Annotated in this window: 69 protein-coding genes and 5 pseudogenes (1 of these 74 cut by a window edge); 34 read left to right on the top strand and 40 right to left on the bottom strand. The window is 62.3% G+C overall.

Annotated features, from left to right (window positions below; all coding sequences use genetic code 11):
• The first annotated feature begins 658 nt into the window (after positions 1 to 658).
• The 3 genes from AC0L24_RS23445 (at position 659) to AC0L24_RS23435 (ending at position 2,518) form a co-directional block, all read left to right on the top strand.
• Positions 659 to 1,363 (top strand): type 1 glutamine amidotransferase domain-containing protein, encoded by a 705-nt coding sequence (locus AC0L24_RS23445; RefSeq protein ID WP_127809143.1) that lies wholly within the window; start codon positions 659 to 661, stop codon positions 1,361 to 1,363.
• 121 nt (positions 1,364 to 1,484) lie between these two features.
• Positions 1,485 to 2,045: a VOC family protein gene (locus AC0L24_RS23440; protein WP_127809142.1), complete on the top strand. Its 561-nt coding sequence runs from the start codon at positions 1,485 to 1,487 to the stop codon at positions 2,043 to 2,045.
• Between the two features lie 200 nt (positions 2,046 to 2,245).
• On the top strand, positions 2,246 to 2,518 hold the full coding sequence (locus AC0L24_RS23435; protein ID WP_127809141.1) for a hypothetical protein: 273 nt from the start codon (positions 2,246 to 2,248) through the stop codon (positions 2,516 to 2,518).
• Positions 2,519 to 2,547: 29 nt separating this feature from the next.
• On the opposite strand, the gene AC0L24_RS23430 is transcribed toward AC0L24_RS23435, so the two are convergent.
• Positions 2,548 to 2,862, bottom strand: a complete 315-nt coding sequence (locus AC0L24_RS23430; protein WP_127809140.1) for an antibiotic biosynthesis monooxygenase family protein — start codon at positions 2,860 to 2,862, stop codon at positions 2,548 to 2,550.
• A 648-nt stretch (positions 2,863 to 3,510) separates the two neighbouring features.
• Between AC0L24_RS23430 and AC0L24_RS23425 the strand changes: the two genes are divergently transcribed.
• The 3 genes from AC0L24_RS23425 (at position 3,511) to AC0L24_RS23415 (ending at position 8,463) form a co-directional block, all read left to right on the top strand.
• Complete coding sequence (locus tag AC0L24_RS23425) at positions 3,511 to 5,802, top strand: FdhF/YdeP family oxidoreductase (RefSeq protein ID WP_127809139.1); 2,292 nt, start codon at positions 3,511 to 3,513, stop codon at positions 5,800 to 5,802.
• A gap of 430 nt (positions 5,803 to 6,232) precedes the next feature.
• Complete coding sequence (locus AC0L24_RS23420; protein ID WP_127811333.1) at positions 6,233 to 7,267, top strand: alpha/beta fold hydrolase; 1,035 nt, start codon at positions 6,233 to 6,235, stop codon at positions 7,265 to 7,267.
• A 158-nt stretch (positions 7,268 to 7,425) separates the two neighbouring features.
• Positions 7,426 to 8,463 (top strand): LLM class flavin-dependent oxidoreductase, encoded by a 1,038-nt coding sequence (locus tag AC0L24_RS23415; protein WP_127809138.1) that lies wholly within the window; start codon positions 7,426 to 7,428, stop codon positions 8,461 to 8,463.
• 45 nt (positions 8,464 to 8,508) lie between these two features.
• Here AC0L24_RS23415 and AC0L24_RS23410 read toward each other — a convergent pair whose 3' ends face one another.
• Complete coding sequence (locus AC0L24_RS23410; protein ID WP_127809137.1) at positions 8,509 to 8,970, bottom strand: YybH family protein; 462 nt, start codon at positions 8,968 to 8,970, stop codon at positions 8,509 to 8,511.
• A 414-nt stretch (positions 8,971 to 9,384) separates the two neighbouring features.
• On the opposite strand from AC0L24_RS23410, the gene AC0L24_RS23405 reads away from it, so the two are divergent.
• On the top strand, positions 9,385 to 9,789 hold the full coding sequence (locus AC0L24_RS23405) for a response regulator transcription factor (RefSeq protein WP_473564178.1): 405 nt from the start codon (positions 9,385 to 9,387) through the stop codon (positions 9,787 to 9,789).
• A 96-nt stretch (positions 9,790 to 9,885) separates the two neighbouring features.
• On the opposite strand, the gene AC0L24_RS23400 is transcribed toward AC0L24_RS23405, so the two are convergent.
• Together AC0L24_RS23400 and AC0L24_RS23395 are read right to left on the bottom strand one after the other, a co-directional pair.
• Complete coding sequence (locus AC0L24_RS23400) at positions 9,886 to 11,112, bottom strand: YbfB/YjiJ family MFS transporter (RefSeq protein ID WP_127809136.1); 1,227 nt, start codon at positions 11,110 to 11,112, stop codon at positions 9,886 to 9,888.
• Between the two features lie 141 nt (positions 11,113 to 11,253).
• The gene (locus tag AC0L24_RS23395; protein ID WP_127809135.1) at positions 11,254 to 12,339 is read right to left on the bottom strand and encodes an NAD(P)H-dependent flavin oxidoreductase; all 1,086 of its coding nucleotides are present in this window, start codon (positions 12,337 to 12,339) and stop codon (positions 11,254 to 11,256) included.
• Positions 12,340 to 12,622: 283 nt separating this feature from the next.
• On the opposite strand from AC0L24_RS23395, the gene AC0L24_RS23390 reads away from it, so the two are divergent.
• The 6 genes and pseudogenes from AC0L24_RS23390 to AC0L24_RS23365 all read left to right on the top strand — a co-directional run bounded on the left by AC0L24_RS23390 (position 12,623) and on the right by AC0L24_RS23365 (position 17,840).
• Positions 12,623 to 13,348, top strand: coding sequence for an SDR family NAD(P)-dependent oxidoreductase (locus tag AC0L24_RS23390; protein ID WP_127809134.1), 726 nt, complete (start codon positions 12,623 to 12,625; stop codon positions 13,346 to 13,348).
• Positions 13,342 to 13,851 (top strand): RidA family protein, encoded by a 510-nt coding sequence (locus AC0L24_RS23385; RefSeq protein ID WP_127809133.1) that lies wholly within the window; start codon positions 13,342 to 13,344, stop codon positions 13,849 to 13,851. Before AC0L24_RS23390 ends, AC0L24_RS23385 begins: the two co-directional genes overlap by 7 nt.
• On the top strand, positions 13,841 to 14,830 hold the full coding sequence (locus tag AC0L24_RS23380; RefSeq protein ID WP_164873781.1) for an enoyl-CoA hydratase/isomerase family protein: 990 nt from the start codon (positions 13,841 to 13,843) through the stop codon (positions 14,828 to 14,830). The genes AC0L24_RS23385 and AC0L24_RS23380 overlap by 11 nt, the downstream gene beginning before the upstream one ends.
• A gap of 87 nt (positions 14,831 to 14,917) precedes the next feature.
• Positions 14,918 to 15,466, top strand: coding sequence for a hypothetical protein (locus AC0L24_RS23375; protein WP_127809132.1), 549 nt, complete (start codon positions 14,918 to 14,920; stop codon positions 15,464 to 15,466).
• Positions 15,467 to 15,485: 19 nt separating this feature from the next.
• The gene (locus tag AC0L24_RS23370) at positions 15,486 to 16,121 is read left to right on the top strand and encodes a cysteine hydrolase family protein (protein WP_127809131.1); all 636 of its coding nucleotides are present in this window, start codon (positions 15,486 to 15,488) and stop codon (positions 16,119 to 16,121) included.
• 190 nt (positions 16,122 to 16,311) lie between these two features.
• A pseudogene (locus AC0L24_RS23365) lies at positions 16,312 to 17,840 on the top strand (aldehyde dehydrogenase (NADP(+))).
• A 68-nt stretch (positions 17,841 to 17,908) separates the two neighbouring features.
• Here AC0L24_RS23365 and AC0L24_RS23360 read toward each other — a convergent pair.
• From AC0L24_RS23360 to AC0L24_RS23335, 6 genes are all read right to left on the bottom strand, one after another.
• A complete protein-coding gene (locus tag AC0L24_RS23360; RefSeq protein ID WP_127809129.1) occupies positions 17,909 to 18,502 on the bottom strand; it encodes an NADPH-dependent FMN reductase in 594 nt (197 codons plus the stop codon).
• Positions 18,503 to 18,554: 52 nt separating this feature from the next.
• Complete coding sequence (locus AC0L24_RS23355) at positions 18,555 to 19,586, bottom strand: D-cysteine desulfhydrase family protein (protein WP_127809128.1); 1,032 nt, start codon at positions 19,584 to 19,586, stop codon at positions 18,555 to 18,557.
• Between the two features lie 242 nt (positions 19,587 to 19,828).
• Positions 19,829 to 21,115, bottom strand: a complete 1,287-nt coding sequence (locus AC0L24_RS23350; protein WP_127809127.1) for an epoxide hydrolase family protein — start codon at positions 21,113 to 21,115, stop codon at positions 19,829 to 19,831.
• A gap of 969 nt (positions 21,116 to 22,084) precedes the next feature.
• Positions 22,085 to 22,702 (bottom strand): response regulator transcription factor, encoded by a 618-nt coding sequence (locus AC0L24_RS23345; RefSeq protein WP_473564177.1) that lies wholly within the window; start codon positions 22,700 to 22,702, stop codon positions 22,085 to 22,087.
• 90 nt (positions 22,703 to 22,792) lie between these two features.
• A complete protein-coding gene (locus tag AC0L24_RS23340) occupies positions 22,793 to 23,167 on the bottom strand; it encodes a response regulator transcription factor (RefSeq protein ID WP_127809125.1) in 375 nt (124 codons plus the stop codon).
• A gap of 23 nt (positions 23,168 to 23,190) precedes the next feature.
• Positions 23,191 to 26,208, bottom strand: a complete 3,018-nt coding sequence (locus tag AC0L24_RS23335; RefSeq protein WP_127809124.1) for a PAS domain-containing protein — start codon at positions 26,206 to 26,208, stop codon at positions 23,191 to 23,193.
• A 230-nt stretch (positions 26,209 to 26,438) separates the two neighbouring features.
• Between AC0L24_RS23335 and AC0L24_RS23330 the strand changes: the two genes are divergently transcribed.
• The 4 genes from AC0L24_RS23330 to AC0L24_RS23315 all read left to right on the top strand — a co-directional run bounded on the left by AC0L24_RS23330 (position 26,439) and on the right by AC0L24_RS23315 (position 30,208).
• Entirely contained in the window at positions 26,439 to 27,722 is a 1,284-nt protein-coding gene (locus AC0L24_RS23330) for an epoxide hydrolase family protein (RefSeq protein ID WP_127811331.1), read from the top strand.
• Positions 27,723 to 27,823: 101 nt separating this feature from the next.
• Positions 27,824 to 28,630, top strand: a complete 807-nt coding sequence (locus AC0L24_RS23325; protein WP_127809123.1) for an SDR family NAD(P)-dependent oxidoreductase — start codon at positions 27,824 to 27,826, stop codon at positions 28,628 to 28,630.
• A gap of 55 nt (positions 28,631 to 28,685) precedes the next feature.
• Positions 28,686 to 29,336, top strand: a complete 651-nt coding sequence (locus AC0L24_RS23320) for a VOC family protein (protein ID WP_245481864.1) — start codon at positions 28,686 to 28,688, stop codon at positions 29,334 to 29,336.
• Positions 29,337 to 29,413: 77 nt separating this feature from the next.
• Entirely contained in the window at positions 29,414 to 30,208 is a 795-nt protein-coding gene (locus AC0L24_RS23315) for an SDR family oxidoreductase (protein WP_473564176.1), read from the top strand.
• A gap of 335 nt (positions 30,209 to 30,543) precedes the next feature.
• Here AC0L24_RS23315 and AC0L24_RS23310 read toward each other — a convergent pair whose 3' ends face one another.
• The gene (locus AC0L24_RS23310; RefSeq protein ID WP_023812705.1) at positions 30,544 to 30,690 is read right to left on the bottom strand and encodes a hypothetical protein; all 147 of its coding nucleotides are present in this window, start codon (positions 30,688 to 30,690) and stop codon (positions 30,544 to 30,546) included.
• 740 nt (positions 30,691 to 31,430) lie between these two features.
• Here AC0L24_RS23310 and AC0L24_RS23305 point away from each other — a divergent pair.
• From AC0L24_RS23305 to AC0L24_RS23290, 4 genes and pseudogenes are all read left to right on the top strand, one after another.
• Positions 31,431 to 35,033 (top strand): PAS domain-containing protein, encoded by a 3,603-nt coding sequence (locus AC0L24_RS23305; RefSeq protein ID WP_473564175.1) that lies wholly within the window; start codon positions 31,431 to 31,433, stop codon positions 35,031 to 35,033.
• On the top strand, positions 35,033 to 35,404 hold the full coding sequence (locus AC0L24_RS23300) for a response regulator (protein ID WP_127809121.1): 372 nt from the start codon (positions 35,033 to 35,035) through the stop codon (positions 35,402 to 35,404). Before AC0L24_RS23305 ends, AC0L24_RS23300 begins: the two co-directional genes overlap by 1 nt.
• 277 nt (positions 35,405 to 35,681) lie before the next feature.
• Positions 35,682 to 35,837 (top strand): annotated as a pseudogene (locus AC0L24_RS23295) (DNA-binding response regulator); the annotation flags it as partial.
• 91 nt (positions 35,838 to 35,928) lie between these two features.
• Positions 35,929 to 36,567, top strand: coding sequence for an ATP-binding protein (locus AC0L24_RS23290; protein ID WP_127809120.1), 639 nt, complete (start codon positions 35,929 to 35,931; stop codon positions 36,565 to 36,567).
• 492 nt (positions 36,568 to 37,059) lie between these two features.
• Here the strand turns inward: AC0L24_RS23290 and AC0L24_RS23285 are convergent, their stop codons facing one another.
• The 3 genes and pseudogenes from AC0L24_RS23285 to AC0L24_RS23275 all read right to left on the bottom strand — a co-directional run bounded on the left by AC0L24_RS23285 (position 37,060) and on the right by AC0L24_RS23275 (position 39,542).
• Positions 37,060 to 37,338: a DUF680 domain-containing protein gene (locus tag AC0L24_RS23285; protein WP_127809119.1), complete on the bottom strand. Its 279-nt coding sequence runs from the start codon at positions 37,336 to 37,338 to the stop codon at positions 37,060 to 37,062.
• Between the two features lie 176 nt (positions 37,339 to 37,514).
• Positions 37,515 to 38,099: pseudogene (locus AC0L24_RS23280) on the bottom strand (NRAMP family divalent metal transporter); the annotation flags it as partial.
• 129 nt (positions 38,100 to 38,228) lie between these two features.
• Positions 38,229 to 39,542 (bottom strand): tyrosine-type recombinase/integrase, encoded by a 1,314-nt coding sequence (locus AC0L24_RS23275; RefSeq protein WP_127809118.1) that lies wholly within the window; start codon positions 39,540 to 39,542, stop codon positions 38,229 to 38,231.
• 744 nt (positions 39,543 to 40,286) lie between these two features.
• On the opposite strand from AC0L24_RS23275, the gene AC0L24_RS23270 reads away from it, so the two are divergent.
• Complete coding sequence (locus AC0L24_RS23270; protein ID WP_473564174.1) at positions 40,287 to 42,209, top strand: hypothetical protein; 1,923 nt, start codon at positions 40,287 to 40,289, stop codon at positions 42,207 to 42,209.
• A gap of 148 nt (positions 42,210 to 42,357) precedes the next feature.
• Here the strand turns inward: AC0L24_RS23270 and AC0L24_RS23265 are convergent, their stop codons facing one another.
• From AC0L24_RS23265 to AC0L24_RS23230, 8 genes are all read right to left on the bottom strand, one after another.
• Complete coding sequence (locus AC0L24_RS23265; RefSeq protein ID WP_164895614.1) at positions 42,358 to 42,522, bottom strand: hypothetical protein; 165 nt, start codon at positions 42,520 to 42,522, stop codon at positions 42,358 to 42,360.
• A 947-nt stretch (positions 42,523 to 43,469) separates the two neighbouring features.
• Complete coding sequence (locus AC0L24_RS23260) at positions 43,470 to 43,823, bottom strand: cupin domain-containing protein (RefSeq protein ID WP_127266678.1); 354 nt, start codon at positions 43,821 to 43,823, stop codon at positions 43,470 to 43,472.
• Between the two features lie 339 nt (positions 43,824 to 44,162).
• Positions 44,163 to 45,056, bottom strand: a complete 894-nt coding sequence (locus tag AC0L24_RS23255; protein ID WP_127809117.1) for a sugar phosphate isomerase/epimerase family protein — start codon at positions 45,054 to 45,056, stop codon at positions 44,163 to 44,165.
• Between the two features lie 300 nt (positions 45,057 to 45,356).
• Positions 45,357 to 46,295, bottom strand: coding sequence for an ABC transporter substrate-binding protein (locus AC0L24_RS23250; protein ID WP_127320947.1), 939 nt, complete (start codon positions 46,293 to 46,295; stop codon positions 45,357 to 45,359).
• A 76-nt stretch (positions 46,296 to 46,371) separates the two neighbouring features.
• Positions 46,372 to 47,370 carry an ABC transporter permease subunit gene (locus tag AC0L24_RS23245; RefSeq protein WP_473564173.1) on the bottom strand — a complete coding sequence of 333 codons (999 nt, stop codon included), beginning with the start codon at positions 47,368 to 47,370 and terminating at the stop codon, positions 46,372 to 46,374.
• Positions 47,367 to 48,911: a sugar ABC transporter ATP-binding protein gene (locus AC0L24_RS23240; protein ID WP_473564172.1), complete on the bottom strand. Its 1,545-nt coding sequence runs from the start codon at positions 48,909 to 48,911 to the stop codon at positions 47,367 to 47,369. The genes AC0L24_RS23245 and AC0L24_RS23240 overlap by 4 nt, the downstream gene beginning before the upstream one ends.
• On the bottom strand, positions 48,908 to 50,287 hold the full coding sequence (locus AC0L24_RS23235; protein ID WP_292657414.1) for an acetate and sugar kinases/Hsc70/actin family protein: 1,380 nt from the start codon (positions 50,285 to 50,287) through the stop codon (positions 48,908 to 48,910). Before AC0L24_RS23235 ends, AC0L24_RS23240 begins: the two co-directional genes overlap by 4 nt.
• On the bottom strand, positions 50,284 to 51,060 hold the full coding sequence (locus AC0L24_RS23230) for a DeoR/GlpR family DNA-binding transcription regulator (RefSeq protein ID WP_127266683.1): 777 nt from the start codon (positions 51,058 to 51,060) through the stop codon (positions 50,284 to 50,286). Before AC0L24_RS23230 ends, AC0L24_RS23235 begins: the two co-directional genes overlap by 4 nt.
• 193 nt (positions 51,061 to 51,253) lie before the next feature.
• Between AC0L24_RS23230 and AC0L24_RS23225 the strand changes: the two genes are divergently transcribed.
• The 3 genes from AC0L24_RS23225 to AC0L24_RS23215 are packed head-to-tail and all read left to right on the top strand — an operon-like array spanning position 51,254 to position 54,427.
• Positions 51,254 to 52,297, top strand: coding sequence for a class II aldolase/adducin family protein (locus AC0L24_RS23225; protein ID WP_473564171.1), 1,044 nt, complete (start codon positions 51,254 to 51,256; stop codon positions 52,295 to 52,297).
• A 7-nt stretch (positions 52,298 to 52,304) separates the two neighbouring features.
• Entirely contained in the window at positions 52,305 to 53,579 is a 1,275-nt protein-coding gene (locus AC0L24_RS23220; RefSeq protein WP_473564179.1) for an FGGY-family carbohydrate kinase, read from the top strand.
• Positions 53,576 to 54,427, top strand: coding sequence for a TIGR01459 family HAD-type hydrolase (locus tag AC0L24_RS23215; protein WP_473564170.1), 852 nt, complete (start codon positions 53,576 to 53,578; stop codon positions 54,425 to 54,427). The genes AC0L24_RS23220 and AC0L24_RS23215 overlap by 4 nt, the downstream gene beginning before the upstream one ends.
• Here the strand turns inward: AC0L24_RS23215 and AC0L24_RS23210 are convergent.
• Positions 54,414 to 55,424, bottom strand: a complete 1,011-nt coding sequence (locus AC0L24_RS23210; RefSeq protein ID WP_023811047.1) for a sugar-binding transcriptional regulator — start codon at positions 55,422 to 55,424, stop codon at positions 54,414 to 54,416. The genes AC0L24_RS23215 and AC0L24_RS23210 overlap by 14 nt on opposite strands.
• Positions 55,425 to 55,582: 158 nt before the next feature.
• Between AC0L24_RS23210 and AC0L24_RS23205 the strand changes: the two genes are divergently transcribed.
• Positions 55,583 to 56,386: a hypothetical protein gene (locus AC0L24_RS23205; RefSeq protein WP_127397272.1), complete on the top strand. Its 804-nt coding sequence runs from the start codon at positions 55,583 to 55,585 to the stop codon at positions 56,384 to 56,386.
• 14 nt (positions 56,387 to 56,400) lie between these two features.
• On the opposite strand, the gene ptsP is transcribed toward AC0L24_RS23205, so the two are convergent.
• From ptsP to AC0L24_RS23180, 5 genes are all read right to left on the bottom strand, one after another.
• The gene (gene ptsP / locus AC0L24_RS23200) at positions 56,401 to 58,386 is read right to left on the bottom strand and encodes a phosphoenolpyruvate--protein phosphotransferase (RefSeq protein WP_127809110.1); all 1,986 of its coding nucleotides are present in this window, start codon (positions 58,384 to 58,386) and stop codon (positions 56,401 to 56,403) included.
• Between the two features lie 56 nt (positions 58,387 to 58,442).
• The gene (locus AC0L24_RS23195) at positions 58,443 to 58,823 is read right to left on the bottom strand and encodes a PTS glucitol/sorbitol transporter subunit IIA (RefSeq protein ID WP_127809109.1); all 381 of its coding nucleotides are present in this window, start codon (positions 58,821 to 58,823) and stop codon (positions 58,443 to 58,445) included.
• 108 nt (positions 58,824 to 58,931) lie between these two features.
• Entirely contained in the window at positions 58,932 to 59,933 is a 1,002-nt protein-coding gene (srlE, locus tag AC0L24_RS23190; protein ID WP_127397282.1) for a PTS glucitol/sorbitol transporter subunit IIB, read from the bottom strand.
• A gap of 16 nt (positions 59,934 to 59,949) precedes the next feature.
• On the bottom strand, positions 59,950 to 60,711 hold the full coding sequence (srlA, locus tag AC0L24_RS23185) for a PTS glucitol/sorbitol transporter subunit IIC (RefSeq protein ID WP_013529328.1): 762 nt from the start codon (positions 60,709 to 60,711) through the stop codon (positions 59,950 to 59,952).
• An 88-nt stretch (positions 60,712 to 60,799) separates the two neighbouring features.
• A complete protein-coding gene (locus AC0L24_RS23180) occupies positions 60,800 to 61,237 on the bottom strand; it encodes a transcriptional regulator GutM (protein ID WP_127809108.1) in 438 nt (145 codons plus the stop codon).
• 195 nt (positions 61,238 to 61,432) lie between these two features.
• On the opposite strand from AC0L24_RS23180, the gene AC0L24_RS23175 reads away from it, so the two are divergent.
• Both AC0L24_RS23175 and AC0L24_RS23170 read left to right on the top strand, forming a co-directional pair.
• A complete protein-coding gene (locus AC0L24_RS23175; protein ID WP_127397280.1) occupies positions 61,433 to 62,074 on the top strand; it encodes a hypothetical protein in 642 nt (213 codons plus the stop codon).
• A gap of 93 nt (positions 62,075 to 62,167) precedes the next feature.
• Positions 62,168 to 62,842, top strand: coding sequence for an HAD family hydrolase (locus tag AC0L24_RS23170; protein ID WP_127809107.1), 675 nt, complete (start codon positions 62,168 to 62,170; stop codon positions 62,840 to 62,842).
• A gap of 4 nt (positions 62,843 to 62,846) precedes the next feature.
• Here the strand turns inward: AC0L24_RS23170 and AC0L24_RS23165 are convergent, their stop codons facing one another.
• The gene (locus AC0L24_RS23165; RefSeq protein WP_292662379.1) at positions 62,847 to 63,998 is read right to left on the bottom strand and encodes a DUF930 domain-containing protein; all 1,152 of its coding nucleotides are present in this window, start codon (positions 63,996 to 63,998) and stop codon (positions 62,847 to 62,849) included.
• A 165-nt stretch (positions 63,999 to 64,163) separates the two neighbouring features.
• Between AC0L24_RS23165 and AC0L24_RS23160 the strand changes: the two are divergent.
• Positions 64,164 to 64,409: pseudogene (locus tag AC0L24_RS23160) on the top strand (HAD-IA family hydrolase); the annotation flags it as partial.
• On the opposite strand, the gene AC0L24_RS23155 reads toward AC0L24_RS23160, so the two are convergent.
• From AC0L24_RS23155 to AC0L24_RS23130, 6 genes and pseudogenes are all read right to left on the bottom strand, one after another.
• Complete coding sequence (locus AC0L24_RS23155; protein WP_473564169.1) at positions 64,406 to 65,581, bottom strand: DUF930 domain-containing protein; 1,176 nt, start codon at positions 65,579 to 65,581, stop codon at positions 64,406 to 64,408. The pseudogene AC0L24_RS23160 and the gene AC0L24_RS23155 overlap by 4 nt on opposite strands.
• A 108-nt stretch (positions 65,582 to 65,689) precedes the next feature.
• Positions 65,690 to 66,448, bottom strand: a complete 759-nt coding sequence (locus AC0L24_RS23150; protein ID WP_127809104.1) for a 5'/3'-nucleotidase SurE — start codon at positions 66,446 to 66,448, stop codon at positions 65,690 to 65,692.
• Entirely contained in the window at positions 66,445 to 67,611 is a 1,167-nt protein-coding gene (locus AC0L24_RS23145) for an MBL fold metallo-hydrolase (RefSeq protein WP_127811328.1), read from the bottom strand. Before AC0L24_RS23145 ends, AC0L24_RS23150 begins: the two co-directional genes overlap by 4 nt.
• On the bottom strand, positions 67,611 to 68,690 hold the full coding sequence (locus tag AC0L24_RS23140) for an ABC transporter ATP-binding protein (RefSeq protein ID WP_127809103.1): 1,080 nt from the start codon (positions 68,688 to 68,690) through the stop codon (positions 67,611 to 67,613). Before AC0L24_RS23140 ends, AC0L24_RS23145 begins: the two co-directional genes overlap by 1 nt.
• Positions 68,678 to 70,382 (bottom strand): annotated as a pseudogene (locus AC0L24_RS23135) (ABC transporter permease). Before AC0L24_RS23135 ends, AC0L24_RS23140 begins: the two are co-directional and overlap by 13 nt.
• Before the next feature lie 88 nt (positions 70,383 to 70,470).
• A complete protein-coding gene (locus tag AC0L24_RS23130; RefSeq protein ID WP_127272592.1) occupies positions 70,471 to 71,457 on the bottom strand; it encodes an ABC transporter substrate-binding protein in 987 nt (328 codons plus the stop codon).
• 259 nt (positions 71,458 to 71,716) lie between these two features.
• Between AC0L24_RS23130 and AC0L24_RS23125 the strand changes: the two genes are divergently transcribed.
• On the top strand, positions 71,717 to 72,688 hold the full coding sequence (locus AC0L24_RS23125) for a sugar-binding transcriptional regulator (protein WP_127271282.1): 972 nt from the start codon (positions 71,717 to 71,719) through the stop codon (positions 72,686 to 72,688).
• A 29-nt stretch (positions 72,689 to 72,717) separates the two neighbouring features.
• On the opposite strand, the gene AC0L24_RS23120 is transcribed toward AC0L24_RS23125, so the two are convergent.
• From AC0L24_RS23120 to AC0L24_RS23100, 5 genes are all read right to left on the bottom strand, one after another.
• The gene (locus tag AC0L24_RS23120; protein ID WP_127271283.1) at positions 72,718 to 73,086 is read right to left on the bottom strand and encodes a hypothetical protein; all 369 of its coding nucleotides are present in this window, start codon (positions 73,084 to 73,086) and stop codon (positions 72,718 to 72,720) included.
• A 115-nt stretch (positions 73,087 to 73,201) separates the two neighbouring features.
• Positions 73,202 to 74,611: a pyruvate dehydrogenase complex dihydrolipoamide acetyltransferase gene (locus AC0L24_RS23115; RefSeq protein WP_473564168.1), complete on the bottom strand. Its 1,410-nt coding sequence runs from the start codon at positions 74,609 to 74,611 to the stop codon at positions 73,202 to 73,204.
• Between the two features lie 3 nt (positions 74,612 to 74,614).
• On the bottom strand, positions 74,615 to 75,613 hold the full coding sequence (locus tag AC0L24_RS23110; RefSeq protein WP_127267172.1) for an alpha-ketoacid dehydrogenase subunit beta: 999 nt from the start codon (positions 75,611 to 75,613) through the stop codon (positions 74,615 to 74,617).
• Positions 75,613 to 76,641, bottom strand: coding sequence for a thiamine pyrophosphate-dependent dehydrogenase E1 component subunit alpha (locus AC0L24_RS23105; RefSeq protein ID WP_127261511.1), 1,029 nt, complete (start codon positions 76,639 to 76,641; stop codon positions 75,613 to 75,615). Before AC0L24_RS23105 ends, AC0L24_RS23110 begins: the two co-directional genes overlap by 1 nt.
• Positions 76,642 to 76,643: 2 nt before the next feature.
• A complete protein-coding gene (locus AC0L24_RS23100; RefSeq protein ID WP_127267166.1) occupies positions 76,644 to 77,972 on the bottom strand; it encodes an NAD(P)H-dependent oxidoreductase in 1,329 nt (442 codons plus the stop codon).
• Positions 77,973 to 78,400: 428 nt separating this feature from the next.
• Here AC0L24_RS23100 and AC0L24_RS23095 point away from each other — a divergent pair, with 428 nt between their 5' ends.
• The 4 genes from AC0L24_RS23095 to AC0L24_RS23080 all read left to right on the top strand — a co-directional run.
• Positions 78,401 to 79,303: a MurR/RpiR family transcriptional regulator gene (locus tag AC0L24_RS23095; protein WP_164873778.1), complete on the top strand. Its 903-nt coding sequence runs from the start codon at positions 78,401 to 78,403 to the stop codon at positions 79,301 to 79,303.
• Between the two features lie 46 nt (positions 79,304 to 79,349).
• A complete protein-coding gene (locus AC0L24_RS23090) occupies positions 79,350 to 80,792 on the top strand; it encodes an amidase (RefSeq protein WP_127809100.1) in 1,443 nt (480 codons plus the stop codon).
• Between the two features lie 74 nt (positions 80,793 to 80,866).
• A complete protein-coding gene (locus tag AC0L24_RS23085) occupies positions 80,867 to 82,399 on the top strand; it encodes an ABC transporter substrate-binding protein (RefSeq protein ID WP_164873777.1) in 1,533 nt (510 codons plus the stop codon).
• Positions 82,400 to 82,472: 73 nt separating this feature from the next.
• Positions 82,473 to 82,884, top strand: partial view of an ABC transporter permease gene (locus AC0L24_RS23080; protein ID WP_127267170.1) — the start only. Its footprint extends 527 nt past the window's final position; 412 of the gene's 939 nt are visible here — the first part of the coding sequence; its start codon is at positions 82,473 to 82,475; its stop codon lies beyond the right edge, outside the window.

Genomic DNA, 82,884 nt, shown 5'->3' with positions numbered 1-82,884 from the left:
CCTCCCGCCCTCCCCAGGACTGCGGTTCCTGCCGGCGTCGGCCCTTCAATAAGGTTTTTCACATTCATTGATGCAACCGACAAACGCGGCGGAACATAAACATGATCCCTTGGTCGCTCATCACGCACCCGGAGCTAGGCGTCCAAGAACTCCTGGCGCATCGCCCGACCAGAACTCCACTACCTGCGCGGCTCCGGGCCGGCTTATTCGCGCCGCGCTGCCATGAGGCCGGCAGGTGCGATGCCGACTGCGTCCTTTGGCCAACCTGCCGTTATGATCTCACCCGCGGCACTATTGACAGCAACTAACCCGCCCTTTGAGGCGCAAAGCTACCGTCCACGCATTTGCAATTGAGACGCCTCTGGGTCAGCGGCCCGGCATGCCGAGATCCAATGCGCAACGGATAGGTCACTGAACGGTGGTCTCTCGGCCACGGTCGAAAGGCCTGATTCTCCGCTCGGTTGGTGTTGTTGAGGGCTGGGCGTAAGCGACCGTGGGGCGTTATCATCCTGTGGGTCGCGTCAGTTGTTCAAAAAGCTGCGCGCGGGCCGACACCAAGGTGTCGGCGATACCAACGTGCAATGTAACCAGATAGGATCCTCGACATACTTCCCATCGCGCAGCACCCGCGCTGTAGAGATTTGGAAGGAGCCGAACGATGAAGATTCTAATGGTATTCACTTCGCACGATATCCTCGGAAGTACCGGGCGCAAGACGGGCTTCTGGCTTGAGGAAGGCGCCGCACCCTACTACGTCTTCCGAGACGCCGGGGTCGATTTGACACTCGTGTCACCGAAAGGCGGCCAACCGCCAGTCGACCCGAAAAGCGATCTGCCGGAGAACCAGACGCCCGCCATGACAAGGTTCAAGGAAGACGAGGCAGCGCGAAAGGTGTTTGCAACCACCAACAAACTTAGCGAAGTCCGTTCCGAAGATTTCGACGCGATCTTCTACCCTGGTGGGCATGGTCCCATGTGGGATCTGGTGGATAACCCCGACTCAATAAAACTGATCGAGTCATTCTACGATTCCGGAAAGCCAGTAGCGGCAGTCTGCCATGCTCCAGCTGTATTGCATCGCGTGACGTATCAAGGCGCTCCGATCGTCAAGGGTAAGCGGGTAACCGGATTTGCTAACAGCGAGGAGGAAGAAGTTCAACTGACGAAAGTCGTGCCGTTCCTTGTTGAGGACGAACTCAAACGCCTCGGGGGCCTCTACGAGCAGAAACCGAACTGGGAGAGCTTTGCAATTACCGACGGGAGACTGATCACGGGACAAAATCCGGCATCGTCGACCGCAGGTGCGCAGCACCTGCTTAAGTTGCTCAACGAATTGAAGACCGCGGGTTTTAAAGCGGCCTAACGCAGGGGCTCAACCCTTAAAGCCGGGGACCGGCACCGGTGGTGCGAACCGCAAGTGCTCCCTGGCAACATCGGGCCCCTGCCGAAATGCAGAACAGCTCCAATTAACACACGAGGACGCCATGACCGATGCTATATTGCAAGACAGGCCTTCGCCGGAGGAGGCGGATGTCAAGCCGATGAGAATGACCCTTGAACTTCTCGTCATCCCAGTCTCCGACGCCGGCCGCGCCAAAGCATTCTACGAAAGCCTAGGCTGGAAGTTGGACATCGACCATTCAACAGGAAACGATTTTCGCATAGTGCAGTTCAGCCCGGTTGGCTCCGGATGCTCGATAATGTTTGGGAAGAACATCACTACCGCTGTGCCCGGTTCGGCGCGAGGAATGCATCTCGTCGTCTCCGATATCGTTGCGGCGCGTGACGACTTGCTCCGGCGTGGTGTGGAAGTCAGCGACCCGTTCCACGACGTTGGCGGGATTTTCCACCACTCCAACGGTATCGGGATTACTGATGGCCCTAGTCCCGAAAGAAAGAGCTATGCATCGTTCGCCACCTTCCAGGACCCCGATGGTAATCAGTGGACCTTGCAGGAAATCACCGCGCGCCTTCCCGGACAACGACACGGCACCAGTTTTACTGCGCAGCTTCAAGAGGCCGTCTGGGGCAGACAGGTCGACTGATCCCCTTAACTCCTTGCCAAGCTCTCAGCCCAGTTCATGCGCCAATCCGTCTGAACTGGGTAGATCTGTACGCGACGGGTCCGTCATTTTTCCCAACCGCTCTGTGCTGGGGACACGTCTCCGAGAGATTGCGCTGAATAAGGAACGTGCTGACGGGATACGACGATACAACAGTTCGGTGACCTGACACTCGACGAACTGTGCGTGGAACTGGAGGGGCGCGGTGTTGGCGTGCACCGTTCCAGCGTGGCGCCACTGCTTCACCGGCAGGGCCTCAGTCACAAAAAAAGACGCTCCGGGCCAGCGAACAGGAACGCCCCGACATCCAGCAGGCCCGCCAGCATTGGACGACGCGGCGCAAGACCTTCTTCGACCAGGTCCTGACGCGGCTCGTCTTCATCGACGAGACCTCGACCAACACGCGGCTGACCAAACGAGCCGGCTGGGCGCCCAATGGCGCTGCCGTCAGATAATGGTTCCATCGTGTGAAAAGATAGGACTGCTATACGGGAGCAGAGAACGCACGCTCGACACGGTACATACCGGGCTGAAACGTGGAGAAACCCAGCGCTTCCTTGAGGTAGGGCAACGGCCTAGGATCGGCACGCATGGCCTCGTAGTCGGCCGCGCTTCTCCACCTCGCATACATGGCGACTTTGGTGCCGTCGACACTTTTGTGCAGTGCTGCTGAAATGAAACCAGGCGCTTGATCCACCACGCCGCTCGTTGCGGATGTCAAAAGGTCCACAAGCCTATCTTGATCGTCCGGGCTGACGGTAAAGACGTTGATCATTACGATGCTTTGGTCATCGGTCATTCGTATATTGCTTTCGTTTTGTGATTTGTCGGCCGCTCGTTGACGGCTGATTCCGCACACATGGGGATAGATAGTTTCGAAGACAATCCTCTAGAGGCTCGTAGAGCGTCAGTAAGCAGGACATGCTTCACCTGCTACGGCTCTGGGGCCGCTCGTCATAGGGTCCCTCAAGGATCACAGCGGGAGCTTCACAGCACCCGTGCACTATATCATCGCGATGATGCCGCTAAGCATATTGTGGGTCTTCCTGGTGGGCCGCACCGAACGAGATCGGCTGATGCAGCGCGCAGCTTAAATCCTGCCATCGAGGCTTCGGCGGGCAGATCAGAGGGCGGCCCTGGCGTGCGGTAGGTCTGCCGTCAGAGAATCGTCCGATACCAAAGTCTACTTATGCAGGGGCGGCGTCGGGTCTAGCCTCCATGCGTCGCCTTCGTCTCCCACAAGGCGACACGCTGAAAGCAGCGAAGCGCTCCTGCGTCCTCCCCTCCTCCGGAGCGCGCGGGTCGTACCAAGATCCGCCTTGGGCCGTCTCCTTCCGCCAGGAGACGGCCCCTTTCAAAAAAACCACACGCAGGCGTGCAGTGACCGCGACGCCTCGCGAGACAGTCTCGACACTACTGAAGCCCACGCACGCTCAAGAAGGCTGAAATGAAGAAAACTCGTCCCCCCGGCATCCGGCCCTACGACCATCCGGCTGGTGGCTGGGATGCGCTAAAGGCTGTCGCCAAGACGCTGGCGCATCAGCGGATAGTCGCGCAGGGCAGCCGGACTTTGCTGAAGGCGAACCAGCCCGAAGGATTCGACTGTCCCGGATGCGCGTGGCCCGATCCCAAACACACCTCCTCCTTCGAGTTCTGCGAAAACGGCGCCAAGGCGATCACGTGGGAATCCACAGCAAAAAGGGCCGATGCAAGCTTCTTTTCGAACCACACAGTATCGGCACTCTGGGAGTGGACCGACCACGAGCTTGAAGACGCCGGGCGCCTGACGCTCCCGCTGCGATACAACCCTGTAGTCGACCGTTATGAACCGATCGACTGGGATGAGGCCTTCGGTTTGGTTGCCAGCGGACTGAACAAGCTCGGATCCCCGGACCAAGCGGAATTCTACACCTCGGGACGAGCGTCGAATGAAGCTGCTTTTCTCTATCAGCTTTTCGTGCGCGCCTTCGGCACCAACAATTTTCCCGACTGCTCGAACATGTGTCATGAGGCCACGAGCGTCGGTCTTCCGAAATCCATCGGCGTCGGCAAGGGCACCGTGACGCTTGAAGATTTCGATCATGCCGATGCGATCTTCAGCTTCGGGCACAATCCGGGCACTAACCACCCGCGGATGATGACGACCCTCCATGAAGCGGCCCGTCGCGGCGTTCCCATCATCGTCTTCAATCCCTTGAAGGAGCGCGCGCTCGAGCGATTCGCCGCGCCGCAGGATCCGATCGAAATGGTCACGATGTCCGCGACCCCCATCGCCTCGGCCTATCACCAAGTTCGCGTCGGCGGCGATCTGGCCGCCCTCAAGGGACTGATGAAGGCAGTGCTCGAACTTGACGCGGCGAGCCTTGCCGCAGGCAGCGGCGGAGTGCTTGACCGGCCTTTCATCGACGAGCATACGTCGGGTTTCGGCGAACTTCGCCTCGATTTGGAAGCGACCAGTTGGGACGAGATCGTCGCCGCCAGCGGCTTGACGAAGCAGGCGATCGAGAGCGCTGCGGGCGTCTACGTACGAGCCGAGAGAGTGATCGTCTGCTACGGCATGGGGATCACGCAACACGCGCGAGGAACCTCGAACGTCCAGCAGATCGCAAACCTGCTCATGGTTAGGGGAAACATCGGCCGCGAGGGCGCTGGAATGGCGCCCATTCGCGGTCACTCGAACGTTCAGGGCGACCGCACGGTAGGCATCACCGAAGTCCCGAACAGTGCGCTCCTCGACGGCATCGAACGCGCCTTCGGCTTTCGTCCGCCAAGCGAAAAAGGCCATAATGCGGTCGAGGCGGTGGAAGCCGCCATCGACGGACGTGCAAGGGCACTGATCTGTCTCGGCGGCAATCTTGCCGTGGCGATGTCCGATTCACGGGCCACGTTCGCAGGCATGCGTAGTCTTGATCTGTCAGTCCATATCGCGACGAAGCTCAACCGTTCCCATCTGCTTACGGCGACGACGACGCTCGTCCTGCCATGTCTGGGACGCACCGACCTCGACGTGCAAGCATCCGGCCCTCAGTCGGTCACTGTCGAAGATTCGATGTCCATGGTCCACGCGTCGCGAGGGTTTCTGAATCCTCCAGGCAAGGCCGTTCGATCCGAGCCGGCGATCATCGCAGGGATCGCCAAGGCGACTCTAGGCGACCGCCATGGCATCGACTGGGACGGCATGATCGCGAACTACGACCGGATACGGGACAAGATCGAGGAGGTCTTCCCTGACTTTTCCGGGTTTAACATGCGCGTGCGCAAACCCGGCGGCTTCAGGCTCGACGTCGCCGCCTCATCTCGGCGGTGGAACACGCCGGACGGCAAGGCGAACTTCCTAACCTCTCCGGGGCTGTCCGAGGATTGGTCCGCCGATGGAGGCGTCCTGACGTTGACCACAATCCGCAGCCACGGCCAGTATAACACGACGATCTACGGTCTCGACGATCGGTACCGAGGCGTGTTCGGGCGCCGCGACATCGTCTTCATGAACGCCGAGGATCTGGCGCTCAGAGGGCTCCGGGACGGCGACAGGATCGACGTCCTGGGGCTGATCGGCGCGCCGGACGACAGGCATATCGCTCGCGGGTACACCGCGGTAGCCTATGACATTCCGCGCGGTTCCATCGCCGGCTACTATCCAGAAATGAACGTGGTCATGTCGCTGCATCACTACGATCGACAGTCCGGCACGCCATCCTACAAGGCTATTCCGGTTCGAATAGCGGCCACGTCCTCCTGAGCAGAGGCGTCAATACACAGACAATCCGACCGCTCGTCGATCGCCGTGGCTACCGCACCAGGCGACGTTATGCTGGCCCGAGAACGCTACGGAGGTCGTCGGTGTCGGTCACCCCGCTCTGGAACCACCAGAGAAGCTGTCTTGCCGGATCCTCTGCCACGGCGCCCTGTATCTCGCATCGCCGACTCCCGCAATGCTCCCTGATGACCGGCGTATCACTGCCACGTCCGCCGACCACAGGGCACATGTGTCGAACTGTCGCTTCATCTGTCTTGGCCTTTTGCACGTAGCTATCCGCGATACTTTGGTATGGGCGACACCTTCGTCCACTAGCGGCTCCGGGTCGCCGGCCTCAAACTTCGTCGGTCAACACGCCACTCTCGAGCATCTCGAACGGCGGCAATCCATCGTCCACATTGGAGAAGCAGTCATGCGCAATCTTAGAGCTGGGAACCTCACACGTCGATCCTTCGGCGGCGTCGCTCTCGGCCTGACGGCTGCGGGAATCCTTGCGGAGAGAGCCGCCGCAGCCGACAACCGCAAGGCAGACCGTTCGAATAGCCGGGGTCTCGCCGCCGACAAGCGCATCGACGCAGGAGACCTGAGCGTCGGATACGCCGAGCTCGGCCCTGAAGGTGGACCGGCGGTCATTCTTTTCCACGGCTGGCCCTACGACATCAACGCCTTCGCCGAGGTAGCGCCTTTGCTCGCGGAGCGGGGTCATCGTGTGATCGTGCCGCATCTACGTGGATACGGCAGCACTAGGTTCCTGTCCGAGGACACAATGCGCAACGGCCAGCAGTCGGCGCTTGCTGTCGACGCCATCAAGCTGATGGACGCCTTGAAGATCGAAAAGGCGACGGTCGCCGGGTTCGACTGGGGCGCGCGGACCGCCGACATCGTCGCCGCGCTCTGGCCGGAACGATGCAGGGGCATGGTGTCCGTCAGCGGCTATCTTATAGGAAACCAGGCTGCCGGAAAGGCGGCCTTGCCCCCGGCCGCCGAACTTCAATGGTGGTATCAGTTCTACTTCGCCACGGACCGCGGTCGAGACGGCTACGAGAAATACACGAACGACTTCGCCAAGTTGATCTGGCGTCTCGCCTCGCCACAGTGGAAGTTCGACGACTCGACCTTCGAACGTAGCGCAGAGGCATTTGCCAATCCCGACCACGTCTCGATCGTCGTTCATAACTACCGTTGGCGTCTTGGCCTCACGCAAGGTGAGAAACGGTTCGACGAATTCGAGACCAGGCTAGCGGCCGGTCCAGAGATCCATGTGCCGACGATCACGATGGAGGGCGACGCCAACGGAGCGCCTCACCCTGATCCAAAGGCCTACGCCGCAAAGTTCAGGGCGAAATACGAACATCGTCTCGCAGCCGGCGGGATCGGCCACAATTTGCCCCAGGAGGCGCCCGAGGCGTTCGCCAAGGCTGTAAGAGACGTCGATTCCTGGGCGTGAACAACCGGGGGTCCCGATGCGCTCATCATCGAAAAAATTGATGATCTCCATCCGAAAAACCGGACTGGCGCGGCCTCGCCTGGTCGTGAGATGGGAAGGGCTTCCGCCGGGAAGGCGTCACAGTGCAGTGGCTGCGGGTGCGATGAAAGGATTCAACTTTGGAAATCGGTATCGATAGTTTTGCGATGCTACTGCCGGAACCTGACACCGGGCGTTTGCAGTCGGCAGTCGATCGCATGGAGAGCGTGCTTGCCGAGGTGGAGCTGGCGGACCAGGTCGGTCTGGACGTCTTCGGAATGGGCGAACACCACCGGGAAAACGCGCTCGATTCCGCGCCCGCCGTGATACTTGCCGCAGCGGCGGCGCGCACCAGGTCGATAAGGCTTACGAGCGCCGTCGCCGTCCTCAGCGCCTCCGATCCCGTGCGACTTTTCCAGGAGTTCGCAACGTTGGATCTGATATCCCGAGGACGGGCGGAGATCGTGGTTGGTCGTGGCTCTTCCGTGGAGGCCTATCCTCTGTTCGGCTTCGACCTGAGGGACTACGACGCGCTGTTCGCGGAGAAGCTCGACCTGCTGCTCAAGATCAGGGAGCAGCCCAACATCAAATGGCAGGGCCGGTTTCGTCCTGCCATCGATGGAGAGGGCGTCTTCCCTCGCCCGCATCAGCCCACATTGCCCATCTGGCTTGGCGTCGGCGGCACGCCCGAGTCTTTCGTCCGCGCCGGGACACTGGGCCTCCCGCTCATGGTTGCCATCATCGGCGGAAGCTTCGAGCGCTTTCTGCCCTTGGTCGAACTCTATCGTCGCGCATGGCTCGCCGCGGGGCATCCCTCGGAGAACCAGAGGGTGGGCGTCCACGCTCTCGGCTTTGTCGGGGAGACCGACGAGGCTGCGCGGAAAGCCTTCTTTCCCGGCTGGTTTCAAATGTTCACGGACGCTGGAAGGGAGCGCGGGTGGCCGCCGCCGACGAAGGCCCAATTCGAACACATGTGCGGGCCAGGTGGCGCGTTCCTAGTCGGCGGTCCGCAGGCGGTGGCCACCAAGATAGCTCATGTTAACAGAACGTTGGGAGGAATTGCTCGCATCACCTTTCAGATGAGCACCGCCGGGCTCGACCCTGAAGCGATGCGTCGTTCGATCGCGCTGCTGGGAACTGACGTCGCGCCTTTGATACGGGGGCAGCTTGGCGCCTAGCAGGTGCGTCGCGTAGAGCGCCGACGTACTTCAGCGCGCATCTCTTCAGCCGAAAATCAATTTCTGATAGGCAGCCAGCATCTGCGGGTCCTCGACGGACCCGTGATGATGAAGCTGTCGCCAACCGTCTTGCTTGCGTACGAACCATCGGGTTGTCCGGAAGGCGACGTCGAGCGTCTCAGTCGCCGTCCTGCAGACTCCACGTTCACGACCGACGAACAGATGCCAGTCTTCCCCACCCTGGCTGGTGAAGTCGTGGAAAGTGACATGGACCGTCGCATCGCCTTCGAACAGCTTCGAGTAGCCTTCGGCGATCTGCCCCCAGCCGCGGCGGATCCCACCGATGGGGTTGTCCATGCTCGGCTCCGACCCTGCGACCCAGACGTCTTCCAGACCGGCCAGATCGCCAGCGTTGAAGGCATGGTAGAATGCGATCAAGGAATCGAGGGGACTGCCGTCGCCCCATTTCGTCTCGTCGCCGTCCACTTCTGAGAGATGCCTGTTCATCGATGTCGTCCTCGCAAGCTGCGTAGAGTTCTGTCTCTGCGTGAGCATGCCGTTTAGATGGCCTTGCCCACGTCCGGCAGCATGCTCAGACGCGACCGCGCGTGCTATTGTACGATGGTGTCGTACCCCTACTTCGGAGTTAGATCGCGATACTATCGTCCAATGGAAATCGGCGCGCGATGCTGCAGTGCCGGCTTAGCAAGCAACACCTTGCGGGAGACAAACCTGCTTTATGCTGTCGATGACTGAAACATGATATGATCGACCGGAAAAGGGAAGAACGTGCCCGTGCCTACCAAGTCACACGTCTTAGAGAACGGCAATGACTGACGCGACGCCCTCATCAGCCAGGACCGCAGTCCCACCTGTCGTGTTTGTGGTGACGACGATCTCTCCCTCAGAGAATCGCTCGAAATGCTGATTGCCGCGGGCTGGCGACCAGCGGTTTTCGGATCTGCTGATGCTTTTTTGAATGCTCCTCCGACCTCGACGCCGAGCTGTCTACTGCTATACGTGAACATGCCGGATTTGAACAGTCTCGATCTGCAGGGCATGATCACGGTGAGCTTCAACCGGATGCCTTTCATTTTCATCTCGGGCTACTCGGACTTCCTAACGAAGCCGATCAATTCGGAGGAGCTGTTCGGGCCGATCTGGTCGGCACTTGCTCGCAGTGAAGAACTGAGGCGGGAGGACGATGCTCAACCGCGATTGCAGCGGCTTTACGACACACTGACGCCGAGGGAATGCGAAATCATAGTGGGCATGACAAAGGGCCTCCTCAACAAGCAGATCGCCCACGACCTGGGGATCAGCTAGATCACGGTGAAGCCCATCGCGGACGTCTCATGGAAAAGCTGGGCGCCCGCTCATAGCATCGTGCCTTCGTATCGACGGCCATCCGGCCCATGACGTTCAGTTCTGACGAACCTTACGTCCGGATCTCTTGGCGGCACGCTCGCCAGGATAGAGCAGGATCATCGCAACGTAGATCGCGGCGCCGACGATGAGCGCGATGCTGGCGACGGTAAGCGCTAGATCGAACGCGGCGTCTACGTCCGGCACGTGCCTCACGATTACTCCCACGGCAGGCGGCCCCATGATCTGTCCGATCGCGAACACCGCCGTAAGCAGTCCCATGTAACGCGCGTGGTGGCTCGATCTGATCCGCCTGACCTCGTTCATCGCGAAGAAGCTGATCGCGGTGAACGGCAGGCCTACGAGAACGCTGCTGAGGGCAAGGCCGAAAGCGTCCTGCCAGATAACCGACAGCCCCACTCCGACCGCCTGCACGAGGTATGCGGCAACCAGATGGAGCCTCACGTCGGCGCTATGCTTCACGCGCGCCGCCAGCAGCGATCCGACGACTGCCGCGACACCGAACAGCGGCCAGAAGACGGTGAGCAACGGCGAACCGGGAACGCTGTTCTTCGCGATCACGGGAAGATAGGTCGCCGTGACGATGTAGCCGAAGCCGGCCAGCCCGTAGGCGATCGCAAAGAGAGGCATTTCCGATTTCGGCACCTTGCCGGACGCCCGGGTCGGAGTCCCGACCGAGTAGGTGTCGGACGGCTTCGAATTGTTCCCGAAGGTTCTCCAGATGATGGCGCTGATGGTCGCCGAGAGGGCGGCAAACACAAGCCAGGCTGTGCTGCCCGACAGCCCGAGCAAGGTCATTCCGCTCGCGGCCAACCCGGACGCTGCGATGCCCGCCCCCGGACCGGTGAATATGGCGCTTCCGATCGAGCTGCCGGTTCCCGAGAGCTGGGCCAGACACCAACCGGAGGTGAAGACGAATCCGATCGCCGACGCAACGCCCGCCAAGAACCGAAGAGCGACCCAAGCCTCGGCATAGGGCGCAGACATCAGAGCCGTAAGGAGGACCGTGGACACCAGTGTCGGGCGTATGAGGGAGGTATGATCCCACGTTCTGGGTACTGCCATCGCCGCCAATGCACCGACCAGGTAGCCGACGTAGTTTGCGGTGGCGAGGCCCCCGGCTCGCGAAAGATCAAGGACGCCGTCGTGCAGCATCATCGGCAGGATTGGAGTGAATGCGAACCGACCGACGCCCATGGCGATGGCGAGGGACGCCGATCCAGCGAACACGACCACATATGGGCTGGGGCTGTGTTTAGACATGAGGCTGTCCTTCGTTCGATTGGAGACCGTCGCCACGAGCTAGCGCGACGGCTCCCCTTCAGTTAGATCGGTCGAGGTCTGCGTGAACCGTCGGTTTGCTGCAGCTGTCTGCCGCGATCCGGAAGGATCTGCGGGATGCTGTCAGGCAGGACTGCGGCGTGCGATGACGTCCAACGCGGAATGATAGAGCTCTTGCGTCAATTCCTCGGCACCAACTTTCAAAGCAAGACGGGAGGCCTGACCCGACCAGAGGTTCGTAAAGTCGTTCCTCGACTCCGCCTCGGCTTTTGCTCTGATGGGAACGAGAGCTCCTCCGGCAGTTGGAAATGCAGGCACGGCATCTGAGATCGGACCCAGATCGCGCATCAGGCGGTTTACGACGCCTCTCGCCGGACGGCCGGTAAAAACGTTAGTTATCGCGGTGCTGTCATCTCGGGCGGAAGCCAGCGCCTCCGCCTGAACTGCGGGAATCCTCGCCTCGGGGCAGAACAGGTATGCCGTTCCGACCTGGACTGCGGAAGCTCCCAGCATAAGGGCAGCGGCGACGCCCCGCCCGTCGGCGATTCCGCCGGCGGCGATAACTGGCACCCGCACCGCGTCGACCACCTGCGGCAGGAGCGCCATGATTCCAACCTGTGTCGTCATGTCCTGGCTCAAAAAGTTCCCACGATGGCCGCCCGCCTCGAAACCCATGGCGATGACTGCGTCGACGCCGTTTTCTTCGAGCCAGACGGCCTCGGCCACGGTCGTCGCGGAAGACATGATCTTCGCTCCTGTCGCCTTCACACGCTGCACCAGCGACTTTTCAGGCAGCCCGAAATGAAAGCTCACGACTTCCGGCTTCAACTCCTCGACCACCTCGCAGAACGTAGAGTCGAATGGTGCACGGCCCGCTGCGGCGATCGGCGCGGCATGGTCGAGTCCTGCGTCCACGAAGTAGGGCGCGAGCAGAGCTCTCCATCGCATCTGCGCTGCCAGATCTTCGGCGGGGGAAACATGTGAGAAGAAGTTCACGTTCACAGGCGCGTGGGTAGCGGCGCGAATCTCATGGAGGGCCTGGCGCAACCCCTCGACGTTCAACAGAGCGCTTGGGAGAGATCCCAGACCGCCGGCCTTGGCCGCGGCGACGACCATTTCGACCGTAGTCGCGCCGGCCATCGGCGCCTGGATGATGGGAAGCTCGATTCCAAACAGGTCGAGAATTCGGCGATCGGGCCAGCGGGTCATGTGGACTCCTTGTCGTGCGTGACTTTGCAATGCTGATACCGCGGCCACCATCCACGTCTATTGGACCTTGGTGTGCTGATGAGCGACCCAATCCGAAGGTATCGGGAACACCTTGGTACAATATCGGGTCCCGAGTTTCGGCGCGATGGTCGTGGCAGAGCGGCGACGGCGCGACCGCCGGGCAGCTCCCGGCCCGTGGCTGGATCAACGCATCACACGAGTAACAAAGCGACGACCGCCACCCGGCGGCCGAAGGGATCCTCGTCGCCAGACGGAGGCAGGCATGAGCGTGCACAAGACTGTTATCATCACCGGCGCGTCGCAAGGGATCGGGGCGGGACTGGTCAAGACGTTTCTGGACAAGGGCTGGAACGTGGTCGGAACCTCCCGGAACATCAGCGAGAGCACGCTGTTCGACCGCGCAGGTCGACTGGAGCTGATCGGCGGCGACGTCGCGGATTCCGAAACGGCCGAGCGGGTGGCGACAGCGGCGGTGGAGCAATTCGGCTCGATCGATGCGCTCGTCAACAATGCCGGGGTCTTCTTCACCAAGCCGTTCCTCGAATACACCATCGAAGACTTCCGACGCCTGTGCGCGACGAACGTCGAAGGGTTCATTCATTTTACGAAGCACGCCATCGGCCAGATGCTGCGTCAGAAGTCTGGCGGGAGTATCGTGACGATCACGTCGTCCTTGACGGACCATCCGATCGCGGGCGTGAGGGCGTCGCTCCCAATGATCACCAAGGGCGGCCTCAACGCGATCACGAAGAGCCTTGCGCTGGAGTTCGCCAAGGATAACATCCGCGTGAACGCGCTCTCGCCAGGCGTCGTCGACACCCCTCTCCACGCGAAGAACCCGCGGACCTTCCTCGAATCCTTGTCGCCGATGGGGACTATCACGGCGGTTCAGGAGATCGTCGACGGCGTCGTTTATCTGACGGAATCCTCCAACATCACCGGGGAGGTGCTGCACGTAGACAACGGCGCACATCTCGGCAAATGGTAGTCGCGAGCGCGGAGGCGCGCATCAAGGAATTGGCGATATGCCTCCCGAAGGCGCCCACGCCATTCGGCGCGTACGTCGAAGCGTTCCAATCCGGCTCGCTGCTCTTCCTAAGTGGCATGCTGCCGGTCGCCGGACATGTGCCACTTTATATTGGGCTCGTCGGCCGCGAGCTGTCGGTGGCCGAAGGCTACGACGCGGCGAGAGCTGCTTGCTTGAGCGGTCTAGCCGCGGCGCAGGCGCAGCTAGGGACGTTGGACAGGATCCGATCGGTCGCCAAGCTGGGCGTCTATATCGCCTGCCCCTCCGATTTCCATGAACACCCCAAGGTCGCCGATGGAGCTTCGGAGCTGTTGCTCGACGTGTTCGGCCCCGCCCGGATCCCTCCCCGGGTCGTCCTCGGCGTTTCCAGCATACCGCTTGGAATGCCCGTCGAGATCGAACTGGTCTTCGAGATCGGACCAGCGTTTGCATCCCCCAAGAACGGAGCCAGCCATGAACGCTAGACGACCAACCAGGACAAGCGCCATCGCGATGTCGTCGAAAGTCCTTACCACCGCGGCGCTATTGCTGCTTCCGGCGCTCGCCCTATCCGGTCAGACGAAGGTCGCCGAAAAGGTGGAAAGTGGTGCAGAGGTCAAAGCCGACCCAGGTCAGGAACATGCGCAGATCAAGGTGGACAAGCGGACGCCCGCCTACTGGCGTATAACCTTCGACAATCCGCCCTTCAACATCTTCGGACCGGAGACGATCCCTCAGATGGAAAAAGTGGTGGCCGCAATCGAAAGCGACCCCAATCTTAGGGTCGTCGTGTTCGACAGCGACGTGCCTGGGTTCTTCCTCACCCACTACAACTTTACGCCGCCCCTCGCCGAATCCACCGGCCTCCCCTCAGGCCCGACCGGCTTGCACCCGCTGCCCGACATGCTGGTCCGGATCAGCAAGTCGCCGGTCGTCTCCATCGCGCTCATCCGCGGCCGCGCGACGGGCGTCGGAAGCGAGCTTGCCCTCGCCAGCGACATGCGCTTCGCAAGCCGTCAGAAGGCAATTCTCTCCCAATGGGAGGTGGGCGCGGCGCTCGTTCCCGGAGGCGGCCCGATGGCAAGGCTGCCGCGGCTGATGGGGCGCGGCCGAGCGCTCGAAGTCCTTCTCGGATCCGATGACATCAACGGCGATCTCGCCGAGGAGTATGGCTACGTCAACCGCTCCTTCGACGACGACAAGCTCGACCCGTTCGTCGACGCCCTCGCGATGCGGATCTCTGGCTTCGATCGGCAGGCGATCGCCGACACCAAGCGCCTGGTCGATTTCGCGAGCCTTCCGAGCGATCCCGAGATCGCCGCCGGCTGGGACGCCTTCATCACGTCGGTCCAGCGTCCGGCGGCGCAGAAGAAAATCGGACGCCTGATGGAAATGGGCCTGCAGAAGGATCCGGACATCGAGGCCAGGCTCGGACACTACACGCAAACTCTGGCCGATAAGTAGGCCGAGACGGTGCTCGCGCGGAGAGCGGCAGGTCGCGCGCGGGCATCGGACATCCTTCAACGCATTCAACGACAATGGAGATATCCCATGCACAGTCTCGAACACCAGATCGTCGATTCAAGCTTTTCGGCCATCATCAATGCGCCGATCGAGAAGATCGACATCCCGACGTGGTGCTTCAATCTTCCCGAAAAGGAATATCAAGGCTGCTCGCCGGCCCACATCGCGGCAGGCTTCACCACCGCGGCCGACGGCACGCGGATGTCGATCAACGTCGAGACGATCGGCGGCAGCCTGATGGTCCAGCATTACCATGAGACACTCGGCGAAAAGCATCATCTCATCCTCGACTCCGATTCAGACGTCTTCACTCCAAACGGCCGGGTCACCATACACGTCACCTGGGAACTGAGTGTGAAGAAGGTGGATGCGAACCGCTGCGAATTCACCAACCGCGTCCAATCCTTTGCAACGGACGAGATGATCGCCTTCCTCGATCGCCAGGGAATCCCGTTCGAACTCTTCCGCACCCAGCGGCAGCCGATGTCCATCGCCCACAACAAGGGCGAAACGCCGCTGTTCGCTGCGAGCATCGAACGCGCGGCCCTGAAGAACTCCGCGACGAAGGCGGCCTGAATCGGCGAAGGAGAACATCATGACTGAACTATCCTTCGATAGAAGCAATACCGGACTGCTGGTGGTCGATCCGTACAACGACTTCATTTCCGAGGGTGGCAAGATCTGGCCGCGGATCAAGGAGGTCGCCGAGGCGAACAACTGCGTACCGCACATGCTCGAAGTGCTGACAACCGCCCGTGAAGCCAAGATCCGGGTGTTCTTCGCGATGCATCATCGCTACCGGGCCGGAGACTACGAGAACTGGAAGTACGTGGCGCCGATCCAGCGTGCGGCCTGGCACCGCAAGAGCTTCGAATTCGGCACGTGGGGCGGCGAGTTCCGTGCCGAATTCGTTCCCGAGGCTGGTGAGGTCGTCGCATCCGAACATTGGTGCTCGAGCGGCTTCGCCAACACCGATCTCGATCTTGAGCTGAAACGGCACGGCATCCAGCGTGTCATCGTGATTGGCCTGGTAGCCCATACATGCATCGAAGCCACCGTGCGATACGCGGCCGAACTTGGATACGACGTCACCGTCGTGAGGGACGCGGTCGCCGACTACTCGCCGGAAATGATGCATGCGGCGCTCGAGGTCAATCTTCCGAGCTACGCGAGCGCCATCGTGAGCACCAAGGAAACCGTCGCCGCGATCGCTCTCACCCAGACGGCGTAAGCTCGACCCCGTTGCCACAGCCATCCGGCGCGCGTCCTACCGCACGCCGGATTCCTCAGTTCGAACAGGAATACTATTTTCGCTTCGGGGGTTGGGAGGTGCTTCGCAGAACCTTATTTGAATTCCACAGCTAGCCGCCGCCTCCCATTTTCATGGAAGGCGGCCTGCTCGTCATTCGAAAGGATCCACGATGACACTCTCCGGCGACCTTCTTATCGGCGGCGCGAACGTGCGCGGCGCGGCCTCAGCTTTCTCCGCGACCAATCCTGCCAACGGCAACACCCTGGAGCCGAACTTCGCAGGCGCGACGAAGGAGCAGGTGAGCAGGCCGCAGCCTTGGCGTGGGACGCCTTCCCGGTCTACAAGGAGACATCGCTCAAAGATCGAGCCCGCTTCCTGGAAGCGATCGCGGAAGGAGTTCTCGCCCTTGGCGACGAACTCGTCCTGCGAGTGATCGACGAGACGGGACTGCCGCGCGACCGCATCGAAGGAGAGCGTGCCCGGACGGTCCGACAGCTTAGGCTCTTCGCGAAGGAGGTCCGAGACGGTGCTTTCCAGGAATTGCGCTTCGATCCAGCCGAAACCGACCGCAAGCCGGTTGCGAAGCCCGATCTTCGGCTCCGCAACATCGCTCTCGGTCCGGTCGCGGTGTTCGGAGCGTCGAATTTTCCCCTCGCCTTTTCTGTCGCTGGTGGCGACACTGCCTCGGCCCTCGCCGCCGGCTGTCCGGTGATCGTCAAGGCGCACTCCGCCCATCCCGGAACCTCCGCATTGGTTGGCAAGGCCGTGGTCGACGCCGTCGCGGCATGTGGGCTTCCGTCGGGGACTTTCGCGCTTTTGTTCGACGCAGGATTCGAGGTCGGCCAGACACTGGTCGCCGACCACCGGGTGCGCGCCGTCGGCTTCACCGGCTCTCGTCGTGGGGGCACCGCGCTGATGAAGATCGCGTCAGAGCGGAAGCAGCCGATACCCGTCTACGCCGAAATGAGCAGCATCAACCCCGTCATACTCTACTCAAACGCACTGCTGGGCCGGGGCGCGGAAATCGGGAGATCGTTCGCGGCTTCGCTGACCCTCGGCGCCGGCCAATTCTGCACGAATCCTGGTCTGATTATCGCCATCGAAGGCGCGGGGCTTGACGCCTTCGTCGAGAGCGCGGCGGCAGCGTTGGTGGAGGCGCCGGCTCAGACCATGCTCACACGCGGCATCTGCGAGGCGTATCGAAAAGGCGTTGCAAGGCTTTCGTGCTCACCGTCCGTATCGCAGGTCTCTGCCGGGAAGAGCGGAACGGCTCATCAGGCCTCGGCCGCGCTTTTCCAGACGACGGCGGCGGCCTTTCTCTCCAATCCGGAGCTTCAGGAAGAAGTCTTCGGCGCGGCGGGATTGATCGTTCGCTGTAGTGACCACGACGATCTGCGCAGGGTCGTCGAATCCTTGGAAGGTCAGTTGACCATCGCGCTGCACGTGGATACCGAGGACGTCGCCGCCGCCTCCCAGATGATCCCGCAGTTGGAACTTCTCGCCGGCCGGCTCCTCGTCAACGGCTTCGGAGCCGGCGTCGAGGTTTCGCCGGCAATGGTGCACGGCGGCCCCTATCCAGCGACGTCGGACGGAAGATCGACTTCGGTCGGCACATTGGCCATCTATCGTTTCCTGCGGCCGGTCTCCTATCAGGACTTCCCGGTCGACCTGCTGCCGGCGCCGCTCAAGAAATCCTGACGCGGTAGTGAACGGTCAAGAAAGAAATGCCGTGGGATGGTTCACCCCAGGGGATGACATTCCCGTGCTCAGTTCCCGGCGGCTTTGGCAGCCATCGTAGCCTTCGCCCACCAGACCAGCTCGTCCAGCGCAGTCTTCGCCGACGGCAGCAGGTTGGCTTCGATCTCTTCGATCGGCTTGTTGCCGCCCATCGAGAAGACGGTGAAGAAGTCTGTGCCGCCAATATGAACGGCGGCATGCGTGGAAACCATCTGCAGCTCGACGCCGATTCCACGCAGATGCTCGAGTGCGCGCGACCCGCCAGCGGTGCCATACGCAATCGCGGTGAACGGCTTGCGCGCCCATTCCACGTATGACTGATCAAGGGCGTTCTTCAGCACGCCGGTGATCGAGCGATTGTATTCCGCGACGACGAAGATGTACCCGTCATATCGGGCCACGGTCTGCTGCCAACGAACGGCTTCCGCACTCTGGCTTGGTGCGTAGGCGTTCGACGCGACCTCGTCGAAGAACGGCAGCGGATGGTCGCGCAGATCGACGATTTCGACGTCGATGTCGTCGCGGGCCTGAGCCTGCTTCAGTATCCACTGTGCGGGCTTGTCGGCGAAACGGGTCGGCCGGGTGGAGCCGATGATGATGGCGATCTTTGGGTTCGTGGGCATGGCATTCCTCGTTTTATGTCGGGTTGATGTTGATGACCCTCCGGGGAGAGGATCAGTCGCTACTCAGGGCGTCTGCGTAGGCATAAAGCCCGGGAGAACCTCCCGTCATGACGAACAGGACGTTCGATCCAGGCGAGATGACTTCGTTTTCGATATCGGACAGCAGGCCGGCAAAGGCCTTCCCTCCGTAGACGGGATCAAGAAGCAGGCCTTCAGTGCGGCCGAGGAGCCTGACCGCTTCGACCATTTCGGGCGTCGGCATGCCGTAGCCGCCGCCAAGCTGCGCTCCGTCTATCGCAAGCTCTTCGGCTCGAATTCGGTCTTTCTTCCCGAGGAGGTCGAAGACCGAGTTGATCTTCTCCGCCGTCGCCGCGACGCATGTCTCCGCGGGCGAAAGAACCGTGTATGCTCTGATCATGGAAGGATCTCTTCCGGCCAAGGCGGCTCCTACGGCCAGGCCGGCATGCATGCCGCCGCTACCATTTGGGATGACGACGTGGTCGAACGCGACGCCGATCTCAGTCGATTGCGTCTTAATTTCGAATGCGCAGTCGACGAAGCCAAGAGCTCCGACCGGCGTCGAACCGCCAAGCGTGCCCACGAAAGCCTTGCCTCCGGCCGCGGCGATCTCTGACGCGCGGGCCCTGGCGGTCGCGCCCGCGTCGTCGCCGGTGCCGAGGATGTGGACGCGGGCGCCGAAGAGCCGGTCCAACAAAACGTTGCCGTTGGCCTGATAGATCTCGGTCTGGCGGGGCACCATTTGAGCTAGAACGACCTCGCATGCCAGTCCGGTTCTGGCGCAGGCGGCCGCGGCCAGACGGGCGAAGTTCGACTGTACTCCTCCGGTTACGACAAGGGTGTCGTAGCCTTCAGACCGGGCCTGCCCGATCAGGAACTCAAGCTTGCGGAGCTTGTTGCCCCCGCCGCCGAGCTCCATGAGATCGTCCCTCTTTGCCCAGATCGAGACGCCTCTTCGCTTCTGGCCGAGCAGCACCTGCTCCAGACGATCCAGCCGCTGGATCGGCGTCGGCCGGCTTATCAAGCGTACGCGGGGGAACTGATCCAAAAGATCGCTGTCGGACATTTCTGGTCTCGTCTGTGAGTGTTGTCGTGCTGCTTGTCGGGACGCCAGAGCCGGCGTCCTGTACCGAGCGGCCGGAAATGTCGCGAGACAGGTTTGGCATCAGTTTCTGCCGTGCCGCCTCACATGAGTTCTAGTCGGCGATGTCGCGAACCGAGGGAAGAGTGGTAAGCTCGCCCATGCTGAGACCGGTCAGTGCGGGATTGCCGGCGTCTTTCGCCTTCAGAGTGAAAAGACGTGGGCTGTCAGCGAAGCGTTCTGAACGCCGCCCGCAGCTCCGATGCGAAAAGCTCCGGTTGCTCCCAGGCGGCGAAATGGCCGCCCTTGTCGACTTTGTTGTAGTAGATGAGGTTGTGGTACGCCTTCTCGGCCCAGCTCTTCGGAGCCTGGTAGATCTCGCCGGGAAAGACCGTGATCGCGGCCGGTATCTTGATGTTGACGGCGTTGAAGTTGTTGGCGTTGTTCTCCCAGTAGAGCCGCGCGCCCGACGTGGCGGTCCCTGTGAACCAGTAGAGGGAGATGTCGTCGAGCATCTCGTCCTTAGTCAGCGACTTCTCCGGATCGCCGCTGCTGTAGGTCCAGTCGGCGAACTTGTCGTAGTACCAGGCGGCAAGACCGACGGGCGAATCCGTCAAGGCATAGCCCAGCGTCTGCGGCCGGGTGACCATCATCAGGGCGTAGCCGGCGCCCTTCGTGTAGAGCGCGTTCATCTGCTCGTAGGCGGCCTTCTCGTCGTCGGAAAGACCGGCCGGCGCGGGTTCGCCGTCGGCGAGAGCCTTCGCAATGTCCGGAGGAACGGTGGCAGGCATGTTCGTATGAATGCCGAGCAGTCCTTCCGGCGCCTGGGCCGCCATCTTGTCGGAAACGACTGCGCCCCAGTCGCCGCCCTGCGAGACATAGCGGTCATAGCCCAGCCGCTTCATGAGCACATGCCAAGCACGTGCGATGCGGTCCGGTCCCCACCCAGTCTCGGTCGGAACCTCTGAGAAGCCGTATCCGGGCATCGAAGGTATGACCACATGGAAGGCATCAACGGCGGTACCGCCGTGCGCGGTCGGATCGGTGAGCGGTCCGATCGTCTTGACAAGTTCAAGGACAGACCCCGGCCAGCCATGCGTCATAATCAGCGGCAGCGCTTTCTCATGCCTGGACTTGACGTGAATGAAGTGGATGTCCAGGCCGTCGATCCTGGTCATGAACTGCGCATGCGTGTTCAGTTTCTTTTCGCACTGCCGCCAGTCGTAATCTGTCCCCCAGTATTCGATGAGCGGCTTCAACTTTTGAAGCTGAACGCCTTGCGTGCGGTCGGAGACCGTCTCCTTGCCGGGCCAGCGGGTGGCGCGAACGCGGCGACGGAGCTCATCGACGTCCTTCTGCGGAATCTCGCACTTGAACTGACGCACTGCGTAGCCTCCCGCCGCCGCGCGGGCAGGTCTGGGGAGAGTGCTGAGCGCGGCGGTTGCGGCTGTGGCGACGAGTAGTTCGCGCCTCGTCGGCCACAGTACGGTCTTGGTTTCGACTTCTGCTGACATGACGTCCTCCGTCTGGATCGAAGTGGTTGTGATGGGTCCAAGGATCGTCTGGCAGCAGGGCTGCCGATGATATTGTGCTTAGGTATCGGCAATACCTAAGCACCGGTTGCCGGGGTGAGTGGCGGGTCGACACCTTCGAACCATGACGCCGACCGAGGAAACGGCACATCGTTCTCGGATCTGGTGTAACCGCCTCGTGCGACGGAACGCTATCCAAGAACCAAGCTCACCCGACGTCCGTGCACGCCGACCACATCGACAGGACGTTCAACGCCGTCATTCGCAGGTCCGACGTCCATCGCGCCAAGTCCTTCTACACGGGCTTGCGCTGGCGGCCTCGATGCCGACGTCTCCGGAAAGGACGGTTACAGCGCCTCCGTAGGCCTGCGCCGCAGGCGCCCTCCCCGCCTGTGCGGCGCGTGAAAGCGCAGACCCGATCGGACCGGCGCGTTCCCCACTGGCTACCTGCGACAGCGCTTGTGTCCGCCATTCACGTCAGGCGCAAAGCCGAAAACAAACTCGCCATGTTGGTCAGGGAGTAGTTAAACGCGTCCGCTGGTCTTGGAATTGCCACCGCCCACAATTTTGCAAATCACCCAGGGCCACCGGGTCCCGCTGTGATGCGTCCAATTTCTGATCGAAGACGCGGAACGGCGAAGTCAATGAACCTTCGGACTTTCGGAACGGCTGAACGGCCTTGAAGGGTCAATATAATGAACGGGCATAGCCGGCGACTCGGCGCTCGGAAGAATGATCGAGACGGGGCCTTAAATGCTATGGATATGGAAAACCTCACTCGATGTGGTCGTATGGGAATGCTGCAGTCGCATGGAGCGGCCCCTCATCAGGGTCGCGGACTTCCCTAACCCGCTACTGCTGCGATGCCGCGATCAGGGTAGCGCAGAGGTGACCTTGACCTATTGTCCCAAGGTGTCATCAATACAATTGGATCGGTCCAGGCATGCATGGTCAATCGTTGATACCAAGTGTAGCGGCCATGTTGACGAGATCCGGTAGCGACTTGGCGTGCATCTTGCGCGTCATCTGTCCCCGATGCGCTTTGACCGTGATTTCGCTGATGCCGAGTTCGAAAGCGATCTGCTTATTCATCAGACCGGATACAACGAATGACAGAACCTGCTGCTCACGCCGGCTGAGTGAAGCGTGTCGCTGCCGCAGCACCTCTAGATTCGATTGCGATGAGAGCGCGGCCCTACTGCGCTCCAGTGCCTGCTCAATGGACGCCAGCATAACATCTTCACCGAACGGCTTGGTCAGGAATTCAGCGGCGCCGGCCTTCATCGCCTTAACGCTGGTGGGTATGTCGCCGTAGCCAGTGACAAAGATTATGGGGGTCTCGATTCGCTCGGCAGCAATGAGCTGCTGCAGGGCAAGCCCATTCAACTCGGGCAGATTAACGTCAAGGATAAGACAGTTAGGCACTGCCAAGCGAGGTCGAGCAAGAAACTCGGTGGGAGATGCGAATATCTCCGGCTGCCAGCCGGCGGAACCAATGAGCAATTCAAGGGATTCGCGAACTGAAATGTCGTCGTCAACCACGAACACGACAGGCGTCTCATTCGTCATTGGTGATGATCCGGCATGGTTCGGCGCGTAACCCAAATCCCTAAGCATTGCGTATCTCCAGTCGACAAATCTCGTAGTCGGTCGTGTTGTTCAAACGGATGGAATCGCCTTGGCCAGAGCCGTTTGCAGGGCGGCATCGCTGAATGGCTTGTAAAGGCAGTCCACGGCGCCATCGGCCATTAGGCCCTGCCTGACGAACTCATCGCGATGTGCGGTGATGAAAATGATCGGCACCGGTTGCCCCCTGTCGCGTAAGTTGCGCAGCAGCTCGGTTCCAGTCATGCCCGGCATCGCAATATCCAGTATCAAGCAACTCGTCCCGACCTCGTCGCCTGACGCTAGAAAGCGTTCGGCCGACGAGAACGCCTCGACACGATAGCCAAACTCCCTCAGAAGGTCAGGCAAGGACTCGCGTACGGATTCGTCGTCATCGACGATCGACACGAGTGGACCCTTTTCGTTCATCAAAACCTCACCGTGGTACACTGCTAGGTGGCCGTTCGGCATTGAGCGGCATCGCAAAAATCGCCGGCCACGGCCGGGATGGAAAGTGTGAACGTCGCGCCCGGCCCCTCGTTTGCTTCAGCCCAAAGTTTCCCGCCATGGCTCTCGACAATAGTCCGGCTGACCGACAGTCCGATGCCCATACCGTCACTTTTGGTAGAATAGAAAGCATCGAAGACTCGATCCGGATCGACGGTGCGAAATCCAACGCCCGAGTCGGATACCGAAAGGCGAACCGCGCCCTCTCCGCCAGCTGTGGTGGTCAGGACGACGTGTCGTGGCGCATTGTCGACACCTGCCACCGCGTCAGCAGAATTGCGCAGTAGGTTCATGACCACTTGCTGTAGTTGGACACGGTCACCTGAAACGGGCGGAAGCCCTTCGGCCAGTTCAGTCTTTAGACTGGCCCGGGCTCGTAGCAGATCGCTCCAGCAGATCGCGACGACTTCTCGCACCGCTTCGTTGAGGTCAACCTGCTCGACTTGGAAAACACGCTTGCCGAACAAGGCGCGCAAACGCGTGATCACGTCTGCCGCTCGGTTCCCGTCGCGGATTGTGCGGCGGGCGGTTTCCCGGGCACCCTCCAGGTTGGGAGGATTGGCAGCCAGCATCCTGAGCGACGTGCTGGCGTTGGTGACGATGCCTGAGAGCGGCTGGTTGACCTCATGCGCGATTGAGGCGGCCATCGCGCCAAGGCTTGTCACCCTGGTGACATGCGCAAGTTCCGACCGCAGCTCATCGCGGGCCTGTTCGGCCAGCCGCTTCTGTGTAACGTCTTGTACTGCTCCTATACATTCGGATCGACCGTTGTCGCTCTTTATCAGGCGACCTATCACCCTGAGATACTTGATGGCGCCATCGGGCATCCGTAGTCTAATGTCATACTCGGGATTGTCGCCACCATTGCGCACCACCGCCATTTTTCCCGCAAGAAGCGGGAGATCATCCGGATGAACACGGCTTTGAATCGCCTCGAATGTGATTTGCGCGCCCGCGTCAAACCCGAAGATACGGTGAAGTTCTTCGGAGAAGGTCAATTCGTCCGAATCCACCAGCCATGAGAAGGTACCTGAGAGGCTCATTCGCTGGCCCTCGGCCAATAACATCTGGCTGTGCTTTAACTTCTCCTCTGCACGTTTGCGATCGTCAATGTCGGTGAGGAGGCCGTACCAGCGAATGATCTCTCCCTGAGAATTGAAGAGGGGGAGTCCGCGAATCTGAAACCAGCGAAAGACGCCGTCAAAACGACGAAAGCGCGTTTCGAAGTCGTACGGTTCCCCCGAAGCGACAGATGCCATGAAACTCTCGATACAATGCTGCAGGTCGTCGGGGTGGGTGATCCCGTTTGTCGCCCATTTCATTACTTCTTCGAGGGGAAGGTTGAAGTACTCTAGAAGTTTCCTGTTACCGCCGTTTAGGACGCCCTCCGGTGTAAAGAGGCATATCATACCGTCGATGCTATCCATGGCGAGGCGCGCCTCGGCCTCGCTTGCGGCAAGAGCCTGCTCAATACGTTTCCGGTCCTCGATATCGGTTATGAAACCGTAAAATTTGATCACGTTCCAGTTTTTGTCGCGAACAGAACTGGAGCGAAACAGAAACCATCGATACGTTCCGTCATGGCGGCGTAGGCGGCCCTCCGCTTCCTGAGGGAGCCCTGTATCGATGCCGTCTCGCCAAATCTTGGCCAGTCCTTCGATGTCGTCCGGATGAACGGCGGCCAGCCAGCGCCAGCCGAGAAGCTCTTCCATCGGCATGCCCGTGAAGTTCAGGTAATGTTCATTCACAAAGTCCACCCAACCGTCTGGTTGGGCTGACCATGCAAGGGCTGGAATCGAATCTATTATGTTGCGAACATCGACTTCATTCGCTCGCGATGCCGCCTCCGCGCGCTTTTGGGCCTCGATGTCAGTGTTGACCCCGTACCATTTAACAATGTTTCCCGCATCGTCGAACAACGGCTCCATGCGGCACAGAAACCACCTGTAAGACCCGTCGAAGCGCAGTAGCCGCGCTTCGCATTCACCGCGTCGCGCGGCAGCCAGAGTCGCCGCCCAGGCAGACCTCAAAGCGTCGACATCATTCGGATGGACGGTAGCTATCCATCCACTGTCTCGGACCTGCTCAAGGCCAAGACCGACGTACTCCAGGTAGTGTCGGTTGAAAAATTCGGCCGCCCCGTCAGTCTTAGCTGACCAGACAAGGGCGGGTATCGTATCGATAATAGTCTGCAGGTTGTTTTCGCTTTTCCTCAATGACTCCTCGGCCCGCTTTCGGTCGTCGATGTCGATGAGCAGATGAAACCAGCGCAGGATATCCCCGCGAGGATTTCGTAATGGCAATCCTAGAACGTTGTACCACCGATAGACACCGTCGGCGCGTAGGTGGCGGCTCTCAACATCGTAGCTGTTCCCCCGAAGGTGAGCGTCGGTCTGCGCGGCGATCGTTCTCTCTAGGTCGTCTGGATGCACCACGTCCGACGCTTTCCAGCCCCTTAAATCTTCCAAAGTCTTCCCGAAATAGTCGAGGGTTGGCTGGTTCAGCCATTCGACAGCGCCTGTCGGCGACGTCACGGCGACTGGGATCGGGATGCTGTCCACGATGTGCTGAAAAGTAGTCGACTGCTCCACGGGGCCTTCTGCCACGGCCTGCCGTGTCTCCAGCTCCGTACCAACGCCGCACCATCTTTCGACTTGCCCCTCAGCATCAAATATCGGACTGCACCTGACCAGGAACCTGCGGTAGACACCGTCGAAGCGGCGCAGGCGAACCTCCAGTTCGGCCAGGTCTGCCGCCTCAGACATCGATTGCCACCGTTCGAGCAGCGAGGGCAGATCGTCAGGGTGGACGATCGACTTCCATTCACTGCCGTGAGCCTCGTCGAGGCCGAGACCGGTGTATTCGGCCCATTGTCGGTTGACGAAATCGATACGGCCGTCTCGCAATGCAGTCCAGACCAGTCCGGGCAGTGCATACAGAACGCGGCCTAGGTCCATCTTCATTGCCGTCCCTTCGCGAAAGTCGCGCGGGCCCGATTCTGCGCCAGGCGGGCTCTGACGTCCATCATGCCTTGGTGTTGGTTTTGCCACGGGATTCGCGCCCCCAGCCGCAGGCAATACAAAGGTATCGCCAATACGTTGGTGCAATCGCATTCCGGCTTCCGACGAGCGAAATGTTCCCCCATCGGCTTGAATGGGAAACAGAGGAGACCGCAATGCCAGCAAAATCGACAATGCCCAACCGACGCGAAGTCATTGCCACCACAGTTGCCTTGGGAGCGGTTTCCGTCCTTCCGAGTGCTTTGAAGGCGGCCGCGGCAGACACTTCAATCCGCAAATTTTCCCCCAATTTCCCGCAACACCAGCTTCACGATCTGCGCAACAGGGTCCGAGCGACCCGTTGGCCTGACAAGGAAACCGTCGCTGGCGACACGCAGGGCGTTCAGTTGGCCACAATCCAGAAATTGGCAGCTTACTGGGCGTCAGACTACGACTGGAGCCCAATGCAGGCGCGGCTCGACTCACTGCCACACTTCATTACGGCCATAGATGGGTTGGACATTCACTTCATCCATGTCCGGTCCAAGCACAAGGATGCCCTGCCCCTGATTGTCACGCATGGCTGGCCGGGTTCGATCATCGAGCAGTTGAAGATCATCGGGCCACTGACGGATCCAACAGCTTATGGAGGCAGCGCTTCGGACGCCTTCCACCTGGTCATTCCGTCGCTACCGGGCTACGGCTTCTCCGGCAAACCAACGGCACCGGGCTGGACGCCGACCCGCATCGCGAAGGCCTGGGCGGAGCTTATGCAACGGCTAGGGTACACGAAATACGTGGCGCAGGGCGGCGATTGGGGCAATGCGGTTACTGAAACGATGGCCCTTCAGCAGCCCCCCGGACTGTTGGGTATTCACACCAACATGGCAGCAACGGTTCCAGCCGAAATTTCGAAGGCGCTTGCCGCTGGGACCCCTCCCCCGGCAAGTTTGTCTGCTGACGAAAGGCGGGCATGGGACCAGCTCGACGACTTCTACAAAAACGGGCTTGGCTACGCGATTGAGATGAACAATCGTCCGCAGACGCTCTATGGCATTGCTGACTCGCCGGTGGGCCTCGCGGCATGGATGCTCGATCACGACATTCGCAGCTATGAACTGATAGCGCGTGTCTTCGACGGACAGACCGAAGGCCTGACACGTGACGACATCCTGGACAACGTCACACTCTATTGGCTGACCAACACCGCGATTTCGTCGGCGCGTCTCTACTGGGATAACGCACATTTCCCTGCAGGAGGATTTTTCGATCCTCGGGGCATCCAGATTCCCGTCGCAGTCAGCGCGTTTCCCGACGAGATTTACCAGGCTCCGCAGAGCTGGGCCGAGAAGGCTTATCCGAAGCTCATTCACTATAACCGGCTTCCTAAAGGCGGTCATTTCGCCGCCTGGGAACAGCCGGCGACCTTTAGCGCCGAGCTTCGGGCCGCATTCAAAACGCTACGCGAATCCATCTAACGCGAGCACAGGCGCCTCCCCCGCCTTCTCGCGAGTGCGCGGCCGGGTCCCTCCCCCCGCCCGGCCGCGCCAATGTCACTGGGACTTGGATGGAGAACACCGTGAACATGTCGACAAAAGGAACTGCGCTCGTCACAGGCGCGTCTGCGGGCATTGGGGCCGTCTATGCCGACCGGCTTGCACGCCGAGGCTACGATCTCGTTCTCGTGGCCCGCAACGACAAAAAGCTTGACGGCGTTGCGCGGCACATAGCTGGCGTCACTGGACGCACCGTAAAAACGATTGCGGCCGACTTAAACGACAAGGCTGACCGCGGCAAAGTTGAGACACTGCTTCGCGTTGAAAGCGGGATCTCCATGCTGGTCAACAATGCCGGCCTTGGAGCCGTCAGCTCCATACTGGAGACCGACGTGGACGCCATGGATGAGATGATAGAACTGAATGTTACAGCGCTTACCCGTCTGACCTACGCGGCGGCGCCGGCTTTTGTGGCACGTGGAGGCGGCGCAATCATCAACATCAGTTCGGCCATGGCCCTCTGGCCGGAGTTGCTCAACGGTGTCTACGGCGCAACGAAGGCCTATGTCACCGCCTTTACCCTTTCGCTGCACAAAGAGCTCGCGGACAAGAATATCGCCGTCCAGGCGGTGCTCCCAGGGGCGGTGGAGACCAACTTCTGGGATGTTGCAGGTGGTGATCTTTCCAACTACCCGGACGAACGGGTGATGCAGGCAGAAGACCTGGTCGACGCTGCACTGGCCGGCTTTGACCAGGGAGAGCTCATCACCATCCCGTCGCTCCCGGACCGGTCGGACTGGGATAGCTACGAAGCGGCACGCCAGAAGCTGATCCCGAACCTGTCCCGGAAAATGCCGGCGTCCCGTTACAGGGTTGCCGTCAATGCATAGCAGCACGGCTGGGATGCCCTGCGCGCGCCTTCGGAATCATACAAAGGAAAATCCTATGACCATTGCCCAAGTTGTCGACGGCAAAGCCGCACTGACCGCGACCAGCGATATGAAACTTGAAGTTGTCGTGATTCCCGTTTCGGATGTAGACCGCGCCAAGCGCTTCTATGCCCGACTCGGCTGGCGGCTCGACGCCGATTTCGCGGTTGGCGAGTCCTTCCGCGTTGTGCAATTCACGCCCCCGGGCTCTCCGGCTTCGGTGCACTTCGGCGAAGGGCTCACATCTGCCGAACCCGGCGCCGCAAGTACAACCTATCTCGTCGTTTCTGACATTGAGACCGCCCGCGCCGAGCTTTTAGCAAAGGGGGCTGAAGTCAGTGAGGTGTTCCACCGCGCCGGGCCAGGCCAACCACCTATCCAGGGGCGCGATCCCGAAGGACGTAGCTACGTCTCGTTCGCGACGTTCAGCGATCCCGATGGCAACAGCTGGCTGCTGCAGGAGATCACAAACCGGTTCCCCGGACGGATCGAGGCCGCAGCGACGAGCTTCGCCTCCGTGTCGGATTTGGCCGCCGCACTCGGCCGCGCTGCGGCGGCGCATGGCGAGCATGAGAAGCGCGACGGTGGCCGGCACGACGAGAACTGGCCGGACTGGTACGCCTCATACATGGTCGCCGAGGCATCAGGCAAAGAGCTGCCGCTTTAGCAGGGCGGCGGCGCGCTGCCGGCAATTTCGTCGGACCCAGGCATGTGATGGCGCATCCAAAGCGATGAGGAGAAGTCATGGCTACCGAAACCATTCCGCGTGAACCGGATCTGCGCGACCAAACCGTCGTCGTCATCGGCGGCAGCTCCGGCATCGGGCTGGAGACCGCCCGGCGCGCTCGCGCTGAGGGTGCCAGGGTCATCCTCACGGCACGCGACAGAGATCGCCTGGATGTGGCAGCACGTGAGACTGGCGCAGATGAAATCGCAGCCTTCGATGCCAACGATCCTTCCGCGCTGGAGGCGTTCTTCCGGGATTTGCCCGGGCCAGTCGACCATGTCATGGCGACGGCCGGCGCTCCCCACTACCGCTCACCGCTCGAACTTGCGCCCGATGAGGCGCGGCATGATCTCACCGAGCACCTGCTGCTCGCGATCAACGTCGCCCGCTGCGCCGCCGGCAAGGTCAGGCCGGCCGGATCGCTGATATTCATGGGCGGCACTGGCGCGCGTCGCCCGCGGCCAGGCCTGGCGATTGTCGCAGCAGTGACGGTCGCTTTTCCCGCCCTCATCGCCAATCTGGCGCTCGAGCTTGCACCCGTCCGCATCAACCTGATCGCCGCCGGCTTCGTCGATACGCCACTCTCGGCGTCCCTGCTCGGCGAAGACCTTGACATGCGTCGCGAAGAGCTTAGGGCGACCCTGCCGATCCGGCGTGTCGTCGGCCCGGTCGATGTCGCCGCACTTGCCGTTCACATCATGAGCAACACCGCGCTGAGGGTGCGACATACGACATCGACGGCGGTCAGCAACTTGTCTCCTAGCCAAGCCGAGCCTTCTGCTGATTTCTTATGTCTGATGTGCCTTGGCTAGTGCGCTTCGAAATTGGAACGCGCCGTTTGCGGACGCCAACACCACAAGCGGCAACAGCACCTTGGGACGATGTTCGCTTGGCCGGACCGATCGGGGAAGATGGCGTTGAACGCGACAGTATATCGATAACACCGCAGCGTAGGCGCGATAGCCGTCAAGCAGGCCGCATGCATAGATGCAAATGCCCATCCATAAAGCGAAGGCCATCAGCAGCGGATGATGACAACCTCGCAATCATCCGATGCAGATCGGCGAAGGCCAAGGAGCTGACAGGAAATCGGGCCACAGCACCGGGCTAATGTTTGGCGGATGCGCACACGGCCGGGGCCATTTCTTCATCCGAGGATCATGCCTGCGGCGGAAACCAAGATCCACAATCCGAACAGCGGAACCAGGATCCACCGCGCTTGGTTGACGCTGATTTCGTTCTTTGTTTTGACGATTGCTGCGACGCGTGAATTGCTCAGCCGTTGATCGCGCATGACACATCTCCTGTGTTGAATGCGCTAGTGATCGACTGACAGCAACCGCAAATCCATTGCACGATAGTGTCGGCAATACTTTTGTGTTGGTCTACGAAACAGCGTCTTCCCGCCTGACGATGAGGCACCACAGATTGTGCGTGCTGGCGCGGCCAGCCCGAATGTGCTCGCCGATCTGCTTGTAGCTTCCCGAAATCGGCCGGACATTCGACGCGGTCTTTGAGTCGATGATCACCACAACCTTAAGCAAGGTCACGGAACCGAAAACAGAGGGGGGCAATCGCAATCCTCTGCTTTTTCCTCATTCTTCATCGTGAATATCGACGCTTCCAGCCGATCCAGGGGCGTCAAGGGCAAGTTCTACGTTTCGCAGGAGTTCCCATGCTTCCTGCCCGCGGCGGACCTATGCTGGCATCGGCGCGCCACAGCCGATGCGCTTCGGCGCCTACACCTCGGCGGACCTTCGCGCGGCCCCGAAAGCGCAGATGGAAGGCGCGGGGCGTCGATCTGGCCGCAATGTCACCGACGCCTATCACTGGAGCACGTCTTCCTGAAGGCAAACGTCTTGTCGCGCTTCGTAGGGCAACCGGCCACCTACTGCGTGGCGGTCTCCGGGCGCCTCTGACAGGCCCCCAACGAGAGCGGCTCCAGGAATCGCGAAGACCGACACCATAGTCCTATGGACGCGGGCGGGTCGGGCTCTGCATTCTCGTCAACCGGGGACAGCACGAAAGTCAAGGATGGAGACGGATCAGACTCGCCTGCTGGACGCACTGCCAGGGATGATATGGACTGCCACGCCAGACGGATCCTGTGACTTCGTCAACCGACTTTGGCGCGAGTACACGGGAACTACGCTCGAGCTGGCGAACGCTTCCGGCTGGATCTCGCTCTTCCATCCGGATGACTTGGTAGTCGTTGAGGCGGCGTGGAAAGAAACCCTTAGCGTCACGGCGCCTGAGGAAATCAACGTGACGGCTCGGCTCCGCCGACACGATGGCGTCTATAGGCGATTCAACCTGCAGACCCGTCCGCTCAGAGACATGGCGGGAAACCTGATCGGTTGGTGCGGCGTGAACACCGATATCGAGGACCGCACGCGGGCCGAGGCGCAGTTGGCGGCGGAAAAGCGCCTGCTTGAGCTCGTCGCACGTGGTCTGCCGCTTCCTATCGTGCTTAACGAGCTTTGTCTTCTCGTTGAGGATCTCTCGTCTGGCTCCGTGTGCAGTATCCTCTACGTCGACCACGACAGGCAGCGATTCCAGGTTGCGGCGGGCCCAAACCTTCCGGCAGACTACAACGCCGCGCTAGAAGGCTTGAAGATCGACCCGGAGTACGGCCCCTGCTCGCTGGCGGTAGTATCTCGCGCGACCATTATCGCCGCCGACCCGCCGAGAGATCCTCGTTGGGCAGCGTCGCCATGGCCGCAACTCGTCACGGGTTTCGGCTTGGCATCGTGCTGGTCTGCCCCGATCTTCGACAGTCATAGAAACGTGCTGGGGATTTTCGCGATCTACAAGCATGTGTCGCAAGGCCCTACCTACCAGGATGAGGAACTGGTGGACCGCTTCGCGCGCATAGCCGGCATCGCCATCGAACGCGCCAGATCCGACCTCGCCCTGAAGGCCAGCGAGGCTAACCTCCGCCGGGCCAATCACTTCCTTGTAGGGGGGCAGCGGCTTAGCAAGACCGGCAGTTTTTCGCTGGATACTGATTCCCACCAGCAGGTGTGGTCGGAGGAGAATTATCGCATCTGGGAGTTCGACCCGGCCGTGCCCCCGACCATGGAGATGGTGGCCGCCGCCATCCACCCAGAGGATCGCGAGCAGATGCTGGAGGTCTTCGCCGCTGCCACGCAGGCGAAGGAAGGGTTAGATGTCGTCTATCGAATCGTCACGCCCGTGGGGGGCGTGAAGCACCTGCATACTGTGATGGAGATCATTTCCGAGATCTCCGACCGGGTGGTTTATCTCGGCACCTCGCAGGATATCACTGAGAGCAAGCTGGCCGAGGCTGCTTTGAAGGCGGGCGAAGCGGATCTCAAGCAGGTCAACCTGTATTTGACCGCGGCGCAAAGGCTCAGCAAGACGGGCAGCTTTACCTGGGGTGTTGAAACGGGCCACCTCGACTGGTCAGCCGAGTCTTACCGAATCTGGGGCATCGACCCATCGCTCCCTCCGGCAATGTCGATGGTCTTCAACGGGATCCACCCCGATGATCGGGAACGGGTCACGGCGGGCATGAGCGAGGCGGTGCAGGCAGGCGCCAACTTCGAGATGGTGCACCGCATTGTAACCCCTGCGGGTGTAGTCAAGCATATTCGCTCAGTTGCCACACGCATGCCGGAAACCACGGATGGGCCGGCCTATTTCGGTGCACTTCAGGACATCACCGAAGCCAAAGTTTCCGAAGAGGCGCTTAAGGCGAGTGAGGCCGGTCTGCGGAGAGCCAACCGCTACCTCAAGGCCGCGCAGACCCTCAGTCAGGTGGGCAGTTACACCTGGGATGTCGATTCCAACGAGCTTGACTGGTCAGACGAGAACTATCGGATCTGGGAAGTTGACCGGGCCGCCACGCCGACAGTAGACATCATCCTGAACGCGATCCATCCCGATGATCTAGATTTGGTCGTGAAGACCATCGATGATGCCCGCGGGTCTGGCGAGAACTTCGATGTTACCTACCGCATCGTCACGCCGGCAGGCGTCAAGCATATCCACACGGTTAGCACCCGGATTCCGGAGATCACCGATCGTCTCGTTTATATCGGCAGCAACCAAGACGTAACGAAAGACCGGCTCGCTGAAGCCGCCCTCAAGGCGAGTGAGGCCAAGCTCGCGAGGGCCAACCGCTACCTGAAGACCGCTCAGTCGCTCAGCCAGATCGGTAGCTTCACGTGGGATCTGGAATCCGATGACATAGACTGGTCAGACGAAAACTATCGGATCTGGGGCGTTGATCCGGAGCAGCCTCCGACGATAGACACGATTTTCAACGGCATTCATCCCGAGGACCTGCCCCGGGTTGCGCAAGTCATTGCCGACGGTAAGCGTCTCGGGGCCGACTTCGACGTCTTTTATCGGATCGTCACGCCAGCCGGCGAGACCAAGTATGTTCATACCGTCAGTAAGCGCATCCCGGAAATTACCGATCGCATCCTCTACCTGGGCAGCACGCAAGACGTCACCGTCAGCAAACTGGCGGAAGACGAACTGGCACGGACCAACACTTACCTTACCGCGGCCCAACGTTTGAGCCAAACCGGGAGCTTTACCTGGGACGTCCACGCTGATGAGCACAATTGGTCTGAGGTCATTTACAAAGTGTTTGGGTTCGAGCCTGGTTGCAAGGTCACGATGGACATGATGATGAGGGCAATTCATCCGGACGACCTGGCTCAGGTCGAGGCCCTGATCGGCGGCGCGCAAATAGGCGAAAACTTCGAGCTCGAATTCCGTGTGATCAACACCGATGGGGGTATCCGCCACGCTCAAGTGGTCGGCCATCGGATCGACCAGATTCCCGATCGCCCGGTGTTCATGGGCGCGCTGCAGGATATCACCGCCAGAAAGCTTGCCGAAGACGACCTCAATCGGGCGCGTGAGGACTTGGCTCATGTTGCGCGCGTGACGGCGCTCAGCACGCTCACCGCATCCATAGCCCACGAGGTCAGCCAACCACTGGCTGGTATCATCACCAATTCAAGCACCTGCCTGCGCCTGCTCGCGACCGAGCCGCCTGACGTGGCGGGAGCCTTGACGATTACCCAGCGCACTCTCCGTGACGGCAACCGCGCATCGGAAGTGATCAAGCGCCTGCGCTCGCTCTACGCTCGTCGCGCCCCGACCCTTGAACCAATCGACCTGCAGGAGATTGCCCGCGAAGTTCTTGCCCTCCTCGCAAGCGAACTACAGCGTCGCCGTGTGATCGTGCGAACGACCTTTGCAGGAGACCTGCCCCACGCGGCCGCGGACCGAGTCCAGATCCAACAGGTTATTCTGAACCTCGTCCTGAATGCCGCTGAGGCCATGAGCGAGGTCACGGACCGGGTCCGAATGCTTCGGATCGCGACCCGGTGCGAACCCGATGGCAATATTTCGCTTGAAGTCCGCGATTCCGGACACGGCATCAACCCACAGGAGACCGAAAAGCTGTTCCAGGCGTTCCAGACGACCAAGCCCGATGGCATGGGCATAGGGCTGTCTATCAGTCGCTCGATCATCCAGGCCCACGGGGGCAGCCTCACGGCGGTACCCAACCGGAACGAGCCTGGAGCGACGTTCACATTCTCCCTGCCGTGCAATGCCGTAGAGGTTGCAGGTCTCAATTCAAGGCAAGCGTAATGATGCACAGTAATCTGGTCTGCGTGGTGGACGACGACGAATCCGTTCGTGAGTCCCTTCCTGACCTCCTGAATTCCTACGGGTTCGTCACGCGCCCCTTCGAGTCGGCGGAAGCTTTTCTCGCTTGCGAAGGACTGACGTCGACTGGTTGTCTGGTTCTTGACGTCTCGATGCCGGGGATGACAGGCCCCGAATTGCAGATTCAGCTTCTGAACCGGCAGATCGACGTAGGCATTGTTTTCATATCGGCCTACGCCGATGCAATGTTGGAAGCGCAAGTGCTCGAGCGCGGCGCGGTGGCTTTTCTGCTCAAACCTTTTACGGAGGCGGCGATCGTAAAGGCCGTGGAAGCTGCGCTAGGAAGGCGATGAGGGTTCTGCATGCAAAAGCCGTTCAACGCGACGAAGGCCCCTCACCCGCCCTCCGCCAAAGGAGTATCCCCGGCCTGACACCGGTTGAACGGTCCATGCCGTCGACGATGACATCTCTGTTCGCGAGTCCCTAGAAGGCCTCATCTATGGCCCCCGCCTTCAACGCGCGGACGGTCATCGGGAGAGCGCCGAAGCCGCTGATGAAAATGATCGGCATCTCCAGACATTCGTCGGCGATCATCAGCCATCCCTAACGCGAGGTCATCGACTTGTTGTCACCGGCCTGCTCAACAAGCAGGTGGGCGGCGATTTGGGAGGCATCAGCGAGATCACGGTGAAGGCGCACCGCGGCCGCGTGATGTCTCTGGCCGACCAAGTGCGGATGAGAGCGCCTGCGACTGCATCCGACGGCCACCCTCCCAAAGCCTGCTGATACCTTGGTTCAATAGCGCCGCTACTGCGCATCGGGTCTCGTTCCTGCAGCCCTCGGGCGATCATCGCCCGAGGCGCCGGAGCCCTTAGCCATGACACTGCAATTCCACTTCACGCCTACAGCGCACCCCAAGCTACCGCTGCATTTGGTGGAGGAAATCGGCCACCGGGTCACGAACGAGTACGCAGAAGCGATTGCAGGCCTCGCGCTGGCGATAGCCGCCGACGGACGGTCAGACGTGCGGAGGGTGCTGAAGCAGGCCGCTGACCGGCTCCGCGCACACGCCGAGGCGCATCGGGCGCTGCTACCCCCTGTCGAAGGCCAGGTAAACCTGGCCGAATATCTCGGACGCGTCTGCGTCACCTTTACAAGGGCGACCCTTGCTGATTGCGGCGTTCACCTATCAGTGGATTCCGACGATATCTGGCTGTCGGCAGACCGAGCGTGGCGGATAGGGCTGACTGTTGCCGAGCTGATCCGCAACGCGGCGCGGCACGGGCTGCGCGGCCGGGCCGGCAGTATTGCCGTCAGGGTGGCGCAGGCGGGCGATGACGTGATCTGCGCCGTCGGCGACGACGGCCGCTGCGACGAGAACGTCGCGCCGGGACGCGGAGTCTCGGTAGCGCGCGCCTTGGCCAACGACTTGGGCGGCTCGATCGAATGGTGGTTCACTGAGCGCGGATGCCTTGCACGCCTACGAGCCCCAGCGGAGGCGCGAGCGGCGTGCTAGACCTTCGCCGCCGCCTCGGCCTTGCGTTGCCGATCATTCAAGCGCCGATGGCGGGAACTTCACGCCTAGGTTAGCGGCGGGGGTTTACGAACTCGGGAGGGCTCGGTTCGATCGCCATAGGGGCTGTGAGCGCCGCCCTGGCCCGAAGGATGATCACTGGGACACGGGACGCCATCGCCGGTCCCTTAAACGTGAATGTCTTCTGCCACCGCCCGGCCCGAGCCGAGCCGGCTCGCAATGTCGCCTGGCTGCAGGCCTTGGCGTCCGAATTCGCGCGCTACGGGACCTGTCCCACTCCCAGCTAGCCGAGATCTACACCAGCTTCGTTGCCGATTGCGCTAGAGGACGCGCGTCCGGCAGTCGTCAGCTTCACTTTGGTTTACCGGGGGCGGGCATCGTACAGTGACGTCGCTCACCGAAGGCGAGACGGCAATCGCCGCTGGTGTCGACGCCCTTGTCCGCCGCTTCGGCTCTGCAAAAAGTGGTATAGATTTAGTTGTTGCCCCAGATTCCCCGATTGAAATCTGGCCAGGATTCATTGGTCGAAGGCACAGTCGTCGTATTAGGATCGACAATCACATGCTTGCCCGTGGCGGGCTTGTGTACATGCTTGCCCGTGGCGGGCTTGTGGATTGAGGCGGTAACGCCGTGGTCGATACCGAAAGGCGACCGCAGTTTGTTGACATTCTCCGAGCCGTAGTGGTCGCTGCCGGCAAAGGCAGTAACGGTGGCAAGAAGAATGGCGGCGGCAATTAGAGTGATCCTGTTCATTTCAAATACTCCTGGGTCCTCAGGGGATCCGTCCGTCAATGACGCAACTGGGAGAAGGTCATCATCACTCGGACCACCAAAAGGTAGCCATTCGCTGCAGCCATTTGCACTATACGATGGTGTTGCAATCATATCGGCGCCTGAACATACTCATTGAGCAGTATGAACAGGCCGCGAGCGACTTCACTCCATGGCCCATGCACAACGAGCACGGTTCCAAAGTACGCAAAGACAGCGTCAGCCATTTCTGCACCGAGACGTAGCGGCTGTATCTAAGGAACACTTGCAGGACGACGGATATCGCGGCGAACATGTGATGTAGGCGAGATGTGGCCGGCCAATGATCAATTTAGGGCGTCGCCCATGGCGCCGAGGTCAGCGCCGATGTTGATGATGTTGGCGATGAGGAGTAAAATGACGGCCGACTGGAGCAGCCAGTTCGGGTAATACCGGCGCATGTTTCCGGCAATCCCTTGGCCGGTGGTGCGGCCAATCCCGGCGCTGATTTCCTGCACCACGGACATAAGCGGATAGCTGAAAAGTAACGTCCAAGTCAGGCCGAAGCCGAACTGCGCGCCCGCCTGGGAATACGTGGCAATGCCGCTGGGATCGTCGTCCGACGCGCCCGTGATCAGGCCAGGTCCCAAGGCGCCGAGTAGCCGGGGCTTAGAGGGGCCAACAACGGATTGTTCTTTTGCATGCTGACAGCCTCCCTTCGCTGCGAGCGAGGTAACTTGTCGGCAGGGCAAAAGCTCCGTCATCCAGAAAATTATTCTGCACAGGCGCCCTGCGCCAACGATGGGAGTGTTCGCGTTGTCGCGGAACAAGTCTCGGCGTGAAAGGTCGTGGCCGCATCAAGCCAGACGTTGCGAACAGCCAATTGCCGCTCCTCACTTGCCGCTCATCAGTCCATCAAGGATGCGCCTGGCCGGGAGCTCGGGCCAGGCAGAAGTGCGGCGCTGCGATTGATTTTGCCGCCAACGACCGGCCTCTAGTATCCGACTCGAAATCGCTTCCTGCTGCTGGCGCAGATGATCGCTCAGCAGCTTGTTGCGCGTTATGTACCCTGCGTTGACACCGGGGATCGAGTGATTCATCAGAAGGTGAACATCCAGTTCCGCAACGCCTGCGGCCTGCGCGATTGTGCGGAAAGTCTGCCGCAGGTCATTGCCCCACTTCGACAAATCATCGCGCTTCTCCTTGTGCTCGGCCATGTGACCGCTTCCGCTGTCGGCCGGGAAGAGCCAGTCACGCGATTGCTCGCTGTAGAGAGCCCGGCCAAGCCGCATCACCCGAACCAGACAGCGGATCATGGCTCTCGAAAGCGGTATGTCGAAGGCCTTGACCTCACCACCCTTTGGCCTTGGTATGTGCAGGACTCGCGCGCGGAAATCGACATGCTCGACCCTTGCCTTTCTGATTGCCTCAGGTCGATGGCCCGAAAGCAGCATGAACAGATGGAACTCACGTCGGACGGGGTTCTTTAAAGCAGCGAGTTGGCTGAACCACCCGTTCAGATCCGACAGGCCAAGCGCGGAGTTGCGCCGGTGTTCGGCATTCCAGTCTATGGCTGATACCGGGTTGTCGGCAGGCAAAGAGCGGGCGGCCTTTCGCGCATGATTGTAGACGGCGCGCAACGTTCGCATGCAGCCATTGGCGATGTATGCGCCGTTTTGCTTGGTTAGTTTCTCGTGCCGTGTCGTTACCAAGGCAGGATCGTAGCCGAACTTGGACAGAGGTTCGTCAAGCCAGTCAGCCAACAGCCGCTCGACATGATCGCGGTAGTTGTTGATCGTCCCTTCGCTCCTGTCCTTCTTCTTCATATGCCCGTCACGGTAGCGCGCCCAGGCAATGCGCAGCGTGGGGTTCCCTATCGACGGCAAATCGGCGGCGGCGGCATCAGCCTCCAGCTTTAGCCTCGATGGGCGGGGATCCACGCCGTTGGCGATCTTCCCGAGAATGACCTTTGCCTTCGCCCGCGCCGCTCGTGTCGTGAGCTCTCCAACTTCAGCTACCTTCATGCGGACGGAAAGGCGCTTTCCCGCCTTCCTCCGCTCACCCTGGACAACGAATGTTTTTCGCCGTTTGCCGACAAGCACCATGAAACCCGGCAGATCGGTATCGCGGGCAAAATACTGCCCTGAGGCCGCAGTCTGAAGCATTGCGACGGCACGGTCGTTGAGGGAGAGACGAAGGTCGGTCATGACAATTAGTACGGTATTAGTACGGCGATTGCGCTACGTTCGATCTGTTGGTATGCCTACGCTACGATAGGCGCGCAGCACGAAAAACGCAACAGCCTTAACGCCTTAGGGGCATCAATCGTACGGCGGCGTGCAAAGAGAAACAACAGAAAAGGCCGTCTGACAAATTCCTAATCTGTAGGTCACAGGTTCGATTCCTGTCGGGATCACCACGCATTTTCACCAGCTTAGCAAACTGACGTCGTACTTTTCGCGAAACAGTACGACGAATCTCGGAGGGAATGCATCGCCGAACAAGGAACGATCCAGCTTCGCTACGAAGAGCGGGCACTACAATGGCCCGTTTGTCTGGCCGAAGGCTGCCGGCAGGATCATTACGAGGTGATGGTTGACCGTGGTGCGCTGTGACCTAGCTTAAAGTTCATGATGGACAGTCAAGAGCCGGGAAATGGCGAATTGTCCGCACCGGCGAACTCTCGCGAGGTTGATATGCAGAGGCGCAAATCGGCGTCTCAGAGCCCCGCATGTGTCCTTGGTCGGCCATTGCCCGCTAAGGAATATCAACTGCGGCGATCTATCAGCACGCGACTGGCGCCCCGCCATCCGCAACAATTCGCAAGTACCAGAAGAATCCCGAAGAAAGCGACGCTTCGAGGACGGTAAGGCCTTGGCCAATACCAAGGCGAATGACCAGACATCGCTTGATGAACTTGACAATACACCCCAGAACGCACGGGCACGGCAATGCCACATTATCTTGCCGAAATGTATGCAAACGACGTCCATCTGGCCATTCTGAGCGCGGTAGTGACGCTTGCATCGGTAGGCGCCTATCTTGTGCTCCGGCGTATCCTTGCCGCGGTGCGACGGAGCCGCCTTGCAGCGTTTGACGAAGGCAGATCCGGTATCGCCGACGAGGCTTCTTGGGAATGGGAAAGCCCGGCCGGACTTGTCGCCGGACCTGCTTCTTCCAAGGCTGCCAACCCCTTGCATGCGGTCGGCCTGGATGTTCGGGCTCAAAATACCAACTACTCTCGGTTCGGAGTGCGAATCGAGCATTTCGCCGCGACATCCGAACCCAGCGGGAGCTCGTTGGTGACCGGTGCTCCTGCACCGAACAGTGTGCAGTCTGGCCGGCTTGCAGCATCCATCAGCGCGATCGCGGAATATGGGAAGCGGATTTGCGGGTCGGCATGGGACCAATTGCGCCATAGAGCTTCACCGCCAAAAATTGCTCCGTTGGCCTATGCTGCGGATCGCGGTTTGAATTTCACAGCTCAGATGGGAGATCCCGACCCGGCCATGGCGCCTGCCTCAAACCCTGTCGTTCGCAGGCCGATCGTTCTTGTATCGCGTTTGGGTCTCGCCGCCATTTGTCTGGCCGCGCCGATTGGCTATGCGATGACGAGACAAATCTGGGTCGAAAGCGCTTCAGCCATCTCGCAAACCCAAGACCAGGCCCATCGAGACCTTTCGCGCCCGTTGAAACTTCAGGCGAGTGCCGAATTGCTTGGCCCGGATCTCACGGCTAACCAGGCGCAAGACGGGACGGATCGTGCTCAGTCTGCCGCTGCGAGACAATTGGCCGACCAGGAACACCGGGCGGCGGAAGGCGAGCGTGCCAGGAGCGCCGCTCTGCAGGGAGCGCTCCTCGAGGCGAGCAAGCAGATCCACACGCTGAGGGCAAGCATGGCAGCTGCCGATGACGCGCGCGAGGAGCGGTTGCGCAATGAACTCGCGGCGGCCCGCACTCTTGACGCGTTGCGGCGCATTGCGGGAGATGCCCGCACGATGCTGAGCGAGGCCACCAGCTATGTCCTTGAGGAGATGCCCGCTGCTCATCTCGAGCAGGAGCAGGCCCAAAGGCAGGCGCGCGATTTATCGCAAGCGCGCGTCCAAATTGAACAGCTTGAGACCCAGGCCGCCGAGGATCGCGCCACGGCCAAGGCTTCACTGGGGCAGGCGAGCGGCATGCTCGACGACGAACGCCGGAAGGCGGAGCTGCTTCGTGGCGATCTCGCCGAAGCGAAACTGGCCAATGCCGCACTCATGAAGCGTACGGCCGCGGCTGAGCAGGAACGGACCGACGCGGTCACAGCGAGACAACAAGTGGAGCGGACCGCAGCTGACACGGAGCGAACGCTCGCACGAGAACGCGCTGCAGCAGCAGCGGCCGTTGAGGAGCTGAAAGAAGCTCGCGTCGAGCGCCAGGCGGCTGAACTGGAGCGAGCCAAAGCAGTCTCAGCGAAAGAGCGTGCCGAGCAGGCCGCAACCGAGACGGCACAGGCTCTGGCACGGGAACGTACTACAGCCGTCATGAATCGTAAGGATCTCGACAGAGCCCGCATCGAGCGCGAAGCCGCCGCCCAAGCTCTTTTGGTGCGTGTCGCTAAGCTTCAGGAGGCTCTGGACGAGCAACGCGAGGCCACTGTTTCTCTTGCCCGCGACTTGGCTGCGGCGCGCGGGGACAACGACAGGCTCAGGACTGAGCGCCGCAGCGCGCAGATCGAACCGCCCCTGAAGCCGCGTTCTGGCCGCGCGGCAGCCAGCCAGGTGACGGCCGTCAGCAAGAAGACTGGCAAGGTTCGCAACCCTTCGCGGATGACCCGGGTGCGTTCGATCACACTTCCTTACTCGCTCTTGCCAAGACACGCGACACCACAGTGATTCCGACTGCGCGGTCCCTTCCGTGGAAGGCCATCTTTGATGCCCCGCACCCTTGGTAACACACCCGAGGCCTGCTGCCATTTCGGCCAAAGATGAATGGCCTCTCGAATTCACCCTGCTTCATCAGCGAGGTGTTCTGCGCGGTTCGCTATGTCAGGCCGATCACGCTGCCTGTCGCGTCCAATTCGCATTGGACCGCCGCCTGCCGTGTTTCCACGTTGCCTTGCCGCACATAGTCGATGCTGACCTCGATAGGGGCCGAGATCGTCGCCCGACTCAACTGATGTACGACGCCCGCGCTGGCGACGCGCACGCTGGTCGCCCCAAACGGAGCGGCGGCCGACTCGATGGCATCATGGCAGGCCCGAACGACTTTATCCGGGACGCCCGGCAGCGCCTCGGTTCGGCTGACTGTTGATTGAGTGTTGCTGTCGCTGGGAGGCTGGAGAGCGGCCGGCAGGTCGAGCGACTGTCCGCCCCTTGCGGACGCAACAGCAGTAGCGGCGGCCGGACCTACCGTCCCAGGGACTGTCGCAGTGCCGCTTGTGCTGGTCTCGCCGTCGTCCGCCGACGAACTGGAGCCGCCGGGGTCATCGCTAGTCCCTTTCTGCGAGCCGCCGTGGTTGCCGCCGGCGTCATGACCTCCGCCGCCACCATGGCCACCAGAACCATGGCCGCCGTTGCCATGCCCTCCGCCCTGCTGACCACCGGTTGCAGCTCCTGCGCAAACTACCGCGATCGAGCAAGCTAAGACGAAATACGCACAGGTGAATCCACACGATTGACGCACGACAACCTCCATGGATGCGTCGGTCCAACCGTCTTTCCGCGGCTTGCAGTCAGAACGGCGCGAACCGCCGCTGCCCCCGCGGCAACCTCGCGATTGCCGCGCCCCCGAAAGAACTAGGGGATCAATCCGGTGTATCAAGGATACTTGGCTGGTAAGCACCGGTGAGAGATCGCTTGGCTGGCGAGTGCCGTATCACTCAGTCGATGCCGACCGTGGATGACGCCGCAGACGCCTTCGTGATCCAATGGCCGGAGTCCGGCGATTGGCCTGGCCGAGGCCCCGGCGAATGCAGAGATCAGCGAATAGGCTTACCGCGCTTCAGGTCAGCGCACCTCCTCCGAGTCATCGGCGACAGCCACGCGATGTCGGGTGGGATGGCCTCCAAAAGGCCCCGCGGAGGCACGAAAAAGCGTTCGCTTGAGCACTCGCCCGCCATGCGAACCATGGCGGGCCAGACGGATCACCCCGCCTCAGCCGACCCGCACGACAAAATGCTTCGTCACCGGCTCGATGATCTTCCAGGTTCCCTTGAAATCGGCTTCCACCACGAAGGCATCGCCGGGGCCGACCTCGACCGGTGTGCCGCCGTCCGGCGTGATGATGATGCGGCCGGCGATCATGTGCACGAACTCGTAGTCGGTATAGGTGGCGTGATAGGTGCCGGGCGTCGCGCGCCAGGTGCCCGACAACACCTTGCCGTCCTCGGTCGTGTGCTGGACGGCGGTTTGCATGGTCGGCTTGCCCTCGACGACGATCCAGCCAGCCAGATCGCCGGCGTCCGCGTGTTCGACGGTGCCGAATTTGAGGATTGTCTCGCGGGTCATGTGCTGGGCTCCGTTTGGTGGATTGCGTGGCGTTGTTTGCCTGGCCGGTCAGATAACCGATGCACCTGCCGCGAGCAATGCCGGCGCCATACGGCCGGCACCTTGGCTGACGGTGCATCAAACAAAAAACCCGCCTGTGCGGCGGGTCACTGGCGCAAGTCAGCACCATAGGCAAATATGTACCATAGCTGAGGTCACCGCGTCAAGAAAAAATTCCTATCTCGGAAAAATGGCGGCACAAAAGCCGCCAATACCGGCTGCCTCGAGGCCTGTTGTTAATCTGAGTTCGGCACCCTGCCCTGTGGCGCACGCCGCGTCCTTCGGCCCTCGACGGGCGGGTCAGGGTTTGTGCCGCGCCGAGACGAGTTCCGCCTTGCGCCTTGCCGTCTCTATTCCCAGACCGATGAAAGCACGCGCGTGCTTGGCCAGCGCCATGTTGTCCGTCCACAGATTGCGCCAGATCGCGGTCTTCTTCGACAGGTTCTCATCGACGATTTCCGAAGAGAAGGATTCGAAGCTGAGGTCGTCGCTGTAGCCGATAGCGGTCAGCGCATCGAAGATCGCGGCGAAGTCGATATTGCCGGTGCCGAGGAAGCCGCGATGGCTTTCGCCGATATGGACATAGCCGATCTTATCCGCGGCATGACGGATGGCCAGCCCGACATCGGCCTCCTCGATGTTCATGTGGAAGGTGTCGAGATGCAGGAAGATGTTGTCCGAGCCTGTGTCCTCGATGAAGGCCAGCCCTTGCGCGGCGGTGTTGAGCAGATTGCTTTCGAAGCGGTTGACGATCTCGAGGTTGAGCGTGACGCCGGCCGCCTTGGCTGTCTCGGCAACCTTGGCCAGCGTGCCGGCACTGCGCTGCCATTGATCGCGCGTCGGCGCCTCGACCTGCAATCCGTGGCTGGTCGAGAGAATGCCGGCGACCTTCCGGCCGCCGAGATCGCGCGTCAGCGCGATGGTGTCGTTGAGGATTTCGACGCCGCGCGCGGCAATCGCCTTGTCGGCGCTCGAAATGTCGCCATCAACAGGCAATCCGATGCTGATCGCGACGCCGAGGCCAAGATCGGCAATGCGCCTGGCGAGCCCGCCGATGTCGACATTGGCGGGGTCGAGATAGGAGAATTCGATGAGGTCGAAGCCGGCCTCCCTGGTGTTGGCCAGCGTGCGCTCGAGATCGGCCTGAGCCGAGCCCGCCGACCAGACAAAAGAATGGATTCCAATACGCGACATCATCGTCTCCGGCTTCTGCGCATCGGCCCCATGGGGAACCGATGCCTGGACAAGACGTGGGGGGGGGGGGGGGCGCCCCCCCCCCGCGGGGGGGGGGGGGGGGGGGGGCGGGGCCGCCCGGGGGGGGGGGGGCGGGGGGGGGCGGCGGGGGGGGGGGGGGCGCGGGGGGGCGCGGCGGGGGCGCGCCCCCCCTCTCGGGGGCGCGGGCGGGGGGGGGGGGGGGCCGGGGCGGGGGGGGGGGGGGGCCGGGGCGGGGGGGGGGGGGGGCCCCCCCCCCCCCCCCACGCTGCTGAGGGACGTTTAGCGGGCCGCGGTCCAGCCCTTGTAGTCCTTCAGGTTCTCGGCCGTGATCAGCTTCGGGTCGAGCAGCACGGTCGGCTCCGCCGGCTTCTTGCCGGCCAGCAGTTCGGCCGCCATCGTCAGCGACTGGCCGGCCATCACGTAAGGGTCCTGCGAGGCCGAAGCCTTGATCATCGAGGTGCCGGAGGAGAGCTCCTTCTCGATATCGGGCGCGCCGTCGACGGCGGTGAAGATGAATTCCGAACGGTTGAGCTGCTTGGCCGCAAGCTGGGCGCCGATCGCCGTCGGGTCATTGATGGCGAACACCGCATCGATCTTGTCGAAGCGGGTGAGCAGCGACTGGAACACTTTCAGGCCGCCGTCGCGTGAGCCTTCGGCATTCTGGTCGTCGGAGAGGATCTTGATGTCGGGATGCTGCGCCAGCACGTTCTTGCAGCCCTTCACCCGCTCCAGGATCGAGGACGATGCCGGTCCGTTGAGGATGACGTAGTCTCCCTTGCCGCCGGTGTGGTCGACCAGGTACTTGCAGGCCTCTTCGCCGGCCTTGACGTTGTTGGTCATCACGGTGACGTCGGCGCCCGGCGCCGAAACGTCGAAGGCGGCAACGACGATACCCGCGGCTTGCGCCTTCTTCACCGCCGGCGCGATCGCCTTGGCGTCGACGGCATTGAGCATGATCACGTCGACGCCGGCGGCGATGAACGAATCGACCTGCGAGACCTGCTTGTTGAGGTCATAGTCGGCCGATACCGAGGTCACCTCGACCTTCGGGTTGATCTTCTTGGCCGCGTCCTCGATGCCCTTGATGGTGGCGACGAAGAAGGGATTGCCGAGCAGGCCGACCGAGATACCGACCTTGTTGAGGTCCTTGGCCGAAGCAGGCGCGATGGCGAGCGACGCGAGTGCGACGCCGCAGAGCAGTTTGGCGATGGTCTTCATTGCTTTCCTCCGATTGCCCCGCGCCTCTCACGGTGCGTTACACAAACCGGTCGTTGACGCCGGCGACTAAGGTCAATCACGTTCTTGCTCCTGCCTGGAGCCTGTAGCGGTCGAGGGCGACCGCCACGATGATGACCAATCCCTTGATGATGTACTGCCAGATGTCTGAGACACCGGCCAAGATGAGCCCGTTGGAGAGCACCGCGATGATCAGGCCGCCGATCAGCGTGCCCCAGATCGAGCCGACGCCGCCGACGAAGCTGGTGCCGCCGAGGATGACAGCGGCAATGGCGTCGAGTTCGTAGGACTGGCCCAGTTGCAAGCCGTTGGCGGCGTAGAGCCGGGCCGCCGACATGGCACCGCCAAGACCGGCCAGCAGGCTGGAAACGCCATAGACGAAGAGCAGCACCAGCGGCACCTTGATGCCGGTCAGCCGCGCCGCTTCGGCATTGCCCCCGACGGCATAGATCCAGGTGCCGAGCACGGTGCGCTTGAGCACCAGCCAGGACAGCACAACCACCGACAGCGCGATGATGACCAGCCACGGAATGCCGAACAGCGAACCGTTGCCGATGAAATCGAACGGCAGGTCCGAGTTGAACACCGTGGTGTCCTGGCCGAGCAGGCGAGCGACACCGCGCACCGCGGTCAGCGAACCCAGCGTGACGATGAAGGGCGGCAGCTTGATGTAGGCGATGAGCAGCCCGTTGATGAGGCCGAAGCCGAGGCCAACCAGAATGGCCGCCGGCACGCCGAGCAAACCCCAGTCCGGCACCAGCGACACCATCACCGCCACCATCGCCGATGCGGCGAGGATGGCGCCGACGGACAGGTCGATACCGCCGGTCAAGATGACGAAGGTCATGCCGGCCGCCAGCACGATGTTGATCGACGACTGCTGGGTGACGATCAAGAGGTTGGTCTCGGTCAGGAAGCGCGGGTTCAGGAACTGGAAGCCGGCCGCCAGCAGGATCAGCACCGGCAGCATGCCAAGGGCAGCGAAAGCCGTGCGCAACCGTCGGCTGGTGCCGGTGGCCTGGCCGCCTGCGCTGATCTCGGTCGCCTTGTCGGTCATTGCTGAGCCGCTCCTGTTGCAAGTTCCATGATTTTCTCCTGGCTTAGCGGTTCGCCTTGCGATGCCGTCACCTCGCCCGATATCGTACCGTCGCGCATCACCAGCACGCGGTCGGCGACGCCGATCACCTCGGGCAGTTCGCTGGAGATCATCAGGATGGCGATGCCCTGTTTGGCGAGATTGTCGATCAGCCGGTAGATTTCCGATTTCGCCCCGACATCGACGCCGCGGGTCGGCTCGTCGAGGATGACGACCTTCGGCTCGGTCTCGAGCAGGCGGGCGAGCAGCACCTTCTGCTGGTTACCGCCGGACAGCGAGCCGGCATTGGCCTGCACCGAACTGGTGCGGATGGAGAGATCGGCAACGGCCTTGGAAGCGCGCCTTTCGGCGGCCGCGAAGTCGCGCAAGCCGCCGGCGCGCGAATCCCGCGCCAGCACTCCCATGCTGATGTTGTCGGAAATCGACATGTCGAGGAACAGGCCAAGTTCCTTGCGGTCCTCGGTCAGATAGGCGATGCCGGCATCGAGCGCCTCGCGCGGCGAGCCGATGGAGATCGTTTTGCCGTCGAGTTCCAGCGTGCCTGACACGCGCCTGTCGGCGCCGAAGATCAGCCGCGCAAGCTCGGTACGGCCGGAGCCGACCAGACCCGCCAGCGCCAGCACCTCGCCCTTGTGCAGGTCGAACGAACAGTCTTTCAGGAGACGGCCGTCGGACATGCCACGCACCGAGAGCGCCACCGCGCGCTCTTCGTCCGGCGGCCGATGATCCTTCTTGTAGAAAGCCGACAGATCGCGGCCGACCATCATCGACACCAGGCGCGAGGCGCTGAGGTCGGCACGCTCGAGCGTACCGACATAGCCGCTGTCGCGCAGCACACTGACGCGATCGGCAAGCTGGTAGACCTCTTCCATGCGGTGACTGATGTATATGATGGCGATGCCTTGCGATTTCAGCGTCGCGATGACCTCGAACAGCCGGTCGGTCTCGCGCGAGGTCAGCGACGTGGTCGGCTCGTCCATGACGATGATGCGCGCATTGGTCGACAGCGCGCGGGCGATCTCGACCAATTGGCGCTCGCCGAGCGACAGGCTGGAGACCATGTCGCGGGCCGAAAAGGAGACGCCCAGACGCGCGATGATCTCCCTGGCGCGCCGGGTGCACTGGTCACGGTCGACGATGCCGAAGCGTCGCGGCTCGTTGCCGAGGAAGATGTTTTGCGCCACCGTCAGATTGGGCGCCAGCGACAGCTCCTGATAGATCACCGCGACGCCGCTGGCGCGCGCCTTGATCGGATCGCCCGTCGCGGCCGGCATGCCGTCGATCAGGATCTCGCCGCCGGCATCCGGCCGATAGGCGCCTGAAAGCACTTTCATCAATGTCGACTTGCCGGCGCCGTTCTCGCCCATCAGGGCGTGCAGCTCGCCGGCGTGGACGCTGAGCGAGACATCGTGCAGGGCACGGATGGCGCCGAACGTCTTGGAGATGTGCCGCATCTCCAGCACCGGCTGGCGCGCCGTCTCGGCCCTGGCAATCGCACTCATCGCGCGCCTCCCACTGCCACACCAGCGACGCCGCGGTCCATGGTGGCGTCACGCCAATTGCTGCGATAGCCTGCCAACCCGGTGAAACGCGATGCGCGCACCGGCTCCGGAACTTCGGCGGCGAATTCGCGCCCGACGCTCTCGAAGGCGAGCGCCGCGGCACCGGTGGCGCTGCCTTCAAGCGTGGCGCCCTGCAGGAAGGCCTGGCCGGGACGCAACTGCGCCAGCAGCCCGGCGAGCACACCGCCTGTGTTCAGCCCGCCGTCGACGATCACGGTGTTGTTCGAATGGATGAGGTCGAGGCAGAGATCGACCATCAGCGCGACGTAGAGCAGCGCCGCGGCCGCGCGTTCCTCGGCATTGGGCGCGCGCCCGACCAGTCGGCCGGAATGCCCCGACATCGGCCCGCCCGGCGCAAAGCTCGGCAGCGCCATGATGCCGGCATCGATCACCCGCTGCACCACTGGGCCGGCGATCTCGCCTTGCCAGCCGGCGCTGATTGTTGCGAATTCGCGCCCGCCCATGAAGCGGATGGTCGGCACCGGGCCGCCGCCGATATCGACGTTGACCAGCATGTCGCGATGCCGGTCGAGTGCGTCGAGCGGGCAGTCCGGATTGAGCACGATGACCCAGGTGCCGGTCGAAACGACAGTGACCGGGCCAAGCTCCTGCCGGCGATAGGCATGCAGCGCCGCATTCGAGTCATGGACGCCGTTGTGGATGGCGATCGGTCGCGCCGCAGCGCCGAGGTGGTGCTCGCCGATAACGGTGCCGGCGCGCTCGAAGGCAGGCATCCGGTCACGCCAGCCCTGCGCGTCGACCAGCGAGGAAAAGTCTTGGCTGCGCGGCGCCCACAGATGCGAATGGCAGCCGAGATAGGACACTTCCGAGACCGCCCGCCCGCCAAGGCGCCAGCTCCAGTATTGCGGATAGCCGAGGATCAACTTCGACGCAGCGAACGCGTCCGGATCGACTTCCTGCAGCCACAGCATGTGGCGGCCGTAGTTGAAGCCGAGCGGCAGCCGCGGCGAGAACGTCTCGGAAAAGTCAGGAATGCGGCGATCGATCCGCGCGGCAATCTCGGCCGGCGGCTCTTGCTCGTAATCGAGGATCGGATGCGTCAGCGCCGCCTCGTCGACCAAGGCAAAGGTGCAGCCATGGCCCGACACCATGACCCCTTCCACTCCATGACCGTCGACCGCATCGGCAACGGCGCTGAGCGCCCAATGGTGGAGGGCCGCCTCGTCGAGCACGCTGAAGCCGCCTTGGCGCACCCATTTCGGCTGTGTCCGGCGCTCGTCGATGATCCGCCCGTCCTGGCCGAAGACGAAGAGCTTCGAATTGGTCTTGCCGAAATCGAGGACCGCCACCTTCACTGGATGGCTCCCGAGGCTATGCGCACCATGACGCCGGCGTCTTCCAGCATGCGCGCATCTGCGTCGGAGAGGCCGTCATCGGTGACCAGCGTGCCGATGCGGGAAAGCGGCAGCGCGACATTGCGCGCGTGGATCGACAGTTTGCGGCTATCGGCCAGCACCACGATCTGGTCGGCGCAGAGGCTGAGATCGACGATCGAGCGTACCAGCAGCGGGTGCGATTCCATCACGCCTTCCTGGCCAAGGCCTTGCGCGCCGAGAAAGAATTTGGAGGCGTAGAAAGGCACGGCCTGGGTGAGCGAATGGATGATGCCGGGCTCGCGATGCAGGTCACCGCCGGCAACCGTCAGGCTGCAATGGCCGTGATCGCTGAGATAGGCCGCCAGCGGCATCGAGTTGGTGTAGAGGCGGATGTTGCGCTCGGCGAGCTTGACCCCGAGATGGAAGCAGGTCGAGCCGCCATGCACGATGACGGCGTCGCCGTCACGCACCATGGTCGCCGCCAGAGCGGCGATCTGCCGCTTGGCCTCGACCGCAAGGTCGCGGTTCTCGTCATAGGGCCGGGCGTAGGCGACACCGGCCTGGGAAGCGCCGTCGAGTGCCGAGATGCCGCCATAGACCTTCCGCGCTTCGCCGGCTTCGTCGATCCTGTCGATATCGCGCCTGACCGTCGCGGCCGAAACGCCAAGCCGTTCCTGCAGCTCGCGCACCGAAGCGAACGGACGATCCCGCAGCAGTTCGACGATCTGACGCTGGCGGCCGGAGTCGCTCAATTCTTTCCTCCCGGATGCCATTTTCCATGGCAGTTGGTGCAACTTACTCAACATTAGCCAGATTGCAAGCGCGTTTTGATGATAGTATATCACTATTGACGTAGATCACTCGTATCTGCGATATCAGCGCCAATTCGACCCCGGCAACGGGATTTCGCGCAGGACACGGCCGAGCCGTTGGAGGAAAAGCGCCATGGCGACCCAAGCTGATGCGCAGGAACTGGCGGCCTTGCGGGCGCTTTCGGCCAGCATCGGGCAGAGCCCGCATCTGACCCAGGCGGCAGGCGGCAACACCTCGCTGAAAGCCGGCGACACACTGTGGATCAAGGCCTCCGGCACCTGGCTGAAGGACGCGCTCGTCGATGACATCATGGTGCCGGTGGCGATGGCGCCGCTGCTGAGAGCCGTCGAGCAGCGCGATCGCGCCGCCGACCAGCCGCAGGGTTTCACCATTGCAGCGCTCAACCCGCGCGGCCTGCGGCCGTCGATCGAGACCACGGTGCACGCCCTGATGCCGCAGCGCGTCGTTCTGCATGTCCATTGCGTCGACACCATCTCGCTTGCCGTGCAGGCCGATGGCGAGGCCGAGGTCGCCAGGCGGCTCGATGGCATCGAATGGGCCTATGTGCCCTATTTCCGGCCGGGCCTGCCGCTTGCACGCGGCATTGCCGAGAAACTGCGGCCTGGTGTCGACGTGCTGATCCTTGGCAATCACGGGCTGGTCGTCGCCGCCGAAACCGTCGCCGGGGCGGAGCTTCTGCTGCGCCGTATCAGGTCATTGCTGGCCCGGCCGACGCGCGCGACCGCCGCACCCGACCTCGACGCCTTGGCGGCGCTTGCCGGCGGCAGCGGCTACAGATTACCGGCCGATGTCGAAGCGCATGCGGTTGCGCTCGACCCTGAGAGCCGCCGCATGGCGCAGGCCGGCAGCCTCTATCCGGACCACGTCATCTTCCTCGGCCAGGGCTCCATCGTGGCGAAACCAGGCGAGGCGGTGGCCGATGTCATTGCACGACTGGACACGTCGCCTTCGGCGATCCTGTTTCCCGGCGCAGGCGTGCTGATGCGCGGCGATGCCAGTGCCGGCGCCGATGCCATGCAACGCTGCCTCGCCGACGTGACGGCGCGCATCGACATCGCCGCGCGGCTGAACTATCTCACCGCTTCCGAGAATGACGAACTGGTCAACTGGGACGCCGAGCAATATCGCCAGAAGCTCAACGCGGCTGGCGGCTAGCATGGGCATGATGCCACTTGTCATCGGCATCGATATCGGCACATCGGGTGCGCGCGCCGTCGCCATGCGCCCGGATTTTTCCATAGCCGGGCACTCGGCCGTCCCACTCGACAGGTTTGGCAGCGATGGGCGAGCTCCCACGGCGTGGTGGCAAGCGGTCAAGACGGTGCTGACGGAGCTGCTTTCCGGCATCGACCGCACGGCGGTCCGCGCCATCGCCATTGACGGCACCTCCGGCACGCTGCTGCCGGTCGACGCCGCCGGGCGGCCACTGGCCGAACCGCTGATGTACAACGACAAGGTCGATGACGACGACATCCTGGCCGCGATCGCCCGCACCGCGCCGGCTGCAAGCGCAGCGCACGGAGCGACATCCGGCCTCGCCAAGGCCCTGCGCTTCCAGCATCTGCCGGGCATTGCGGCGGTGCTGCATCAGGCCGACTGGATTGCTGGAAACTTCTCTGGCCACTTCGACGTCAGCGACGAGAACAATGCCCTGAAGACAGGCTATGATGTCGAGGCCCGCCGCTGGCCGGAATGGATCGCGGCGACCGGAATGCGCGTGGAGTTGCTGCCGCGCGTGGCCGAACCGGGCGAGGTCACCGGCGCCCTCACCGCGGAAGCCGGGGAACTGTTCGGCTTGCCGCGCGATGTGGCCGTCGTCGCCGGCACCACGGATGGCTGCGCCTCGTTCCTGGCGACCGGTGCCGCCGTGGTCGGCGACGGCGTCACCGTGCTGGGATCCTCGCTGACCATCAAGATCCTGTCCGACCGGCCGATTTCGGCGCCGCGCTTCGGCATCTACAGCCACCGGCTCGGCAACGCCTGGCTGGCAGGCGGTGCGTCGAATTCCGGCGGCAAGGTGCTGGCTCAGCATTTTCCGCTCGCCCGTATCATCGAACTCAGCGCGACAATCGACCCGGAGACCGACACCGGCCTCGATTACTATCCGCTTCCCGCCACGGGCGAACGATTTCCGATCGCCGATCCGGCGCTGCCCCCTCGCCTTGCGCCCCGGCCGGCGGATGACGCCGATTATCTGAAAGCGATGTTCGAAGGCATCGCCGCGATCGAGGCGCTCGGCTATGGCAGGCTTGCCGAACTCGGCGCGCCCGCGCTGATATCGGTCAGGAGCGTCGGAGGCGGGGCGGCGAACCCGGCCTGGACGGCAATTCGGCGACGCAGGCTCGGCGTCGATTTCCTGCCCGCGCTTTCCGACGAGGCCGCCGCCGGCACGGCGCGGCTGGCGCTGATGGGTGCAAGCCGGGCAGGACTCCTATGAGCGCCAAAACGATCGAACGTCTCGACGGCATCGGGCCGCTGGCGGAGCGCTACGACGTGTTCCTGCTCGACCAGTTCGGCGTGCTGCATGACGGCACACGGCCCTATCCGGGCGCGGTGGCAGCGCTGTCGGCGCTGAAGCGTGCCGGCAAGACCGTGGTGCTGGTTTCGAACTCCGGCAGGCGGGCGCAACCCAATGAAAGCCGGCTCATAAAACTCGGCTTCGAACAGGGAAGCTGGGATCATTTCGTTTCTTCCGGCGAGGTGGCGTGGCGATCCTTCACGGACATGGCGGCGTCGGGGAAGCTGCGCCCAGGGACAAAATGCCTGCTGATCAGCCGTGAAGCTGACCGCTCCGCGATCGAGGGCCTGCCTTTTGTGCTGACCGGGTCCGGCGATGAGGCCGAACTGGTGCTGATCGCGGCCAGCGAGGGTGACCGCTTTGACCTCGACCATTATCGCAGGCTGTTCGCGCCGGCTGCAGAGCGGCGGGTGCCGTGTTTCTGCACCAATCCCGACATCATCATGCTGACGGCCGTTGGCCCTCGCTTCGGTGCCGGCCGTCTGGCCGATCTCTATGAAAGCCTGGGCGGCAGCGTTACCCGCATCGGCAAGCCCGACAAGGCGATTTTCGACGCCGCGCTGGCGCTGGCCGGCGAGCCGGACCCTGGCACCGTGGTCTGTGTCGGCGACAGCGTCGAACACGATATATCGGGGGGAAACAGCGCCGGCATCGCCACCGCGCTGGTGCTGAGCGGAATACTGGCGGACACACCGGATCTCGCCGCTGTTTTCGACGAACAGCAGGCCTGGCCGGACTACATCACGGACAGTTTCAGCTTCCGCTGACCGCCTCCAGCATGCGCCGCGCGCTCTCCTCGTCGGTGATCAGGATGGTTGGGGCGATGAGGGTCATGGCGCCGAGCAGCGCTTCGGTTTTCTCCTCGCCACCGGAGGTGAGGATACGGATCGGCGCCTTGCGCAGACGGTCGACATCCACCGACATCACGTGGCTGTTGACCGGATGGTCGACCAGATCGCCGTTGCGGTCGAAGAAATGGAACAGGAGGTCACCCACGGCGCCTCGCGCAAGCAGGGCCTCCCGATCCGCCTCCTTGAGAAAGCCGCCCCGAGAGAAGGTGGTGGCGGAGGCAATCCCGCCGACGCTCAGCAGAACGGCATCGAGCACGTCGGCCATTTCGAAAATCTCCTGCAGGCCGCAGCGCTCGATCAGTGCGATCTTGGTCTCGACGCTGTCGACGACGGCTGGTGTCGGCATCAGATAGCCGTCGCCCTGAAATATCTGAGCGAAGCGCCAGGCGAACTCGGCTGGGTTTACCCGGCGCACGACGCCGACACCGCCAAGCAGCGAAATCACCTTGAAATCGGTGAGCGACTTGGCGCTGATGAAGGGCAGGCTCGAGAACAGCGTCTGCCCCCAGCCGACGCCGACCCGCATCCCGGACTTCATCGTGTCCGACAGGAAACTGCCGGTCTTGGCGCTGATCGCCGGTATCGGATCGGCATCGGGTGCCGAAAGCGGCGCCACCAGCGCCTGCTGCAGCCCGAACGTCTTCTCCAGCGCGCGCTCAAGCCGCACAATTTCCGACAATTCGCTCTCGATGGTGATCTTCACTTCGTTGCGCGCCCGGGCATCCGCCAGCATGCGCACGATGGTGACGCGACCGACGCCGAGCACGTCGGCGATCTCGTTCTGCGTCATCTGTTCGACGAAATACATCCAGGCGGCGCGAATCCTGAGGCGATCCGTTCGGCTTTCGCTGGCGACCTGCTCGGTTGCCTCGCCTCGACCGTCTTCGCTTTCGCCCTGTCGTCGTCTGCCCAAGTCTGTCTCTCCCCTGCGGCGACGGACGAGCGCGCTGCCGCCGATTCTGCATGCTGGTCTAGTATCGCCTATTGATCTACCAATCGATAGGAACAATGTAGAGAGTGGCGGCTGCCCCGCTTGGCGGCTATCCGCAGCAAATTTCAAGGCGATCCGCGATGCTCCGACAAATCTCCGAAGATGTCCGCGTCAATCTGAAGGACCGGCTGCGGGAAGTCCGCGAAATCATCCGCCAGAGCCGCCATGACGGCAGCGGCGATGCCAGCATCCTGCGCGAAGCAACCAGCCATCTGCCGCCGTTTCCGGGCAAGGGCATCGAAGGCCTGCTCAGCCATGCCGCGAGTGCCGTCGACGAGGCGCTGTCGATCGCTGAAGCTTTCGTCCCGCATGAGCGCCCGATCAAGGTGGACGGCACGACGGTAAAGGGCCTCGGCACCTATTTCCCGATCGGCAATGAGGACCGCCAGCTGAGCGCCGAGCGCCTGTTCCGGCGCGATATGTATTATCTGACCAAGGCGGTGCTTGCCGGCCTGAACATCGACAATGCCCGCATCCACGAAGCCGATTTCGCGGCCGTCCATGCCACGATGCGCAAGCGGCATGGCGACCTCCTGGCCGCCTTGGCCGCGCCAGGCGCCGGACTGCAGGCAATCGCTGCGACCTGTTCGGCGCTGCTGGTCGAGTGCCTCAGCCAGCGTCCGGTTCGCTTTGCCGAGACCGTGCCGGAAACGCCGGCCGCGATTGCCGGCCGGGCGCTCGACATAAGCTGCCTGGCGCCGCTCGCTTTGGCCTGCGGCCTGGCGACCACCGGCAGCGACGGTGCGCCGGAGCCGGATATGCTGGAGATCGCGATCCTGGCGGCGGATATTCGCCACGACCGCATCGTTCAGGCCTGCGCCAAGGCAAACCCGATCGCTGAACTGACACCGGTGTTCGCCACCTTGCTTGCCCATCTGCCGTAATTAGCCGGTCTGGGCTAGCCTTCAGCGGCCATGGCCATGATCGCTTTCTTGGCGCGCTGGATGGAAGCCGGGCTCATCGAGAGTTCGGTCAGTCCCATCTTCACGAAGGTCGCAATGAGATCGGGACGGCCGGCCGCCTCACCGCACATGCCGACCATGATACCGGCGGCGACGCCGGCTTTTGCCGTTATTTCGATCGCCGACATGACGGCTGGATTGGTGACATCGTTGAGCCTGGCGACGGTCGGATTGAGCCGGTCGGCGGCCATGATGTACTGGGTCAGATCGTTGGTGCCGATCGAGAAGAAAGCAACCTCCTTGGCCAACGTCGGGGCGATCAGCACGGCGGCCGGGGTTTCGATCATGACGCCGAGATCGAATGACGCGTGCGGCACGCCTTCGGCCTTCAGCTCGGCCGTGCATTCGTCAACCAGCACGCGCGTCTGCCTGACCTCTGAGATGTCGGACACCATCGGCAGCATCACCTTGATGTTGCCGTGCACGGCGGCGCGCAGCAGCGCCCGCAGTTGGCGCTTGAAGATGTCGGGCCGGTCGAGACACATGCGGATGCCGCGCCAGCCGAGGAAGGGGTTTTCCTCGTCGGGAAATTCGATGCCGGCAATCGGCTTGTCACCGCCGATGTCGAGCGTGCGCACAATGACCGGATAAGGCGCAAAAGCCTTGGCCAGCGCCGCATAGGTCTCGGCCTGCATGTCTTCCGAGGGCAGATGCATATGGCGCATGAACAAAAGCTCGGTGCGGAACAGGCCGATGCCCATGGCACCAGCCTCTTGCGCCGCTTCGATTTCCTCAAGTGAGCCGATATTGGCCGCGACCTCGATGATCCTGCCGTCGGCAAGCTTCGGCGTCACCGTCTTGAAGATGGTCAGTCCGGCGCGCTCCTTTGCCGCCGCTTCGACGCGGCCGGCGAAATCGGCGCGGGTCGCCTCGTCGGGGTCGATGATCACATGGCCGGCATTGCCATCGAGCGCGACCTCTCGCGCGGTGCGCAAGGCATTGACTTGGCCGCCGAGGCCGAGCACTGCCGGAATGCCGTGCGAGCGCGCGATGATGGCGATGTGCGAGGTGGCGCCGCCATGGCCGCACACCACGCCGCCGATACGCTTCAGCGGCGCGCGTGCCAGATCCCAGGCACCGATGTCGTCGGCGATCAGGATAGCGCCTTCGGGGATGTTTTCGAGGCTGATATCGTCCTGCCCCAGCAACACGAGGCAGATCTGCCGCCCGACCGCATGAACGTCGTCCGCCCGCGCGTTGAGATAGTGATCGTCGACCGCGCTGAATTCGGCGGCAATGTTGGATGCGGCGGTGATGACGGCGGAGACCGCGTCATTGCCGCCCTTGATCAGGCCCTCGGCCTCGCCGGTCAGGCTGTCGTCGGCGGCGATATCGCGCAGCGCTGCGACGATGCCGCGGTCTCCAGCCGACAGGCTATCCTGCGCCAACGCATGATCCATGCGGGCCTGGACCGCGCCGACGGCCGTGCGGAACCTGTCGATCTCGCCTTGTATCTCCTCGGCCTGCAACATGCGGCCCTGGCCAGCGATATCGGCTGGGAAATGCGCAAAGGCCGGGCCGATGGCGAAACCTTCGCTGGCGGCCACGCCGCGCAGGCGGTTTGCCCCGTCAGGTGCCGCCGGCACGGATCCGCGCGCGGGTGCCGCTTCCGCTTCCTGCCCGGCATCGTTCGCCGGGCTCTGCGCTTCCGCTTCATCGTCGAGGCCGGCCCGCGGATTCTCAAGATAGCCGATCAGCGCCTCGAGCGCCTCGATGGCATCGGCGCCATTCGCCCGCACCGTGACTTCTTGGTTCTCCTTGACCGCCAGCAGCATCAGCTTGACCGAACTCTTGGCACTGACCGCCTTGCCGTCCTTGACCAGTTCGACGTCGGATTCGAAACCCTTGGCGAGCTTCACGAACCGCGTCGCGGGACGGGCGTGCAAACCTTCATGCACTCTGACGATGGTCGAGCGTTCCATGGCAAATACTCTGGTTTTGGGCGCCGCTCCCAACATAGGCCGCGGCGCGAATGCTGTCAGGCGGCGATGGTGATGATCGCGCCGGTCTTCAGGGCGGCCACGAGCGCTAGCGGATCGACTTGCGACACACAGATCTCGCCCGGCCTCTCGGCCTCGGTAGCGCCGTTGAACGAGATGACGACATGGCCCATTTCCAGCACCTTGCTCCACGCGCTGGAGCCGACCGCTGTAATAACAGCGGCAACCGGGCCGAGGGTGATCGAAGCGCCCTTGGCGGGCGCTCCGTCACTTGGTCCCTGCTCCGCCTTGTGGAGCACCGAAACCTCGGCAAGCTCCGGCGGCGAGCCATCCGCAAACAGGATGACCACGCCCCCTTCGGCAAGGTCCGCCACTTCTGGGCCGATGGCAGTGACCCGTGTTCTCAGCAGAACCGTCATATGGCGAACCTCATTTTCTCAACTTTCCCTAGAGCGGTGAACCGCTCTATCTCTTTGTTTTGACGCAATTTCCACGGGAAAGCATTGTGCGCTTTTCCCGGAATTGCCTTAGAACACGATCAGGCTGACGACCCAGGCGATCAGCACCGAAACCGGCCCCATGATCTGGCGGCTGATGAGCACCGCCGGAACGCCGATTTCGATCGTCTTCGGCTTGGCCTCACCGAGCGCCAGGCCGACAGGGACGAAGTCGCAGCCCACCTGGGTATTGTAGGCAAACAGCGCCGGCAGTGCCATCGCCGGCGAGATCGTGCCGTTGGCGATCTGCGGGCCGATGATGGCAACGCCGATGACCTGCGCGATGACAGCGCCTGGCCCGAGGATGGGCGACAGGAACGGCAGGCCGCAGATCGCCGAGATGATCAGCAGGCCGACGATGTTGTTGGCCAGCGGACCCATCGGCTGCGCCAGCACATCACCGATGCCGGTATACAGGATCAGACCGATGAGCATGGTCACGAACGCCATGAACGGCAGCACGTTGCGAATGACCTGATCGATGGTGCGACGGCCGGCATTGAAGAAGATGCCGACGATACGTCCCATGACGCGGCCGATCGTGCTGATGAGGCCGATCAGCCCACCTTCGCTCGGCAGCGGCTGTGGTGCCGCGGCCGCATTGTTGCTTGAACTCATCGCTGCTGCTCCCCCTGCAGTCGTGATCGTTTCGGATCCGTCCGCCATTGTGATGTTGGCCGGCTTCACGCCCGAAACGTAGATGTCCTCGGTGATGAACTGGGCCAGCGGCCCGGATTGACCGACCGGCGTCAGATTGACGGTCGGGATGCGCTTGCGCGGATAGACGCCGCATCGTGCGGTGCCGCCGCAGTCGACGACGACCACCGCCATCTCGCTTTCGATCGGTGGCGCCCTGAAGCCGTCGACGGCCTCGCCACCGGTCATGTCGGCGATAAGCTGCGCCACCGGGTGAATGCCACCACCGGTGACGGAAACGATCTTGCTGCGCTGTTCGGTCGGCTCGATCACGAGCGGGCCACCCCAGCCGGTTTTGCCCTGGGTGATCCTTACGGCTTTGTATGTCTTGGCCATGATGTCCTCCCTGCCCTTACAGCTCGACGCCCTGGCGGCGTGCCATGATGGCGGTGATGCGTTCGGTCAGCATGCCCTTGAGCAGGATGACGACGAGGCCGACGATGGCGTACCAGATCGCCACCTTGACGTGGTAGCCGGCGACGACGACGCCCTTCTTTTCCAGCTCCAGCAGCGCGACGAGAATGCCGCCCCAGACGAAATACTCGCCGGGATTGATGTGCGGGAACAGGCCGAGCGGCGGGTGCACATAGGATACTGCCGCGTCATAGAAGGCCGGCTTGTGCTTTTCTTCCAGGAACGATCCGAACGTATAGGCCATCGGATTGGTGAGGAAGAACACCGCCAGCAGCGGCAACAGCGTGTAGCGCGTCAGCGCGATCCGGCCGGCGCCGCGCGCCAGACCATGCACGCGCTCTTCACCGACCAGTTCGGTGACGGCGTAGAAGGCCGTCATCAGCACCACCAGCGTCGGAATGATGCCGGTGACGAAGCCGGCGAAGACCTCGCCGCCCTTCTGGAAGATGCCGATGAAGTACTTGCCGATGGCGGTCAGCCAGCCGAGCTGCTCTTCCTGCTGGACGTCCTTCAGCTTTTCCTTGAACTGATCGACGGTGATCGGTCCGCTGTCCGCTTGTGCGAGGACAACGAGATGGTCGGAGGCATGCTCGACGGCGAGCTTGCCATGCAATGCGGCATCCGAGACCATGGCACCTGCGACATGCAGATTGTGCACGGCCATGTCGGCATGCTGCGCCAACAACGAAAATACAGACATTTCTCCTCCTTATGCCACCCGCCGGTTGATCCCAGTCGGTGCGCGGCGTCCTCTATCCCTTTGATTTAGAGCCCGAAATTCTCCGGCCCTAAGCCCTTGCTATGTTCAAGCCGGACAGGCCCGGCTTCTTCCCCGGCTCCGACCGTGTCTTGTCGATCTGTTCGATCGCCCGTTTCACGGCCTCGGCCACACCGGGTTCCCCCTCCCCCATGATTGCAGGGTTGGACCGGAGTCTATCGAGGGGAACACCCTCGAATTCTTCATGTCTCTTGAACTTGGTGAAGACGGAACGGCCGCTCATCACCATCAGGCGGCGCACGATCAGATCGGGCGTCACCACGACGAGCGCGATGGTGCCCTTGGCCAACCGGCCGCGAAAATTGCCGGCTCCGACGAAGCCCTCCTTGTACTGGTCGGTGACGCCCCTGAAGACATCCGAATAGTGCCGCATCTGCAGCCAGACGCCGAGCGACTGCAGCGCCCACACAATAACCAGCAGAAGCAGTCCCCACTGCCAAATCGCCATTCGGTTCTCCTCCCGAAGCCTCAGTTGAACCGCACCTTGGACCGGCGCGTGACAACAGCAAAGTGAGAACATTTGTTTCCGAGAATGTCAATATGTATGATATTGGCCTCGGCTGCGGTCATCCACAAGGGCGCTGACCGATTTCGGCCGTGCCACCGTTGTGCTAGGCTGACTGGGAAACAGGATACGAGGAATATGGATCTGCCCTTCAGGGACGAACTGGCCTTGATGCCCGATCTTCGCCATCGGCTGCGGCAGCTGCGCTGGTTCCGCGCCACTTTTCGCGGCAGCGCGAAGGTGGTCTCGGACACGTTCGGCGTGCGCTTCGAGATCGACGAGGCAAAGCTCACCAGGGCCTTTCTCGACTGGGTCGAGATCATGGAGCCGCAGAAGCGCTTCGCCGCGATCGACCGCGCCGACTTCATCGTCTTTGCCGCCGGCCTCGTGCTGCGCGAGTTGATAAAACAGGCGCCGGCCAGGGAAATCTCCAGCCTCACGCAGCTGATCGAGACGGAAACGAACGCCGGCACGCTGGAAATCGTCCGCTTCTGGCCGGAGGGTTTCCTCTACACCAACTACTGCGTCTCGGTGATTTCGGCGATCCACGAGCAGGAATTCGGCACCGCACCCGGCATCGACAAATGCGCCGACGATTTGCGCACATGGTGGTCCTATCGCGAGAATGTGACCGAGATGCCGGCCTATGCGGTGGCTTTCCTCGACCGCTTTCTCGGCGCCGAACCGAACTGGATCACCCCGGATCGCGCACAGTCCCGGCAAGCCATGCAACGGGCGCTCGGGTCTTCCCGTGCGAGCGATGCGTTGCGCCAGCTTTGAGCCGCTCTTCGCGCCCCCAAAAACGCACGCGCTATTGAACATTTGACTTTTTGGCGATAGCGATGTGCGAAAATTGACTCGAGAGGGAAACGCGTGGCGCCACCAAGGCCTATTATTTTCGATTGCGACGGCGTCCTTGTTGACAGCGAGCCGCTGGCCGCCCGCGCTTATGAGCGCGTCTACGAAAAGCACGGCATGCCCGGTGTCAACACCAGCATCATCGCCCAATGCATCGGCATGAAGCAGTCCGATATCATCGCCAGGATCAGGGATTTGACCGGCCACCAGTTTCCGGCGGCGGCGGACGGCGACATCTGGGCCGAGACCAAGGTGCTGTTCTCGCAGGAATTGAAGCCGACACCGGGAATCGCTGCGTTCCTCGAGACGCTTGCGGGCGACCGCTGCGTTGCCTCGTCCTCCTCCGTCGAGCGCATAAACCACAGCCTTGCCGTGACCGGGCTGGCGCGTTTCTTCGGCGATGCGATCTACAGTTCCTCGATGGTCAAGAACGGCAAGCCCGCGCCGGACATCTTCCTCTTCGCAGCGGATAAGATCGGCGCCAATGCGGCCGACTGCATCGTCATCGAGGACTCGCCCTTCGGCATCCAGGGCGCTGTCGCCGCCGGCATGACGGCGATCGGCTACACCGGCGGCGGCCATACCTATGCCGAGCACGCCGCGCGGCTGACAGCTGCCGGTGCCGATTTCGTCTGCGCCGACTGGCAAGAAGTTAGCCGGCAATTGGCCGGGCTCGGTGTGCCGGCCTAATCTGTCAGCGAACAGGCAGTCCAAGGCGGACCGATTCGTCGGCCGGGATCACTGGCCCGACACGGAAATTGAAGGACAAGACCCTCGTCGCACCGGTGTCGACCTCGCACCGGAAGCCCAGATGGTACCATGTGGTTGTCGTGCGGAAGGCGACATCCGGGGCGTCGAGGATATTACCGACCTTCAGCGGAACACTTGGGATCAACTCGGGGAAATACGAGGCGTCCAGCAGTTGCTGCTGCAACGCGCTGGCGCAAAGTTTGGCGGCACGCTGGCCGCGAGGCACGCCGCCCTTCGAGGTCGTGGCCACCGCATCGCCGGTAGCGCCCTGTGAATAGAGCTTGCGGACGCCTGGGAGGCCCGAAGCGTTCCGAGATGCAGACTTCGAGGGCTTTGAGGGGCTGGGCTTCGGCGCGTTTGTGGGTTTGGGCTTCGGCGCATCGGCTGATGTGGGAAGGTCGATCTCGCTGCCGCCGCCATCGGCAGCCAAAGGCGCTGGTGCCGCGCCCCGTTGCTTGGCGGCATCGAGCGCCGCCTGCTTCTCCGCCTCCTGTTTGGCTGCTTGTGATTTATCTATCTCCTCGGTTGAAGCTGCCTGCGTCTCCTGTGTGGGCTCGGCGTCCTTCGCCGCGGTTGCCGGCTTCTCGTCGGCCTTGGTTGAATCTGGCCGGCCCTCGGAGTCTACCGGAGTGGCGGATTGGTTCTCCGCCTGCTTCGGCACGACAGGCGGCTTCGAATCATCCTTGGCCGGTGACGGCGAGTTGTCTAGAGCGCTGCCCCCATCCAGGGATTTCCTGGGGCCGGTATCCTTGTCGCCGAACTGAAAAACCGGCTTCAAAACCTCAACTGGCGAGGGCTTCTGAGGTCGCTTTTCCGGCGGACGTGGTTTTTCGACTTTCTGCTCGGGCGGTTTTTCAACCTTCGTTTCCTGCGGCTTTTCGGCCTTGGGCTCCTTTGGGGGCGGCGCCGGCGCGGGTCTCGGCTTTGGCTGATCGGGCGCAGGCACGAGTGCGACGTTTACCGCCTGTTCCTGCTGCGGCTGTTGGGGAGGCGCCGGGAATTTGTAGACCAGGAACGCAGCGATGAGCGCATGCAGGATCAGCGATGCGGGCAAAGCCCACAACAGATGCCGCCGTTCTCCTGTCTCGCTCTTCATCCTGACCGATGTGGAATGAAATAGCGGCGGCTTCAAGCATAGGCATTGGATTTGCGCAATCTAGCCTCTGACAGCTTGTCGATTTGGATCATTATACCCTGCGGTAGCCCGACCAAGGTGCTGGGCGACGCAACAAGCGGCGGCCCACGATCCGGCCCATCATGACCTGGGATCAGCCAGTTCGCCGCCACCAGGATGGACGCCAATGCGGCCGACTGCATCGTCATCGAGGACTCGCCCTTCGGCATTCAGGGCGCGGTCGCCGCAGGCATGACGGCGATCGGCTACACCGGTGGCGGCCATGCCTATGCCGAGCACGCCGCGCGGCTGACAGCTGCCGGTGCCGATTTCGTCTGCGCCGACTGGCAAGAAGTTAGCCGGCAATTGGCTAGGTTTGGTGTGCCGGCCTAGTTTAGACGATACTTTGTGAATCCACGGCTGGGCCATTCGCCAGGCGGTACCAATGAGCCCACACGGAAGTTGAAGGACAGGACCCTCGTCGCATCGGCGTCGACTTCGCATCGGAAATTTAGGTTGTACCAGGCGTTTCTGGTGCTGAAGGCGGCCTGCGGAGGATTGAGAACATTGCCTTTGTCCAGCGTAATGGTTGGCACCCATTTGACCGTATAGTCGGCAGTTTGCAGTTCCCGGCTCAGAACGTTGCCGCAAAGGGTGGCCACGCGTTGACCGCGCGGAACATTCTCCATGGAGCTTGTAGCGAACGCATTGCCGGTTGCCCCTTGCGAGTAAAGCTTTCTGACGCCCGGAAGGCCGGAATAGATCGGTGATCCTGCAACGTCGTCGTTGGTGGGATTTGACCTTCCAGCATTCCCGATCGGCGCTTTGAAAGCTCTTGCGGGCTTGAACGTCATTGTCTTGGCAGGTTTGGCTTTGGGCTTTGCCTTTCCAGTCGAGGCTGGAGGCGCCGGCTTGTCGCCGATCTCAGCCGCCAATGGCTTTGGCGTCACGACGGCTTGCTTTTCGGCGGGTTGCGGTGCGGGTTCCTGTTTGTCCGGCTGCTGTTTGTCGGTTTCCTCGGTCGCCTGCTTCTCCTCGCTTTGCGCGGGCTTTTCGTCCGGCGCAGCGGTGGCCGGCTTCTCGTCAGGCTTGCTGGGCTCCGCCTTCTGCTGTGGCGTTGCAGCCGGGGCGGGCTGGGTCGGCGTGGGTGTCGGTGCTACAGGCGGCTTCGCCGCCTCATCCTTGGCCGGCGACGGCGTGTTGGGCTTGGCGCTGCTTCCGTCGAGCGATTTCTCCGGCCCGGTATCTTTCTGGCCGTACTGGAAAACGCGCTTCAGAACCTGGTCGTCTGGCGGTTTCGGCGGTTCCGGAGGCGGCTTTTGTTCAGGCGGCTTTTCAGCCTTCTTTTCAGGTGTTGGTTCCGGTGGCTTTGGAGCAGGTTTCGGCTTGGGCTTCTCGGGTGGCGGCACGATCGCGACATTGACGGGCTGTTCCTGCTGAACCGGCTGCTGCTCGGGTCTCAGCAGGCCATAGACCAGAAACGCCGCGATGAGCGCATGCAGGATCAGCGATGCGGGCAAAGCCCACAGCAGATGCCGCCGCCGTTCTCCTGTCTCGCCCTTCATCCTCACCGATGTGGAATGAAATAGCGGCGGCTTCAAGCATAGGTGGTGGATTGGCTTGATTTAACCGCTGACAGGTTGGTGATCGGATGACGACGCGCAGACCCCAGGTCAGCCAGTTTGCCGCTGGCGCGGGATCCCGTCCAGAAACCGTTCGTCCAGCCGTGTCTCGCCAAACCAGTTCAGCCGGTTGATGCTGATGAAGCCGGCATCGATCGCCTCGTTTTCGTCACCCGGCTCACTTGCATGAGCGCGCCCGCGCGGCACGGTGATGACCGTGCGTTCGCCGTCGCTTTCCATGATCTCGGCCTTGCGGGCGATCTTGTCGCGGCCGATGCGCGGCTGCCGGATTTCGGCCGGCAGCGAGGTCGGCAGGTTGATGCTCAGCCAATGCCCCTCAGCGGCCCAGTCGGCGCGCGATTGCCACAATGAAGCGATCAGCGCGCCAAGCCGTTGGTCGTCGCCATCGGTGAAATCAGGATTCTTCACGCGTGAGAAGCCGATGGCTGGAACGCCCCAGAAAGTCGCCTCCCGCGCAATGCCGAGCGTGCCGGAATAGGCAAGATCCTCGGCAACGTTGCGGCCATCGTTGACGCCGGACAGCACAAGGCCCGGTTTCTCGGAATCGGCAAACAGCCAGGTCATAGCGCTTACCACACAATCGGCCGGGGTTCCGGAACAGGAGTACCAGTTCGGTTTGACGCGCCGCATGGTCAACGGCCTGGCAATCGTCAATGACGAGCCGGCAGCGGTGCGCTTGCCGTCGGGCGCGACCACCCAGACATCGTCGCTCAACCCGCCGGCCGCATTGACCAGACGGGCAAGCCCCGGCGCTTCGATGCCGTCGTCGTTGCAGATCAGAATTCTCATCGTTTTTTCGCCTCCGACACCACTATGCGCTGGCCGGTGCGGCATTGCGTGCGCAACGACGGGATGTGGGTTTGCAGATCGCCGAGAAGGTCCGGCGTGCAGGAATGACCGAGTGCTGCGGGACGCCCGGCCTTCTCCCAGATGTCGACATTGCCCGACAGCGTCGGATGGGTCGGCATGCGCACCCAGTCCGCTCGGCCGGCCTTGTGCAACAGATCGCCCGGCGAGCCTGACGGCAGATGGCCGGTAAGCAGCACCGGAAAACCGGAATGGTCGGCACGCGGCAAGAGGCGCGATGACGGGCCGGCTTCACCCATACCGTCATCCGCCAGCAACGGCGTGGACGGCAGGGGATCAGCATCGGTCCAGTCGGCTGCTTCCTGCAAGCGGCGGCGCAGCAACGCTGAAACGCCCGGCAACAAGGCTGCCGTGGCGCCGATCTGCGCTTCCAGGGACGAACGCATGCCGGCATGGATGGCGAACGGCCCAGGCAAGGCCGCGATCAGCTCCAGCGACCGACCCGAGAGCGGCGTCGGCAAAAGACACCCGTCCCAATGCCTCGCAACCCACTGCGAGATTTCGCGCGCACGCGCCGTCCCCGGCACCGGATCGGCGCCGTAGGACGCATCGAGAACAAGCAGGTCGCAGTGCGGGATCGTGTCCATGACGAAGACATTGCTGTCCGGCACCACATCGGCCGAATAGGCGACGCGGCTCTCGCCATCGTCGACGGCAAACCAGACGCCGCCCACGACATGCCCGGAACGTCCCGTCCGGATCGTGAGATTTCCGCTCTTCAGCGTATCGCCGGGTTCGAACAATTCGATGCGGTCTTCGGGAAAAGGGAACCGCCTGAAATCCTCGGGCTCAGCATAGCCCGCGAGCGTGGCGGGCGCCTCATTGCGGGTCTCGGCTGTCATGAAAATCCGGCCGGCATAGCCGCGCGACAGCAGCCAGCTCAGTGCGCCGACATGATCCTCATGGGCATGCGAGACGAACAGCGCGTCGATGTCGGCGACCGACCCGTCCAGCACCGGATAGTAGTCCGCGCCCGAGGCGCCGACCTTGATGCCGACGTCGAGCAGGATGCGATCCTTGCCGCTGCTGACAGCAAGGCTGGTACGGCCCTTTTCGCCAAAGCCGCCGAGCAGGTCGAGCATCATCACGATGCCGCCCCCGCCGCCGGGATCAGCCAGCCGGACCGTATCCGCAGACGCGCCTGGGCTCCGCTCTCCAGCACAACCGGGTCGGGCTGTTCGAAATGCAAGGTGAGATCGGGGCAGGTCGAAGGTGTAAATTCGATGCGCGCCGAGCCACCCTGGTAGATCACCCGCTTGATCAGGCCATCAAAGCCGGGGCCATCCGGCGACACGTCGAGATCGGCCGACCGGCAGCAGATCTTGGCGCCAGCGCGCGGCCGCTGGCCTGGCCGGCAGCGGACAACCAGTTCAGCGCCGAGAACCCGGACCTTGCAGTGGCCTCTTTCTTCCGCGCTCAACACATCCGCGGGCAGCAAAATGCCTTGCGAAATGAAGGATGCGACCATCTCATTTGCCGGCTCATGATAGAGCTCGCGCGGCGTCGCCAGCTGGGCAAGGCACCCGCCATCCATCACCGCGATGCGGTCGGCCAATGCCATCGCCTCGGCCTGATCATGGGTGATGTAGACGATGGTGGTGCCGGTGCGCTTGTGGAAGGATGCGAACTCGTCCTCCATCGATGCCCTCAGATGCACGTCGAGATTGGCCAGCGGCTCATCGAACAGCACTAGCGAGGGCGCGGCGACAAGGCAGCGCGCCAGCGCCACGCGCTGGCGCTGGCCGCCGGAAAGATTGGCCGGCCGGCGATCGCCCAGCCCTTGCAGATTGACCAGGGCCAGTGCGTCTTCAACCTTCCGGCGGGCGACGGCCTTGTCGAGCTTCGCCACCTTCAGCGAATAGCCGATGTTCTCGGCCACCGTCATATGCGGCCACAGCGCATAGTTCTGGAAGACGATGCCGACGCGCCGCTTTTCCGGCGCGACGCTGCCGCCCTTGCCCGACACGACCTCGCTGCCGATGCGGATTTCGCCCGAAGTCACTTTCTCGAATCCGGCCACCAGCCTCAGCAACGTCGTCTTGCCGCAGCCGGAAGGGCCGAGCACTGCCAGGAACTCGCCGTCGGCGACGTCGATCGACACGTCCTTGACGGCATCGAAATTGGCAAAGCTCTTGGTCACATTGTCCAGGCTCAATCGCGCCATGGCAGCACTCCGGTCGGAAGGTAGGGGGCAAGCAGATTGGTGACCAGCATCAGCACGAAGGTGACCGCCACGGTGATGACGGACATCGCCGCCGCATAGTTGGAATCGCCGCCCTGCTCGAAGGAGAACATCACCACGCCGATGGTTTCCGAGCCCGACGACCACAGCAGCGCCGAAACGGTGAGTTCGCTCAGCGCCGTCATGAAGATCAGCAGGCCGCCGGCGATCGCCGCCGGTGCCACCAAGGGAAAGATGATCGTGCGCATGCGCGTGAACAGCCCGGCGCCGGCCACTTGCGCAGCCTCCTCCAGCGCCCGGTCGATCTGGTGGTAGCCGCTGATGGTTGGCCGCAGCGCCAGCACCAGGAAGCGGGCAAGATAGGCGTAGAGGATGATCCAGACGGTGTTGTAGAGCTGGATGCCGGTGAGCGGGATCGGCCGCAGGAACATGAGCAGCGAGGCGATCGCCAGCACCACGCCGGGCAAAGCGTAGGGGAGCTCGACCGACAGATTGAGCAGCCGCACCCAGCGCTGCTTGCCCCAGGCGATCAGATAGCCAATCGGCACGGCAACCAGGACCGCGAAGAAGGCCGCCTGCGATCGACAGCCAGAAGCTGTTGAAGAAGGCGCGGCCGGCCGCGTCGTGCTCGAACAGCACGAAGCGATAATTGTCGAAGGTTGCCGTCTTGGCGGTGAGCGCGATGCCGTAACCCGGCACCAGCGATGTCAGAACCAGCCCGAACAGCGGCAGGAACAGCACCACGATGATCAGCAGCCACATGCCGGCCTGCACGGCGGGCCGCCAGCGGCCGAGTTCGTAGGGCTCGGCCGAAAGCGATGTGGAGCTGATGCGATAGTCGCGGCGGCGGCTCATGATCTCCTGGGCAAGGATACCGGCCATGGCGATGATGCCGATCAGCACCGACAGGAACGCGGTTTCGCCGAGCACGGCAGGACCGCCGCCGGCCAGCTTCTGATAGATCAGGGTCGGCAGCACGAGATAGTTGGCGGGAATGCCCAGAAAGGCCGGAATGCCGAAATTGCCGACGCAGGAGACGAAGGCAAGTGCGGCGGCGGCCATGATCGAGGGCGTCATCAACGGCAGCACGATGGTGACCAGCACGGTGAACCAGCCGGCACCGCCCGCTCGCGCCGCTTCGATCAGTTCGCGCGGCAGCTTGCGCAGGCCGGCGCGCACCAGCAGGAAAACCAGCGGCCCATACTGCACGCCGAGCAGCAGGATGATGCCCGATGTCGAATAGAGCGGATTCCTGGTACCGAGCGGCGGTGCCGCCCCGAACAGCTTGAGGAACGGGCTTGCCGGGCCGAACAATTGCAGCCAGGCCAGCGCCGTCACCTGCGGCGCGATCATCAAGGGCATGACGTAACAGAGCACCATGGCGCTGCGAGCGCGGATATCGGTCAGAGTGACGAGGACGGCCACCAGCGTTCCCGACAGCACCGCAAGCAGGGTGCCGCCGATACCGACGACCAGTGTGTGCCAGGTGGCGACCCAGGTCGCCGGACTGGCGAGCCCCGCCTTTATCGCGACGGCCGACAGCGTGCCGCCGGGTGCCACGATCTCCTTGATCAGGCGCAGCATCGGCAGCAGCGAAAGCAGGACGATGACGATGGCCACCGCCGCCGTCAGGACCATTTCCTGGCCCCGGCTTTCCCTGATCCGTGTTGACATGATTGCTTTTCCTGGGATCGATCAGCCGATGCGCTCGGGTTTCGCAGTCGGCATGCCGCTAGGGGGGCATGCCGACTGGATTGCCGGCTCAGCCGCCGAACAGTTCCGAGAACTTCGCCTTGTCGGCGTCGGTCTTGGCGACGATTGCCTTGGTGTCGAACGACATCACCTTGACCTTGACGCCTTCCGGCAGCCATTCGGGGCGGCCGACCGAGGCGCGCGCCGGCAGATAGCCCATCGAAAGCGCAAGCTTCTGGCCGTCATCGGAAAGAATGAAGTCGACGAACTTCTTGGCGCCATCGACATTCCTGGCGGTCTTCATGATGGCGACCGGTTCGGTCACTGCCGGCACACCTTCCGAGGGGAACACGAACTCGACCGGGGAACCCTTCTTCTTGGCGTTCATCGCCATGAAGTCGACGAGGATGCCATAGGGCTTCTCGCCCGATGCCACCGACTTCAGCACCGCACCATTGCCGCGCACGCTGACGGTGTTGTTGGTCTTCAGCTTCTGGAAGAAATCCCAGCCATAATTGGTATCGCCGACGAAGCCCGAAAGCAGGTAGGCGGCCGCACCCGAATAGAGCGGGCTCGGCATGACCAGGCCATCTGCATAGGCCGGCTTGGCGAGATCTGCCCAATGCTGCGGCTTCTCGGTCGCCGCGGTGTTGTAGACGATGCCGGTGGTGATCAGCTTGCTGCCGAAATAGGTCTTGCCGGCATCATAGGCATCCGCTTCGATGCCTTCGAGCTTTGCCTCGGGATAGGGCAGCAGCCGGTCGTCCTTCTTCAACAGCTCCATCGAGACCGCATCGGCGATCAGAAGCACGTCGGGCTGCGGGCTGCCGGCGGCAAACTCGGCCGCCATCTTAGTCAGGATATCGCTCGTTCCCGAGCGATAGATATTCACATCGATACCCGGCTGTGCCTTCTTGAAGGCATCCACGGTCTTGGCCGCGTCGGCTTCCGGCTGGGACGTGTAGAGCGTCAGTGTTTCGGCGTTTGCCACGCCGGCAAACAAAGTTGCCGCGAGTGCCAGCTGGCTGGCCAGCAGCTTGATGAAGTGCGTCTTCAATGAGACCTCCTGTCTTGTCTGTGCATGACCGGTCCGGCTCTGGCCGGCTCCCCGTCTCTTCCTCCCTGCACGGCGCATATGACTGGTGGATGACACAGCGCGTGAAACCCACAAAATATGTTCATATGTACGATGTCAATTACAAATGAACAGAAATGTGCGACAATCGACACGCCGAAGATCCGGCATCAGTTGACATCCGGCCGGTGTTTCCTTGATGAGCACCGGGCAGGCCACGGCTCATGAGGGACAGGAACCGATGACCACAGAAAAACCCAGACAGGCTCGCCTGCCGATGGTCTCGTCGGACCTTAACGTCAAGACGGCATGGCTCTACTATGTCGAAGGTTTCACCCAGGAACAGATCGCCGAAAAGCTCGATGTCTCCAGGGTGAAGGTCATGCGTACGCTGGCCTCCTGCACCGCCGAGGGCATTGTCGTCACCATGATCAACGCGCCGACCGCCGGACAGGTGGCGCTCGAGCGGGAACTGGAAAAGCGCTGGGGTCTGAACGCCGCCGTCGTCATCCCGACGCCGTCGGGGCATGACCATCTGGAGAAGGCCATCGGCCATGCCGTCGCGGCCTATCTCGGCGAGCAGATGCAGGACGGCATGACGCTGGCGATCGGTGGCGGCGCGACCCTGCATGCCAGCCTCGGCTTCCTTGCCCGCCGGCAGCTGAAGCGTGCCTGCGTGGTGGCGCTCGTCGGCAGCCTGCCGCACTCGCAATGGATCAATCCATCGATTGTCGCAGCCAAGGTCGCAGACGTCTTCGAGGTCGACAGCTACCAGATCACCGCGCCGGTGACGGTCGACAATTCCTCGCTGCGCGATCTCCTCTGGGCGCAGCCGACCCTGCAGGATGTGCGCCAACGCGCGGCCGCCGCCGACATCGCGCTGCTCACCGTCGGCGACATGTCGCCGGACGCCACCATCTTCCGGCATGGCATCGTGCCGTCATCGCTGATCGCTCCGCTGAAAGCGAAGGGCGCGGTCGCCAACATGCTGTGCTATTTCGTCGATGCCGCCGGCGGGCTGGTCGACCACGAGGTCAACAGCCGCGTCATGGCCATCGATCTCGATGTGGTCAGCAACGTGCCTAATGTCGTCCTCGCCGCGGGCGGCAAGCGCAAGGTCGCGGCGATCCTCGCCGCGCTGAAAGCCGTAGACACCAACGTGCTGATCACCGACAGCGATACCGCCACGGCGCTGCTTGCCAAGGGCGGCTGAGCCGATCCGACTGGCTCCCGTGTTTCCCGCTAAATGAGCCCGCGCTCGCGCAAAAAATCCTCGACACCGACATGGGTCATGGATTCGAATTCGGCGACCGCCTCGGCCACCCGCTTGCGCTGCGCCGCCAACAGCGTGAACACCTGCTTCATCTCGCCGGAAACGCCGAAACGGCTCCACCGCTCGGCGATGTGCGTGGGCAAGCCGATGTCGGCGCAGAACGCGTCCAGGCTGTCATAGCCGAGGCTGGCGACGAGCTGCCTGGTCTCGTCCGCCGACATGCGCGGCTCGAAGGCGTGGTCGTGCAGTCGCTGCGCCACCAGCTTGATGTCGGATGGCGACGCGCCCATGACCTTGCCGAACAGGGTTTTGACGTCAGACGGGTCGAATGCAGGCATATTTTGGCCTCCCTGGATCGCAATCCAGATAGAACATGGGTCAAGGGTCGGCGCCTGACAAGTCGTTTCTGTCGTAAGCCGGCGCATCATTCGGCGCCGGCTTCTGCTTGATGGATCAGACCAGCAGGCCCATCGGATTTTCAAGGAGGTTCTTGAAGGCGACCAGCAGTTCAGCCCCAAGCGCGCCGTCGACGGCGCGGTGATCGGTCGACAGCGTCACCGACATCACCGTGGCGATCTTGATCTCGCCGTTCTTGACCACCGCCCGCTCCTCGCCGGCGCCGACCGCCAGGATGGTCGCATGCGGCGGGTTGATGACGGCAGCAAAATCCTTGATGCCGAACATGCCGAGGTTGGACACCGCCGTGGTGCCGCCCTGATACTCTTCCGGCTTCAGCTTGCGGCTGCGCGCCCGGCTGGCCAGGTCCTTCATCTCGTTGGAAATGGTGGACAGCGTCTTTTCGTCGGCCTTGCGGATAATCGGCGTGATCAGGCCACCGGGGATCGACACGGCAACGCCGACATCGGCATGCTTGTGCTTGACCATGGCGCTTTCGGTCCATGAGGCATTGGCATCCGGCACCGCCTTCAGCGCCATGGCCATCGCCTTGATCACCATGTCGTTGACCGACAGCTTGTAGGCCGGCGCCTCGCCCCTATCGGTCTTCTTCACCGGGGCAGCCGCATTGATCTGCGTGCGCAGCGCCAGCAGCGCATCGAGCTCGCAGTCGAGCGTCAGGTAGAAATGCGGGATGGTGGTCTTGGCCTCGACCAGCCGCCGCGCAATGGTCTTGCGCATATTGTCATGCGGGACGAGGTCGTAGGAGCCCTGTTCGAACAGACGCAGCACATCCCCCTCCCCCTTGAGGGGAGGGTGGCCGGCCACAGGCCGGTCGGGTGGGGTCGCTTCGACCGGTGTCGGCGCCAGGGCGGTGCTGAATTGGGCGGCGCCTCCTGAGGCGACCCCCTCCGTCCGCTTCGCGGACACCTCCCCCTCGAGGAGAGAGGAAAGTGCGGCGTCGATATCGGCTTTTACAACACGGCCGTATGGGCCTGTGCCGGATACGGTTGAGAGGTTCAGGCCAGCCTCGCGGGCCAGGCGTCGGGCCAAAGGTGTCGCGCGGGCTTTCCCCTCCCCCTCGAGGGGAGGGTGGCCGGCCGCAGGCCGGTCGGGTGGGGTCGGTTCGACTGGGCTCGACGGTACAGGGGTGCCTCCTGAGGCAACCCCCTCTCTCGACTTCGTCGACATCTCCCCCTCGAGGGGGGAGATTGGCGCATAGCTTTCATCGTCGGCATAAATCCATGCAACAGCTGCACCGACCGCAATATCGACACCTTCCTTGCCGGTGACGTCGCGCAACACGCCGCTGGCCGGCGCGTCGATCTCCATCGCCGCCTTGTCGGTCTCGATCTCGAACAGCACATCGCCCTTCTTGACGTGCGCGCCTTCCTCGGCGAACCAACGCGAGATCTGTCCGGTCGCCATGTCCATGTCGACCTTGGGAAGAATGACTTCGGTCGGCATTTCTCAGCGAACCCCTTTCACGAGGTCGCGCGCAGCGGTGATGATGTCGGGAATTTGCGGCACCGTCGCCTTCTCGAGCTCCGGATTATAGGGGATCGGCGTTTCGGCGCCGCCCAGCCGCACGATCGGCGCATCGAGATAATCGAACGCCTCGCTCTCGGCGATCATGGCGCTGACCTCGGCGCCGATGCCCAGCGTCTTGACCGCTTCGTAGACGCATAGCAGCCGCGACGTCTTCTTGACGCTGTCGATGACGGTCTGCTTGTCCATCGGCCGGATGGTGCGGAGATCGACGACTTCGACGTCGATGCCTTCGCTCTCCAGTGCGGCAGCCGCGTCGAGCGCCTTCTGCACCATGATCGAGGTGGCGACGATGGTGAGATCCCGGCCCTCGCGGCGGATATCGGCCTTGCCGATCGGCACGGTGTAATAGCCTTCGGGCACCGGTCCCTTCATCTTGTAGAGCAGCTTATGCTCGAAGATCATGACCGGATCGGGATCGGCGACCGCCGCCAACAGCATACCCTTGGCATCATAGGGGGTCGCCGGCTGGATGACTTTCAGACCCGGCACATGGCCGAGCCAGGCTTCCAGGCTCTGGCTGTGCTGAGCCGCCGCACCGGTGCCGGAACCGGCGGGAAAGCGCATCACCACGGGAACCGAAACCTCGCCGCCCAACATGAAGCGCATCTTGGCCGCCTGGTTGACGATCTGCTCCATGGCAAGCGTGGCGAAGTCGGAAAACTGGAACTCGAAGATCGGCCGCATGCCCGTGAGGGCAGCGCCCACCGCGACGCCCGCGCCGCCCAATTCCGAAATCGGCGTGTCGATGACGCGGTCAGCGCCGTAACGTTCGACCAGGTCGCCGGTGACCTGGAAGGCGCCGCCATAGACACCGATATCCTCGCCCATCAGGAAAACGCGTTCGTCCATGTCCATGGCGATCGCCATGGCTTCCTGGATCGCCTGGGCGTAGCTCAGTTCACGCACCATCGCGTCCATCACGCCTGCTCCGTATACACGTAATTTCCGGTCTCGCTGATATCGGGCGATGGGCTCGCCTTGGCGAACTCGATGCCCTCGGCGATCTCTTGCGCCACGGCATCGCGAATGGCCTCGATGCCCTTGTCGTCGATGAAGCCGAATTCCCTGAGCTCGCTTTCGAACAGGGTGATCGGATCGCGGTTCGACATCCAGTCCTCGATCTCTTCCTTGGTGCGATAGCGGTTGCGGTCGCTCTTGGAATGGCCGCGATGGCGGTAGGTCTTGGACTCGATCAGCGTCGGCCCCTCGCCGGCGCGGGCTCGGGCGATAGCCTGATGAGACGCCTCGGCGACCTCGGAGAAGATGTTGCCGTTGACGATGACGCCCGGCATCGAATAGGCGGCGGCGCGCTCGGCGATGTTCTTGACCGCGGTCGAGCGGGCTGTCGATGTGGACATGCCGTAGCCATTGTTCTCGCAGACGAAAATGACGGGCAGCTTCCAGACCGCCGCCATGTTGAGCGCCTCGTGGAAAGCGCCTTCATTGTTGGCGCCATCGCCGAAGAACGAGACCACGACCTTGCCGGTCTTCATCATCTTGGAGGACAATGCCGCCCCGACGGCGATCGGGATGCCGCCGCCGACGATGCCATTGGCGCCGAGATTGCCCTTGCCGACATCGGCGATGTGCATCGAGCCGCCACGGCCCTTGCAATAGCCTGTGGTCTTGCCGAAGAACTCGGCGAACATGCGCTTGACCTCGGCACCCTTGGCAATGCAGTGGCCATGACCGCGATGCGTCGAGGTGATCTGGTCATCCTCGGCAAGCGGCATGCAGATGCCCATGGCGCTGGCTTCCTGGCCGATCGACAAATGCATGGTGCCGTGGATGAGACCGCGCGTGTAGCACTCCTCCGCGCCCTCTTCGAAGCGGCGGATCAGGTACATCTTGTGGAGCACCTCCCTGAGCTGCTCGGCGCTGTAGTGGCGGTAGACGAAGGGCAGATTGGCGCGACTGTCAGTGACGGCTTTGCTGGCTGTGGCCATGATCACGCTCCCACGGACCCATAGACGAGCTTGTCCTGGCGGGCGCGCAGTTCGGCGATCTTGGAGCCCGCCGCGGGCGCTGCATTCGCGTAGGTTATGAGCTCGCCCTTCTTGATCGGCGCGGTGACCGAGCCGCCCTGCAGCAGGCCGCAGGGAATGGCCTTGGCGGCGCGCGCCTCAGGCGTCGTCATGATCCAGGCACGATAGCAATATTCGCCGATCGCATCGAGCTTCTCGCCGGGCTTCATGTCCTTCTTGGCCACGGCGGCGACTTCGGCCACCGGTTTGGCCAGCGGCACCATGTCGGCCTTGCCGTAGAGCACGACGCGCGCGCAGGTCAGCGGCACTTCGAGCGAGGTCAGGTGATAGGGACGATGGAAAGTGAAATACGGGCCTTTGCCCATCTTCAAATCTTCCATACGCTCGGAGATGCGCGGATGCGACATATCGGCAACGACGAAGACGCCGGGCGCGACACCCTTGCCGATCGAATAGTCGACGACGCCGACCCTCGACAGCACGCCGCCATCCTTCTGCGGCACCAGCACCTTGGACAGTTCGCCAAGCGTCGCCGCCGGGCCATGCATGCCGGCCTTGTCTGGAACCAGGCCGGTGGCATTGGCGATCGCCGCCATCTCGACCATGGTCTTGGAGCCGTCGACGAATTCGACCAGCATCCGCACATTCATGTGCCGGCGCTTGGCTTCCTCCTCATAGTCTGGGGGAATGGCGTCGATGTTGAGCGGGTTGTTCTTGCCCTTGCCGGCGGCAACGATCGGATGCCCCATGGCCGAAACGAACTCGATCAGCTCCATGCAGGAGGACGGCTCATCGCCGGCGCCCAGCGAATAGGTGACGCCGAGCCGGTCGGCCTCGCTCTTCAGATAGGCGCCGATGGTGACGTCGGCCTCGACATTCATCATCACCAGATGCTTGCCATGTTCCATGGCGCGCAGCCCGATCTCGGCGCCGACGGCGGGAACCCCGGTGGCGTCGATGACGACGTCGATCAGATCATTGTTGATGACAAGGCTGGCATCGTTGGTGACCGCCACCTTGCCGGCTTCCATCGCCGCCGTCATCGCCGACGCGTTCGACACCTCGCGCGCATGCCCGGTTTCCTGGAAGGCGATATCGACGGCCTTGCTGGCGGCAGGCAGGTTCAGTTCGGAAATGGCGCCGATCTCGATGCCCGACATATGGGCGACACGAGTGACGATGTCGGTTCCCATCTCGCCCGAGCCGATCAGGCCGATGCGGATAGGCTTGCCCGACTTGGCGCGTTCCTCGAGATCGCGGGCAAGGCCCGTCAACGAAACATTGGAAGCCATACCGCTCGTTCCTCCCATAATGCAGGCTTGTTCGATTGCCTGACGGGTATTGAACATCTGTATTTCTGTCAAGACTAATGTCCAGATTCTCGTGCTTAAAACCACTTCCCCGCAACCCGAACCATGGACGAAACGAAGCCGGGAACCGCGCGACGCGCGAAGACAGGTTCGCTCGCAGGCGCGCAGCCAGCGCGGCACGCTTTTTTGCGATTACGGCCGGTCGTGAAATAAAAGTACCGAAATATTAGATTGTAAAATTTATCTTTCACAGCGTGTCCTCGCGTGCTAGCGTCGCGTCATGAACTGGAAATGAAGTGCGCTTCCTGGGGTGGCCTTTTCCGGTCTGTTCCAAATAGGTCTGCCAAGGGACGTTGCGGCCGATGAAGATGAAAACGCCTGGCGAGAAGACTGTTTCCGGTGAGACCGAGGTGGCCAGCGCGCTGGAAGCCAGGTTGCGTGAGGGCTGGCTGGAGTTCGCCCGGACCGAGCAGGCAATCGCGCGATACCTGCTCGCCAACATCCATGACATCCCCTTTGAAACTGGCGCCACCATTGCCGCCGGCGCCGGCGTAAGCGAGGCAAGCGTTACCCGTTTCGTGCGGCGTCTCGGCTACACCGACCTCAAGGAAATGAAGCGTGGCCTGCGCTCCGCGCCGAAAGTCACAAGCCCAGGCCTGGACAGTGCTGAGTTGCGTTTTCGCATCGGCGGCGAGAAGCAGGAGCGGTTGGCTCGCAGCCTGGAGATGGAGCAGCAGGCCTTGGCCGCGGCCTATGGCCTTGCCCAGGGCGAGATGTGGTCCGAAATCGTTCATCTGCTGAGCACCTGCGACCGCGTGAACTGCGTCAGCTTCCAGGCGGTGAAGGGACTGGGGCTCGATTTCGCGACACGTCTGCGCTGGGTGCGGAGCGGTGTCCGCTTTGCCGAAGGTTTGGGCGGCACGTTCTCAGAAATCCTCACCGATAGCGGCGAAAATTCTTGCGTCCTGCTGATCGACACGGCGGAATACGCAGCGATGAGCTTTCGGCTGTGCGCCCAGATCAAGCGCCGAAAGATTCCTCTGATCATCGTTACCGACAAATACAGCCATTGGGCATCTGAATACACAAAACTGGCGCTCGAAGTATCGACGCGCGTCGACCTGTACTGGGATTCGACGGCCGCGATAAGTTCGGTTCTGAACCTCCTCACGCATTCCGTTGCCGAGAAACTCGGCAAATCGGCTGAGACGCGGATGAATGAGCTGGAGGATATCGCCGGAATCCTGCGGACCTTTCACAAACCGCCACGGCGCGTCGCACGGCACATCAAAGAGGAAGAGGGCGAAGAATGACGATGCATCACCCGTTGCTGAAACCGTGGACAGTCAGGGCAGGCGCATGAAGTTGACGGAATACGCCGCCTATGACGGCGTCGGTCTGGCCGAGCTCCTGCGCAATCGGGAAATCACGCCACGCGAACTGGGTAACTGCATCCTTTCAGGGATCGCCGCGGTCAATCCGCAGCTCAATGCCGTGATCGAAACCTATGCCGATGCGATCGAGGGGCTGGGCGATGTTCCCGGACCCGCACCTTTCCACGGCATGCCGACATTGACCAAGGATTTCCCTATCGAAGCCGGCCGGCCGGGAGAGTTCGGCAGCGTTCTCGCCAAGGGTTTCATTTGCGGCGACGATCACGCCTTCTGGGTGAAAATGCGATCCGGCGGCCTTGCCAATATCGGGCGTACCACCACGTCGGAATTCGGTATAGCTGCGGCAACCGAATCCTCTCTCTATGGTGCGACACGCAATCCCTGGGATACCAGCAGGGGTGTTTCGGGATCGAGCGGCGGCGCAGCCGCGGCCGTTGCCGCCGGCATCGTTCCCTTCGCGCAAGGCGCCGACGGTGGCGGCTCCATTCGCACCCCCGCCGCCTTTTGCGGGGTCGTCGGCCTGAAGCCGTCCCGTGGCCGGATCAGCGGCGCGCCGGAATCGAATGCGCCAATGCTGGGTCTCGCCATTTCATTCATGCTGACACGCTCGATCCGCGACACGGCGGCTTTGCTTGATCTGGGGTCTGGTGCGCTTCCCGGCGACAGCTATGAGATCGTCCCTCCGACCACCAGCTATGCCCAGGCGATCAAGACGCCACCCAAGGCTTTGCGCATTGCCCTGTGCACAACGTCCTGGTCCGGCTATCCGCTCGACGCCGAGGTGAAGACGGCAGTTCTCGAAGTGGGCAAGAGGCTGGAGCAACTGGGCCACAAGGTCGTCGAAGCCGGGCCTGTGTTCGATTATGAGCGCTATCTGGCGGCACAGAAAGTGATCTGGGCAGCTTCTACGGCGCAGTCGCTCGACGAGTTGGCGGGCCTGCTGCGGCGGCCGATCGATGAAGCCAGCCTGCAGCAGACGACACTTGCCGTCTACCGCCATGGCCGAACGCTCGATGCGGCAAGCCTGATCGCGGCTCTCGCGGTGTATGACCGGATCACGCGGACGGTTGGCGAATTCCTGGCCGTCCATGACGTGCTGGTGACGCCGACTTGCGCGATCTCGCCGGAGTTGCTCGGCACGCACAACCCGGATCGTCCTGGCCGCGACATCGACACGGTGTTCGCCGATCTGGCGCCGAAGGAGACGTTCAGCGCGCTCTTCAACGGCACCGGATCGCCGGCGATATCCCTGCCGCTCGGCTGGACGCAAAACGGCCTGCCGATCGGAGTGCAGTTTGTCGCCGCGTTCGGACGCGACGATCTGCTGCTGCGGTTGGGTGCGGTGCTTGAAGCCGACTACGCCTGGCACCAGCGCAAACCACCTACCCACATCACCAAGACTGCTTGAACCAACAAGGACTGCTTGAACCAACAAGCATGGAACCGCCCCGGGAACATCATCAACGAAAATGGGAGATTGTCATGGACCGCAGAGTATTCCTCAAAAGTGCGGCGTTTGCCGGCTTCAGCATCGCGACGTTGCCGGCCACATTGCTTCGAGCCAATGCTGACGGCAGCAAGATACTGCGTATGGCCTATGGAGCCGAGGTTCTCACCCTGGACCCGATCAAAACCACTTACGGAGCCGATATCCTCATCCAGGGCATGATGTATGCACGCCTGCTGCATGCCAATGCCGATCGCACTGAAGTCGGCCCGGGCCTTGCCGAGAGCTGGGACATCGCGGATGACGGCAAGACCTATACCTTCCACCTGCGCGAGGCCAAATTTTCCGATGGGTCGCCGATCACGGCCGAGGACGTGGCGTTCAGCTGGAACCGCATGCGCTTCCAGAAGGATTCCGCCTATGCGGCGCCGTTCCAGCCCCTGACCAAGATCGAGGCAAAGGACGCCAGGACAGTGGTGATGACGCTCGATCGCAAATTCACGCCCTTCCTGACGCTGACCGAAATCTGGAATACCGGCATTGTGCCGAAGGCAGCGGTCGAGAAAATGGGCGACGACGCTTTCGCCAAGGCGCCGGTCACATCAGGGCCGTTCAAATTCGTCGAATTGAAGCCGGGAGACCGCGTGGTCCTTGGCCGCAACGAGCACTATTACCGCCAAGGCGAGCCCAAGATCGACGGCGTCGAATTCCGCTATGTCCCGGACGACAACACCAGGGTCTCGATGTTGCAGGCGGGCGAGCTCGATGTCTGCCTGGGAGTTCCGGCCCCGCGCATGGCCGAGTTGAAGGCCGCCGGCTTCCGCGCCGACCCTGAACCTTCGAGCACCACTTATGACATGCTGATCAACCATTCGGCAGAACCCTTCAACGACCTCAAATTCCGCCAGGCCGTCAGCTATGGCATCGACCGAACGGCCATCAATGCCGCGGTGACGCTGGGTCTCGGCACGCCGGCCAGTTCCATCATGAGCCCGACGCTCGATTTCTTCGACAAATCGCTGCCAGTCATTGCCCGAGACGTCGGAAAGGCCAAGGCCCTGCTGGCCGATTCCGGCAAGATCGGAGCCAGTTTCGAACTCATCCAGAATGCGGGAAGTGCCGACGAGGAAAAGGCGGCGGTGCTGATCCAGGCGCAGTTGGCGGAAGTCGGCATCACCGTCAACATTGCCAAGATCGATTCAACCCAGGCATGGACCCGCCTCGCCGATGGCGAGTACCAGGCGGAAATGAACTGGTGGTACAACGAGACGCGAGATCCCGACAACGCATTGCGCTGGTGCGTCTGGGGCGCGGGCGACAACAAGTCCTACTACACCCGCTACAACAACGAAACGGTCGACAAACTGATCGATGAAGCCTCGGGCGAGGCGGACAATGCCAAACGGGCCGAGCTCTATGCCCAGATCCAGAAGACCGTGGTGGACGAGGTGGCGCAGGTGGCGCTCTATCACCCGACGTGGCTCAACGCCTATGCTCCGAGCGTGAGAGGGTTGGTCCTAAACGTCGGCCTGCAATTCTCGTCCATCGGCGGGACCAGCCTGGATTGATCGGCACAGGATGCGAGACGGGGACGAGATCTTCGTCCCCGTCTCGCATCGATTTGACACCAGGATCCCCACCATGAATCGATTCTCCTTCGTGCTCAGGCGGCCGATACAGTTGATCCCCGTGCTGCTGGGTATCAGTGTGATCACCTTCCTGCTGCTGCAAATGACACCCGGCGATCCGGTTCGCCTCATGCTTGGCCCCAAGGCCAGTCAGGAGGCGATCGAATTCGTGCGGGCGCGATACGGTCTCGATCAGCCCATCCCCGTGCAGTATTTCTATTACGTGCTGAATTGCCTGCGCGGCGATTTCGGTCAGTCGATCGCCTTCCGGGGTCCCGTCAGCGGCGTCATCGCGGCACGGATCGCGCCAACGGTTTTCTTGATCCTCTATGGCCTCGTGATCTCGCTGCTGTTGACATTCGCGCTCGCGGTCACCGCTGCCCGGCAGCGCGGACGGTGGATCGATCACCTCATCCGTCTCGTCT

Source organism: Mesorhizobium sp. WSM4809, assembly GCF_055811655.1.
The sequence above is the reverse complement of the archived record's forward strand: the minus strand, read 5'-3'. Positions and strand labels throughout refer to the sequence as shown.

Excerpts from the sequence above, each read along its gene's own strand:
- AC0L24_RS23430 (WP_127809140.1), bottom strand. The coding sequence starts at position 2,862 with ATGACCGATGACCAAAGCATCGTAATGATCAACGTCTTTACCGTCAGC.
- AC0L24_RS23085 (WP_164873777.1), top strand. The coding sequence starts at position 80,867 with ATGGACCGCAGAGTATTCCTCAAAAGTGCGGCGTTTGCCGGCTTCAGC.
- AC0L24_RS23315 (WP_473564176.1), top strand. The coding sequence starts at position 29,414 with ATGGCTACCGAAACCATTCCGCGTGAACCGGATCTGCGCGACCAAACC.
- AC0L24_RS23300 (WP_127809121.1), top strand. The coding sequence starts at position 35,033 with ATGATGCACAGTAATCTGGTCTGCGTGGTGGACGACGACGAATCCGTT.
- AC0L24_RS23400 (WP_127809136.1), bottom strand. The coding sequence starts at position 11,112 with ATGTCTAAACACAGCCCCAGCCCATATGTGGTCGTGTTCGCTGGATCG.
- AC0L24_RS23125 (WP_127271282.1), top strand. The coding sequence starts at position 71,717 with ATGACCACAGAAAAACCCAGACAGGCTCGCCTGCCGATGGTCTCGTCG.
- AC0L24_RS23350 (WP_127809127.1), bottom strand. The coding sequence starts at position 21,115 with ATGTCAGCAGAAGTCGAAACCAAGACCGTACTGTGGCCGACGAGGCGC.
- AC0L24_RS23145 (WP_127811328.1), bottom strand. The coding sequence starts at position 67,611 with ATGATGCTCGACCTGCTCGGCGGCTTTGGCGAAAAGGGCCGTACCAGC.
- AC0L24_RS23225 (WP_473564171.1), top strand. The coding sequence starts at position 51,254 with ATGGCGACCCAAGCTGATGCGCAGGAACTGGCGGCCTTGCGGGCGCTT.
- AC0L24_RS23445 (WP_127809143.1), top strand. The coding sequence starts at position 659 with ATGAAGATTCTAATGGTATTCACTTCGCACGATATCCTCGGAAGTACC.
- AC0L24_RS23250 (WP_127320947.1), bottom strand. The coding sequence starts at position 46,295 with ATGAAGACCATCGCCAAACTGCTCTGCGGCGTCGCACTCGCGTCGCTC.
- AC0L24_RS23175 (WP_127397280.1), top strand. The coding sequence starts at position 61,433 with ATGGATCTGCCCTTCAGGGACGAACTGGCCTTGATGCCCGATCTTCGC.
- AC0L24_RS23330 (WP_127811331.1), top strand. The coding sequence starts at position 26,439 with ATGCCCAACCGACGCGAAGTCATTGCCACCACAGTTGCCTTGGGAGCG.
- AC0L24_RS23385 (WP_127809133.1), top strand. The coding sequence starts at position 13,342 with ATGGTAGTCGCGAGCGCGGAGGCGCGCATCAAGGAATTGGCGATATGC.
- AC0L24_RS23105 (WP_127261511.1), bottom strand. The coding sequence starts at position 76,641 with ATGGCCACAGCCAGCAAAGCCGTCACTGACAGTCGCGCCAATCTGCCC.
- AC0L24_RS23240 (WP_473564172.1), bottom strand. The coding sequence starts at position 48,911 with ATGAGTGCGATTGCCAGGGCCGAGACGGCGCGCCAGCCGGTGCTGGAG.
- AC0L24_RS23440 (WP_127809142.1), top strand. The coding sequence starts at position 1,485 with ATGACCGATGCTATATTGCAAGACAGGCCTTCGCCGGAGGAGGCGGAT.
- AC0L24_RS23345 (WP_473564177.1), bottom strand. The coding sequence starts at position 22,702 with ATGACGAATGAGACGCCTGTCGTGTTCGTGGTTGACGACGACATTTCA.
- AC0L24_RS23420 (WP_127811333.1), top strand. The coding sequence starts at position 6,233 with ATGCGCAATCTTAGAGCTGGGAACCTCACACGTCGATCCTTCGGCGGC.
- AC0L24_RS23335 (WP_127809124.1), bottom strand. The coding sequence starts at position 26,208 with ATGAAGATGGACCTAGGCCGCGTTCTGTATGCACTGCCCGGACTGGTC.
- AC0L24_RS23100 (WP_127267166.1), bottom strand. The coding sequence starts at position 77,972 with ATGGCTTCCAATGTTTCGTTGACGGGCCTTGCCCGCGATCTCGAGGAA.
- AC0L24_RS23410 (WP_127809137.1), bottom strand. The coding sequence starts at position 8,970 with ATGAACAGGCATCTCTCAGAAGTGGACGGCGACGAGACGAAATGGGGC.
- AC0L24_RS23360 (WP_127809129.1), bottom strand. The coding sequence starts at position 18,502 with ATGCCCACGAACCCAAAGATCGCCATCATCATCGGCTCCACCCGGCCG.
- AC0L24_RS23180 (WP_127809108.1), bottom strand. The coding sequence starts at position 61,237 with ATGGCGATTTGGCAGTGGGGACTGCTTCTGCTGGTTATTGTGTGGGCG.
- AC0L24_RS23320 (WP_245481864.1), top strand. The coding sequence starts at position 28,686 with ATGACCATTGCCCAAGTTGTCGACGGCAAAGCCGCACTGACCGCGACC.
- AC0L24_RS23245 (WP_473564173.1), bottom strand. The coding sequence starts at position 47,370 with ATGACCGACAAGGCGACCGAGATCAGCGCAGGCGGCCAGGCCACCGGC.
- AC0L24_RS23155 (WP_473564169.1), bottom strand. The coding sequence starts at position 65,581 with ATGAAGGGCGAGACAGGAGAACGGCGGCGGCATCTGCTGTGGGCTTTG.
- srlE (WP_127397282.1), bottom strand. The coding sequence starts at position 59,933 with ATGGCCAAGACATACAAAGCCGTAAGGATCACCCAGGGCAAAACCGGC.
- AC0L24_RS23150 (WP_127809104.1), bottom strand. The coding sequence starts at position 66,448 with ATGAGAATTCTGATCTGCAACGACGACGGCATCGAAGCGCCGGGGCTT.
- AC0L24_RS23370 (WP_127809131.1), top strand. The coding sequence starts at position 15,486 with ATGACTGAACTATCCTTCGATAGAAGCAATACCGGACTGCTGGTGGTC.
- AC0L24_RS23090 (WP_127809100.1), top strand. The coding sequence starts at position 79,350 with ATGAAGTTGACGGAATACGCCGCCTATGACGGCGTCGGTCTGGCCGAG.
- AC0L24_RS23355 (WP_127809128.1), bottom strand. The coding sequence starts at position 19,586 with ATGTCCGACAGCGATCTTTTGGATCAGTTCCCCCGCGTACGCTTGATA.
- AC0L24_RS23425 (WP_127809139.1), top strand. The coding sequence starts at position 3,511 with ATGAAGAAAACTCGTCCCCCCGGCATCCGGCCCTACGACCATCCGGCT.
- AC0L24_RS23115 (WP_473564168.1), bottom strand. The coding sequence starts at position 74,611 with ATGCCGACCGAAGTCATTCTTCCCAAGGTCGACATGGACATGGCGACC.
- AC0L24_RS23395 (WP_127809135.1), bottom strand. The coding sequence starts at position 12,339 with ATGACCCGCTGGCCCGATCGCCGAATTCTCGACCTGTTTGGAATCGAG.
- AC0L24_RS23390 (WP_127809134.1), top strand. The coding sequence starts at position 12,623 with ATGAGCGTGCACAAGACTGTTATCATCACCGGCGCGTCGCAAGGGATC.
- AC0L24_RS23285 (WP_127809119.1), bottom strand. The coding sequence starts at position 37,338 with ATGAACAGGATCACTCTAATTGCCGCCGCCATTCTTCTTGCCACCGTT.
- AC0L24_RS23270 (WP_473564174.1), top strand. The coding sequence starts at position 40,287 with ATGCCACATTATCTTGCCGAAATGTATGCAAACGACGTCCATCTGGCC.
- AC0L24_RS23305 (WP_473564175.1), top strand. The coding sequence starts at position 31,431 with ATGGAGACGGATCAGACTCGCCTGCTGGACGCACTGCCAGGGATGATA.
- ptsP (WP_127809110.1), bottom strand. The coding sequence starts at position 58,386 with ATGGAACGCTCGACCATCGTCAGAGTGCATGAAGGTTTGCACGCCCGT.
- AC0L24_RS23380 (WP_164873781.1), top strand. The coding sequence starts at position 13,841 with ATGAACGCTAGACGACCAACCAGGACAAGCGCCATCGCGATGTCGTCG.
- AC0L24_RS23375 (WP_127809132.1), top strand. The coding sequence starts at position 14,918 with ATGCACAGTCTCGAACACCAGATCGTCGATTCAAGCTTTTCGGCCATC.
- AC0L24_RS23275 (WP_127809118.1), bottom strand. The coding sequence starts at position 39,542 with ATGACCGACCTTCGTCTCTCCCTCAACGACCGTGCCGTCGCAATGCTT.
- AC0L24_RS23165 (WP_292662379.1), bottom strand. The coding sequence starts at position 63,998 with ATGAAGAGCGAGACAGGAGAACGGCGGCATCTGTTGTGGGCTTTGCCC.
- AC0L24_RS23260 (WP_127266678.1), bottom strand. The coding sequence starts at position 43,823 with ATGACCCGCGAGACAATCCTCAAATTCGGCACCGTCGAACACGCGGAC.
- AC0L24_RS23220 (WP_473564179.1), top strand. The coding sequence starts at position 52,305 with ATGATGCCACTTGTCATCGGCATCGATATCGGCACATCGGGTGCGCGC.
- AC0L24_RS23340 (WP_127809125.1), bottom strand. The coding sequence starts at position 23,167 with ATGAACGAAAAGGGTCCACTCGTGTCGATCGTCGATGACGACGAATCC.
- AC0L24_RS23405 (WP_473564178.1), top strand. The coding sequence starts at position 9,385 with ATGCTGATTGCCGCGGGCTGGCGACCAGCGGTTTTCGGATCTGCTGAT.
- AC0L24_RS23195 (WP_127809109.1), bottom strand. The coding sequence starts at position 58,823 with ATGACGGTTCTGCTGAGAACACGGGTCACTGCCATCGGCCCAGAAGTG.
- AC0L24_RS23290 (WP_127809120.1), top strand. The coding sequence starts at position 35,929 with ATGACACTGCAATTCCACTTCACGCCTACAGCGCACCCCAAGCTACCG.
- AC0L24_RS23140 (WP_127809103.1), bottom strand. The coding sequence starts at position 68,690 with ATGGCGCGATTGAGCCTGGACAATGTGACCAAGAGCTTTGCCAATTTC.
- AC0L24_RS23110 (WP_127267172.1), bottom strand. The coding sequence starts at position 75,613 with ATGGACGCGATGGTGCGTGAACTGAGCTACGCCCAGGCGATCCAGGAA.
- AC0L24_RS23310 (WP_023812705.1), bottom strand. The coding sequence starts at position 30,690 with ATGCGCGATCAACGGCTGAGCAATTCACGCGTCGCAGCAATCGTCAAA.
- AC0L24_RS23255 (WP_127809117.1), bottom strand. The coding sequence starts at position 45,056 with ATGTCGCGTATTGGAATCCATTCTTTTGTCTGGTCGGCGGGCTCGGCT.
- srlA (WP_013529328.1), bottom strand. The coding sequence starts at position 60,711 with ATGTCTGTATTTTCGTTGTTGGCGCAGCATGCCGACATGGCCGTGCAC.
- AC0L24_RS23120 (WP_127271283.1), bottom strand. The coding sequence starts at position 73,086 with ATGCCTGCATTCGACCCGTCTGACGTCAAAACCCTGTTCGGCAAGGTC.
- AC0L24_RS23205 (WP_127397272.1), top strand. The coding sequence starts at position 55,583 with ATGCTCCGACAAATCTCCGAAGATGTCCGCGTCAATCTGAAGGACCGG.
- AC0L24_RS23215 (WP_473564170.1), top strand. The coding sequence starts at position 53,576 with ATGAGCGCCAAAACGATCGAACGTCTCGACGGCATCGGGCCGCTGGCG.